This window comes from Streptomyces sp. NPDC058683 (genome assembly GCF_042716195.1).
Taxonomy (GTDB): Bacteria; Actinomycetota; Actinomycetes; order Streptomycetales; family Streptomycetaceae; genus Streptomyces.
In genome coordinates, this window is sequence record NZ_JBHXSK010000015.1 from 134,414 (window position 1) to 224,848 (window position 90,435).

At 70.9% G+C, this 90,435-nt stretch carries 86 protein-coding genes and 1 tRNA gene; 37 read left to right on the forward strand and 50 right to left on the reverse strand.

The window, feature by feature from the left end:
- Positions 1-111: 111 nt before the first annotated feature.
- The 10 genes from tatC to ACFWXC_RS18545 all read right to left on the reverse strand — a co-directional run bounded on the left by tatC (position 112) and on the right by ACFWXC_RS18545 (position 8,620).
- Positions 112-1,056, reverse strand: coding sequence for a twin-arginine translocase subunit TatC (gene tatC / locus ACFWXC_RS18500; protein ID WP_384479876.1), 945 nt, complete (start codon positions 1,054-1,056; stop codon positions 112-114).
- A gap of 47 nt (positions 1,057-1,103) precedes the next feature.
- The gene (tatA, locus tag ACFWXC_RS18505) at positions 1,104-1,400 is read right to left on the reverse strand and encodes a Sec-independent protein translocase subunit TatA (RefSeq protein WP_384479878.1); all 297 of its coding nucleotides are present in this window, start codon (positions 1,398-1,400) and stop codon (positions 1,104-1,106) included.
- Between the two features lie 260 nt (positions 1,401-1,660).
- Complete coding sequence (locus ACFWXC_RS18510; RefSeq protein ID WP_351700309.1) at positions 1,661-1,855, reverse strand: hypothetical protein; 195 nt, start codon at positions 1,853-1,855, stop codon at positions 1,661-1,663.
- A gap of 10 nt (positions 1,856-1,865) precedes the next feature.
- Positions 1,866-2,207, reverse strand: coding sequence for a hypothetical protein (locus ACFWXC_RS18515; protein WP_384479880.1), 342 nt, complete (start codon positions 2,205-2,207; stop codon positions 1,866-1,868).
- Positions 2,200-3,210 (reverse strand): helix-turn-helix transcriptional regulator, encoded by a 1,011-nt coding sequence (locus tag ACFWXC_RS18520; protein WP_384479882.1) that lies wholly within the window; start codon positions 3,208-3,210, stop codon positions 2,200-2,202. The genes ACFWXC_RS18515 and ACFWXC_RS18520 overlap by 8 nt, the downstream gene beginning before the upstream one ends.
- 19 nt (positions 3,211-3,229) lie before the next feature.
- Positions 3,230-4,231: a helix-turn-helix transcriptional regulator gene (locus ACFWXC_RS18525; protein ID WP_384479884.1), complete on the reverse strand. Its 1,002-nt coding sequence runs from the start codon at positions 4,229-4,231 to the stop codon at positions 3,230-3,232.
- A 206-nt stretch (positions 4,232-4,437) separates the two neighbouring features.
- Positions 4,438-4,809, reverse strand: coding sequence for an FKBP-type peptidyl-prolyl cis-trans isomerase (locus ACFWXC_RS18530; protein ID WP_384479886.1), 372 nt, complete (start codon positions 4,807-4,809; stop codon positions 4,438-4,440).
- Between the two features lie 74 nt (positions 4,810-4,883).
- The gene (locus ACFWXC_RS18535; RefSeq protein ID WP_384479888.1) at positions 4,884-5,885 is read right to left on the reverse strand and encodes an FKBP-type peptidyl-prolyl cis-trans isomerase; all 1,002 of its coding nucleotides are present in this window, start codon (positions 5,883-5,885) and stop codon (positions 4,884-4,886) included.
- 104 nt (positions 5,886-5,989) lie between these two features.
- Entirely contained in the window at positions 5,990-7,351 is a 1,362-nt protein-coding gene (gene pafA, locus ACFWXC_RS18540; RefSeq protein WP_020117715.1) for a Pup--protein ligase, read from the reverse strand.
- 9 nt (positions 7,352-7,360) lie between these two features.
- Positions 7,361-8,620, reverse strand: coding sequence for an MFS transporter (locus ACFWXC_RS18545; RefSeq protein ID WP_384479890.1), 1,260 nt, complete (start codon positions 8,618-8,620; stop codon positions 7,361-7,363).
- An 88-nt stretch (positions 8,621-8,708) separates the two neighbouring features.
- On the opposite strand from ACFWXC_RS18545, the gene ACFWXC_RS18550 reads away from it, so the two are divergent.
- Entirely contained in the window at positions 8,709-9,725 is a 1,017-nt protein-coding gene (locus ACFWXC_RS18550; RefSeq protein WP_384479892.1) for a LacI family DNA-binding transcriptional regulator, read from the forward strand.
- A gap of 80 nt (positions 9,726-9,805) precedes the next feature.
- Here the strand turns inward: ACFWXC_RS18550 and prcA are convergent, their stop codons facing one another.
- The 6 genes from prcA to arc form a co-directional block, all read right to left on the reverse strand.
- Positions 9,806-10,567 (reverse strand): proteasome subunit alpha, encoded by a 762-nt coding sequence (prcA, locus tag ACFWXC_RS18555; protein WP_384479893.1) that lies wholly within the window; start codon positions 10,565-10,567, stop codon positions 9,806-9,808.
- A gap of 71 nt (positions 10,568-10,638) precedes the next feature.
- A complete protein-coding gene (gene prcB, locus ACFWXC_RS18560) occupies positions 10,639-11,484 on the reverse strand; it encodes a proteasome subunit beta (RefSeq protein WP_384479895.1) in 846 nt (281 codons plus the stop codon).
- On the reverse strand, positions 11,436-12,005 hold the full coding sequence (locus ACFWXC_RS18565) for an endonuclease VII domain-containing protein (RefSeq protein WP_384479897.1): 570 nt from the start codon (positions 12,003-12,005) through the stop codon (positions 11,436-11,438). The genes prcB and ACFWXC_RS18565 overlap by 49 nt, the downstream gene beginning before the upstream one ends.
- A 32-nt stretch (positions 12,006-12,037) precedes the next feature.
- Positions 12,038-12,256: a ubiquitin-like protein Pup gene (locus tag ACFWXC_RS18570; protein WP_351700277.1), complete on the reverse strand. Its 219-nt coding sequence runs from the start codon at positions 12,254-12,256 to the stop codon at positions 12,038-12,040.
- 195 nt (positions 12,257-12,451) lie between these two features.
- Positions 12,452-13,963: a depupylase/deamidase Dop gene (gene dop, locus ACFWXC_RS18575; RefSeq protein ID WP_384479899.1), complete on the reverse strand. Its 1,512-nt coding sequence runs from the start codon at positions 13,961-13,963 to the stop codon at positions 12,452-12,454.
- 244 nt (positions 13,964-14,207) lie between these two features.
- Complete coding sequence (gene arc / locus ACFWXC_RS18580; protein WP_384479901.1) at positions 14,208-15,974, reverse strand: proteasome ATPase; 1,767 nt, start codon at positions 15,972-15,974, stop codon at positions 14,208-14,210.
- A gap of 536 nt (positions 15,975-16,510) precedes the next feature.
- Between arc and ACFWXC_RS18585 the strand changes: the two genes are divergently transcribed.
- The gene (locus ACFWXC_RS18585) at positions 16,511-16,816 is read left to right on the forward strand and encodes a ferredoxin (protein ID WP_365796809.1); all 306 of its coding nucleotides are present in this window, start codon (positions 16,511-16,513) and stop codon (positions 16,814-16,816) included.
- A 46-nt stretch (positions 16,817-16,862) separates the two neighbouring features.
- Here ACFWXC_RS18585 and ACFWXC_RS18590 read toward each other — a convergent pair whose 3' ends face one another.
- The 3 genes from ACFWXC_RS18590 to ACFWXC_RS18600 all read right to left on the reverse strand — a co-directional run bounded on the left by ACFWXC_RS18590 (position 16,863) and on the right by ACFWXC_RS18600 (position 20,288).
- Positions 16,863-17,444, reverse strand: a complete 582-nt coding sequence (locus ACFWXC_RS18590) for a hypothetical protein (RefSeq protein ID WP_384479903.1) — start codon at positions 17,442-17,444, stop codon at positions 16,863-16,865.
- Between the two features lie 301 nt (positions 17,445-17,745).
- On the reverse strand, positions 17,746-18,648 hold the full coding sequence (locus ACFWXC_RS18595; RefSeq protein WP_351700261.1) for a tRNA (adenine-N1)-methyltransferase: 903 nt from the start codon (positions 18,646-18,648) through the stop codon (positions 17,746-17,748).
- A 71-nt stretch (positions 18,649-18,719) separates the two neighbouring features.
- Positions 18,720-20,288, reverse strand: coding sequence for a site-2 protease family protein (locus ACFWXC_RS18600; protein WP_384479905.1), 1,569 nt, complete (start codon positions 20,286-20,288; stop codon positions 18,720-18,722).
- Between the two features lie 140 nt (positions 20,289-20,428).
- Between ACFWXC_RS18600 and ACFWXC_RS18605 the strand changes: the two genes are divergently transcribed.
- Entirely contained in the window at positions 20,429-21,364 is a 936-nt protein-coding gene (locus ACFWXC_RS18605; protein WP_384479906.1) for a RecB family exonuclease, read from the forward strand.
- 15 nt (positions 21,365-21,379) lie between these two features.
- Positions 21,380-22,051 (forward strand): response regulator transcription factor, encoded by a 672-nt coding sequence (locus ACFWXC_RS18610; protein WP_020939010.1) that lies wholly within the window; start codon positions 21,380-21,382, stop codon positions 22,049-22,051.
- A gap of 68 nt (positions 22,052-22,119) precedes the next feature.
- Here ACFWXC_RS18610 and ACFWXC_RS18615 read toward each other — a convergent pair whose 3' ends face one another.
- The 3 genes from ACFWXC_RS18615 to metH form a co-directional block, all read right to left on the reverse strand.
- Entirely contained in the window at positions 22,120-23,724 is a 1,605-nt protein-coding gene (locus ACFWXC_RS18615) for an ABC transporter substrate-binding protein (protein ID WP_384479908.1), read from the reverse strand.
- Positions 23,725-24,147: 423 nt separating this feature from the next.
- Positions 24,148-24,849 carry an HAD family hydrolase gene (locus ACFWXC_RS18620; protein ID WP_384479910.1) on the reverse strand — a complete coding sequence of 234 codons (702 nt, stop codon included), beginning with the start codon at positions 24,847-24,849 and terminating at the stop codon, positions 24,148-24,150.
- A gap of 128 nt (positions 24,850-24,977) precedes the next feature.
- Positions 24,978-28,493: a methionine synthase gene (gene metH / locus ACFWXC_RS18625; protein WP_384479912.1), complete on the reverse strand. Its 3,516-nt coding sequence runs from the start codon at positions 28,491-28,493 to the stop codon at positions 24,978-24,980.
- Between the two features lie 377 nt (positions 28,494-28,870).
- Between metH and ACFWXC_RS18630 the strand changes: the two genes are divergently transcribed.
- From ACFWXC_RS18630 to ACFWXC_RS18665, 8 genes are all read left to right on the forward strand, one after another.
- Positions 28,871-29,635 (forward strand): IclR family transcriptional regulator, encoded by a 765-nt coding sequence (locus ACFWXC_RS18630; RefSeq protein ID WP_384479914.1) that lies wholly within the window; start codon positions 28,871-28,873, stop codon positions 29,633-29,635.
- Between the two features lie 376 nt (positions 29,636-30,011).
- Positions 30,012-30,806 (forward strand): MIP/aquaporin family protein, encoded by a 795-nt coding sequence (locus tag ACFWXC_RS18635; protein WP_384479916.1) that lies wholly within the window; start codon positions 30,012-30,014, stop codon positions 30,804-30,806.
- A gap of 79 nt (positions 30,807-30,885) precedes the next feature.
- The gene (glpK, locus tag ACFWXC_RS18640; protein ID WP_384479918.1) at positions 30,886-32,424 is read left to right on the forward strand and encodes a glycerol kinase GlpK; all 1,539 of its coding nucleotides are present in this window, start codon (positions 30,886-30,888) and stop codon (positions 32,422-32,424) included.
- Positions 32,425-32,477: 53 nt separating this feature from the next.
- Positions 32,478-34,094 carry an FAD-dependent oxidoreductase gene (locus tag ACFWXC_RS18645; RefSeq protein ID WP_384479920.1) on the forward strand — a complete coding sequence of 539 codons (1,617 nt, stop codon included), beginning with the start codon at positions 32,478-32,480 and terminating at the stop codon, positions 34,092-34,094.
- Between the two features lie 177 nt (positions 34,095-34,271).
- Entirely contained in the window at positions 34,272-34,814 is a 543-nt protein-coding gene (locus tag ACFWXC_RS18650; protein ID WP_384479922.1) for an SMI1/KNR4 family protein, read from the forward strand.
- Positions 34,815-34,949: 135 nt separating this feature from the next.
- Positions 34,950-35,747: a nucleoside phosphorylase gene (locus ACFWXC_RS18655; protein WP_384479924.1), complete on the forward strand. Its 798-nt coding sequence runs from the start codon at positions 34,950-34,952 to the stop codon at positions 35,745-35,747.
- 55 nt (positions 35,748-35,802) lie between these two features.
- Entirely contained in the window at positions 35,803-36,474 is a 672-nt protein-coding gene (locus ACFWXC_RS18660; protein ID WP_384479926.1) for a FadR/GntR family transcriptional regulator, read from the forward strand.
- 163 nt (positions 36,475-36,637) lie between these two features.
- The gene (locus ACFWXC_RS18665) at positions 36,638-37,681 is read left to right on the forward strand and encodes a PAC2 family protein (RefSeq protein WP_384479928.1); all 1,044 of its coding nucleotides are present in this window, start codon (positions 36,638-36,640) and stop codon (positions 37,679-37,681) included.
- 97 nt (positions 37,682-37,778) lie between these two features.
- On the opposite strand, the gene ACFWXC_RS18670 is transcribed toward ACFWXC_RS18665, so the two are convergent.
- The 5 genes from ACFWXC_RS18670 to ACFWXC_RS18690 all read right to left on the reverse strand — a co-directional run bounded on the left by ACFWXC_RS18670 (position 37,779) and on the right by ACFWXC_RS18690 (position 42,437).
- Positions 37,779-38,717 (reverse strand): SMP-30/gluconolactonase/LRE family protein, encoded by a 939-nt coding sequence (locus tag ACFWXC_RS18670; protein ID WP_384479930.1) that lies wholly within the window; start codon positions 38,715-38,717, stop codon positions 37,779-37,781.
- Between the two features lie 222 nt (positions 38,718-38,939).
- Complete coding sequence (mshC, locus tag ACFWXC_RS18675) at positions 38,940-40,169, reverse strand: cysteine--1-D-myo-inosityl 2-amino-2-deoxy-alpha-D-glucopyranoside ligase (protein WP_384479932.1); 1,230 nt, start codon at positions 40,167-40,169, stop codon at positions 38,940-38,942.
- Between the two features lie 103 nt (positions 40,170-40,272).
- Entirely contained in the window at positions 40,273-41,088 is an 816-nt protein-coding gene (locus tag ACFWXC_RS18680) for an SCO1664 family protein (protein ID WP_384479934.1), read from the reverse strand.
- Entirely contained in the window at positions 41,052-41,642 is a 591-nt protein-coding gene (locus tag ACFWXC_RS18685) for a DUF3090 domain-containing protein (protein WP_384479936.1), read from the reverse strand. The genes ACFWXC_RS18680 and ACFWXC_RS18685 overlap by 37 nt, the downstream gene beginning before the upstream one ends.
- Positions 41,643-41,750: 108 nt before the next feature.
- Positions 41,751-42,437: a histidine phosphatase family protein gene (locus ACFWXC_RS18690; RefSeq protein ID WP_384479938.1), complete on the reverse strand. Its 687-nt coding sequence runs from the start codon at positions 42,435-42,437 to the stop codon at positions 41,751-41,753.
- A 62-nt stretch (positions 42,438-42,499) separates the two neighbouring features.
- Here ACFWXC_RS18690 and corA point away from each other — a divergent pair, with 62 nt between their 5' ends.
- Positions 42,500-43,504, forward strand: coding sequence for a magnesium/cobalt transporter CorA (corA, locus tag ACFWXC_RS18695; RefSeq protein ID WP_384479940.1), 1,005 nt, complete (start codon positions 42,500-42,502; stop codon positions 43,502-43,504).
- Positions 43,505-43,538: 34 nt separating this feature from the next.
- Here the strand turns inward: corA and ACFWXC_RS18700 are convergent, their stop codons facing one another.
- Together ACFWXC_RS18700 and ACFWXC_RS18705 are read right to left on the reverse strand one after the other, a co-directional pair.
- Entirely contained in the window at positions 43,539-44,327 is a 789-nt protein-coding gene (locus tag ACFWXC_RS18700) for a ferritin-like domain-containing protein (protein ID WP_384479941.1), read from the reverse strand.
- Positions 44,328-44,555: 228 nt separating this feature from the next.
- On the reverse strand, positions 44,556-45,611 hold the full coding sequence (locus ACFWXC_RS18705) for an LLM class F420-dependent oxidoreductase (protein ID WP_384479943.1): 1,056 nt from the start codon (positions 45,609-45,611) through the stop codon (positions 44,556-44,558).
- Between the two features lie 255 nt (positions 45,612-45,866).
- On the opposite strand from ACFWXC_RS18705, the gene ACFWXC_RS18710 reads away from it, so the two are divergent.
- Together ACFWXC_RS18710 and ACFWXC_RS18715 are read left to right on the forward strand one after the other, a co-directional pair.
- Positions 45,867-46,850, forward strand: coding sequence for an aldo/keto reductase (locus tag ACFWXC_RS18710; protein WP_362571049.1), 984 nt, complete (start codon positions 45,867-45,869; stop codon positions 46,848-46,850).
- Positions 46,847-49,189 carry a helix-hairpin-helix domain-containing protein gene (locus ACFWXC_RS18715; RefSeq protein ID WP_384479945.1) on the forward strand — a complete coding sequence of 781 codons (2,343 nt, stop codon included), beginning with the start codon at positions 46,847-46,849 and terminating at the stop codon, positions 49,187-49,189. Before ACFWXC_RS18710 ends, ACFWXC_RS18715 begins: the two co-directional genes overlap by 4 nt.
- A gap of 101 nt (positions 49,190-49,290) precedes the next feature.
- Here the strand turns inward: ACFWXC_RS18715 and ACFWXC_RS18720 are convergent, their stop codons facing one another.
- Positions 49,291-50,013, reverse strand: a complete 723-nt coding sequence (locus ACFWXC_RS18720) for a hypothetical protein (RefSeq protein ID WP_384479947.1) — start codon at positions 50,011-50,013, stop codon at positions 49,291-49,293.
- 47 nt (positions 50,014-50,060) lie between these two features.
- Here ACFWXC_RS18720 and ACFWXC_RS18725 point away from each other — a divergent pair, with 47 nt between their 5' ends.
- Positions 50,061-50,249 (forward strand): DUF5703 family protein, encoded by a 189-nt coding sequence (locus ACFWXC_RS18725; RefSeq protein WP_046732800.1) that lies wholly within the window; start codon positions 50,061-50,063, stop codon positions 50,247-50,249.
- 104 nt (positions 50,250-50,353) lie between these two features.
- Here ACFWXC_RS18725 and ACFWXC_RS18730 read toward each other — a convergent pair whose 3' ends face one another.
- From ACFWXC_RS18730 to ACFWXC_RS18740, 3 genes are all read right to left on the reverse strand, one after another.
- Positions 50,354-51,322, reverse strand: coding sequence for a chaplin family protein (locus tag ACFWXC_RS18730; protein ID WP_384479949.1), 969 nt, complete (start codon positions 51,320-51,322; stop codon positions 50,354-50,356).
- 135 nt (positions 51,323-51,457) lie between these two features.
- A complete protein-coding gene (gene chpH / locus ACFWXC_RS18735; protein ID WP_046732802.1) occupies positions 51,458-51,691 on the reverse strand; it encodes a chaplin ChpH in 234 nt (77 codons plus the stop codon).
- Between the two features lie 145 nt (positions 51,692-51,836).
- Positions 51,837-53,162 carry a M20/M25/M40 family metallo-hydrolase gene (locus tag ACFWXC_RS18740; RefSeq protein ID WP_384479951.1) on the reverse strand — a complete coding sequence of 442 codons (1,326 nt, stop codon included), beginning with the start codon at positions 53,160-53,162 and terminating at the stop codon, positions 51,837-51,839.
- Positions 53,163-53,373: 211 nt separating this feature from the next.
- Between ACFWXC_RS18740 and ACFWXC_RS18745 the strand changes: the two genes are divergently transcribed.
- A tRNA-Leu gene (locus ACFWXC_RS18745) sits at positions 53,374-53,461 on the forward strand.
- A 53-nt stretch (positions 53,462-53,514) separates the two neighbouring features.
- On the opposite strand, the gene ACFWXC_RS18750 is transcribed toward ACFWXC_RS18745, so the two are convergent.
- Together ACFWXC_RS18750 and ACFWXC_RS18755 are read right to left on the reverse strand one after the other, a co-directional pair.
- Positions 53,515-53,751 (reverse strand): DUF397 domain-containing protein, encoded by a 237-nt coding sequence (locus tag ACFWXC_RS18750; protein ID WP_384479953.1) that lies wholly within the window; start codon positions 53,749-53,751, stop codon positions 53,515-53,517.
- 3 nt (positions 53,752-53,754) lie between these two features.
- Positions 53,755-54,621 carry a helix-turn-helix domain-containing protein gene (locus ACFWXC_RS18755; protein ID WP_384479955.1) on the reverse strand — a complete coding sequence of 289 codons (867 nt, stop codon included), beginning with the start codon at positions 54,619-54,621 and terminating at the stop codon, positions 53,755-53,757.
- A 241-nt stretch (positions 54,622-54,862) separates the two neighbouring features.
- On the opposite strand from ACFWXC_RS18755, the gene ACFWXC_RS18760 reads away from it, so the two are divergent.
- The 5 genes from ACFWXC_RS18760 to ACFWXC_RS18780 all read left to right on the forward strand — a co-directional run bounded on the left by ACFWXC_RS18760 (position 54,863) and on the right by ACFWXC_RS18780 (position 62,058).
- Positions 54,863-55,306, forward strand: a complete 444-nt coding sequence (locus tag ACFWXC_RS18760; protein WP_384479957.1) for an ATP-binding protein — start codon at positions 54,863-54,865, stop codon at positions 55,304-55,306.
- A 420-nt stretch (positions 55,307-55,726) separates the two neighbouring features.
- A complete protein-coding gene (locus ACFWXC_RS18765) occupies positions 55,727-59,596 on the forward strand; it encodes a Pls/PosA family non-ribosomal peptide synthetase (protein WP_384479959.1) in 3,870 nt (1,289 codons plus the stop codon).
- Positions 59,597-59,676: 80 nt separating this feature from the next.
- On the forward strand, positions 59,677-61,023 hold the full coding sequence (locus ACFWXC_RS18770) for a M1 family metallopeptidase (RefSeq protein WP_384479961.1): 1,347 nt from the start codon (positions 59,677-59,679) through the stop codon (positions 61,021-61,023).
- 39 nt (positions 61,024-61,062) lie between these two features.
- Entirely contained in the window at positions 61,063-61,470 is a 408-nt protein-coding gene (locus ACFWXC_RS18775) for a YchJ family protein (protein ID WP_384479963.1), read from the forward strand.
- 108 nt (positions 61,471-61,578) lie between these two features.
- Positions 61,579-62,058, forward strand: a complete 480-nt coding sequence (locus ACFWXC_RS18780) for a general stress protein (protein ID WP_384479965.1) — start codon at positions 61,579-61,581, stop codon at positions 62,056-62,058.
- Between the two features lie 31 nt (positions 62,059-62,089).
- Here the strand turns inward: ACFWXC_RS18780 and ACFWXC_RS18785 are convergent, their stop codons facing one another.
- A complete protein-coding gene (locus ACFWXC_RS18785; RefSeq protein ID WP_384479967.1) occupies positions 62,090-62,791 on the reverse strand; it encodes a FadR/GntR family transcriptional regulator in 702 nt (233 codons plus the stop codon).
- 160 nt (positions 62,792-62,951) lie between these two features.
- Between ACFWXC_RS18785 and ACFWXC_RS18790 the strand changes: the two genes are divergently transcribed.
- On the forward strand, positions 62,952-63,473 hold the full coding sequence (locus ACFWXC_RS18790; protein WP_384479969.1) for a gluconokinase: 522 nt from the start codon (positions 62,952-62,954) through the stop codon (positions 63,471-63,473).
- Between the two features lie 41 nt (positions 63,474-63,514).
- A complete protein-coding gene (locus tag ACFWXC_RS18795; RefSeq protein ID WP_384479971.1) occupies positions 63,515-64,912 on the forward strand; it encodes a gluconate:H+ symporter in 1,398 nt (465 codons plus the stop codon).
- 184 nt (positions 64,913-65,096) lie between these two features.
- On the opposite strand, the gene ACFWXC_RS18800 is transcribed toward ACFWXC_RS18795, so the two are convergent.
- From ACFWXC_RS18800 to ACFWXC_RS18810, 3 genes are all read right to left on the reverse strand, one after another.
- Positions 65,097-65,720: a cytochrome b/b6 domain-containing protein gene (locus ACFWXC_RS18800; RefSeq protein WP_384479973.1), complete on the reverse strand. Its 624-nt coding sequence runs from the start codon at positions 65,718-65,720 to the stop codon at positions 65,097-65,099.
- On the reverse strand, positions 65,704-66,426 hold the full coding sequence (locus ACFWXC_RS18805) for a molybdopterin-dependent oxidoreductase (protein ID WP_384479974.1): 723 nt from the start codon (positions 66,424-66,426) through the stop codon (positions 65,704-65,706). The genes ACFWXC_RS18800 and ACFWXC_RS18805 overlap by 17 nt, the downstream gene beginning before the upstream one ends.
- 76 nt (positions 66,427-66,502) lie before the next feature.
- Entirely contained in the window at positions 66,503-67,471 is a 969-nt protein-coding gene (locus ACFWXC_RS18810; RefSeq protein ID WP_384479976.1) for a hypothetical protein, read from the reverse strand.
- A 392-nt stretch (positions 67,472-67,863) separates the two neighbouring features.
- Here ACFWXC_RS18810 and ACFWXC_RS18815 point away from each other — a divergent pair, with 392 nt between their 5' ends.
- The 4 genes from ACFWXC_RS18815 (at position 67,864) to ACFWXC_RS18830 (ending at position 70,196) form a co-directional block, all read left to right on the forward strand.
- Positions 67,864-68,757 carry a DMT family transporter gene (locus tag ACFWXC_RS18815; RefSeq protein WP_384479978.1) on the forward strand — a complete coding sequence of 298 codons (894 nt, stop codon included), beginning with the start codon at positions 67,864-67,866 and terminating at the stop codon, positions 68,755-68,757.
- 33 nt (positions 68,758-68,790) lie between these two features.
- Entirely contained in the window at positions 68,791-69,300 is a 510-nt protein-coding gene (locus tag ACFWXC_RS18820) for an NUDIX hydrolase (RefSeq protein WP_384479980.1), read from the forward strand.
- Between the two features lie 192 nt (positions 69,301-69,492).
- Positions 69,493-69,885, forward strand: coding sequence for a YidH family protein (locus ACFWXC_RS18825; protein ID WP_384479982.1), 393 nt, complete (start codon positions 69,493-69,495; stop codon positions 69,883-69,885).
- The gene (locus ACFWXC_RS18830; protein ID WP_384479984.1) at positions 69,882-70,196 is read left to right on the forward strand and encodes a DUF202 domain-containing protein; all 315 of its coding nucleotides are present in this window, start codon (positions 69,882-69,884) and stop codon (positions 70,194-70,196) included. The genes ACFWXC_RS18825 and ACFWXC_RS18830 overlap by 4 nt, the downstream gene beginning before the upstream one ends.
- Positions 70,197-70,223: 27 nt before the next feature.
- On the opposite strand, the gene ACFWXC_RS18835 is transcribed toward ACFWXC_RS18830, so the two are convergent.
- The gene (locus ACFWXC_RS18835; RefSeq protein ID WP_384479986.1) at positions 70,224-71,168 is read right to left on the reverse strand and encodes an NADP-dependent oxidoreductase; all 945 of its coding nucleotides are present in this window, start codon (positions 71,166-71,168) and stop codon (positions 70,224-70,226) included.
- A 128-nt stretch (positions 71,169-71,296) separates the two neighbouring features.
- Here ACFWXC_RS18835 and ACFWXC_RS18840 point away from each other — a divergent pair, with 128 nt between their 5' ends.
- The 3 genes from ACFWXC_RS18840 to ACFWXC_RS18850 all read left to right on the forward strand — a co-directional run bounded on the left by ACFWXC_RS18840 (position 71,297) and on the right by ACFWXC_RS18850 (position 74,006).
- On the forward strand, positions 71,297-71,593 hold the full coding sequence (locus tag ACFWXC_RS18840) for a hypothetical protein (RefSeq protein WP_384479988.1): 297 nt from the start codon (positions 71,297-71,299) through the stop codon (positions 71,591-71,593).
- Between the two features lie 169 nt (positions 71,594-71,762).
- Positions 71,763-72,785 (forward strand): phosphotransferase family protein, encoded by a 1,023-nt coding sequence (locus ACFWXC_RS18845; protein WP_384479990.1) that lies wholly within the window; start codon positions 71,763-71,765, stop codon positions 72,783-72,785.
- Between the two features lie 6 nt (positions 72,786-72,791).
- Complete coding sequence (locus ACFWXC_RS18850; protein WP_384479992.1) at positions 72,792-74,006, forward strand: acyl-CoA dehydrogenase family protein; 1,215 nt, start codon at positions 72,792-72,794, stop codon at positions 74,004-74,006.
- Positions 74,007-74,076: 70 nt separating this feature from the next.
- On the opposite strand, the gene ACFWXC_RS18855 is transcribed toward ACFWXC_RS18850, so the two are convergent.
- The 4 genes from ACFWXC_RS18855 to ACFWXC_RS18870 all read right to left on the reverse strand — a co-directional run bounded on the left by ACFWXC_RS18855 (position 74,077) and on the right by ACFWXC_RS18870 (position 78,000).
- Positions 74,077-74,805 (reverse strand): methyltransferase domain-containing protein, encoded by a 729-nt coding sequence (locus tag ACFWXC_RS18855; protein ID WP_384479994.1) that lies wholly within the window; start codon positions 74,803-74,805, stop codon positions 74,077-74,079.
- Between the two features lie 134 nt (positions 74,806-74,939).
- Complete coding sequence (locus ACFWXC_RS18860) at positions 74,940-75,533, reverse strand: TetR/AcrR family transcriptional regulator (RefSeq protein WP_089103029.1); 594 nt, start codon at positions 75,531-75,533, stop codon at positions 74,940-74,942.
- Positions 75,534-75,562: 29 nt separating this feature from the next.
- Positions 75,563-77,239, reverse strand: a complete 1,677-nt coding sequence (locus ACFWXC_RS18865; protein ID WP_384479996.1) for a class I adenylate-forming enzyme family protein — start codon at positions 77,237-77,239, stop codon at positions 75,563-75,565.
- On the reverse strand, positions 77,236-78,000 hold the full coding sequence (locus ACFWXC_RS18870) for an SDR family oxidoreductase (RefSeq protein ID WP_384479998.1): 765 nt from the start codon (positions 77,998-78,000) through the stop codon (positions 77,236-77,238). The genes ACFWXC_RS18865 and ACFWXC_RS18870 overlap by 4 nt, the downstream gene beginning before the upstream one ends.
- Positions 78,001-78,207: 207 nt before the next feature.
- Here ACFWXC_RS18870 and ACFWXC_RS18875 point away from each other — a divergent pair, with 207 nt between their 5' ends.
- The gene (locus ACFWXC_RS18875) at positions 78,208-79,449 is read left to right on the forward strand and encodes an exo-beta-N-acetylmuramidase NamZ domain-containing protein (protein ID WP_384480000.1); all 1,242 of its coding nucleotides are present in this window, start codon (positions 78,208-78,210) and stop codon (positions 79,447-79,449) included.
- Positions 79,450-79,529: 80 nt separating this feature from the next.
- Entirely contained in the window at positions 79,530-80,849 is a 1,320-nt protein-coding gene (locus tag ACFWXC_RS18880) for a serine-threonine protein kinase (protein WP_384480002.1), read from the forward strand.
- A 24-nt stretch (positions 80,850-80,873) separates the two neighbouring features.
- Here ACFWXC_RS18880 and ACFWXC_RS18885 read toward each other — a convergent pair whose 3' ends face one another.
- A complete protein-coding gene (locus tag ACFWXC_RS18885) occupies positions 80,874-83,663 on the reverse strand; it encodes a penicillin acylase family protein (RefSeq protein ID WP_384480004.1) in 2,790 nt (929 codons plus the stop codon).
- Positions 83,664-83,931: 268 nt separating this feature from the next.
- Between ACFWXC_RS18885 and ACFWXC_RS18890 the strand changes: the two genes are divergently transcribed.
- Positions 83,932-84,534 (forward strand): hypothetical protein, encoded by a 603-nt coding sequence (locus ACFWXC_RS18890; protein WP_384480006.1) that lies wholly within the window; start codon positions 83,932-83,934, stop codon positions 84,532-84,534.
- A 103-nt stretch (positions 84,535-84,637) separates the two neighbouring features.
- On the opposite strand, the gene soxR is transcribed toward ACFWXC_RS18890, so the two are convergent.
- Positions 84,638-85,096 carry a redox-sensitive transcriptional activator SoxR gene (gene soxR, locus ACFWXC_RS18895; protein ID WP_384480008.1) on the reverse strand — a complete coding sequence of 153 codons (459 nt, stop codon included), beginning with the start codon at positions 85,094-85,096 and terminating at the stop codon, positions 84,638-84,640.
- Positions 85,097-85,208: 112 nt separating this feature from the next.
- Between soxR and ACFWXC_RS18900 the strand changes: the two genes are divergently transcribed.
- Entirely contained in the window at positions 85,209-85,670 is a 462-nt protein-coding gene (locus tag ACFWXC_RS18900) for a MaoC family dehydratase (RefSeq protein WP_384480010.1), read from the forward strand.
- 19 nt (positions 85,671-85,689) lie between these two features.
- Here ACFWXC_RS18900 and ACFWXC_RS18905 read toward each other — a convergent pair whose 3' ends face one another.
- The 3 genes from ACFWXC_RS18905 to ACFWXC_RS18915 all read right to left on the reverse strand — a co-directional run bounded on the left by ACFWXC_RS18905 (position 85,690) and on the right by ACFWXC_RS18915 (position 87,928).
- Positions 85,690-86,313, reverse strand: a complete 624-nt coding sequence (locus ACFWXC_RS18905; RefSeq protein ID WP_384480012.1) for a TetR/AcrR family transcriptional regulator — start codon at positions 86,311-86,313, stop codon at positions 85,690-85,692.
- A gap of 91 nt (positions 86,314-86,404) precedes the next feature.
- Positions 86,405-86,692: a YiaA/YiaB family inner membrane protein gene (locus ACFWXC_RS18910; RefSeq protein ID WP_351739973.1), complete on the reverse strand. Its 288-nt coding sequence runs from the start codon at positions 86,690-86,692 to the stop codon at positions 86,405-86,407.
- An 84-nt stretch (positions 86,693-86,776) separates the two neighbouring features.
- The gene (locus ACFWXC_RS18915) at positions 86,777-87,928 is read right to left on the reverse strand and encodes an acyl-CoA dehydrogenase family protein (protein ID WP_384480038.1); all 1,152 of its coding nucleotides are present in this window, start codon (positions 87,926-87,928) and stop codon (positions 86,777-86,779) included.
- Between the two features lie 65 nt (positions 87,929-87,993).
- On the opposite strand from ACFWXC_RS18915, the gene ACFWXC_RS18920 reads away from it, so the two are divergent.
- Positions 87,994-88,641 carry a TetR/AcrR family transcriptional regulator gene (locus tag ACFWXC_RS18920; RefSeq protein ID WP_384480014.1) on the forward strand — a complete coding sequence of 216 codons (648 nt, stop codon included), beginning with the start codon at positions 87,994-87,996 and terminating at the stop codon, positions 88,639-88,641.
- Positions 88,642-88,780: 139 nt separating this feature from the next.
- Positions 88,781-89,719 (forward strand): DMT family transporter, encoded by a 939-nt coding sequence (locus ACFWXC_RS18925; RefSeq protein WP_384480016.1) that lies wholly within the window; start codon positions 88,781-88,783, stop codon positions 89,717-89,719.
- 14 nt (positions 89,720-89,733) lie between these two features.
- Here ACFWXC_RS18925 and ACFWXC_RS18930 read toward each other — a convergent pair.
- Positions 89,734-90,435 (reverse strand): zinc-binding dehydrogenase (locus tag ACFWXC_RS18930; RefSeq protein WP_384480018.1); only part of this gene is annotated, 702 nt, incomplete at its 5' end.

Here is a 90,435-nt window from a genome sequence, read left to right on the forward strand (position 1 = left end):
GCCCCCCACTAAAACCTCTATTATTTTTACCCCACACGGCCACCCCCCCACAACCCGGGGGGCCCCGGGGGGGGGGGCGCCCCCACCTCTCGATGGCCGGTAGGGACCCGGTCAGGTCACGTCGTCGTAGCCGTTGACCCGCTCCGGGGTCTCGGGCAGCGCGCGGCTGGCGGAGACGGTCTCGATCTCGCCGATGTCGTCGGGCGTGAGGTCGAGGTCGGAGGCCTCGTCGTCGCCGGGACCCGCGGCGTCGCGGCGGCGCCTGCGCCGGTCGTTGACCAGCGAGAAGAGGACCGCACCGAAGTACAGCACCCAGATCGGCCCGGCGAGCGCCAGCATGGAGAGCGGGTCGGTGCTCGGGGTGGCGACGGCGGCGAAGACCGTGATCCCGAGGATCATCGCCCGCCACCAGCCGAGCATCCGCCGGCCGGTGACGATGCCGGTGAGATTGAGCATCACCAGCAGCAGCGGCAGCTCGAAGGAGAGCCCGAAGACGATCACCATGCGGGTGACCAGCTGGAGCAGGTCGTCCAGCGGCAGCAGGTTGCTCACGCTGTGCGGGGTGAACTGGAGGAGCACCTTCGCGGTGGTCGGCAGGACCTTGTACGCGAAGAACGCGCCGCCGAAGAAGAGCGGAACGCCGGTGGCGACGAACGCGTAGGCGTACTTCTTCTCGCTCCGGTGCAGACCGGGCGCGACGAACGCCCACAGCTGGTACAGCCAGACCGGCGAGGCGAACACCACGCCCGCCATCAGCGAGACCTGGAGGGCCAGCGTGAAGGGCGCGAGCAGACCGTTGATCGTGATCTGCGCGCAGGGGTGGGAGTCGGACTTGGCCCTGGCCAGTTCCCCGAAGGCCTGCTCACAGCCGACCGAGTCGAGGACCGGCTTGGTGAGGAAGTTGATGATGTCGTTGTAGAAGAAGGCGGCGACCACCGTCACGAGGACGATCGCCAGCATGGCCTTCGCGAGCCGGTTGCGGAGCTCACGAAGGTGATCTCCGAGAGGCATCCGCCCCTCGGGATCCCTCTCCTGTTTGCGGGCAGACTTGGGCAACCCACGTCCTCATCTCGTGCGGCAGGCCGGGGGTCACCGGCCTTGCGTCAGCGCTGGGTGGTGTCCGACGGCTCGTTGACCGGGCGGGAGCTGGTCACGTCGCCGGGAGCCGCCTGGATGGTGCGCTGGGCCTGGGCCTGCTCGCCGGAGGCGGGCGCCTGGGCGGAGGAGGAGGTGGTGGTGCTGTTGCTGCCGTCTTCCTTCATCGCCTTGGCTTCGCTCTTGAGGATGCGCGCGGACTTGCCGAGCGAGCGAGCCATGTCCGGAAGCTTCTTCGCGCCGAACAGCAGGATGACGACGACAAGGATGAGAATGATCTCGGGAGCTCCGAGCCTTCCGAACATAAGTCTTTACCTTCTCACCGAGGCGGCTGGATGGGATGCTGTCCGATCCGTCGGACATGCGTCCGAGTAATCATGCTGACAGCGATCGTAACGCTCAGGGGTAAACGTCAGGCAATCCCTGTGCGTACGCCCGGTCCGCGGTACGGGCCTCGTTCTCCGCGCCGCGATCAGCAGCGTACCCGCCGCGGTGGGCGCCGTGACAGGGCGAAGTGACGCAAAGCGCTTATGGCGCAGTACTCACATCGGTTCCACAGCAGGTCTCAGAGGGTGTCCACAGTGCGCGCGGCGCTCGCCGCCGCCCGCTCCAGGTCCTCGGCGGCCCGGTTGATGCGCCGCGCCGAGTCCGTGACCTGCGCTCCCAGCAGCCGCGCCGCCAGGAAGACCCGGACGGCGAGCACGCCGAGCACGGCGAGACCCACGAAACCCACAGCTACCGCGAACATCGGCCAGAACATGCGGATGAGCCTAGACGGTGGGGTGCAGCCGCAGGGTCCTGACCCCGCCGCCGGTCAGCAGCTCGATGATCCGCTCGCCCGCGGGCTTGCGGACCAGGACGCCGCAGTCGGGGCAGGTGAAGGAGTAGAACGTGGTCTTGCTGGTGGCTCCGATGGCCAGCCGCAGGGCGCTCGCGGTGAGCTCGAAACTGCCCCGGCAGTCCGGGCAGCCGGCCTTGAACACCACGGGGACCACTCTTCTCATCCCGGCGAACGCGGCCGCGACCGTCACGTCCCTCGCGCCTGCGACACCGGAACCCGAAGACTCGTTCAAATCCCTCGCCCCTCCTTCGCGCTCCGCCGCCTCACTCATGCCCTTCCTCATCGCCGTACCCAGCACGGTCGTACGCCGCCAGGGCCTCGCGGGCCGCCCGGCGGGCGCTGTCGGCCAGCTCGGGCGGCGACACGATCCGGCCGTCGCCGCCGAGCCTGAGGGCCAGCCGGCGCAGGGAGGCCGGATCGGGGGTGCGCAGAGTAATACGCAGCCCGCCGTCGGGAAGCTCATCCGCGCTGTCGTGCGGGTAGTACTCGGCGACCCAGCGGCCGGCCGGGCCGACCTCGACGACCACCTCGGGGTCCTCGGCGGCCGGCTGCACCAGGGCCTCGGACAGGTCCCGCAGCTCGATCTCGGGGGGCGCGGACGGCTCGTCGAGGATCTTGATCTCGGCGACCCGGTCGAGGCGGAAGGTGCGCCGGGCCTCGGAGCGGCGGCACCAGGCCTCCACGTAGGTGTGCCCGACGCTGACCAGGCGGATGGGGTCGATCTCGCGCTCGGTGACCTCGTCGCGGGCCGGCGAGTAGTAGCGGATCCACAGCCGGCGGCGCTCGGAGATCGCCCGGTCGACGTCGGCGAAGACCCCGCCCTCGGACTCGAAGGTCACCGACAGCCGGGCGCTGGCGCCGGCCGCCTCGCCGGCCGCGGTCTCCACCTTGGCGGTGGCCCGCAGCAGCGCCTGCCGGTCGCCCTCGCGCAGTCCGGGCAGCGTGGACACGGCACGGGCGGCCACCAGCAGCGCGGTCGCCTCGTCGGCGGCCAGCCTCAGCGGCTCGGCGGCCTCCTCGCCGAGCGCGGCCGCGTTGTGCCACCAGATGCGCTCGCCGTCGGTGTCGATGTCCAGCAGATCGCCGCCCCGGAAGCTGGTGCCGCACATGGGCAGCACATCCAGGTCGGAGACCAGCTCGTCCTCGGTGATGCCGAAGGCCCGGGCCACGTCCGCGATCCGGGCGCCGGGGCGCTCGCGCAGATAGGTCACCAGGGAGAGCATCCGCCGGGTCTGGTCGATGGCGTTCACGGGCCTGACCGGTTTGCCTGCCACTGTCTTGCTCCGCTCCCCCTCAGCCCTTGGCCACGGCACGCAGCCGGTCCACCACGTCCGCGCGCAGCTCGGCCGGCTCCAGGACCACCACGTCCGGCCCGAACTCCACCAGCCAGGCGTCCAGACCGTGCCCGTACGGAATCTCCAACTCGTCCCAGCCGTCGCCGAGTTCCCGGACCGTCGTGGCCTTCGCCCGAAGGGGGTAGCCGGCGCCCGAGCGCAGCCGGATCAGCGCCGAGCGGTCGGCGATCTCACCGGCCCAGCTCGCGACGGTCTCCCGGACGGTGACCACGTCCGGGACGGGCACGGTGAAACGGGTGCTCCGGGAGCGCACCCGGCCGGTGATCCGGGACAGCCGGAACACCCGCTCGGCACCCCGGTCCCGGTCCCAGCCCGCCAGGTACCAGTGGCCGCGCCAGCACTCCAGGGCCCACGGCTCCACGTGCCGGGGCTCGGGGCGGGCGGCGGTGGCCTTGCGGTAGTCGAAGACGACCGGGCGGCGGTCGCGGCAGGCCAGCATCAGCGGCTCGAAGGCGGCCTCGTGCACCGGGATGCGTGGCTCCAGGGCGCCGTGCGACTCGTACGGGTCGACGTCCTCGGGCAGCCCGGCGGCGCGCAGCTTCTGCAGGGCGCCGCTGGCCGCGCCGGCCAGCCGGGCCTGCTGCCAGACCTTGGCGGCCAGCCCGAGGGCAGCGGCCTCCTCGGCGTCCAGCGTGATCGCGGGCAGGCGGTTGCCCTCGCGGCGGGCCAGATAGCCGACCTCGCCGTCCAGGTTCTCGACGGTCTCGATCACCAGTCCGAGCTCGCGCAGATCGTCCTTGTCCCGCTCGAACATCCGGTTGAAGGAGTCGTCGGACCCGGCTGCACCCTTTCCCGGCCCGGAGGCCACACCCCTACCCGGCCCAGAGGCCTCGACGTATGCCTCGATGGAGTCCCGCAGCTCACGCTTGCTGAGCGGCCGTCCCGTCCCCAGCAGACACAGCGCCAGGTTCATCAGCCGCTCGGCCTTGGCAATGGCCATCGACGCCCTTCGCCTTCCCTATGGTGCTTCTGACCGATGACCGTACCGCTCCGGAGTGGCACGGCAAAAGCCAGTACAAACAATGACGACCGAAACGGACAGGACACGACAAACACCGAGGGCCCGCGCACACGGCACGGGCCCTCGTCCAGCCGGTTTCCGACCAGGGCGATCAGCGCCGGAACGGCGCCGACCAGGCACGGGGCTCAGACCCCGAGCAGGTCCACGACGAAGATCAGCGTCTCACCGGGCTGGATCAACGGGCTCGGGCTCTGGTTGCCGTAGGCGAGGTGGGCCGGGATGGTCAGCTGGCGGCGGCCGCCGACCTTCATGCCCTCCACACCCTGGTCCCAGCCCTTGATGACACGGCCTCCGCCCAGCGGGAAGCGGAACGGCGTGCCCCGGTTCCAGCTGGCGTCGAACTCCTCACCCGTACTGAACGCGACACCCACGTAGTGCACGGTGACGGTCTGGCCGGCCTCGGCCACCTCGCCGTCGCCCTCCCAGATGTCCTTGATCTCCAGGTCGGCCGGGGGCTCGCCGCCCGGGAAGTCGATCTCGGGCTTGTCGATGCTCACGTCTCTCGCTCCTGCTTGTGTACGACACGGAACCGGGACAGTCTTTCATCCCCGCCCGGCTCCCGCCCGCGCGACTACATCGCCGCCAGGATGTCCACCGAGAACACCAGCGTCGAACCCTTCTTCACCACACCACCGCTCGGCGGGTTGTTCCCATAGGCCAGATCCGGCGGTACGACGATCAGCAGCCGGCTGCCCACCTTCTTCCCGGTGATGCCCTGCGCCAGCCCCTTGACGACCTCCTGCATCTGCGCGATCGCGAACTGGGCCAGCCGCCCGCTGTCGTAGGTCTGCTCGAAGGTCTTGCCGCTGTCCCAGACCTCGCCCTTGAACTGGCACAGGACCGTCTCCGACGACTTCACCTCCGCGCCGTCACCCTCCAGGACGTAGTTCGACACCAGCGTCTTCGGCGGGTCGGCCTTGGGGATGTCGATCGACGGAGCCTTGCCGTCGGTGTTGGTGCCGACCTTGGGCAGCGCGGAGTCGCTCTGCGCGACCTCCTTGCCGGTGCTGGAGCTCTTGGAGTTGAACGAGTTCAGCACATCCACCACGAACACCAGCGTGTCCGTGCCCTTGATACCCGCCTGCGAGTTGCCCGACGTGCCGTAACCCCAGGTCGGCGGCACGGCCATCAGAACCCGGCTGCCGACCTTCTTCCCGGCCAGCGCGTACCGCCAGCCGTCGATGATGCTGCCCTGGGCAAGCTGCATGAGCAGCGGGGTACGGTCGTACGACTGGTCGAAGACCTTCGCCGTGGACCAGATCTGCCCGAGGTAGTTGGCCTGGATGAAGTCGTTCTCCGCGACCGCCTTGCCGCCGCCCGCGATCACCGTCTTGACCGCCAGGTCCTTCGACGGATCCCCGGAACCCTTGGCCACCGTCGGCTTCTCGTCGAACTTCGTCCCCGCCGTGATCGCCGGCAACGGCCCGTCCACGATCTTCGGCGGCGGCACCGAGGAGGCGGAGGCCGACGGCGCCGCGCTGGCCTTGCTGGAAGCGGACTTGTCGTCGCCGCACGCGGCGAGCGTTACCAGTCCTGCGGGTACGGCGGCAAGGAGAAGAGAGCGTCGGCGCACGGAAACAGCCTCATAATCGATCGATCTTGCGGATGCGTGCGCGCAACTCTACGACGTGACACGGGCGCCGTACGGTAAACGTACGGCGCCCGTGTGGCGTTCGCTCACATACCGGCGATGAGCTTCTCCACCCGGTCGTCGACCGAACGGAACGGGTCCTTGCACAACACCGTCCGCTGTGCCTGGTCATTGAGCTTCAGATGCACCCAGTCGACCGTGAAGTCGCGCCGCTGCTCCTGAGCCCTCCGGATGAAGTCACCGCGCAGGCGCGCCCGAGTCGTCTGCGGCGGTACCGACTTGCCCTCGAAGATCTTCAAGTCATTGCAGATCCGCGCGGCTTGACCCTTCCTCTCCAGCAGGTAATACAGACCCCGACGACGGTGGATGTCGTGATAAGCGAGGTCTATCTGCGCCACCCGCGGATGAGACATGGTCATGTTGTGCTTGGCCCGGTACCGCTCGATGAGCTTGTACTTCATCACCCAGTCGATCTCGGTGCCGATCCGGTCCAGGTCCTCGGCCTCGATCGCGTCCAGGGTCCGGCCCCACAGCTCCAGGACCTGGTCGACCGTGCCGGTACGGATACCGCGGCGCTCGACGAAGTCCACGGCCTTCTCGTAGTACTCCCGCTGCACCTCCAGGGCGGAGGCCTCACGGCCACTGGCCAGACGCACCTTGCGCCGGCCCGTGATGTCATGGCTGACCTCGCGGATCGCCCGGATCGGGTTCTCCAGGGTCAGGTCCCGCATCACCGTGCCCGCCTCGATCATGCGCAGCACCAGGTCGGTGGCACCGACCTTGAGCAGCATGGTCGTCTCGGACATGTTCGAGTCGCCGACGATGACATGGAGCCGGCGGTAGCGCTCCGCGTCCGCGTGCGGCTCGTCGCGCGTGTTGATGATCGGCCGGGAGCGGGTCGTCGCCGAGGAGACACCCTCCCAGATGTGCTCCGCCCGCTGACTGACGCAGTACACCGCACCGCGCGGCGTCTGCAGCACCTTGCCGGCGCCGCACAGCAGCTGCCGGGTCACCAGGAACGGAATGAGGATGTCCGCGAGCCGGGAGAACTCCCCGTGCCGCGCCACCAGATAGTTCTCGTGGCAACCGTAGGAGTTGCCCGCCGAGTCCGTGTTGTTCTTGAAAAGGTAGACGTCGCCCGCGATTCCTTCCTCGTGCAGGCGTCGTTCCGCGTCCACCAGGAGTCCTTCGAGAATGCGCTCGCCGGCCTTGTCGTGGGTGACCAGTTCGGTCACGTTGTCACACTCGGGTGTCGCGTATTCCGGATGTGAGCCCACGTCGAGATAGAGCCGGGCGCCGTTACGAAGAAAGACATTGCTGCTACGGCCCCATGACACGACACGGCGGAAGAGGTACCGCGCCACCTCGTCAGGCGACAGGCGGCGCTGTCCCCTGAACGTGCACGTGACGCCGTACTCGTTCTCCAGCCCGAAAATGCGGCGGTCCATGACTGAACATTACGCCCGATCCCCTGAGCTGAAACGGGGTTCGGCAGCACGATTTGGATCATTTTCCAATGAAGCCGCAACCACCGCGCCCCCACCGGGAGCTGCGAGGACCCGCCGCGTGACCACCAGGACCAGCAACGACACGCCCCCCGCCGCACCCGGTACCGCGAAGCCCCACAGCGCCCCGCCCGCCTCGACGACCGGGCCTGCCAGGCCCGTTCCCACCGACGCGCCCACTGTGAACGTCGTCACAAGCCAGGAGAAAGCCTCGGTGACCGTCCCGGTCGGCGCATGCCGGTCCACCAGCACGAACGCACATGCGATCGCCGGCGCCAGGAACACCCCCGCCAGCACGGTGAGCAACACCATGGCCACCGCACCCGGCATCACCATCAGCGGCAGATAACACACCGCCAGAAGCGCCACCAGCACCCGTAGTCGCACCGCCGGCTCCCCCCGCCAGAGCCGCGCCCCGTACACCGAGCCACCGAGCAGCGCGCCCAGCCCCAGCCCCGCCATCATCCAGCCGTACACCCCGTCACCACCGTGCTCGTCCGCGTACGGCACCGACGCCACCGTGATGGAACCCAGCGCGATCCCGACGAACAGGAACGCACCAAGCAGCGCCACCAGCCCGGACGACCGCAGCGCACCCAGCCAGTGCGCCGCACGCGGCGCCGAACGCCACGCGCGCGAAGGCGGCGAGACGACCACGGAAAGCGCCCCCAGCACGCCCACCGCGTTCACCACCAGCAGCGCCGCCTGCGCCGACCACAGCGACACGCACAACGTCACCAGCAACGGCCCCACCGTGAACATGACTTCCTGCGCCACCGCGTCCATGGCATACGCCGTGTGCACCTGGTCCTCCTTGCCGAGCACACTCGGCCACAGCGCACGCAGACCGCCCTCCAGTGGCGGCGTGAACAACCCCGCCGCGGCCACGCACGCGTAGGCGAGCGGCAGCGGATCGGTGCCGGCGAAGGCGAAACCGGCCATGGCGAGAGCCGACGCGACAGCCGCGGGCAACTGGACCCGCGGCTGCCCGTGCACGTCCACCAACCGGCCCAGCACCGGCTGGCCCACCGCGTTGGCGACGCCGTACACGGCCGCGAGCGCCCCCGCCAGGCTGTACGTACCGCCCTCCGCGCGCACGAACAGCACGATCGCGATCGCGGCCGTGGCGTTCGGCAGCCGCCCCACCAAGGTGCCCGTCAGCAGGCGGACCGCGTGCCTCGCCCTGAGGATCTCCAGGTATCCCGCGGCCATGACCCGCCTCCAAGTTTTACGTATAACTTCGACTCCCATACGTACCATGTGCGCAGTTCACCCGTCCAGACGAAGGAGCCCGCACCCGGTGGCACGCAGCAGCACGCGCCCCACGAGCCGCGACGTCGCCCAGGCCGCCGGCGTCTCCCAGGCAGCCGTGTCACTCGTACTCGGCGACAAATGGCGCGGCCGCGTCTCCGAGGCCACCGCCGAACGCGTGCGGGAAGCCGCCCGCGACCTCGGCTACCGCCCCAACCTCGCCGCCCGCAACCTCCGCCTCGGCCACACCCGCACCGTCCTCCTCGTCGTCCCCGCCCTCACCACCGAGTTCTTCGCCGGCGTCTACACCGGCGCCGCCCGCGTCGCCGCCGACCACGGCTTCGGCGTCGTCCTCTACCCCTCCCCCCAAGGCATCGGCCCCGCTCGCGACCCCTTCGCCTCCGCCCAGGCCGCCCTCGACGGCGTCATCGCCTCCTCCATGGCCGCCGACGCCCTCACCGCCATCCGCGGCGACCAGCTCCCCCTCGTGATGCTCGACAGCGACCCCGACGGCAGCCTCGGAGCCGCCACCGTCAACCTGGACATCGCCGACGGCGTACGCCAGGTCGCCGAACACCTGCTGGGCCTCGGCCACCGCCGCTTCCTCCACCTGGCCGCCGACATCCCCTCCTGGACCTTCGAGGTACGCGCCCGCGAGCTGGCCGCACGCACCGCCCAGGTGCCCGGCACCTCGGTACGCACCGTCCACGCCCCGATCTCCATCGAAGGCGCCCACACGGCCACCGAAGCCGCCCTCGCCGCACCCGGCCCCCACCCCACCGCCCTCGTCTGCGACGACGACAAACTCGCCGCCGGCGCCTACAAGGCCCTGCGCCGCCACGGCCTGCGCATCCCCGACGACATCTCCGTCACCGGCCTCGACGACCTCGCTCTCGCCACCGCCATCGACCCCGAACTCACGACCGTACGACTGGACGCCGAACTCTTCGGCGAACGCGGCATGCACGCCCTCCTCGCCGTCCTGGAAGGCCGCGCACCAGAAGGCCGGGACATCCCCGTCGAGCTGGTCGTACGAGGCTCCACAGCGCCCCCACCGCAGGCCTAGCCACATCTGGCCGCACACACACCCGCGCCCCGCCCGGACGACTCGCCGGGCGGGGCGCACAGAGCGGGTGGAAGCGGTGGCTACTCGACGTCTCCGCCGGACTCCTCCGCCTCGTCGGTGGCCGCAGCCGTGGCCGCACCCTCCGGCGACTCCAGCAACCGGGACAGCTGCGGGCCGCCGATACGCCTGAACTTGCGCTTCTGCGGACGCGTACGGTCCAGCAGCGCGACCTCCAGACGCTCCGCCGGAATCTCCCGCTGCGTGCCGTTCGACTCCCGCGACAGAGCCGTCACCGCCAGCTTCAGAGCCTCCGCGAGAGTCATACCGTCCCGGTGCTCCCGGTCCAGATAACTGCTGATCTGCTCCGCATTGCCACCGACCGCGACCGAACCGTGCTCATCGACGATCGAACCGTCATGCGGCAGCCGATAGATCTGGTCACCCTCCGGAGTCTCCCCGACCTCCGCGACCACCAGCTCCACCTCGTACGGCTTCTCGGCCGCACTGGAGAAGATCGTGCCCAGCGTCTGCGCATAGACGTTGGCAAGACCACGCGCCGTCACATCGTCACGGTCATAGGTGTAACCCCGCAGGTCGGCATAGCGCACACCACCGATCCGCAGATTCTCGTACTCGTTGTACTTCCCCGCGGCCGCGAAACCGATCCGGTCATAGATCTCGCTGAACTTGTGCAGCGCACGGGACGGGTTCTCACCGACGAACACGATGCCGTCGGCGTACTGGAGCACCACCAGACTCCGACCGCGCGCGATGCCCTTCCGGGCATACTCCGCACGGTCCGCCATGGCCTGCTGAGGTGAGACATAGAACGGCGTCGACACCGGTATCCGTCCCCTTCCTTAGGGTTCCGTCGAAGTCACTGGGATCACCTTCACAACAAGCGCCGGGCGCCTCAGAGCAGCGCCGCGCGCGGGCCGTCCGGCTCCTCCAGACGACGCGCCAGCACCGCACGGGCGAGACCGGAGGACTCGTCGTCGGTGAGCCGGCGGAACCCGTCCTCGGTGATCACGGTGATGATCGGGAAGATCCGGCGGGCGACATCGGGACCACCGGTCGCCGAATCGTCGTCGGCCGCGTCATACAGAGCCTGCACCACCAGAGTGGTCGCCTGCTCCTCGCTCAGGTCCTCACGGAACAGCTTCTTCATCGCCCCGCGCGCGAAGACCGAGCCGGAACCCGTCGCGGAGAAGTTGTGCTCCTCGGAACGGCCGCCCGTGACGTCGTACGAGAAGATCCGCCCCCTGCCCCGGTCCACGTCGAACCCCGCGAACAGCGGCACGACCGCCAGGCCCTGCATGGCCATACCGAGGTTGGACCGGATCATCGCCGACAGCCGGTTCGCCTTGCCCTCCAGCGACAGCTGCGCACCCTCGACCTTCTCGAAGTGCTCCAGCTCCAGCTGGAAGAGCTTGACCATCTCCACGGCGAGGCCGGCGGTGCCGGCGATGCCGACCGCCGAGTACTCGTCGGCCGGGAACACCTTCTCGATGTCGCGCTGGGCGATCACGTTCCCCATCGTGGCCCGACGGTCACCGGCGAGCACCACGCCCCCGGGGAAGGTCACCGCCACGATCGTCGTCCCGTGCGGCGCCTCGATCACCCCCTGCACGGGCGGCAACTGCCGCTTGCCGGGCAGCAAATCCGGCTGGTGGTCACCGAGAAAGTCCATGAACGAAGAGGACCCAGGCGTCAGGAAGGCAGCTGGTAGACGCCCGGTGCTACGAGTGTTGGCTTCCACGCGTTTCCTTCCAGGTAGTCGGCTGCTCGGTTGATCGTCTCGGGGTCGTCCCTCAACAGACCGATGGCCGAATTGCAGTTGAAGCACAGTACGCCTCGGACCCTACCCGTCTTGTGGCAGTGATCCACATGAACGGGCGGGGCGGATAGACAGATCGCGCGCGGCCCATGCTGGGAGGCGACCATCGCATCACGCTCGACTTCGGTGAGGCCGTACTTGCGTCGAAGATGATGCGCAGGCTGCACCGCCGCCCTGCGTGCCTTGCAGCGGCCGGCGAAGCCATCGCCCTTTCGGTGCCACTCGCTGTGCGGCTTCACTTCACCGCACCCCCGGCACCGCTTGTGCCCTTCAGGCACTCGTGCGGGGCCGAGGGGTTCCGGAGCCCGGCAGTGGTAGTTGGTCCTGCAGTCCCGGCAATGGCGCTGCAACCCATCCAGATTCGATCGCTTGCGATCGAACGCTGCGTGCGGCTTGCGCTCCCCGCACCGCACGCAGCGCTTTGCGCCTTCTTCGCTTGCCATCCAAAGCGCCCCCGGCACCTTCGATTCGAAGGCTACTCGCCACCCTTCTGGACGAATGAGCGAACGAAGTCCTCGGCATTCTCCTCAAGGACATCGTCAATCTCGTCCAGGACGGAGTCCACGTCGTCCGACAGCTTCTCGTGGCGCTCCTTGAGGTCCTCCGAAGCCTGCGCTTCCTGCGTCTGCTCCTCGGCCTCCTCGGTGGAACGTGTGGCCTTCTGCTGTCCGCCGCCGGTGTCCTTGGTTGCCATAACCCTCACCCCGCTCAGTTCGCGTTCGCCCGACATGGTCGACAGGTCGGCATTCCTGCCGATCGGTGGTGATCAGACCCTACAAGCCGGGTCCGACATCGGCCCCGCAGTTTCTCCAACGTACGGGGGCCACCTCGATGATTCCCGGGCGGCGGGGTTTTGACCCCGGCCGCCCGGTACGGTCCGGGTGCTGGTTCAGCCGCCGGAGAGGACCCTGACCAGGTCTTCTGCGGTGCGGCAGCGGTCCAGGAGCGCCTTGACGTGATTTCGCGTTCCGCGTAGTGGTTCCAGGGTTGGGACGCGCTGGAGGCTGTCCCGGCCCGGAAGGTCGAAGATGACCGAGTCCCAGCTGGCGGCGGCGACGTCGTCGGCGTACTGCTCCAGGCAGCGGCCGCGGAAGTACGCGCGGGTGTCCTCAGGCGGGCTCGTGCGGGCCTTGTCGACGTCGGCCTCGGCGAGCAGCCGCTTGATGCGTCCGCGGGCCGCGAGGCGGTTGTAGAGGCCCTTCTCGGCCCGTACGTCGGCGTACTGGAGGTCGAGGAGGTGGAGCTTGGCGGCGTCCCAGTCGAGGTCGTCGCGGCGCCGGTAGCCCTCCATGAGCTCCTTCTTGGCCACCCAGTCGAGTTCGCCGGAGAGACTCATGGGGTCGTTCTCCAGGCGGTTGAGGGTGTCCTCCCAGCGCTGCAGGACGTCCCGGGTCTGTTCGTCGGCGTCGGAGCCGTAGCGCTCCTCGACGTATTTCCGGGAGAGCTCGTAGTACTCCATCTGGAGCTGGACGGCGGTGAGTGTGCGGCCGCTGCGGAGCGTGACGAGGCGCTTGAGGCTGGGGTCGTGGGAGACCTGGTGGAGGGTCCGTACGGGCTGGTCGACGGCGAGGTCGACCGCGATGAAGCCGTCCTCGATCATCGAGAGGACCAGGGCCGTGGTCCCGAGCTTGAGGTAGGTCGAGATCTCCGAGAGGTTCGCGTCGCCGATGATCACGTGCAGCCGGCGGTATTTCTCGGCGTCCGCGTGCGGCTCGTCGCGGGTGTTGATGATGGGGCGCTTGAGGGTGGTCTCCAGGCCGACCTCGACCTCGAAGTAGTCGGCGCGCTGGCTGAGCTGGAAGCCGTGCTCATGGCCGTCCTGGCCGATGCCGACGCGGCCGGCGCCGGTGACGACCTGGCGGGAGACGAAGAAGGGGGTGAGGTGGCGCACGATGTCGGAGAAGGGGGTTTCCCGCTTCATCAGGTAGTTCTCGTGCGTGCCGTAGGAGGCGCCCTTGTTGTCGGTGTTGTTCTTGTACAGGTGGATGGGCTGGGCGCCGGGGAGCTGGGCGGCTCGTTCGGCGGCCTCGGCCATGATGCGTTCGCCGGCCTTGTCCCAGAGGACGGCGTCGCGGGGGTTGGTGACCTCGGGGGAGCTGTATTCGGGGTGGGCGTGGTCCACGTAGAGGCGGGCGCCGTTGGTGAGGATGACGTTGGCGAGGCCGATGTCCTCGTCGGTGAGCTGGCTGGCGTCGGCGGCCTCGCGGGCGAGGTCGAATCCTCGGGCGTCCCGCAGCGGGTTCTCCTCCTCGAAGTCCCAGCGGGCGCGGCGGGCCCGGTGCATCGCCGCCGCGTAGGCGTTGACGATCTGGGATGAGGTGAGCATGGCATTGGCATTGGGGTGGCCGGGGACGGAGATCCCGTACTCCGTCTCGATGCCCATTACTCGCCGTACGGTCATGCGGCCCTCCTTGCCCGGCGGAGCCCTCGGTCGTGGGCTCCGCTCGCGTACCGCTGGCGCTCCGGTGCGTGTGCGGTGCCCGTCCCCGCACTGCGCGACTCGGCGGTAGGAAAGAGCCTAGAACGCCTTTGCGCTGGTGGGGAGATCATTTGCGTCATTGCCTTGCTCGCCTCGGTTCCGGTTTTGGCCGGAAAAACAGTCGGCTGCGGGTACCCGGTGGGGGCACCCGCAGCCGCCCTGTGTTCTACAGGTACTGCCCGGTGTTTGCCACCGTGTCGATGGAGCGCCCGGTGTCGGCGCCCTGCTTTCCGGTGATGAGGGTACGGATGTAGACGATCCGCTCGCCCTTCTTTCCGGAGATTCGGGCCCAGTCGTCGGGGTTGGTGGTGTTGGGCAGGTCCTCGTTCTCCTTGAACTCGTCCACGCAGGCCTGGAGGAGGTGCGAGACGCGGATGCCCTTCTGCTTGTTGTCGAGGAAGTCCTTGATGGCCATCTTCTTGGCGCGGCCCACGATGTTCTCGATCATGGCGCCGGAGTTGAAGTCCTTGAAGTAGAGGACTTCCTTGTCACCGTTGGCGTAGGTGACCTCCAGGAAGCGGTTCTCCTCGGATTCCGTGTACATGTGTTCGACGGCCGTCTGGATCATGCTCTCGACGGTGGTCGTCTTGCTGCCGCCGTGCTCGCCGACGTCGTCGGGGTGCAGCGGGAGGCGTTCGGTGAGGTACTTGCCGAAGATGTCCTTGGCTGCCTCGGCGTCCGGGCGCTCGATCTTGATCTTCACGTCGAGGCGGCCGGGGCGGAGGATGGCGGGGTCGATCATGTCCTCGCGGTTGGAGGCGCCGATGACGACCACGTTCTGCAGGCCTTCGACACCGTCGATCTCGGCGAGCAGCTGGGGGACGATGGTGTTCTCCACGTCCGAGCTGACGCCGGAGCCGCGGGTGCGGAAGAGGGACTCCATCTCGTCGAAGAAGACGATGACGGGGGTGCCCTCGCTGGCCTTCTCCCGGGCACGCTGGAAGACGAGGCGGATCTGCCGCTCGGTCTCGCCGACGTACTTGTTCAGGAGCTCGGGGCCCTTGATGTTGAGGAAGAAGCTCTTGCCGGCGGCCTGGCCGGTGACCTCGGCGACCTTCTTGGCCAGCGAGTTGGCGACGGCCTTGGCGATGAGCGTCTTGCCGCATCCGGGCGGTCCGTAGAGCAGGACACCCTTGGGCGGGCGCAGTTCGTGCTCCTTGAACAGGTCCGGGTAGAGGTACGGCAGCTCGACCGCGTCGCGGATGGCCTCGATCTGGCCGCCGAGGCCACCGATCTGCTCGTAGCCGATGTCGGGGACCTCTTCGAGGACGAGTTCCTCGACCTCGCTCTTGGGAACGATCTCGTAGACGTAGCCGGAGCGGGGTTCCAGCAGCAGGGCGTCGCCGGGGCGGATGTTCACGTCCAGCAGCGGCTCGGCGAGCCGCACCACCCGCTCCTCGTCGGTGTGCCCCAGCACCAGGGCGCGTTCGCCGTCCTCGAGAATCTCCTTGAGGGTGACGATGTCGCCGACGCGCTCGTACTCCATGGCCTCGACCACGTTGAGCGCTTCGTTGAGCATGACTTCCTGGCCGCGCCTGAGCTCGTCCAGGTCAACGCTTGGGCTGACGTTCACCCGCAGTTTGCGGCCGCCGGTGAAGATGTCGGCGGTGCCGTCCTCGTTCGCTGTGAGGAAGACACCGAAGCCGGCCGGCGGCTGTGCGAGCCGGTCGACTTCCTCCTTGAGGGCCACGATCTGGTCGCGGGCCTCGCGGAGTGTGTTCGCGAGTCGTTCGTTCTGGGCGGACACGCCGGCCAGGTTCGTCTGCAGCTCGACGATCCGCTCTTCGAGAATCCTCGTGTGTCGCGGAGAGTCGGCGAGCTTGCGTCGCAGGACGGCGATCTCCTGCTCAAGGTAGGCAATCTGCCCGGCGGGGTCGTCGGACCCTCGTCCCGGGCGGATGCCGCGGTTCATGTCGTCGTCGTGGGCTGCCACGGTCCTCACCTCCTCCAAGGGGAGCTGGACGCTTCCAGACCCTACCTGGGTGGGTGTCGATTGAAACCCCTAGATCACAAAGACTGTCAAGGTGTGTCGTCGGTCACCCATCGCTTCTCCCTCGTGCCCGGTGGATACCCACTCAACGCGATTCAGAAGCTGCGTGTTCCAGGCCGGGAGCGGTCAAAACCCTTCGTGACTGACCGGAGTTGTCCGCTCCGATGCCGGTTCAGGGGTTGTGCCCCGGTGAGGGCTCCCTTACACAGAGCAACCGGTCGGGTGGCGCGGGTGATCGTGGGCACGGGTCGCGGGTTGGCTCAAGTCGATCGATCCGGTGGCCGAGCGCCGTTGTCCCGCGCGGCCGGGTGCGCCGTGCGCGCGGGTCGGAGGGCCCGCCGGGCGCGGTCGGGTGCGCGGCGGAGGGCACGGCCGGGGGTGGTTCGGGCGGGGGTAGGGTCGAAGGAGTTCAACACCCGCCGGGGCGGGACCGGGTGACCGCCTGGTCCGGCCGTCCGGCGCTTTCGACGGCAGGAGAGATGACCGTGCAGCAGGAGGCCCTGGCCGGCGCGGAGGCGCTTGAGGTCTGGATCGACCAGGATCTTTGTACGGGTGACGGGATCTGTGCCCAGTACGCCCCGGAGGTGTTCGAGCTGGACATCGACGGCCTGGCCTATGTGAAGGGCGTGGACGACGAGCTGCTGCAGGCGAAGGGGGCGACGGTGCCGGTGCCGTTGCCGCTGCTGACTGATGTGGTGGATTCGGCGCGGGAGTGTCCGGGCGAGTGCATTCATGTGCGCAGGGTCACGGACCGGGTCGAGGTGTACGGCCCGGACGCGGAGTGACTTTCCGGCCACCCCGCGTGGCCTGTGGGTCGTGCGGGTGCGGCGGTCAGACGCTGTGGGCGGCCGCGGGGGTGGAACGGACGAAGGTGTGGCCGTCCCAGCGCCAGGTGGCGCGGTTCTTCACGTCCGGGCAGCAACTGGGCACATTGTCCGAGGAATAGCCGAGCAGGGTCGCGGTGACCGTTCCGGCGGCGACGGTGAAGTCGGTGACCGTGAGCCGGTCCTTGGGGTCGACGAGGGTGGCGACGACGCGGGGGCGGGTGGCGTCGGCGGCCTGGGTGAGGACGTAGACGCCGTCGGGCGGGGTGCCCATGGCCGAGTCGCAGTGGACCACCGCCACGGTTTCCGGTCTGCCGTCGCCGTCGAGGTCGCCGGCGGCTTTCTTGACGACCATCTCCTTCACGGGGCCGCAGTCGAGGGGGAAGTCCACGCCGGTGACGCTGGGCGGCGCGGTGGCCGCGGGGGTGGGTTTCGTCTCGGTGCCGGCCGTGGGCTGGGCGGCCTTGGCCGCGCCCGGCTGGAAGAGGGATGACAGCGCGATGACGCCGGTCACAGCAGTGGCGGTCGCGAGCCAGTGCATGGGGCGGGGGTCGGTGTGAGCGAGCTCCGGGACCACGGATTGCTGCACTAGGAGTGTCTCCTGTGAGGCCTGTGCCGGTGGGGGATGGCCTGCATAGTGCCACACGTCACAGTGGGTGGGGAACGGCGGGGTGTGCTTCCGACGCCGGCCGACTCCCGCGACAGCCGGCGGGGCTTCCGCCACAGCTCCGGCGGGGTTCCGCCACAGCCGGCGAAGGTTCCGTGGTGCTGTGCCGCGTCGGCTGTCCTGCCGCGTCAACGCGTGAGCGCCGCTGCCGAGTTCCGGTCGGGTCGGGGGAACTCGGCAGCGGCGCTCGTACGTTGACGCTGCGACGCGATGACGGGACGGCTCAGCGGCCGGTGCCGCCGTCGGCGTTGGGACCGTCGTAGTCCTCGCCGTAGGCGCCCTTGGCGGGGCGGCGGCGGCGCATGGGCGGCTCGACGCCGTCCGCGAGGCGGCGGGCGGTGAGCAGGAAGCCGGTGTGGCCGATCATCCGGTGGTCGGGGCGGACGGCCAGGCCTTCGACGTGCCAGTTGCGGATCATCGTCTCCCAGGAGGTCGGCTCGTTGAAGCAGCCGATCTCGCGGATGGACTCGACGGTCCGCGCGAGCTGGGTGGTGGTGGCGACGTAGCAGCACAGGATGCCGCCGGGCACGAGCGCCTTGGAGACGGCCTCCAGGCACTCCCAGGGGGCGAGCATGTCGAGGATGACACGGTCGACGTCGGTGTCCGACAGGTTGTCCTGGAGGTCGCCGACGGTGAGCTGCCAGGCAGGGTGCGGGCCGCCGAAGTAGCGTTCCACGTTCTGCTGGGCGATCTCGGCGAAGTCCTCGCGGCGCTCGTAGCTGTGCAGCATGCCCTGGTCGCCGATGGCGCGCAGCAGGAAGCTGCTGAGCGAGCCGGAGCCGACGCCGGCTTCGACGACGCGGGCGCCGGGGAAGATGTCGGCGAAGGAGAGGATCTGCCCCGCGTCCTTGGGGTAGACGACGGCTGCCCCGCGGGGCATGGACAGGACGTAGTCGGGGAGCAGGGGGCGCAGCGCGAGGTAGGCGACGTTGCCGGTGGTGCGGACAACGCTGCCCTCGGGAGCGCCGATCAGTTCGTCGTGCGGGAAGGAGCCCTTGTGGGTGTGGAAGTTCTTCCCGGCTTCGAGCGTGAACGTGTAGTGGCGACCCTTGGGGTCGGTCAGCTGAACCTGGTCCCCGACCTTGAAGGGCCCGCGCCTGCGGGCGGCACCGGTCGGTTCGGACATGTGAACAGCCTACCGGGGTTTGTGGGGGCCACCGACCACGGGGAACGCGCTCCGCCCGGGCGGAGCGGGGCTCAGCTGGGGCGGGCCATGGCCCGTACGAAGGCGCGCTCAACGTCGGCCGCCGACAGGACACCGTAGATCTCGCCGGTCTCCTCGACCACCAGGTACTCGGTGGCGGGGGTGGCGCGCAGCACGTCGAGGAGGTCCTCTCCGGCCAGTTCCGCGGAGACGCGCATGCCGTCGGTGAGGTCCTGGGCGAGGCCGCTGACGGCGACCCAGGGGCGGCGGTGCTCGGGTACGCCGACGATGGCGGCCTCGCGGACCAGGGAGAGGGGGTTGCCGTCGGCGTCGACGACGACCAGGGCGCGGGCCCCGGCGGCGTTGGCGCGGCGCAGGGCCTCGGAGAGGGGCGTCTCGGTCTCCACGGGGACGGCGCGGCGGGTGAGGGTGCGGGCGCGCAGCTCCGGGAGGTGTTCGCGCAGCCTGGCCATGCGCAGGCTGTTGCCGGCGCCGGTCCAGATGATCGCGGCGAGGACGGCGGCGAGCAGGCCGTCGGTGAGGGCGTCCATGCCGTTGGCGTCCTCGGTGCCGCCGCCGAAGGCGCCCGAGTAGTTGAGCAGCGGGAGGCCGATCAGGACGGCGACGGCGAGGGCGCGGCCGACCCAGGCGGCGGCGACGGTGCCGCTCATGGGCCTGCCGGTGATCTTCCAGACGACGGCGCGGAGCATCCGGCCGCCGTCGAGGGGCAGGCCGGGCAGGAGGTTGAAGATGGCCACGATGAGGTTGGAGACCATCAGGCCGGCCAGCAGGACGCCGGGGACCGTGCCGGGCCGGACGGGCTGCATGGCGAGGTAGAAGAGGCCGGAGAGGACGAGGGAGAGCAGTGGGCCGACGAAGGCCAGCACGAACTCCCTTCCGGGGGTCTCGGCCTCCTTCTCGATCTCGGAGACGCCGCCGAAGAACTGCAGCTGGATACGGCGGACGGGGAGTTTGAAGCGGATCGCGGCGACCGTGTGGGCGAGTTCGTGGACCAGGACGGAGGCGTAGAAGGCGATGGCGAAGAAGAGGGAGACGAGGTAGCGGGCGGCGCCGAGTTCGGGCAACACGCGGTCGAGCTGGCCGCCGAAGACCCAGGTGATCAGCGCGGCGACGATGAACCAGCTGGGGGCGACGTACACGGGTACGCCGAAGGGCCGCCCCATGAGCAGTCCGCCGCCGGGTTCCCTGGGCCGCCGCGGCGGCTGCCCCTTCGCCATACCGGAGTGCGCGTGGCCACGCCCGCCGGTCTCGTCGGGGCGGGCGGCGCCGCTACCGCCGGTCCGGTCGGGGCCGGAGATACCAGCACCGCCGGTCTCGTCAGAGCCGGAAGCGCCGGGGGCGGCGGTCTCGTCGGTGGCGGGGGCCGGTGGTTCGGCAGGCGTCTTCGGGTTCTTGTTCTCCGGTGTGGGCGTCCCGGCGGGCGGTTCCGGCTTCGGCTCCGGTTTCCCGGTGCCGGCGGGCGTCCCGGCCCCTGGCGGAGTCGTCGGGGCGTCGGTGAGGTCCGGGCCTCCGTCGTTGGTCGGGGCCGTAGGACCTGCGGGCCGTTCGGTCGGTTCGCCGTCGTCCGACCGGGGCTGCCCGCTCCCGCCGCTCACGTCCACGGTGTCCCCTCGTTAGAAACGTCGTCTCCGGTCGATGGTATGCGGCCGTCGTGACGCGTTTCGCCCCGGCACCCCTTGTGTTGGCCGGGGCGTAGCGCGGGTTGGGTGACTGTCAGTGGCGGGCCGTATGGTCTGTGGTCATGGAGAGCAGCATCGAGGACGACTCGCCGGCTCAGGGCGCGGCCGTCCCTCAGGGGGAAGGGCCGGTCACGGCGGTGCGGGCGGCGGGGCCGCCGTCCTCGCTGTCACCGTCGCGGGCCAGTGACTTCATGCAGTGTCCGTTGCTGTACCGGTTCCGGGTGATCGACCGGCTGCCGGAGAAGCCGAGCGAGGCGGCGACCCGGGGGACGCTGGTGCACGCGGTCCTGGAGCGGCTCTTCGACGCGCCCGCCGCGGAGCGGACGGCGCCGCGGGCCAAGTCGCTGGTTCCGGGGCAGTGGGACCGGCTGCGGGAGAGCAGGCCGGAGGTCGGTGAGCTGTTCGCGGAGGATCCCGAGGGCGAGCGGCTGGCCCGTTGGCTGGGTGAGGCGGAGCAGCTCGTCGAGCGCTGGTTCACGCTGGAGGATCCGTCGCGGCTGGAGCCGGTGGAGCGGGAGCTGTTCGTCGAGACGGAGCTGGAGTCGGGTCTGCGGCTGCGCGGGATCATCGACCGGGTCGACGTGGCGCCGACGGGTGAGGTGCGGATCGTCGACTACAAGACCGGCAAGGCACCGCGACCGGAGTACGCCGAGGGCGCGCTGTTCCAGATGAAGTTCTACGCCCTGGTGGTGTGGCGGCTGAAGAACGTGGTGCCGAGGCGGCTGCAGCTGGTCTATCTCGGCAGCGGTGACGTGCTGACGTACGACCCGGTGCTCGCCGATCTGGAGCGGGTGGAGCGCAAGCTGCTCGCGCTGTGGGAGGCGATCCGGCAGGCGACGGAGTCCGGGGAGTGGCGGCCGCGTCCGACGAAGCTGTGCGGCTGGTGCGACCACCAGGCGCACTGCCCGGAGTTCGGCGGTACTCCCCCGCCGTACCCGCTGCCGGTGAGGTCGGCCGAGTCCGGGGACCTTCCGCAGGGCAGAATGGGCGCGGACTAGCGAAGGAGACTCACCGTGGCCATCCGCGTCCTACTGGTCGACGACCAGCCACTGCTGCGAACCGGGTTCCGGATGATCCTGGAGGCCGAGCAGGACATCGCGGTCGTGGGCGAGGCCGGAGACGGCCTTCAGGCTCTCGACCAGGTGCGCGCCCTCCAGCCGGATGTGGTGCTGATGGACATCCGGATGCCACGGATGGACGGCGTGGAGGCGACCCGGCAGATCACCGGTCCCGGCCGGGACGGCCCGGCGAAGGTGCTGGTGCTGACCACGTTCGATCTCGACGAGTACGTGGTGGAGGCGCTGCGTGCGGGCGCCAGCGGCTTCCTGTTGAAGGACGCCCCGGCCAACGAGCTGGTGCAGGCGATCCGGGTGGTGGCGGGCGGCGAGGCGATGCTGGCGCCGAGCATCACGCGCCGGCTGCTGGACAAGTACGCCACGCATCTGCCGTCCGGCGAGGAGCCGGTGCCGGACACCCTGCACACGCTCACCGACCGTGAGGTGGAGGTGCTGAAGCTGGTGGCGCGGGGGCTGTCGAACGCGGAGATCGCCGCCGATCTGTTCGTCAGCGAGACCACGGTGAAGACGCATGTGGGGCATGTGCTGACCAAGCTGGGGCTGCGGGACCGGGTGCAGGCGGCGGTGTACGCGTACGAGAGCGGTCTGGTGCGGCCCGGCGCGCAGTAGGCCGGGGAACGGCAAGGGCGCCCCCTCTCCGTGGAGAGGGGGCGCCCTTCGCGTCGTGTGACCGGTCGTCAGCTGCTGGAGCCGCGGCCGAGCTCCCACAGCTGGAGGCTGGCGGAGGAGTTGAGGGCGTAGGCGACACCCGTGATGTCGTCGCGGGCGGCGACGAACTGCTTGCCCTGCCACAGCGGCAGCACCGGGACGTCATTGGCGACGTCGTCCTGGATCTCGGTCAGGCTGCCGGTCGCGCTGGCCCGGTCGGCCTCGCGGCGGGAATCGGGGATCAGCGTGTTGATGATCCGGTCGTTGACGTAGGGCGACTTGAGGAAGTTGTCCTTGTCGAGGAACGGCGCGAGGAAGTTGTCGGCGTCCGGGAAGTCGGGGAACCAGCCCATGCCGTAGACGTCGTACTCGCCCTTGCGTTCGGCCGTCTGGTAGGTCGCCCAGGGGGTGCCCTCGACGCTGACGTCGAACAGGCCGCTGTCGTTGAGCTGCTGCTTGAGGACCTCGAACTCCTGCTTGGTGGCCGGACCGTAGTGGTCGGTCGTGTAGTGCAGCGTGAGCTTCACCGGGGTTGTGATGTTCGCCGCGGTCAGCAGGCTCTTGGCCTTGGAGACGTTCGGGTCGCCGTACTTGTTGAAGAAGGAGTTGGAGTGGCCGGTCACGGAGGCCGGGACCAGGGAGTACAGCGGCTCGGCCTGGGTGCCGTACACCTTGGCGACGAGTTCGTCGCGGTTGATGACCTGGGCCATGGCCTGACGGACGGCCTTGGACTTGACCGTGGGCGCGTCGGTGTTGAAGCCGAGGTAGCGGATCTCCAGGCCGGAGATCTCGACGAGGTCGACGTTGGCGTCGTCGCCGGTGTCGAGCTTCTTGATCTGGGCCGGCGACATGGTGCGGGTCATCAGGTCGATGTCGCCCTTGTCGATGGCCTCGCCCATGGCGTCGGCGTCCTCGTACGAGCGCATGACGACCTGCTCGTTGTTCACCTTCACGCTGCCCTTGTAGTTCGGGTTCTTGGTGAAGGTGGCGGAGACGATCTCGTCGTTCTTGACGTCGGCCTTGAAGGTGTAGGGGCCGGAGCCGTCGATGTCGAAGCCGTCGCGGAGCTTGTCCTTCTCGTAGTCCTTCGGGTTCACGATGCCCGCGACCGGAGTGGACAGCTTGTACGGGAAGGTGGCGTCGGGGGTCTTGAGGTGGAAGATGACCTCGCGGTCGCCCTGGGTCTCGATGGTGTCGATGTTCGAGAGGAGGGCGAAGACGCCACTGTCGGACTTGATCCGCAGGGCGCGCTGCATGGACCACTTGACGTCCGCGGCGGTGACGGCGTTGCCGTCGGAGAACTTCAGGCCCTCGCGCAGCTTGCACGCGTAGCGCTCGCTGCCGCTGTCGGTGAAGGAGCAGCTCTCGGCGGCGTCGGGGACCGGGTCGCCCTCGCCCTTGGGCTGACTCATCAGGGTCTGCACCGTCTGACGCAGGATGTTCCAGCCGCCGACGTCGTAGGAGTACGCGGGATCGACCGGCGCCGGGGCGTCCTTCGTGGCGGTGAACCGGTCGGTGGTGCCGACGACGATCGCGCCGTCACTCGCGCTGCCACTGTCGGATCCACCGCACGCGGCGAGAACCGGAGTGAGCAGGCCGATTACAGCCGGCAGCACCAAAGTCTTGCGGTTCATGCTCGAAGTTCTCCAGAGCTGTTCGAGTCCGTGTATCCGGCATGCAGGGGTGTCGAAGCGGACCACGGGGGTAACGGCGATGTTCTCGCGATGAGATTAGTCCGCGCCCGCAGGAGGGCTCACAGGCGCATGAGTTGAGGTTCCATCACGCAGCGGAACCGGCTGCGGACAGACCGAAAACCCGACGGCGGCAGGATTAGTGCAGCGTCTCCCCAATCGGGACACAAGGGCGCCTGAATTCCCCCCGATCAGGGGGGAAGCTGCACACCCGGGCAACGTTGTCGACCCCCGCGCACGTGGGGAACGTCACACGCGCAATGGCGGGGGTGGGTATCGGAATTCAGCCGGTTGAACAGTTGCGAATTCCGTTGAATGAGCGCCGCCGGGATTTCACCCAATGCTGCTCGCACGCTGGGTGAACGGCTAGCGCATTTCCGTCATCAGTCCACGCAGGAATGCCAGGTCGACCTCTTCCAGGGAGGTGACCACGGTGCGCCGCTCGGCCGGGGCGATGGGCGCGACGGACGGTACGGCGACCACCTGGCAGCCGGCGGCCTCGGCGGCGGCGACACCGGTCGCGGTGTCCTCGACGACCGCGCATCTGGCCGGATCCGCCCCGAGGCCGGCGGCGGCGAGCAGATACGGGTCCGGATAGGGCTTGGTGCGGGAGACCTCGTCGCCGGCGACGGACAGGGCGAAGTGCTGGGGGCCCAGTGAGGTCAGGACGCGGTCGATGATGCGCCGGTGCGAGGCGGAGACCAGGGCGGTGGGGATCTGCTGTTCGTGGAGTTCGGCGAGGAGCCGCTCGGCGCCCGGCATCAGCGGCAGGGCGGTGCCGATGCGCTGCTCGAAGCCGTCGTTGAGCAGCACGCTCAGTTCGGCGAGCGTGATGGCCGCTCCGGTGGCCTCGATGAGGAACCCGGCGCTGCGGGTCATGGGGCCGCCGACCACGACATGGCGCCAGGACTCGTCGAGGGCGTGGCCGAGGCGGGCGAAGATCTCGACCTCGACGTCCCACCAGAAGCCCTCGGTGTCCACCAGGGTGCCGTCCATGTCGAGGAGCACCGCCTGGAGGGCTGAGCCTTCCGCCGTACGGGTTCCGAGCGCGGGGACCGTGCTGGTCATCCACACACCTCCTTGAGGGACGACCAGGCCGGTTCCCATGCGGGGAACCGGCCTGCTGTGGACCGACCAGTGTACGACTTATCGGATCAGTGTGCGGTGTGGGACACGTCTCGGTGTCGCCGTGCCGCTCACCGTGCGTTGAAGTACTTCGCCTCCGGGTGGTGGATCACGATGGCGTCGGTGGACTGCTCGGGGTGCAGCTGGAACTCCTCGGACAGCTGGACGCCGATCCGCTCGGGCTGGAGCAGGTCGGCGATCTTGGCGCGGTCCTCCAGGTTCGGGCAGGCGCCATAGCCGAGGGAGAAGCGGGCGCCCCGGTACTTCAGGGCGAACATGTCCTCGACGTCGCTCGGGTCCTCGCCGGCGAAGCCCAGCTCCGCACGGACGCGCGCGTGCCAGTACTCGGCGAGTGCCTCGGCCAGCTGGACGGACAGGCCGTGCAGTTCGAGGTAGTCGCGGTAGGAGTTGGCCTCGAAGAGCTTGGCGGTCTGCTCGCCGATGCGGGAGCCGACGGTGACGACCTGGAGGCCGACCACGTCCGTCTCCCCCGACTCCTCCGGGCGGAAGAAGTCGGCGAGGCACAGCCGGCGGCCGCGGCGCTGGCGCGGGAAGGTGAACCGGGTGCGCTCGTTGCCGCGTTCGTCCAGGATGATCAGGTCGTCGTCCTTGGAGACGCAGCGGAAGTAGCCGTAGACCACGGCCGCTTCCAGCAGGTTCTCGGTCTGGAGCTGGTCCAGCAGGCCGCGCAGCCGGGGGCGGCCGTCGGTCTCCACGAGTTCCTCGTAGGTCGGTCCCTCGCCGGTGCGGGCCTGCTTGAGGCCCCACTGGCCCTTGAAGAGGGCGCCCTCGTCGAGCCAGCTCGCGTACTCCTTGAGCTGGATGCCCTTGATGACGCGGGTGTCCCAGAACGGCGGGGTGGGCACCGGGTTGTCGACGGCGACGTCGGAGCGGACGTGGCCCTCCTCGGGCCGCTCCTCGGCCTCGACGGTGGCGGTCGGCCGCACCCGGCGCTGCTTCAGCTCCGGCAGGGTGGCGCCGGGCACGCCGCGCTTGACGCCGATGAGGGCGTCCATCAGGCGCAGGCCCTCGAAGGCGTCGCGGGCGTAGCGGACCTCGCCCTCGTAGATCTCGTACAGGTCCTGCTCGACGTAGGCGCGGGTGAGGGCGGCGCCGCCCAGGATCACCGGGTAACTGGCCGCCAGGCCGCGCTGGTTGAGCTCCTCCAGGTTCTCCTTCATGATCACCGTGGACTTGACCAGCAGACCGGACATGCCGATGACGTCGGCCCGGTGCTCGTCGGCGGCCTCCAGGATCGCGGAGACGGGCTGCTTGATGCCGAGGTTGACGACGTTGTAGCCGTTGTTGGACAGGATGATGTCGACGAGGTTCTTGCCGATGTCGTGGACGTCGCCGCGCACGGTGGCGAGCACGATGGTGCCCTTGCCCTCGGCGTCCGACTTCTCCATGTGCGGTTCGAGGTGGGCGACCGCGGACTTCATGACCTCGGCGGACTGGAGGACGAACGGCAGCTGCATCTGGCCGGAGCCGAACAGCTCGCCGACGACCTTCATGCCGTCCAGCAGGGTCTCGTTGACGATGTCGAGGGCGGGGCGGTCCTGGAGGGCCGCGTCCAGGTCGGCCTCCAGGCCGTTCTTCTCGCCGTCGATGATGCGGCGCTTGAGGCGCTCCTCCAGCGGGAGGGCGGCCAGTTCCTCGGCCTTGCCGGCCTTGAGGGACTTGGCGGTGGCGCCCTCGAAGAGGGCCATCAGCTTCTGGAGCGGGTCGTAGCCCTCGGTGCGGCGGTCGTGGACGAGGTCGAGGGCGGTCTGCACCTCCTCCTCGGAGAACCGGGCGATCGGCAGGATCTTGCTCGCGTGCACGATCGCCGAGTCCAGGCCCGCCTTGACGCACTCGTCGAGGAAGACGGAGTTCAGCAGGATGCGGGCGGCCGGGTTGAGGCCGAAGGAGATGTTGGACAGGCCGAGCGTGGTCTGGACGTCCGGGTGGCGGCGCTTGAGTTCGCGGATCGCCTCGATGGTGGCGATGCCGTCGCCCCGGGACTCCTCCTGGCCGGTGCAGATGGTGAAGGTCAGGGTGTCGATGAGGATGTCCGACTCGTGGATGCCCCAGTTCCCGGTCAGGTCCTCGATCAGCCGTTCGGCGATCTCGACCTTCTTCTCGGGGGTGCGGGCCTGGCCCTCCTCGTCGATGGTCAGCGCGATCAGCGCGGCGCCGTGCTCGCGCGCCAGCTTGGTGACCTTGGCGAAGCGGGACTCCGGGCCGTCGCCGTCCTCGTAGTTGACGGAGTTGATGACGGCGCGGCCGCCGAGCTTCTCCAGGCCGGCCTGGAGAACGGGGACCTCGGTGGAGTCCAGGACGATCGGCAGCGTGGAGGCGGTGGCGAAACGGCCGGCCAGCTCCTGCATGTCGGCGACGCCGTCCCGGCCGACGTAGTCCACGCAGAGGTCCAGCATGTGGGCGCCCTCGCGGATCTGCTCGCGGGCCATCTCCACACAGTCGTCCCAGCGGGCGGCCAGCATGGCCTCGCGGAACTTCTTGGAACCGTTGGCGTTGGTGCGCTCGCCGATGGCCAGGTACGAGGTGTCCTGGCGGAACGGGACGGTCTGGTAGAGGGAGGCGGCACCGGGCTCGGGACGCGGGCTGCGCTCCGGCGGGGTGACCCCGTGGACCCGCTCGACGACCTGGCGCAGGTGCTCAGGGGTGGTGCCGCAGCAGCCGCCGATGAGGGAGAGGCCGTAGTCCCGTACGAAGGTCTCGTGGGCGTCGGCCAGTTCGGAGGGGCTGAGCGGGTAGCTGGCGCCGTCCTTGCCGAGGACGGGCAGGCCGGCGTTCGGCATGCACGACAGCGCGATACGGGAGTGCCGGGAGAGGTAGCGCAGGTGCTCGCTCATCTCCGCGGGGCCGGTGGCGCAGTTCATGCCGATCATGTCGATGCCGAGCGGCTCCAGCGCGGTGAGCGCGGCACCGATCTCGGAGCCCAGCAGCATGGTGCCGGTCGTCTCGACGGTGACGGAGACGATGATCGGGACGTCCAGGCCGGCGATCTCGCGGGCGCGGTGGGCACCGATCACGGCGGCCTTGGTCTGGAGCAGATCCTGGGTGGTCTCCACGATCAGCGCGTCCGCGCCGCCCGCGATCAGGCCCTCGGCGTTCTGCTGGAAGGCGTCGCGGATCGTGGTGTACCCGATGTGGCCGAGGGTGGGCAGCTTGGTGCCGGGGCCGATGGAGCCGAGCACCCAGCGCTGGCGGCCGTCGCGGGCGAGATAGCCGTCGGCGGTCTCGCGGGCGATCCGGGCGCCCGCCTCGGACAGTTCGTAGACGCGCTCGGGGATGTCGTACTCGGCCATCGCCGCGTAGTTGGCGCCGAAGGTGTTGGTCTCGACACAGTCCACGCCCGCGTCGAAGTACGCCTCGTGGACCGAGCGGACGATGTCGGGGCGGGTCAGGTTCAGGATCTCGTTGCAGCCCTCTAGCTGCTGGAAGTCGTCGAGAGTGGGGTCCTGAGCTTGGAGCATGGTGCCCATGGCTCCGTCGGCGACCACCACACGGGTGGCGAGCGCCTCTCGGAGCGCGGACACGCGGGTCCGGCTGTCGGCGGAAGGGGACGGCGGCAACGAGGCCATGAAGGGCTCCCTTGGATGCGACGGCTGTCGGCTATGCGGTCCGCCGGGCCGGGCCCGGGCACGGATGCACTGCGCCAGCCTAACCGGGTGTGGGCTTGGATGGGCAGGGCGTCCATGTGGCGGACGAGTGAGGGGGCCGGTGAGGCGGCGGATGGGCGAGTATGTCGCCCACCGAGGCGTCCGCGCCGCGCACGGGAACCGCACGTGAGGTGAGCCGCGGGGACCGCACGTGCGGCAGGCACGGACCACGCCTGGTGTAACAGGTGTCGACCGACCATTAGCGGAGAGTCGACATGGACCGGTAGTGTTCGACATTGCCGAACGACGGTTACGGCAGTCTTACGGCGAGGGTCGTAGGGGACGGAGGCAGGACTGCGATGGCACGGAACATCCAGTCGCTCGAACGGGCGGCCGCGATGCTGCGGCTGCTCGCGGGCGGCGAGCGACGGCTCGGTCTGTCCGACATCGCCTCCTCACTGGGTCTGGCCAAGGGCACCGCGCACGGCATATTGCGCACCCTCCAGCAGGAGGGGTTCGTCGAGCAGGACGAGGCCTCCGGGCGCTACCAGCTGGGCGCCGAACTGCTGCGGCTCGGCACCACCTATCTGGACGTGCACGAGCTGCGGGCGCGGGCGCTGGTGTGGACGGACGACCTGGCCCGGTCCAGCGGGGAGAGCGTCTACCTGGGCGTCTTCCATCAGCAGGGCGTGCTGATCGTGCACCACGTGTTCCGGCCCGACGACAGCCGGCAGGTGCTGGAGATCGGGGCGATGCAGCCGCTGCACTCCACGGCCCTCGGCAAGGTGCTGTCGGCCTACGACCCGGTGGCGCACAGCGAGGCGCTGGAGGCCGACCGCAAGCCCTTCACCGACCGCACGACCTGCGACCTGGACGCTTTCGAAAACATCCTCGACATCACGCGCGCACGGGGGTACGCGGCGGACGTGGAGGAGACCTGGGAGGGCGTGGCCTCGGTCGCGGCCCCGATCCACGACCGGCGGCGCATGCCGGTGGGCGCGGTGGGCATCACGGGCGCCGTGGAACGGCTGTACAAGGACGGCGAACTGCGGCCGGAGCTGATCGCCGCGGTGCGGGACTGCGCCCGCGCGGTGTCGCGGGACCTGGGCGCGGGACGGTTCTGACCGCACGCCGCTGATCACCCCCTGAGGCCGGTCCGCCTGTCGGCGGACCGGCCTCAGTCGTACCCTGAAGTGGACAAAATAGAACAAAAGCGCAGTTCAGTGGGGCTGCCGCAGCGCATCGGCCCAGGATCCCGACAAAGATCGACAACTCACAGCAATCAATAACGATCGCGCTTTCGATAACAGAACTCTTGACGCACGCGTAACGCCGGAGCGAGACTCCCGTCCATCGGTCGGCATTGTCGAACACCTAACGGCAATACGCGCTAGAGTGTGACAACGCCAGGACCGGCATCGCTCTCACCCCCGAGAGTCGCCAACACCCCGACGGGACTCGGGGTTCGGCTTCCCTGGACGAAGGACAAAGGAGTCGCGGGTGTCCAGCTCCGACATCTTCATCGGCGAGACCATCGGTACCGCCGTACTCATCCTGCTCGGCGGCGGCGTGTGCGCCGCCGTCACACTCAAGGCCTCCAAGGCCCGTAACGCCGGCTGGCTCGCCATCGCCTTCGGTTGGGGCTTCGCCGTCATGACGGCGGTCTACATCTCCGGACCGCTGTCCGGCGCCCATCTCAACCCGGCCGTCACCGTCGCCCTTGCGATCAAGAACGACGACTGGAGCAACGTTCCGGTCTACTTCGCCGGCCAGCTGCTCGGCGCGCTGATCGGCGCGACCCTGGTGTGGGTCGCCTACTACGGCCAGTTCCACGCCCACCTGACCGACCGGGAGATCGTCGGCGGTCCGGGCGCGCAGGCCACCAAGGCCAAGGCCGTCGAGGCGGAGGAGACGGGCGCCGGCCCGGTCCTCGGCATCTTCTCCACCGGTCCCGAGATCCGGAACGTGGCGCAGAACCTCGCCACGGAGATCATCGGCACCGTCGTACTGATCCTGGCGGTCCTCACGCAGGGCCTCAACGACAAGGGCAACGGCCTCGGTGTGCTGGGCGGCCTGATCACCGCGCTGGTGGTCGTCTCCATCGGTCTCTCGCTCGGCGGCCCGACGGGCTACGCCATCAACCCGGCCCGTGACCTCGGCCCGCGTATCGTGCACGCGCTGCTCCCCCTGCCCAACAAGGGCGGTTCCGACTGGAGCTACGCCTGGATCCCGGTGGTCGGTCCGCTGATCGGCGGAGCGATAGCCGCAGGCATCTACAACGTCGCTTTTGCTTAGAAGCAGACTCCGCCGGCAGCAGACCTCCGCTGAAGCAGCAGACGTACCGCCACACACCACGGATCTTGAGGAGCACACCGTGACCGACGCCCACACCGCAGGCCCCTTCATCGCCGCGATCGACCAGGGCACGACCTCCAGCCGCTGCATCGTCTTCGACAAGGACGGCCGTATCGTCTCGGTCGACCAGAAGGAGCACGAGCAGATCTTCCCGAAGCCGGGCTGGGTCGAGCACAACGCCAACGAGATCTGGACCAACGTCCAGGAAGTCGTCGCCGGGGCCATCCAGAAGGCCGGCATCACCCGCGACGACATCAAGGCCATCGGCATCACCAACCAGCGCGAGACCACCGTGCTGTGGGACAAGAACACCGGTGAGCCCGTCTACAACGCCATCGTCTGGCAGGACACCCGCACCGACGCCCTCTGCCGGGAGCTCGGCCGCAACGTCGGCCAGGACCGATTCCGCCGCGAGACCGGTCTGCCGCTGGCCTCCTACTTCGCCGGCCCCAAGGCGCGGTGGCTGCTCGACAACGTCGACGGCCTCAAGGAGCGCGCCGAGGCGGGCGACATCCTCTTCGGCACCATGGACACCTGGGTCATCTGGAACCTGACGGGCGGTGTCAACGGCGGCAAGCACTTCACCGACGTGACCAACGCCTCCCGCACCCTGCTGATGAACCTGCACACCATGCAGTGGGACGAGAAGATCGCCGAGTCCATCGGCGTGCCGCTGCAGATCCTGCCCGAGATCCGCTCCTCCGCCGAGGTCTACGGCGAGGTCACCGGCGGACCCCTGGGCGAGCTGCTCGGCGGCATCCCGGTCGCCTCCGCGCTCGGCGACCAGCAGGCGGCCCTGTTCGGCCAGACCTGCTTCTCCGAGGGCGAGGTCAAGTCCACCTACGGCACCGGCACCTTCATGGTGATGAACACCGGTGAAAAGATCATCAACTCCTACGCGGGCCTGCTGACCACGGTCGGCTACAAGATCGGCGACCAGCCGACCGTGTACGCGCTGGAGGGCTCGATCGCCGTCACCGGCTCGCTGGTGCAGTGGATGCGCGACCAGATGGGCCTGATCTCCACCGCTGCCGAGATCGAGACGCTCGCGCTCTCGGTCGAGGACAACGGCGGCGCCTACTTCGTGCCGGCCTTCTCCGGTCTGTTCGCCCCGCACTGGCGTTCCGACGCCCGCGGTGTGATCGCCGGCCTGACCCGGTACGTCACCAAGGCGCACCTGGCCCGCGCCGTCCTGGAGGCCACCGCCTGGCAGACCCGTGAGATCGCGGACGCCATGGTGAAGGACTCCGGCGACGAGCTGGTGGCCCTCAAGGTCGACGGTGGCATGACCGCCAACAACCTGCTGATGCAGCAGCTCGCCGACGTCCTCGACGCACCGGTGGTGCGCCCGATGGTCGCGGAGACCACCTGCCTCGGCGCCGCCTACGCCGCCGGCCTCGCCGTCGGCTTCTGGTCCAGCACCGACGAACTGCGCGCCAACTGGCGCCGGGCCGCCGAGTGGACCCCCCGCATGGACGCGGAGACCCGCGACCGTGAGTACAAGAACTGGCTCAAGGCCGTCGACCGGACCATGGGCTGGATCGACGACGAGAGCTGACGAGAGCGAGCGCGCTCTCACGATCGAGCTCTGACGAGGAGTAAGAACCCGACATGACCAGTCAGTCCACCCTGCAGTCCGTACCTGCCCTGGGAACGCACCCGGCCTCCGGCTCGCTTCCGAGCCGGGCCGAGACCAGGGAGCAGCTCTCCAAGGCGTCGTACGACCTTCTTGTGATCGGCGGCGGCATCCTGGGCATCTCCACCGCCTGGCACGCCGCGCAGTCCGGCCTCAGGGTGGCCCTGGTCGACGCCGGCGACTTCGCCGGCGCCACCTCCTCCGCCTCCTCCAAGCTCCTCCACGGCGGTCTGCGCTACCTGCAGACCGGCGCGGTGAAGCTGGTGGCGGAGAACCACTTCGAACGCCGTGCGGTCTCCCGCCAGGTGGCTCCCCACCTGGCGAACCCGCTCACGTTCTACCTCCCCGTGTACAAGGGCGGTCCGCACGGCGCGGCGAAGCTCGGAGCGGGCGTCTTCGCCTACTCCGCGCTCTCCGCGTTCGGTGACGGCGTCGGCCACCTGCTCTCGCCCGCGCGGGCCCAGCGGGACGTGCCGGAGCTGCGCACCGAGAACCTCAAGGCCGTGGCCGTGTACGGCGACGACCAGATGAACGACGCGCGCATGGCGCTGATGACGGTCCGCGCGGCCGTCGAGGCGGGCGCGGTCGTCCTCAACCACGCCCAGGTCACCGGCCTGCGCTTCACCAAGGGCCGGGTGACCGGCGCCGACCTCAAGGACGCGGTCTCCGGCGAGGAGTTCGGCGTCAACGCCCGGCTGGTGCTCAACGCGACCGGCCCCTGGGTCGACCACCTGCGCCGGATGGAGGACCCGAACGCGGCCCCGTCCATCCGTCTGTCGAAGGGCGCGCACCTGGTCCTGAAGCGGACGGCCCCGTGGAAGGCCGCCCTCGCGACCCCCATCGACAAGTACCGGATCACCTTCGCCCTCCCCTGGGAGGACATGCTCCTGCTCGGCACCACCGACGAGGAGTACGAGGGCGACCCGGCGGACGTCTCCGTCACCGAGAAGGACATCGCCCAGATCCTGGACGAGGCCGCGTTCTCGGTCCGGGACCAGCAGCTCCAGCGCGACCTGATCACCTACTCCTTCGCGGGTCTGCGGGTGCTGCCGGGCGGCCCCGGCGACACCGCCAAGGCCAAGCGGGAGACCGTGGTGACCGAGGGCAGGGGCGGCATGCTGTCCGTCGCGGGCGGCAAGTGGACCACCTTCCGGCACATCGGCCGCACCGTGATGGAGAAGCTGGAGGCGCTGCCGGGCCACCCGCTGGGCGACGACTTCGAGCCGATCGCCTCGCTGCCGAAGAAGCTGCCGCTGCCCGGCGTCGCCAACCCCCGCGCAGTCGCCCACCGGCTGCTGGTGGACAACCCGGCCCCCGGCCCGCGCATGGCCGCCGACACGGCCAAGCACCTGGCCACCCACTACGGTTCGCTGGCCTTCGACATAGCCCGGCTCGCCAACGAGCACCCGGAGCTGGCCGGGCGGGTCCACCCGGACGCCCCGGAGATCTGGGCGCAGGTCGTGTGGGCCCGGGACAACGAGTGGGCCGAGACGACGGACGACGTGCTGCGCCGGCGTACCACCCTGACGATCCGCGGCCTGGCCACGGACGACGTCAAGGCCAAGGTCCAGGACCTGCTCGACAAGAAGTGACCCGCCGCGAGGCGGACGAGATACGGGCGGTGCGCCGGGTCCCCTGACCGGTCCGGCAGCCGCTGGAGTCCCGGCCCCGCCGTACCGGGGGCGGGTCTGCGAGGGGGCGGCTCCTCTCCCCTAGGGAGCCGCCCCCTTCGCGCGCCCGTTGTCAGTGCCGGGTGCTTCCATGGGCGCATGAACACCGATCAGGCGGATCCGGCCGAACTGGCGGCCCTGCGCGAGGCGTTCGGCGTGGCCGAGGGCGGCGCCTCGGCGCTCGGTTGGGAGGGGGTGCACGCGTTCGAGGCGGACCACGGGGTGGTGCTGCCGGAGCCGTACCGCACGTTCGTGGCGGAGCTGACGGACGGGTCGTACCAGGGGCCGCCGGAGTACGGCCTGTGGGAGCTGGCGATGGCCGCCGAGTGCCAGCAGCCCGGGCTGCCGTTCCCGCTCACCCGGGGCTGGATCTGGGAGGACGACTCCTGTGACGACCCCGAGGAGCAGGACGCGGCGATCGTGCGGGTCGCCCACCACGGTTCGATATCGCTGGGCACCGACGGCTGCGGCATGCACTGGCATCTGGTCGTCAACGGCGCGCACCGCGGCCACATATGGCTGATCACCGGCGAGGGCGCGATGCCGTTCGGCGCGGAGTTCGGGTTCACCACGGCCGAGCCGGGCTTCACCGGCTGGGTGCGGCACTGGACGGCCGGCAAGGAGTGGTTCGACGCGGAGTGAGACCGCCGCCCGGACGCACGATGCCCCGCCCGGACGCACGATGCCCGGCGCTTCAGCCGCTCCCCCGGCGGCACGCGGTCGCCGCGGCGTACGCGACACTCCTGATGTTCCGTTCGTTCTCGCTGGAGTCGCCGTATGACGCAGGACCTGCTGCCCATCACCCGGATACCGCGCTCGGGACTGCCGGCCCACGCGATCGTGGTCGGGGACCCGGCACGGGCGGCGGCGGTGGCCGGGCTGCTCGACGGTGCCGAGGAGGTGTCGTACCACCGCGAGTACCGGGTGTTCGGCGGCAGCTGGCAGGGACTGCCGGTGGCGGTGGCCTCGCACGGAGTGGGGGCGCCGGGGGCGATCCTGCTGTTCCAGGAGATGGCCGACGCGGGGGTGACCACCTTTCTGCGGTTCGGTACGGCGGGGGCGATGAAGCCCGGGATCGAGGACGGTGACCTGGTCATCGCGGAGGCGGCCGTCCGCGACGACGGGGTGACCCAGCAGTTGCTGCCGCCCGAGTATCCGGCGTACTCCTCGCCGGAGGCGGTGTTCGCGCTCCAGCGGGCCGCGCGGGAGGCGGGCGCGCCGCACCACCGGGGTGTGGTGTGGACCCGGGCGGCCTTCCAGCCAGGTCTGCTGCCGCTGTTCTCCTACCGGGGTGCGGGGCTCGCCGCGATCGAGATGGAGCTGTCCGCGCTGCTGGTGACGGCCTCGCTGCGCGGACTGGTCGCGGGCGGGATCGTGGTCGTCGACGGGGTCAACGCCGACGAGCTGGTCGACGCGGATGCCACCGGTGGGTACGACCCGCACCGGGAGGTCGTCGCGGCCGGTGTCGAACGCGGTGCGGTGGTGTCCCTGGAGGCGCTGCGGCTGCTGGCGGCGGAGAGCGGGGCGCCCACCGGTCCCGGCCGGTGCCCGGCACCACGGTCCGCCCCGGCCTGACCAGGCCGCATAATGTGGCTGAGACATCGGATGTCTAAGCGACAAGGAGGCCGGTATGGCAGTCACCGATGAGGCGATCGAGAAGATCAAGGACATGATCGTCTCCGGTGCGCTGCGCCCCGGTGACCGGTTGCCGAAGGAGAGCGAACTCGCCGCCGAACTCGGCCTGTCCCGCAACTCGCTGCGGGAGGCGGTACGCGCTCTGTCGCTGATCCGCATCCTGGACGTACGGCAGGGCGACGGCACCTATGTCACCAGCCTGGACCCGCAACTGCTCCTGGAGGCGATGAGCTTCGTCGTCGACTTCCACCGCGACGACACGGTCCTGGAGTTCCTCGCGGTGCGCCGGATCCTGGAGCCGGCCGCGACCGCGATGGCCGCCTCCCGGATCAGCGAGCAGCAACTGAACGCTTTGGCGGCCCAGTTGGACGCGCTGGGTGCCGCGCCCTCGGTGGAGGAGCTGGTCGCCTGCGACCTGGAGTTCCACCGGGGCATCGTGCAGAGCTCCGGGAACTCGGTGCTCTGCTCGCTGCTTGACGGGCTGTCCGGGCCGACCACCCGGGCCCGGATCTGGCGCGGGCTGACCCAGGAGGACGCGGTCGCCCGGACCCTGCGCGAGCACCGGGCGATCGTGGCCGCGCTGCGCGACCGGGACGCGGAGGCGGCCCGCTCCTGGGCGACCGTGCACATCGCGAGCGTGGAGCAGTGGCTGCGCAGCAGTCTGTGAAGCGCTTACTACCCGTGAGCGGTTCCTCGCCGAATCGGGGTGTTCGAGGGTGGCGAACGGGGCAGTGATCCGTTCACTCCCCCGTGCAAGGGGGCTGCGGGCGCCCCCGCCGGACGCCGTAAGGTTGGGGCGTACGCGAGGGTACGTCGGAAGGAGGCGCTGGGTGATCGAGCTGGAGGGGGTTCCCGAGCTGATCGACCCAGTCATGGTGGCCGCGTTCGAAGGCTGGAACGATGCCGGCGACGCCGCCTCCACCGCGGTCGCGCATCTGGAGCGGGAATGGAAGGGCGAGGTGTTCGCGGCCCTGGACGCCGAGGACTACTACGACTTCCAGGTCAACCGCCCCACGGTGTGGATGGACGCCGGCGTGCGCAAGATCACCTGGCCGACGACACGGCTGTCGGTGGTCCGGGTCGGCGGTGACAAGCCGCGCGACCTGGTGCTGGTGCGGGGCATCGAGCCGTCCATGCGCTGGCGCTCGTTCTGCAACGAGCTGCTCGGCTTCGCCCATGAGCTGGGCGTGGAGCTGGTGGTCGTCCTGGGCGCGCTGCTCGGTGACACCCCGCACACGCGTCCGGTGCCGGTCAGCGGGGTCACCTCGGACCCGGACCTGGCACAGCGGATGGACCTGGAGGAGACCAAGTACGAGGGTCCGACGGGCATCGTCGGCGTCCTCCAGGAGGCCTGCACCCACGCGGGCGTCCCGGCGGTCTCGCTCTGGGCGGCCGTCCCGCACTACGTCTCCCAGCCGCCCAACCCGAAGGCCACGCTGGCGCTGCTGAACCGCCTGGAGGACCTGCTCGACCTGCGGATCCCGCTGGGCGAGCTGCCCGAGGACGCGCGCGCCTGGCAGGTCGGGGTGGACCAGCTGGCCGCCGAGGACACCGAGGTCGCGGAGTACGTGCAGACGCTGGAGGAGGCCCGGGACACCGCCGAGCTGCCGGAGGCGTCGGGCGAGGCGATCGCCCGTGAGTTCGAGCGCTATCTGCGGCGCCGGGACGTGAACCCGCCGCCCGGCGGGCACGCCACGGCGGACGGCACCGACAGCGTGTCCTACCTGCGGGACAACCCGAGCGGCAAGACCCGGCCGCCCAGACCGCCGAAGCCCGACACGCCCGGGAACACGGGGAATCCCGCGGACATCGACGGCTCCGCGGACTCCGATGAGGACCTGGGCCCGGAGGGCGAGGACACCTCCGAGGACTGAACGAAGGCCGGACGAAGTCCGGACGAGGGGCGGTACGCGTGACGCGTACCGCCCCTTCTTCATGTCATGGCTCAGGCGTCGACCTTCATGTCATGGCTCAGGCGTCGACCGCGGTGACGGAGTACGTCGTGCCGGGCGACGGCGCGGTCGTGAAGCGGGCGTTGGGCAGGTAGAGCCGGCCGCCGTACGCGGCGACCGTGGTCGGGACGTCGAAGGCCGGGTCGGTGATCCGCCGCTGGAAGATCCCGCTGCGTCCGTCCGGGGCCAGTCGGAAGACGTCGACGGCGTTCTGCCGGTTCTGGACGGCGTACAGCGTGCGCCCGCGGACCAGCAGGCCGTCGCCGTTGCCGAGCGGGGCCGCGTCGCCCAGGTCGACGGTCTCGGTGACCCCGGTGCGCGGGTCGACGCGGTGCAGCAGGCCGACCCCGGCCTGGACCACGAGGAGTGCGGAGCCGTCGGGGGTGCGGGCGATGCCGTTGGCGTTGATGGCGCCGTCGGCCGTCTGACTCCAGTCGCCGGTCAGCGGCAGCCGCACGACGTCCCCGGCGGCCGGCAGTGCGCCGTCCCGGCCGAGCGGGAGGCCGTAGAGCACCGGCTGGTAGGACTCGGTGAACCAGGCGGCGCGCGGGGTCAGCACGACGTCGTTGGCGAAGCTCGGGGTGGCGGTGGCGAGGGTGTAGGAGGCGAGGGTCTCGCCGCTGCGGGCGTCGACCACGCGGGCGCCGAAGCCGCGCGCGGCGACGAACAGCCGTCCGCGGGCGTCGAGTTTGAGGCCGACGGCGGGGGTGCCCGGGCCGGTGGAGATCACCTCGCCGGTGCCGGTGCGCAGGTCGGCGCGGTAGATGGAGCCGTCGGCGAGGGAGCCGAGGTAGGCGTAGGGGGCGGCGCCGATGGTGATGCCCTCGGGCTGCCAGCCGTTCGGGAGGGCGAGGGAGGCGGGGCGAGGGGTCGCGTTGGCGTGGGGGCCTAAGGCGAGGGAGCCGAGGGTTGCCGTGCCGATCGTGAGGAGGCCGCGTCGGCTCAAGGGGTGGGCCACGGGGGTGCCTTCCGCGTGGGGACCGACCGGCAGTTGGCCGGTCCGACGGTCAACTGACCGTCGTAGCCCATCACATGTGCCGCACCGGGCGCACTGGCGTTGGTCGATCGACAGGGTTTCGACAGTTGGGGGGCGCGTCGAGAGTTGTCCGCGGGTAAGTCGTGGTGGCTCGCGCGGTTCCCCGCGCCCCTGAGAGAAAAGGGGCGCGGGGGTTGGCGCTTCTTAGAGGGCCACGCCCAGCAGGGCGTCCACCGCGCGCGACACGACCCCGGGCGCGCCCGTGTCCGTGCCGCCCTCCGTCTGCTGGAGTGCGGCCCAGCGGTCCACCGCCGCCAATGCGGCAGGGGCGTCCAGGTCGTTGCTCAGGGCCGCGCGGATCTCCTCCACCAAGGCCTCGGCCGGCGGGCCGTCCGGGCGGGAGACCGCTGCTCGCCAGCGGTCGAGGCGGGTCACCGCGTCCGCCAGGACCTGGTCGGTCCACTCCCAGTCGGCGCGGTAGTGGTGGGAGAGCAGGGCGAGGCGGATGGCGGCCGGGTCGACGCCGTCGCGGCGCAGCTGCGAGACGAAGACCAGGTTTCCCCTGGACTTGGACATCTTCTCGCCGTGGAGGCCGACCATGCCGGCGTGGACGTACGCCTTGGCCATCGGGAACTCGCCGGTGAGCACCTGGGCGTGCGAGGCGCCCATCTCGTGGTGCGGGAAGGCGAGGTCGGAGCCGCCGCCCTGGACGTCGAAGGTCATGCCGAGGTGGTCGAGGGCGATGGCCACGCACTCGATGTGCCAGCCCGGTCGGCCGCGGCCGAGGGAGCCGCCGTCCCAGCTGGGTTCGCCCTCGCGGGCGGCCATCCACAGCATCGGGTCGAGCGGGTTCTTCTTGCCGGGGCGGTCGGGGTCGCCGCCGCGCTCGGCGGACAGCAGCCGCATGGCGGCGGCGTCGAGACGGGAGACCTTGCCGAAGTGGGGGTCGGACTCGACGGAGAAGTAGACGTCGCCTTCGAGTTCGTAGGCGGCGCCGAGGTCGCGCAGCCGCTCGACCAGCGGCACGATGCCGGGTATCGCCTCGACCGCGCCTATGTAGTGCTGCGGCGGCAGCATCCGCAGGGCGGTCATGTCCTCGCGGAAGAGGGTCGTCTCCTGCTCGGCGAGGGCGACCCAGTCGACGCCGTCGCGCTCGGCGCGCTCCAGGAGCGGGTCGTCGACGTCCGTCACGTTCTGGACGTAGTGCACCTGCCGCTTGGTGTCGAGCCACACACGCTGAACCAGGTCGAACGCGTTGTAGGTCGCCGCGTGTCCCATGTGGGTGGCGTCGTACGGCGTGATGCCGCAGACATAGATTCGGGCGACGGGACCGGGGTCGAGGGTGACGAGGCCGTCGGTCGCGGTGTCGTGGATCCTCAGGTCGCGGCCCTGACCAGGCAGGGCGGGGACCTCGGAAGCGGGCCAGGCATGCATGTACATGAGCGTAACCGGACCCGAGTTCGGTATACGAACCGGACCAGGCCAGATGGCCGGGAAGGCCCTCTTGATCTTGCGTCCGCGATGTGCTGCGGGCCGGTCACACGGGCGGCCAGGGGATGGCCGGCCACTCTCCGCTCGGTTCCGGGTGCTTTCCGCTGGTGAGCAGCGCGTCGACACGCGCGCGCGTGGCGTCGAGTTCGGCGGCGGTGATCAGCTCGGCCAGCCGAGCCCCCAGCACCCCGCCGAGGGCCTCACGGAGCCCCTTGAGGGCCTCGACGGCCTCGCCGGTGAGCGACTGCCCCGCCCAGCCCCACAGCAGGGTGCGCAGCTTGTTGTCGACGTTGAAGGTGACCCCGTGGTCGATGCCGTACAGGCGCCCGTCGGCGGTGGGCAGCAGATGGCCGCCCTTGCGGTCGGCGTTGTTGATCACGGCGTCGAGGACGGCGAGCCGGCGCAGCCGTTCGTCGTCGGCGTGCACCAGCAGCGCGGTCTTCCCCTCGCCGACCTCGGCGAACCCGATCGCCTTCCAGCCCGGTTCCGGTTCCTCCGCGTCGACCAGGGCGAGCAGGTCGGCGCTCTCGGGGTCGACGTCGATCCAGAGCTGGCACATGCCCTCGCCGTAGGGCCCGTCGCGCAGCACGGTGGGCGGGACCAGGTCCCAGCCGGTGGCCGCGGCGACCTCGTAGGCGGCGACCTCGCGCTGGGCGAGGGTGCCGTCGGGGAAGTCCCACAGCGGGCGTTCCCCGGCGACCGGCTTGTAGACGCAGGACGCTTCCTCGCCGTCGTGCGCGACCGTGCAGAACAGCGCCGCGTTGGAGGCGTCGCGGATACGGCCGCGCACCTTCAGCTCACCGTGGACGAGCAGTTCGGCGGGGGTCACGCTCCGCGGCGGTATCCGTTCTGGCGCGGACATACGTGTCCTTCCGGGTCGAGCGGGAGGCTGCACAGCGGGCACGGCGGCCGCCCGGCGTTGACGACGTCCAGGGCGCGCTTGGCGAAGGCCCTGGCCTGCGCGCCGGTCAGCCGGACCCGCAGCATCGGGGGCCCGTTCTCCTCGTCCTGCAGGAGCCGCTCCTCGGCCTCGGCGAGGTCCTCGTCGGAGTCGGCGTCCAGTTCCACGAGCGCCTGCGCCTCGACGATCATGCGCTCTTCCTCGCCGTCCCAGGCGAGCGCCATGGTGCCGACGCGGAACTCCTCCTCGACGGGGGTGTCCAGCGGGGCGCTGTCGCTGATCTCGGTGGGGGCGACGGCGGGGACGGCCGCGTTGCCGCCGCTGCGCCGGACGACCTCGTCGAGGAGTTCGTCCATGCGTTCGGCGAGCGCGGCGACCTGGGTCTTCTCCAGGGCCACGCTGGTCGTCCGGGGGCCGGCCGTGGCCTGGAGGAAGAACGTACGGCGTCCGGGCAGTCCGACCGTGCCCGCGACGAAGCGGTCCGGCGGATCGTAGAGGAACACCTGACGGGACACGTCCTGTCTCCATGGGAATCGAGAGTGCGTGGGCTCGGAAGGGCGACTGACCGTGCGGGTTGCCGGTCGGCGACTACGTGGATCGCTTCACCCTACTGCGGCTGACGATCACGGCGCGCCGGCACCGCCACCGACCGGGGCGTCTTCCCCCGGAGGTTCCTCGCGGGGGGCAAGGGACGCGAAATCCCCGGTGTCCCCGAGACGAACGAGAAACGGCCGCAGGCGGGTGTAACGGATCGCGGTGATGGAACACGGTTCGACGGAGATCCGCTGGAAGAGGTCGAGATGCAGGCCGAGCGCGTCCGCGACGAGCGACTTGATGATGTCGCCGTGCGAGCACATCAGGTAGACGGCGTCGGAGCCGTGGTCGCGCTCCACGCGCGCGTTCCACTCGCGTACGGCCTCGGCGGCGCGGGTCTGCATGGCGCGCATGGACTCCCCGCCCGGGAAGGCGGCCGCCGACGGGTGCGCCTGCACCACCTCCATCAGCGGGTCATCCTTGAGCTCGGCGAGCTTGCGGCCGGACCAGTCGCCGTAGTGGGCCTCGCCGATCCGCTCGTCGGTGTGGGCGGTGAGTCCCGGGCGGGCGTCCAGCAGCGGGCGGATCGTCTCCTGGCAGCGCTGCAGCGGGCTGGCGACGACCTCGGAGATCGGCAGCCCGGCGAGCCGGCCGGGCAGCGCGGCGGCCTGGGCGGCTCCGCGCTCGTCGAGGGCGACGCCCGGCGTCCAGCCGGCGAGCAGCCCGGAGGTGTTGGCGGTGGACCGTCCGTGCCTTACGAGGATCAGCGTGGGCATGCCGCCCAGGGTAGGCGTACCCCGGAATGCGGTGCGGACCGGGCGACGGGACAATACTCTCCGTGATCGTCGACTGTGCCATCTACCGCGACGGGCAGCGGACGGAGACCCCACAGGACTTCTCCGACGCCCTCGCGGAGGCACGCGCGCGTGGCGACAGTTTTCTCTGGATCGGCCTGTACGAGCCGACGGAGCACGAGTTCGACCTGGTCACCGATGAGTTCGGGCTGCATCCGCTGGCCGTCGAGGACGCCCTGACCGCCCACCAGCGGCCCAAGCTGGAGGTGTACGACGACTCGCTGTTCGTCGTCCTGAAGCCGGTGACGTACGAGCCGCAGAGCGACACGGTGACCTCCGGCGAGCTGATGATCTTCATCGGGGACTCCTTCGTGGTGACTGTGCGCCACGGGACGCCCTCGCCGCTCGGGGACATCCGGCGCCATCTCGAAGAGCAGCACGAGCTGCTCAAACACGGGCCGACGGGGGTGCTGTACTCGATCTCCGACGCGGTCGTCGACAACTACCTGGAGGTCGCGACCGAGCTGCAGAACGACCTGGAGGAGCTGGAGGCCGAGGTGTTCTCGCCGAGCGGCGGCGGCTCCCGGCACAGCGCGTCGCGGATCTACACCTTCAAGCGGCAGATCCTGGAGTTCCGCCGGGCCACCGTGCCGCTGGCCACGCCCATGACCAAGCTGGCGGGAGTGGGCCCGTACGGCAGCGGCCTGACGGTGCCCTTCGTGCGCGAGGACGCCCGCCCCTTCTTCCGGGACGTCAACGACCACCTCCTGCGCGTGAACGAGGGCGTGGAGGCCCTGGACCGGCTGGTGTCGGACGTCCTCAGCGCCCATCTCGCGCAGATGAGCGTGCGGCAGAACGACGACATGCGGAAGATCTCCGCGTGGGCGGCCATGGCCGCGGTCCCCACGCTGATCGCGGGGATCTACGGCATGAACTTCGACCACATGCCCGAGCTGCACTGGCTCTGGGGGTACCCGGCGGTGATCCTGCTCATGGCGACCCTGGAGCTGGTGCTGTACCGGCTGTTCAAGCGCCGCGGCTGGATGTGAGGCGCGTGCCGGCGGCCGGGCGCCTTCCTCGTGCTCAGGCGAGCTCGGGGGCGGGGGTGGCGGGGCCGCCCAGGGCGTTCCTGCGCTCCGGCATCCGCAGCGAGACCATCCGGCGCCAGCCGCCGGCGCGCTCGTAGGCGTAGACGGCGTGGATGCCGAACGCGAGGAGCGCGGACCTGCCCTTCGGCCAGCCGAGGATGCGGCCCATGTGGGCCGTGACGGCGAGGCTGACGTCCCGGTAGATCCGGATCTCGGCGAGTGCGCACTCGCGCAGGGTGCGCTGGATGGCGCGGCCGTGCCCGGCGGCGGCGAACCGGAGCAGTTCCTCGTGGCAGTAGGCGAGGTGGTTGTCCTCGTCGTCGGAGATCATCCGCACCGCACGGCCGAGGTCCGGATGGTCGGCGAAGTGCCTGCGCAGCAGTTCCATCTGCTCCGAGGCGCGCTGCTCGGTGACCCGGCTGTGGGCGAGGTAGGTGACGATGTCCTGCTCGGTGAGCGGCCGGTCGGCCCGGAGCTTGTCGTGGGCGAGCCCGATGCCGTGCCGCTCCAGGAGCAGCGTGTAGTCGGTGTCGGGCGGGACCGGGACGGGGGTGAGCCCGCGCCTCTTCATGAGGGCGCCGAAGATACGCCCGTGCTTGTCCTCGTCGGCGCCATGGCGGGTGATCTTGGGGGCGAGGTCGCGTTCGCTGCGCGGTACCAGTGCGGCGATCCGGGCGTTCTCCCAGCCGCCCTGGGACTCCCCGCTGGCCGCGATGGAGCAGAAGAGCCGGAAGGACTCGTCGTTGTCGAGGATCTCCAGGAACAGACTCTTGGCCGAAAGCATCGTGGGCACCCCTCCGGAGGACTCACCAGACCCGCAGAGAACGAGTCAAATGCCGCATCCGGACAGCTGCAACAGCTGTGCGGACGAACTCGGCCGAAAGGAGGAGCACCAGGGTCACGCCGGGGGCGTAACCGCGCGGGCGCGGGCGCGTTGTTCTGCGTGACGGCCGTGGCGGGGAAGACCCCCGAGCCCCCACCACGGCCGCGGACTTCTCTCTCGCCCAGGCGCTTACGCGAGCCCGGCGCGCTCCAGGGCCTCGGCGCCGGCCCGCAGCGAGGCGAGCCGCTCGTCCAGGGCGAACCCGGCGGGCGCGAGGGACAGCGTGGTGACCCCGGCGGCCGCGTAGGCCTTCATCCGGTCGGCGATCCGGTCCACGGAACCCAGCAGGGTGGTCTTGTCGATCAGGTCGTGCGGAACGGCGGCCGCGGCCCCGTTCTTGTCCCCCGCGAGGTACTTGTCCTGGATCTCGGCGGCCTCCTGCTCGTACCCCATGCGCTGGGCGAGCTGGTTGTAGAAGTTCTGCTTACGGCTGCCCATGCCGCCGACGTACAGCGCGGTGTACGGCCGGAAGGTGTCGGCGAGCGTGGCCACGTCCTTGTCCTCGCCGACGGCGAGCGGCAGCGTCGGGCAGATGTCGAACCCGTCGAGGGTCCGGCCGGCCTTCTCCCGCCCCGCGCGCAGGTACTTGACGGCCGTCTCCTCCAGGTGCTCGGCGGAGGGGAAGATCAGCAGCGCGCCGTCGGCGATCTCACCGGTCTGCTCCAGGTTCTTCGGCCCGATGGCGGCGATGTAGACCGGGATGTGCTCGCGCTCCGGGTGCACGGTCAGCTTGATCGGCTTGCCGGGACCACCCGGCAGCGGCAGCGTCCAGTGCTCGCCCTCGTACGACAGCCGCTCGCGGCTCATCGCCCTGCGCACGATCTCCACGTACTCGCGGGTGCGGGAGAGCGGCTTGTCGAACTTGACGCCGTACCAGCCCTCGGACACCTGCGGGCCGGAGACGCCGAGGCCGAGCCGGAAGCGGCCCTTGGAGAGCGAGTCGAGCGTCGCGGCGGTCATCGCGGTCATCGCGGGCTGCCGGGCCGGGATCTGGAAGATGGCCGAGCCGACGTCGATCCGCTCGGTCTGGGCGGCGACCCAGCTGAGCACGGTGGCGGCGTCGGAGCCGTAGGCCTCGGCGGCCCAGCACACGGCGTACCCGAGCCGCTCGGCCTCCTGCGCCACGGCCAGATTGTCCCCGTCCATCCCGGCACCCCAGTAGCCGAGGTTGATCCCGAGCTTCATGGCCGATCCCCTTACCGATCAGTAACGTCGCTGTTGCGAGAGACCTTAGCGCGGAGGATTTCTACACGGGGGGATCGGTTGGCGTTCGACTGCGGGTCGTGGGGGCCGGTCACACCCACGCGGCGGAGCGCAGATCGATACTCCCCGCGCCCCTGGGTGGGTCGGCTCCCGCCTCCCGCAAGGCACCGCTGCCTTGTGAAATCGGTTATCCACAGGCAACCCAACGCACCAACTCTGGCCAGTAATCTCGCGGACATGGAGCAGAGGCATCTCGGCCGTACCGGCCTGCGCGTGTCCCGGATCGGGCTCGGCACCCTCACCTGGGGCCGGGACGTCGACGAGCACGACGCCGCGGACATGCTGAAGGCGTTCTGGGAGGCCGGCGGAACCCTCGTCGACACCGCGGACGTGTACGGCGACGGAGAGGCCGAGTACCTGCTCGGACAGCTCATAGAAGGGCTGGTGCCGCGCCGGGACCTGGTCATCTCGACGAAGGCGGGCAGCGTCCCCGACCCCGACCGGCGTTTCAACGGCTCCCGCGGCCATCTGCTCGCCGCGCTCGACGCCTCTCTGGCCCGCCTCGGCACCGACTACGTCGACGTCTGGCACGTGCACGCCTACGACCCGGACACCCCGCTGGAGGAGACCCTCCAGGCCCTCGACCTGGCCGTGAGCAGCGGCCGCGCCCGGTACGCCGGGGTCTCCAACTTCTGCGGCTGGCAGATCGCGAAGGCGGCGACCTGGCAGCTCGCGGCGCCGGGCACCCGCACCCGGCTGGCCAGCACCCAGCTGGAGTACTCGCTGCTCCAGCGGGGCGTGGAGCGCGAGGTGCTGCCGGCCGCCCTCGACCTCGGCATCGGCCTGCTGCCGTCCTCCCCGCTGGGCCGGGGCGTGCTGACCGCGAAGTACCGCCACTCCACTCCCCCGGACTCCAGAGGTGCCTCCGAGCATCTGGCGCCGTTCGTCGCGCCGTATCTCGACGACACCGCGACCCGGATCGTGGACGCGGTGCAGACGGCGGCGGACGGGCTCGCGGTCACCCCGCTCCAGGTGGCGCTCGCCTGGGTGCGGGACCGGCCGGGCGTGGCCGCACCGATCGTCGGCGCGCGCAACGCGCAGCAGCTCACGGGGGCATTGTCAGTGGAGGCGCTTACTCTTCCTGACGAGATCTGCCGGGCGCTCGACGACGTGTCGGCGCCCGTGCACCGCTATCCCGATCACGACTGGAGCACGCTGTGAGCACGGAGCCGGGGCTGGGCGCCACGCCCGAGGCCGACGAGGGAACGACGGCCGGGGGGACGCCGGAGGCCGAGGACCTCACCGCCGGCACGGCCGCGGCGAGCGATCCGCGGACAGCCGGTTCCCGTACGGCCGACACGGGCCGAGCGGGCGACGGCGACAGGGACCGGGCCGAGAGTGGCGAGCCCGGGACCGCGGTCGCGGCCGGTGACGCGGAGGGCGGTCAGCCCGGCCCGGGCGGAGCAAGCGGCGGCAGCGACCGGACCGAGGACGGCGAACCCGGGTCCGCGGCCGGTGGGGCGGAGGGGTCCGGCTCGGGGGACGGTGACTCGGCGGGGGGCGGCCGGCTGTCCGAGGCCGAGGCCGAGCTGGCTGCCCAGCGGGTCGAGCGGGAGCGAATCGAGCGACGGAAGGCCGAGAAGGCGGGGCCGGTCGAGGCCGGGACCAAGCTCAGCGGCAAGGCGGCCGACCTGCTCGCCGCGATCCGGGCGGTGGAGAGCGGCGAACGGCCGGCGGCCACCGTGTTCGCCGCCCCGGAGCCCGCCCCGCGCCCGGCGCCCGCCCCGGAGCCGGTCCACAGGCCTCGGCCGGCGCCTGCCGCCGTCGCGCCCGCCACGGAGACGGTCGCGGCGGTAGGGGCGCTGCTGACCGAAGGCGGCGCGCCCGAGTCGCTCGCCCCCCAGATCGCCGCCGCCCTCGGTGAGGGCGCGGACACCATGCTGCGGGAGGACCCCTGGCAGCTGCTCCGGGTCACCGGCGTACGACCGGACCAGGCGGACGGGTTCGCGCGGGCGCTGCTGGGCGCGGAGTGCGGTCCGGACGACGAGCGGCGCGGCCGGGCCGTAACCGGCTGGCTCCTGGAGCAGGCCGCCCTGGCCGGGCACACCGCGCTGGAGATGCCGGCGCTCATCGCCGCGCTGGCCCAGCGGGCGGTGCCCGATCCGGAGACGGCCGTGCAGGACGCGATCGCTGAGGGCGACGCGCTGGTCTTCCAGGACCCGCTGGATCCGGGCGCCCCCGAGCCGGAGGACGACGAGGAGGAGCGGCCGGTCCGCGTGCTGGTCGGTCTGGAGCGGTACGCGATGGCCGAGGAGAGCCTCGCCGACGGACTGGCCCGGCTGGTCAACTCCCTGTCCAAGGACAAGGACGCCGAGGAGCGCTGGGAGGCGGCCGCCGCGGCGGCCACCGGCGGCGCGGCCGAGCTGGCGGCGGCGGTCGCCGCACACGGCCTGGTGCTGCACACGGGCGGCGAGGCGGCGCGCGCCGAACCGGCGGCCCTGCTCGGCGCCGCCCGGAGCGCCGGGCTGCGTGCCTTCGCCGCCACCCACACCCCGGACGGAAACCGCCGCCCGGCCGCCCTGCCGGCAGACGGCGAGTCGGCCGTCGGCACCGTCGCCGGTCTGCTCTCCGGCGCCGAGGGGCCGGGCCGGGACGCGGAGGGTGCCCTGGACCTCGATCTGCTGATCGTGCTGGACGCGCCCCAGCTGGACGTGGAGGGCGCGGCGATGCTCGTGGAGGCGCTGCCCGACGGGGCCCGGCTGGTGCTGAGCGGGGATCCGGCGGTGCTGTGGTCGGCGGGCCCCGGGCGGGTCTTCGCCGACCTGCTGGCGGCCCGGGTGTGCCCGGCGATCGCCTCGCGCACGCCCGACCCCGGCCCGCTCGGCGAACTGGTCTCCGGGATCGGCGCCGGCGAGCTGAACCAGGTCGAGGCGCCCGGCAAGGAGATCGTGATCGTGCCGGTGCGGGACGCGGGCGAGGCGGTGCACCGGACGGTGCAGCTGGTCGCCGACTCCGTCCCGCGCGCCATCGGCGTCCCCGCCGAGCAGACCGTGGTGATCACCCCGGGCCACGGCGGCACGGCCGGCACCCGCGCTCTCAACGCGGCGCTCAAGGAACGGCTCAATCCGGGCCCCGGCCGCTTCGGCGGCTTCGACCCGGGTGACCGGATCGCCTACTCCCCCACGCCGGGCCGTACGGTCCCGGGCCAGGTGGTGAACGCCGACGCCGAGGGACTGCACCTGTCGTGCGCGGGCACGCCCGTCGTCGTACCGAAGGAGCGAGTGGAACAGGCCGTACGCCACGGCTGGGCGCTGACCGCCCACCAGGCGGCGGCCGGCCGCTGGCCCGCCGCGGTCGTGGTGCTGCCCGGGGACGCGGCCCAGTCCCTCAGCCGCCCCTGGGTGTACACGGCGTTCAGCCGGGCGGAGCGGCATCTGTCGGTGGTCCACGGCGTGGAGCAGGCCCTGTCGAAGGCGGTGGCCGAGACCCTGCCGAAGCCCCGGACGACCCGCCTCCCGCTACTCCTCAAGACACAGGCACCGGCGACGGCCGAAGCCTGACCCGGCCCCACCCCTCTCCTCCGCTGTTCCCGCCGTGTCCGGTGACCGGCGGTGCCCCACCGGCCTCAAGGCCCGCAAGGCACCGCCGGCCGCCCGGAGGGTCAGCGTTCGGCGTCCAACGACTCCAGGTCCTCGTCCTCATCGAGGTCGAGGTCGTCGTCCAGCTCGTCCCCGTCCTCGCTGCGCCCGGTGTCCTCGCCGTCGTCGCCGTCCTCGTCGTCGAACACCGCGCTGACGTCGAACCGGCACACGACCCGCTGCGGATCGACCCCCTCGAACGGGGCCTCCAGCCACTCACCGGGCTCGGCCTGCTCGTCCGCCGCGGTCACCCACAGTGTGGAGTCGCCCTCCTCCAGGCCGAACTCCTTGTGCCGGGAGGCGATCTCGTCCGGCTCGAACTCGCCGAAAAGGATCCCCAGCGCCCCGTGGATCGTGCCGGCGGCGTCCTGGTCCGCGCCGGGACCGTCGTCGTACTCCGCCGCCTCGACCCGCTGGGCCTGCGCCAGCAGCCGCTGTGGTTCCGCCACGGCGTAGTCGCGGCGGATCAGCACGCTGATCGCGTTCGGTTCTTCGGGCCCCGCATACGGTGGCAGCGAGTCCTCGGTACCGGGGATCTCGAAGGGGGTGACCTCGTCATAGCGGTCGTAGAGCAGCTCGTCGTAGACCTCGGCGGCCGCGGCCAGCTGGTTGAACGCCTCATAGACAGCCGGGTCGTCCTCCCCCGACCTGCGTTCGACCGCGGCCAAATGGCGGTCGAGCGCGGTCTTGACCGCCTCGGCGGCGGCGCGTACCTCGGCAGCGGTGGGCTGCGCAGCATCAGACATAGTGCAGACGCTATCCGTACCGGGCACCAGCCCGCACAATAGATGCGATGCCGGAATACGAATTTGTCGACGTGTACGTGCCTCGCGGGGTGTCCCGCAAGGAGGCGACACGCCTGCTGACGGACCATGCCGAGTACGGACACTGGGAGTTGGACCGACTGAGCCTCATGCGCGACGGCAGCCGCAGGGTGCGGTTGCGCCGGCGGATCATCCGCCAGGTGCGTGCCACATGGTGAGACTCGCCGAATGACGGAAGGGGCCCCGCATCGACGGGGCCCGCTCCGTTCCACGCGCCGCCGCCGGGGGCGCCCCCTCCGGGGAGAGCGTCACGGTCCGTGCACTACGCCGAGGCACGCGCCTTGCGGTACAGCACCGCGCCCGCGAGCAGCGCGCCGGCGCCCGCCGGGAGCGCGAGGCCCAGCGGCAGGTCACTACCGGTGTGCGCGAGCTGCGCGGCGGCCGGGCCGGGCCGGGTCACCGAGAGGCTGCCCAGCGGGTCGACGAGGTCGGAGCCGTGGATACCGGTCGTGACGGTCCGTCCCCCGGAGTGACCGGGAGGCGTACCGGGGTGCTGGCCCGGGTTGCCCGGCTGACCCGGCTGCCCAGGGTGTCCCGGCTGTCCGGGGGTTCCGGGCTGGCCCGGAGTCCCGGGGTGCCCCGGCTGCCCCGGAGTCCCGGGCTGGCCCGGAGTCCCAGGGTGCCCCGGCTGTCCCGGCTTCCCGGGCGGGTTGCCGCCGTGCCCTCCGTGTCCCCCGTGCCCCGGAGGGGTCCCGTGTCCCCCGTGCCCGGGCGGCTGCGTGGGGTGGCAGTCGCCGGAGTGGCCGGAATGTCCGGAACTCCCCCCGTTGGCGCACTCGTCGCCCACGGCGCTGTTGCCGACCCCGATGACGTTGACGCTGTTCCCGCACACGTTGACCGGGACGTCGATCGGCACCTGCACGGTGTTGCCCGAACCGACCCCGGGTGAGCCACCGGTGTGTCCCCCGGCGTGCGAGCCGCCGTGGCTTCCGTGCCCGCCCCCGTGCCCCGCGTGTCCGCCGTGCCCGGTGGAAGCACCGCCCCCGCCGCCGTGGTTGGCGCACTTGTTGCCCATCGACGGGTTGAGGGCGCCGACGACGTTCACAGTGTTGCCGCAGACGTTCACCGGCACGTGCACCGGCGCCTGCACCGTGTTCCCGGAGAGCACACCGGGTGAGTCGGTGGCGGAGCCGGCGGCCCCCGAGTCGGCGTGGGCGTAACCGCCCGCCGCGGCGATCACGCCGGTCGCCGCGGCCACTGTCATGAGGCCCTTACGGGTGCCCTGTCGCATTTCTGAATTCCCCCCTGCCTTGGATCCTGACCGTTGCATTTCTCGCGGAAAGAGCCCGCGAAAAAACCGGTCGGCCCCGGAGCGCATGGCGCGCGCTCCGGGGCCGACGGAAAGACGCCCCTCAGGGAGTGGGCGTCACTTGTTGATGCAGGTGTTGCCGAAGGCGGGGTTCAGCAGCCCGATCACCGAGATCGTGTTGCCGCAGACGTTCACCGGGACGTGCACGGGAACCTGGATCACGTTGCCGGAGATGACACCCGGGGAACCCACGGCAGCGCCCTGGGCACCCGAATCGGCGACAGCCAGGCCCGCACCCGCGAGAACCAGACCACCAGTGGCAGCCGCAGCAGCGACGACCTTCTTGAGCATTATTCCTCCTTGTTGGCAATGCGATCCCAAGTAGCGGATCGCATTAGATGTAACGAGGAGGAAGTAATGGAGCTACGAGCTTATCGTCGCATTCACTCTTTTCAGTCGATCTCGTACAGCCGCCCGATTACCTGAAGCCAGGACTTCACGACGCGTCGATGAAGCGGTCGAGCACCCGCACGCCGAACTGCAGACCGTCCACCGGCACCCGCTCGTCCACGCCGTGGAACATGCCCGCGAAGTCCAGCTCCGGCGGCAGCTTCAGCGGTGCGAAACCGAAGCCGCGGATGCCGAGGTCGTCGAAGGACTTGGCGTCGGTGCCGCCGGAGAGCATGTAGGGGATCGCCTTGGCGGTGGGGTCCTCGGCCAGCAGCGAGGACTGCATGGCCTCCACCAGCGCCCCGTCGAAGGACGTCTCCAGCGCCTTGTCGGAGTGCACGTCCGCGCGGACCACGTTCGGGCCGAGGATCCGGTCGAGGTCGGCGAGGAACTCGTCCTCGTGACCGGGCAGGAACCGGCCGTCCACGTGCGCGGTGGCCTCGCCGGGGATGACGTTGACCTTGTAACCGGCGTTCAGCTGGGTGGGGTTGGCGGTGTTGCTCAGGGTCGCGCCGATGAGCTTGGCGATGCCGCCGAGCCGGGCCAGCGTCGACTCCATGTCCTCCGGGTCCAGTTCGGTGCCGAGCGCGTCGCCCAGTTCGTCCAGGAAGGCCCGGGTGGTCTTGGTGACCCGTACCGGGAACTTGTGCCGGCCGAGCCGGGCGACGGCCTCGGACAGCTCGGTGATCGCGTTGTCGCGGTGGATCATCGAACCGTGCCCGGCGGTGCCGGCCACCTTCAGCTTCATCCAGTGCATGCCCTTCTCGGCCGTCTGGATCAGATAGAGCCGGCGCTGCTCGTTCACCGTGAAGGAGAAGCCGCCCACCTCGCTGATCGCCTCGGTGACGCCCTCGAAGAGGTCCGGGTGCTGGTCGACGAGGTGCCGGGCGCCCCAGGTGCCGCCGGCCTCCTCGTCGGCGAGGAAGGCGAGCACGATGTCCCGGGGCGGCTTCCGGCCGCTGCGCAGCCGGTCCCGTACGACCGCCAGGGTCATCGCGTCCATGTCCTTCATGTCGACCGCGCCGCGGCCCCACACGCACCCGTCAGCGATCTCGCCGGAGAACGGGTGGTGGGTCCAGTCGTCGGCGTTGGCCGGTACGACGTCGAGGTGGCCGTGGATCAGCAGCGCGGGGCGGGTCGGGTCCGCGCCCTCGATGCGGGCCACCGTCGAGGCGCGGCCCGGGTGCGATTCGAAGATCTTCGGCTCGAGGCCGACCTCGGCGAGCTTCTCGGCCACCCACTCGGCGGCCTTGCGCTCGCCCGGCCCGGAGTGGTCGCCGTAGTTGCTGGTGTCGAAGCGGATCAGCTCGCGGCAGAGGTCCACGACCTCGTCCTCGCCGGTGACGCTCCTGGCCGTATCCGTCTCGCTCACGCTGCTTCCTTCCGCTGTCACTGCCGGCCGGTCCCTGTCATCCTTTCCGTCATCCTCTCTCCCTTCCGGCTCCGAGCCCAAGACCGGTCCGGGTCCGTCACACGCCGTTCACGCCCGCCCGTCCCCGGAACAGGGTGTGATCGGCCACCTCCGAAAGCCTGGTAATGTTTCCTCCGTCGCCGCGAGGGAAACCCCGCGCGACAGACACCTTGTCCGGGTGGCGGAATGGCAGACGCGCTAGCTTGAGGTGCTAGTGCCCTTTATCGGGCGTGGGGGTTCAAGTCCCCCCTCGGACACCACGAAGAAACCCCTGCTGAGCAGGGGTTTCTTGGTTTTCGGGGAGAGGTGCGGGTCAGCCGAGGCGGCCTATTCGGCCGTCCCCGGGGTTTCCGAGGGGCACGGCCGAGGTGAACGCGGAGAGTGCCGTTCGGCCCAGCAGCAGCGCGGGCCCGTGGGGCCGCTTGCTGTCGCGGACGGCGACCGTCGCCCCGTCGACGATCCCGCATTCCACGCAGTCGGACTGTGATGCGGACGCCGAGGACTTCCACCAGGTCACCGGCAGAGTCGACGCGTCGTCAACGTGCTTCATTCGCTATTCGTTCTTCCTTATCTGGGTGATCAGTTCCACCGACGCCTCGACGGACTCGGCGGCAGACGTGAGGCGTTGCCACGCGGCCCGGTGCGTGGAGACCCGATCACGTTCCTCGATGTACAGGGCGGAGGTCAGCCCTTCCTGGTGGACGACGTCCAGGTCCGTGTGCGGACCGAAGCCCAGGATGCTGAAGGTGCCGGTCAGCCCGGCGTGCAGGGGGGCGTCCGAGCGCAACACCTGGATGTTGATGTTCGGGCGCCGCCCCATCGTAAGCAGGCGCCCCAACTGCTCGTACATCAGGGCGGGATCCTCGGTGGAGCAGCGCAGGGCCTGTTCGGAGATGATCGCCCAGAGCGCCAGCGGGTCGCTGTCGCGGGTGAGGACGGCCTGGCGTGCCAGCCGTACCTCGACCAGTGCGTCGACCCGTGCCTCGACCGCCTCGGACATGGCGGTCGCCCGGATGATCTCGCGGGCGTACTCGGCGGTCTGGAGCAGTCCGGGGATCATCCCCAACTGCCAGGTGGACACCGTCTCCGCCTCGGCCTCCAGACTGATCAGGTCCTCGTACACCGGTGTGAGGACACCCCGGTACGAGTGCCACCAGTCGCGGCGTCCGCCCTCCTTGGTGAGTGTGATCAGGGCCGCGCGCAGTTCGTCGCTCACGTCGCGGCCGAGGGCGGTGTACAGGTCGAGCAGCGCCTGGATGTCCGGTGCCTTGGGGGCGGTCTTGCCGGTCTCCATCCGGGACAGCTTCGAGGAGACGAACGCGCCTTCGGAGTGCTCCGCGACCTCGTCGAGGGTGAGTTCGCCGCGCAGTTCGCGCAACTTCGCACCGAGTCGTCGCCGGCGCACCGTGGGCGTGCTCACGGGTTCCCCCTTCTGTCCGGTGAACTGCCCGACAGTCTGCCGTGCCGCCCGCACCCTCGCCACCGGCTCGCAGCTTGTGCCGCAACTCTCCCGCAGAGGTGCGCAATTTTTCACATCAGGTGGAACGTATTGCGGTCGACTGTGCCGTGAAGGCACCATGAATCCGGGAAATACGAAAGTGACCGCACTCGCATGGCGAACCACCGTGCCTGCGTTGGGACATGCCCGTGAGGGGATCTACATGATCGAACGCCAGCGGAGCACCACGACCGAAACCCGTGCACTGCAAGTCGCCCCGCCGCCCGTCCTGTTACTGGCGAGCGAGCCTCAGTCCGCCAGGGCGGCACGGACGTTCGTGAGCGACTTCATCATCCATCACACACCGGACGCCTCCCGTGACCACATCGAGGCCGTCGCGCTGGTCACCTGCGAACTGGTCACCAACTCCCTGCGGTACGAGACCGACCCGGACGACCCGGTCCGCCTCCTCATCGACACCGACGGCTCCCGGACCCGGGTCGAGGTGCACGATCCGCTGAACCACCACCCCCGACTGCGCCCCATCTCGGTCGAACGCGACCGCGGGCGCGGCCTGCTGATCCTTGACGCGCTGTGCTCGGGCCGCTGGGGCGTGGGCAACCTGCCCTGGGGCAAGTCCATCTGGGCCGAGGTCAGCGCCGCGTGAACAGCGCCGCCTGAACCGTACGGCCCGATCCGTACCGTCCGATCCACCCCGCCCCCCACGGCGACAGCCGGTTCCGCGGCGATCTCCCCTCCCCGCCGCGGCACCGGCCGTCGTCGTGCGCGCGGCCGGGCCCGTGGAGTCGGCCCGCCTCACACCGTGTTGGCCTCTCTCACACTGCGTTGGCCCGGCTCACGCTGTGTGTCTCATCTCTCGTCACGTTCGGAGAAGGCCTGGTCAGAGGTGACTTAAGATTCAACAGACTGCTCCGAACGGCCGCTTCCAAGTGGCCACAAGATGAACGGGAGCCTAGCGTCGTACTAATATTTCCGGCTTGTCACCTAGCCGGAGCCGGACAACCCCAGGCACACCTGAGGACCCGCCGGCGCCCCGGAGGTTCCGGGAACGAGACGCGAGGACCGGATGGCAGCGATTGACGAGAGCAGTGCTCTCGGCCTGCTCGACGAAGAGATCCGCGAGGAGTTCGGGGACACGGCACGATTCTCGGCGGGAACCGCGGCCTCGCCGCGCACGCTCGTGGACGTGTTCGAAGCAACGGTACGGGAGCATCCCGACGAGCCCGCACTGGACGACGGTACCGCCCAGCTCACCTACCGCGCACTCGCGGTCGAGGTCGAGCGGCTGCGGCGACGGCTCCAGGAGGCCGGGGTCGGGCTCGGCGACCGCGTGGGCGTGCGGGTGCCGTCCGGGACCAACGATCTGTACATCGCCGTGCTCGGCGTACTCGCGGCCGGTGCCGCCTATGTGCCCGTCGACGCCGAGGACCCGGACGAGCGGGCCGCGCTGGTGTTCGGGGAGGCCGCGGTCGCGGCCGTGCTCGGCGCCGGCCTCTCGATCGACGTACGGAACCCCGAGGCGGGCAACGCCGCCCGGCGGCCCGGCGTCGAGCACGACGCCTGGATCATCTTCACCTCCGGTTCCACCGGCAAGCCCAAGGGCGTCGCCGTCACCCACCGCAGCGCCGCCGCCTTCGTGGACGCCGAGGCCGCGCTCTTCCTCACCGAGGAACCGATCGGACCCGGCGACCGGGTCATGGCGGGCCTCTCGGTGGCCTTCGACGCCTCCTGCGAGGAGATGTGGCTGGCCTGGCGCTACGGCGCCTGCCTGGTCCCGGTCCCCCGCTCCCAGGTCCGCAGCGGCGCCGATCTCGGCCCCTGGCTGGTCGAGCAGGAGATCACCGTCGTCTCGACCGTGCCGACCCTGGCCGCGCTCTGGGAGCCCGAGACGCTCAACGACGTCCGCCTGCTGATCTTCGGCGGCGAGGCCTGCCCGCCCGAGCTGGCACAGCGGCTGGTCACCGAGGGCCGCGAGGTCTGGAACACCTACGGGCCCACCGAGGCCACCGTCGTCGCCTGTGCCGCCCTGATGACCGGCGAGGAGCCGATCCGTATCGGGCTGCCGCTGAACGGCTGGGAGCTCGCCGTCGTGGACGACGCGGGCGTGCCCGTGTCCCTGGGTGAGAGCGGCCAGCTGGTGATCGGCGGGGTCGGCCTGGCCCGCTACCTCGACGCCGAGAAGGACGCCGAGAAGTACGCGCCCCTCGAGTCGCTGGGCTGGGAGCGGGCGTACCGCAGCGGTGACCTGGTGCGCGCCGACCGCGAGGGGCTGGTGTTCCTCGGGCGCGCGGACGAGCAGATCAAGCTCGGCGGCCGCCGGATCGAGCTCGGCGAGGTCGACGCGGCCCTCCAGGCGCTGCCCGGCGTCGCGGGCGCCGCTGCGGCCGTACGCACCGCCCGCAGCGGCAACCAGTTGCTTGTCGGCTATGTGGTCACCCAGGACGGCTGGGACCAGGCGGCCGCCGTCGAGAAGCTGCGTGCCGAGCTGCCCGCGGCCCTCGTCCCGCTGCTCGCGCCCGTCGCCGAGCTGCCCACCCGCACCTCCGGCAAGGTCGACCGCAACGCCCTGCCCTGGCCCCTGGAGGGCCTGGAGACGGCCGGCAAGGCCGAGCAGCTGTACGGCACCGAGGCGTGGCTCGCCGAGCAGTGGACCGAGGTCCTCGGCATCCCGGTGGGCAGCGCCTCCGACGACTTCTTCGCGATCGGCGGCGGCAGCCTGTCCGCCGCCCAGCTCACCACCCGGCTGCGCACCCGCTACCCGAGCGCGGCCGTCCTCGACATCTACCAGCAGCCGGTGCTGCGCAAGCTGGCCCGCCATCTGGAGGAGTCCGCGCAGGACGACAGCGCGCAGCGGACGATCGCTCCGGTGCCGCGCGCCGCCCAGCTGGTGCAGCTCATGGTGCTGCTCCCGCTGTTCACCCTGCTCGGCCTGCGCTGGACGGTCGTCCTGGCCGCGCTCGGCAATGTGCTGAGCGGCTACGGCTGGCTGCCCACCGCACCCTGGTGGCTGGTGGCCGTCGGGGCCCTGGTCCTGTACACCCCGCCCGGCCGGATCGCGGTCGCCGCCGGTGGCGCGCGGCTGCTGCTGCGGGGCGTGAAGCCGGGCCGGTACCCGCGCGGCGGCTCCGTGCACCTGCGGCTGTGGACGGCCGAGCGGCTGGCCGAGTTCACCGGGGCGACCGCGCTGACCGGGTCCTGGCTGGAGCGGTACGCGCGGGCGCTCGGCGCCAAGATCGGTCCCGATGTGGACCTGCACTCGCTGCCGCCGGTCACGGGACTGCTCAGGGTGGGGCGCGGCGCGGCCGTGGAGTCCGAGGTGGACCTGTCCGGCCACTGGCTGGACGGCGACCGGCTGGTGATCGGCCCGGTCCGGATCGGCGCCCACGCGGTCGTCGGAACGCGCGGCATCCTCTTCCCGGGCGCCCGCGTCGGCAAGCGTGCCGAGGTGGCCCCCGGCTCGGCGGTCACCGGGCAGATCCCGACCGGCCAGCGCTGGGCCGGCGCCCCGGCGGTCAAGCTGGGCAAGGCCAAGCGGAACTGGCCCAAGCACCGGCCGCAGCGGGGCACCTACTGGCGGGTGATGTACGGCCTGACGGGCGTCGCGCTCAGCGCGCTGCCCGTGCTGGCGGGTGCCGTCGCGCTGCTGGTCGCCGGGCGTTTCGTGGCTCCCGGGGACGGCCTGGCCGAGGCCCTGCGGGGCGCGGCGGTCGCCCTGGTGCCGGCCACGCTGGCCTTCGGGCTGGTGTACGCGCTGCTGATCCTGGTCGCCGTACGGCTGCTCAGCCTGGGCCTGCGGGTCGGCACGCATCCGACGCACAGCCGGATCGGCTGGCAGGCCTGGACGGTCTCCCAGCTGATGGACCGCTCCCGCGACACCCTGTTCCCGCTGTACGCCGGTCTGGTCACGCCCGTGTGGCTGCGGCTGCTCGGGATGCGGATCGGGCGCGGTGCCGAGGTCTCGACCGTGCTCGCGCTGCCGAGCCTGACGACGGTCGGCGAGGGCGCGTTCCTGGCCGACGACACGCTGACCGCGCCGTACGAGCTCGGTGGCGGCTATGTGCGGATCGGGCGCGCGGAGATCGGGCGGCGGGCGTTCCTCGGGAACTCCGGGATGACCGCGCCGGGCCGCAGTGTGCCGGACGGCGGTCTGGTGGGTGTGCTGTCGGCGACGCCGAAGAAGGCGAAGAAGGGCACGTCGTACCTGGGGCTGCCGCCGGTGAAGCTGCCGCGCAGCGCGTCGGACGGCGACCAGAGCCGGACCTACGAGCCGCCCGCGCGGCTGCTGTGGGCGCGCGCGCTGGTGGAGCTGTGCAGGATCGTGCCGGTGCTGTGCTCGGTGGCGCTGGCCGGGCTGACGGTCGCCGCGCTGTGCGCGCTGGGCGGCTGGGCGCCGGTGCTGTCGGGGCTGGTGCTGCTCGCCGCCGGTGCCGTCGCGGGCCTGGTGTCGGTGCTGGCCAAGTGGCTGCTGGTCGGGCGGCACCGCAGCGGGGAGCACCCGCTGTGGAGTTCGTTCGTGTGGCGCAACGAGCTGGCGGACACCTTCGTCGAGGTGCTGGCGGTGCCGTGGCTGGCCGGCTCGGTTCCGGGTACTCCCCTGATGACGGCCTGGCTGCGCGGCCTCGGCGCGCGCATCGGCAAGGGCGTCTGGGTGGAGAGCTACTGGCTGCCGGAGACGGATCTGGTCACACTGGAGGACGCGGCCACCGTGAACCGCGGCTGTGTCCTGCAGACTCACCTCTTCCACGACCGGATCTTGCGGACGGATACTGTGGTTCTCCGTGAGGGCGCCACACTGGGCCCTGGCGGGATCGTGCTGCCCGGCAGCACGATCGGGGCCCGTACCACCCTGGGTCCCGCGTCGCTCGTCATGGCGGCGGAGTCGGTTCCCGACGACACCCGCTGGCTCGGCAACCCGATCGAGGCATGGCGTCCCTGAGCGCGGGCCGTTGTTCGGTGGCCGCGGGCATCGGTGCACCGAGAGACGGTTCGAGCAAGGCGCAGGGAGCGAACGCGGAAGTGGCAGTGCAGCAGTCAGCGGGTCCGGACCCGTACTTCCCGGACAACGGCGATCCCCGGTACCGGGTGCATCGCTATGAGCTCACGCTGGACTACCGGCCCGGCCCCAACCGACTGGCCGGCTCGGTCCGGATCAACGCCATCGCGGGCCGGGCGGCGCTGCCCGAGTTCCAGCTGAACCTGGCCGACTTCAAGATCGGCCGGATCCGGGTGGACGGCCGTCAGCCGCACTGGACGCACCGGGGCGGCAGGCTGCGGGTGAAGCCCGCCAAGCCGCTGCGCGCCGGGGCCGCCTTCACCGTGGAGATCCACTGGTCGGGCAACCCCCGGCCGGTGAACAGCCCCTGGGGCGGGATCGGCTGGGAGGAGCTGACGGACGGCGCGCTGGTGGCGAGCCAGCCGACCGGCGCGCCCTCCTGGTTCCCGTGCAACGACCGGCCGGCCGACAAGGCGTCCTACCTGATCTCGGTGACCTGCCCGTCCGCGTACTCGGTGGTGGCCGGCGGGCGGCTGCTGACCCGGACCACGAAGGCGTCCACGACGACCTGGGTGTACGAGCAGGCGGCGCCGACGTCCAGCTACCTGGTGGGCCTGGCGATCGGCAAGTTCCAGACGGTGATACTCGGCGACCCGGGGTTCGGCGGGATACCGATGCACGGGCACATACCCGCGCATCTGCTGCCCGAGTTCTCGCGGGACTTCGCACGGCAGCCCGCGATGATGGACCTGTTCCAACGGCTTTTCGGGCCCTACCCGTTCGAGGAGTACGCGGTCGTCGTCACCGACGAGGAGTTCGATGTCCCCGTCGAGGCACAGGGGTTGTCGCTGTTCGGCGTCAACCACCTGGATGGGGCGCGGGGTTCGGAGCGGCTGGTGGCGCACGAGCTGGCCCACCAGTGGTTCGGCAACAGCGTGTCCATCGCGGACTGGCGGCACATCTGGCTGAACGAGGGGCTCGCCAAGTACGCGGAGTGGCTGTGGTCGGAGCGGTCCGGCGGTCGCAGCGCCCAGCAACTGGCGGCCGTCGCGCACCGGTTGCTGTCCGGGCTGCCGCAGGACATCCGGATCGCCCACCCGGGCCGCAAGGCGATGTTCGACGACCGGCTCTACGAGCGCGGCGGGGTCACGATCCATGCGATCCGCTGCGCGCTCGGCGACGAGCGGTTCTTCCACATGCTGCGGGCGTGGGCGGGACTGCACCGGGGCGGCTCGGTGACCACGGCGACCTTCGCCGCCCATGTCGCCCGGTTCGCGCAGGAACCCTTGGACGACCTGCTCGACGCCTGGGTCCACCGCACCGCGCTGCCACCGCTGCCGGTGCTGGGCGACGTGGCCGAGTCGGCCTGAGGAGAGGGCGTCCGCGGGCGGTGCCGCAGAATGGGCCGCATGTCCCGTCGCACCGCTCGCCCCTCGCGCCCCACCCCGCCCGCCGACTGCCCCTGCGGCCTGTCCAAGCCGTACGACGAGTGCTGCGGCCGGTACCACTCCGGTGCCGCCGCCGCGCCGACCGCCGAGGCGCTGATGCGGTCGCGGTACAGCGCGTTCGTGACCGGGGACTCGGCCTATCTGCTGCGTACCTGGCATCCGCGGACGCGGCCGGCGCGGCTCGATCTCGACCCGGGGATGCGCTGGACGGGGCTGGAGATCCTGGGCGCGGGTGACGGGTCCGCGTTCCACTCCACGGGGACGGTGGAGTTCCGGGCCTCGTACCGGGGCGGGTCCCTGCACGAACGCAGCCGGTTCGAGCGGGTCGACGGCGCCTGGGTGTACCTGGACGGCGACTTCCCGGGCTAGGGGCGGCAGCGGATCCCCCTGTGTGTCCCGCCGGTGGGTTCCGCCTTGCGGGGGTCACCGCCTCGCAGCAGGCTGTTCGACGGGGACGGTGAGGAAGGGAGCCCTGCGATGACCCAGCAACCGCCCACGGCACCGCTCGACCGTCCGGTGGTCGGCTCGTACCCGACCTACGAGGGCGCGCAGCGTGCGGTCGACTTCCTCTCCGACAGCAAGTTCCCGGTGGAGCACACCGCGATCATCGGCTCCGACCTGCGGATGGTGGAGACGGTGCTCGGCCGGCTCACCCGCGGCCGGGCCGCCTTGGCCGGCGCGGGCTCGGGGGCCTGGTTCGGGCTGCTCGTCGGCCTGCTCCTGTCGCTGTTCGCCGCGGGCAACCATCACGTCCTGGTGCTGATGATCAGCGGCCTGTTCTACGGCGCGATCTTCGGTGCGCTCTTCGGGTTCGCCGGCCACGCGTTCACCGGCGGCCGCCGCGACTTCGCGTCCCGCAGCCAGATCGTCGCCGCCCGCTACGACGTGGTCGCCCAGGCGGAGGTCGCGGACGAGGCGAAGAATCTGCTCATCAAGCTCGGCTGGCGCGAAGACTGAGCGACCGGCCCTCCCCGGTGACCCGGCGGCCCTAGGGCGCCAGGACGTCCAGCTCCTGGAGGGCGCCCACCGTGATCTCACGGGTCAGCTGCTCGGCGCGGACCGCGTCGCCCTCCCGTACCGCCTCGGCGACCTGGACATGGAGGGTGACGGCGGCCGGGTCGGGGTCCTCGAACATCACCTCGTGGTGGGTACGGCCGGCGAGGACCTCGGCCACGACATCGCCGAGCCGGGCGAACATCTCGTTGCCGGATGCGTTGAGGATCACCCGGTGGAACGCCATGTCGTGCACGAGGTACTGCTCCAGCCGGTGGCCGCGTGAGTTGGCCACCATGCCGAGCGCGCACTCGGTGAGCTCGGCGCACTGCTCCGCGGTGGCGCTCTTCGCCGCCAGATGCGCGGCCAGCGGTTCGATCGCCGAGCGCAGCACGGTCAGCGAGCGCAGCTGGTGGGGGCGGTCGGCGCCGGCCAGCCGCCAGCGGATGACCTGCGGGTCGTAGACGTTCCACTCCGCCTTCGGGCGGACCGTCACGCCGACCCTACGGCGGGACTCGACCAGGTGCATGGACTCCAGGACCCGGACCGCCTCACGCATCACGGAGCGCGACACCTCGAACTGCTGGGCCAGCTCGTCCGTGCGCAGGACGCTGCCCGGCGGGTACTCGCCGGCGGTGATCGCGGGGCCGAGGCTGTCCAGTACGCGGCCGTGCAGCCCTCGTCCCATGGTGCTCATGCACTCAGCGTACCGAGTGGATCACAGGGCCAAAAAGTCAGACTTATTTGTCACAGACTCTTGAATTCGTCGTACCTAATGGGTTTCAGTGAGGCCGACGCCGGATGTCGTACGCCGGCGTCTCTCGTTGAGGAATCCCGAGGAAGACAGCGAGGCAGTGATGCGGACCCCCCACGTCGTCGTGGTGATGGGCGTCGCCGGCACGGGCAAGACCACGATCGGTCCTCTGCTCGCCGCCCGGCTCGGCGTCCCGTACGCCGAGGGCGACGACTTCCACCCGCCGGCCAACATCGCCAAGATGTCGGCCGGGCACCCGCTGGACGACACCGACCGGTGGCCGTGGCTGGACGCCATCGGCTCCTGGGCGCACGGGCGGGAGGGCCTGGGCGGGGTGGTCAGCAGCTCCGCGCTGAAGCGGTCGTACCGGGACCGGCTCCGCGCCGCCGCCCCGGGCGTCGTCTTCGTGCACCTCACCGGTGACCGGAAGCTCATCGAGGACCGGATGTCGCACCGGCAGGGTCACTTCATGCCGACCGCGCTGCTGGACTCCCAGTTCGCCACGCTCGAACCGCTGGCGGCGGACGAGCCGGGCGTCGCCGTGGACGTCACCGGCACCCCCGAGGAGATCACCGCGAGGGCCGTGCGGGCCCTGGACGCGCTGCCCGACCTCACCCGGCAGTAACCTCCCCCACTTTTTCGTCCCCGTATCTGCAAGGAACACCCGTGACCAGACTCAGCGTCGAGATGCTGGCAGCGGACGCCGTCGCGCCCATCACCTCGGCCGGACATGCCCAGCTCGGCATCGCCGTCCTCGCGGCCTTCGCCGTCATCGTCCTGCTCATCACCAAGTTCAAGCTCCACGCCTTCCTGGCGCTGACCATCGGCTCGCTCGCGCTCGGCGCGTTCGCCGGGGCGCCGCTGGACAAGGTCATCACCAGCTTCACCGCCGGCCTCGGCTCCACGGTCGCCGGCGTCGGTGTGCTGATCGCCCTCGGCGCGATCCTCGGCAAGCTGCTCGCCGACTCCGGCGGCGCCGACCAGATCGTCGACACCATCCTCGCCAAGGCCGGCGGGCGGGCCATGCCGTGGGCGATGGTGCTGATCGCCTCCGTGATCGGTCTGCCGCTGTTCTTCGAGGTCGGCATCGTGCTGCTGATCCCCGTGGTGCTGATGGTCGCCAAGCGCGGCAACTACTCCCTGATGCGCATCGGCATCCCGGCGCTGGCCGGTCTGTCCGTGATGCACGGCCTGGTGCCGCCGCACCCCGGCCCGCTGGTGGCGATCGACGCGGTCCACGCGAACCTGGGCGTGACCCTGGCGCTCGGCGTCCTGGTCGCCATCCCGACCGTGATCATCGCCGGTCCGCTGTTCTCCAAGGTCGCCGCCCGCTGGGTGGACGTCCCGGCCCCCGACCGGATGCTGCCGCAGCGCCCCTCGGAGGAGCTGGACAAGCGCCCCGGCTTCGGCGTCACCCTCATCACGATCCTGCTCCCGGTCGTGCTGATGCTGGCCAAGGCACTGGTGGACATCGTCGTCGACGACCCGACGCACACCGTCCAGCGGGTCTTCGACGTCATCGGCTCCCCGCTGATCGCCCTGCTCGCGGCCGTGGTCCTCGGCTTCTTCACGCTCGGCCGCCCGGCCGGCTTCTCCAAGGAGCGGCTCCAGCAGACGGTCGACAAGGGCCTGATGCCCATCGCGGGCATCCTGCTCATCGTCGGCGCGGGCGGCGGCTTCAAGCAGACGCTGATCGACTGCGGTGTCGGCCAGATGATCCTGGAGATCTCCAAGGACTGGTCGATCCCGGCCCTGCTGCTGGCCTGGCTGATCGCGGTGGCGATCCGGCTGGCGACGGGCTCGGCGACGGTGGCGACCGTCTCGGCGGCCGGCCTGGTGGCCCCGCTGGCGGCGGACATGTCGACGGCCCACACGGCCCTGCTGGTCCTGGCCATCGGCGCCGGCTCGCTCTTCTTCAGCCATGTCAACGACGCCGGTTTCTGGCTGGTCAAGGAGTACTTCGGGCTGAGCGTCGGGCAGACCGTCAAGACCTGGTCGATCATGGAGACGATCATCTCGGTGGTCGGAGGCGGCCTGGTCCTCCTCCTGTCCCTCATCATTTAGACGGGTCGGCCCGGTCCGGATTTAGACGGGTCGGCCCGGTCCGGCAAGGTGCTGCGGACCTCGACGGCCGAGGGTGCGGACCGGGTCCGGTGGCGGGCCGGCCTGGCACCGCCGGACTCCGCCCTCTCGGCCGAGCGCCGTCACGGCGGGACGAAGCCGAGGTTCCGCGAGCGGGCCCCGAGGGCTACGGCCGCCACAGCGGATGCTCGCGCTTGGCCCACTCCTTGCTGACCTTCCCGGTGCGCAGCCCCTGTCTCGCCTCCGCGTCGGCCATGGCCATGCCGATATGGCCCGCCAGGACGACGCCGATCGTCAGGGCCAGCCAGTCGTGGACGAAGGTGGCCGAGGTACGCCACATCAGCGGGGTGAGGTGGGTGAACCACATCAGCAGGCCGGTGGCGAGCATGACCAGGGTGGCACCGGCGATCCAGTTCGCGTAGATCTTCTGGCCGGCGTTGAACTTGCCCGCCGGGCGGGAGGACGGCCGCTTGTCGCGGCTCACGGCGGCCCGCAGCCAGAGCCTGTCGTGGGGACCGAAGCGGTTCAGGAAGCCGAGGTCCCTGCGGAAGGCACGGGAGGCGAGGCCGAGCAGGACCGGGACGGGCAGGGCCAGGCCCGCGCACTCGTGGACGCGGACGACCAGTTCGCGGCGCCCGACCAGGATCGCCAGCTGCGGGATGTAGAGGCAGGCGGCCGTCAGGACACAGATGCCCATCAGCGCCGCCGTCGTGCGGTGGATCCAGCGCTCGGCGGGGGTGAAGCGGTGCAGCCGGTCCGTGGTGGCCGGTGCCTCAGCTCGTAGGCTCATCGTCGCGTCCGTTCGAACGGCCGACCCAGGCGTCGACGTCGTAGCCGAGGTGCTCCCAGTATCCCGGCTGCACCTTGTCGGTCACTGTGATGCCGGAGAGCCACTTGGCCGATTTGTAGAAGTACATGGGGGCCACATAGAGGCGGACCGGGCCGCCGTGGTCGTGGCCGATGTCCTTGTTCTGCATGCGCAGCGCGACCAGGATGTCCGGCCGGCGCGCCTGGTCGAGGGTGAGGCTCTCGCTGTACGCGCCGTCGAAGCAGGTGAAGCGGATCGCCTTCGCGCTGCCGCGCACTCCCGCCAGGTCCAGCAGGTGCGAGAGGCGGACCCCCTCGAACGGGGTGTCCGGCACCCGCCAGCCGGTCACGCACTGGACGTCCTTGACCAGCCGGGTCTGCGGCAGGGCGCGCAGGTCGGCCAGGCTGTAGGTGCGCGGCTCGTCGACCAGGCCGTCGATCTTCAGCTGGTAGTCCGCCGCGGTCTTGTTCGGCACCGAGCCGGTGACCGAGTAGTAGCGGAAGCCGCCGCCGTTCGGGAGCAGGCCGGTCAGGCCGGTCGGGTCCTTGCCGGAGAAGGTGCCGAGGACCGACTCGGTGACGCGTTGCAGCACCGGCGCGGTCACGACACCGAGGGCGCCCAGGCCGATGGTGCCGAGGAACACCCGGCGGCCGACCGGCCGGCCCTCCTCGGATCGTTCAGAGTTCACGCACTCATTCGAACACCCTCGGGGCGGGCCCGGCCAGGAAATCCGGTCGCCGTAAGAAATCCACAACCTCTTCTCATCAACCGCCGAGCACGCGCTCGCGGGCCGCCCGGAACGCCTCGCAGGGGTCGCGGTCCGGGTAGGACCAGGGGGCCCGGGTGGCATGGCGGCCGATGCGCTGGAAGAGGGCCGCGGCCTCCGCGTACCGGCCGGCGCCGGAGGTGGCGTGGGCGAGGTGGTTGAGGTCCACGTGGCGGCGCGGGTGCTCCTCGATCCCCCACTCCAGCCACCAGTCGAAGGCCGCGGTCAGGGCGCGCCGGGCGGACGGCTCGGCCCAGTGGCCGGCCGCGGCCGGATCGGCGGGCGCCCGGCCGGTGGCGGCGAGCACCCGGTGCCGCTCGGTGTAGGCGACGACGGGGAGCACGGCCAGCGGGGAGTCGGCCGGGGCTTCGGCGGCCGAGCGTTCCGCGAAGGCGCACAGTTCGTACGTCCCCTCGGTCTCGGTCTCCGCGATGCGGGCGGCCATCAGGTGGTGGGCGTGGTGGTGCTCGGGGTGGCGGCCGCGCACCTCGTCGAACATGCGGCGCGTCTCGTCGTCGGTGCCGAGGTGGCGGGCGAGCAGGAGGAGACCGAGCCACGGGGTGGGGTCGGCGGGGGCGAGCGCGGCGGCGCCGGTGCAGGCCTCGCGGGCCCGGTCGGGGGGTTCCTTGCCGCGCAGGGCACGCCGGACCAGGGTCAGGGCGTAGAGGGTGGCGGCACCCGCGGAGCCGGGCTCGGCGAGCAGCCACTCGCGGGCCCAGGCGATGGCGTAGGGCTCGCGGGCGAGGACGGTGACCCGGTGGCCCCGGCGGTCCCAGTCGTCACCCGTGTGGAGCAGCAGGGAGCGGGCGGACTGCCAGCGGCCCTGGGCCAACGCGGCTCGCGCGGAGATGAGTTCGGCGTCGTCGAGGGCGTCGTCGGGACAGTGTTCGCACCCGGGGTGCGCTGCCGCGTGGGGACCTTCGGCGACGGCCCGGCCTGGGCCTAAGAGGGGCGGGGTTGGGGGCACCGCGGAACTTCCTGGTTGTCGGGCTGCCATCGGCCGATCACGCACAGCAAACCCCCAGCCAAGACTTTGCGTCAAGCTGAACGGGGCTTGTACCCCGTTCAACTACGGTGAACACAGCGGAACTTGACGCGCGCCGGGGTCCGTTCGGCGTACCGTGGCCGTGGGGCTCCGGGTTCCGGCTGTGGCGTACGCCATGGCGCGGGCCGCCCGGGCATCGGACCATGGCCGTACCGGTCCCGCCGCCGCCCTGATCCACCTGCCGTGTTCGGCTCGGGCGTCGTGACCGAGTCAACCGCCCCGTTCCGGGTACTCCCGGGGCAACACCCATCCGCGAGCGCTACAGTCGGCCACTACGCACCCCGTAGCCCGGCCGCATGATCGAGGTACGCAGCGTGTCCGTTCTGGTTCTGGTTCTCGCCGTGAGTGCGGCCTGTTGCCTCGGCTTCGGGTTCGTGCTCCAGCAGAACGTCGCCCAGAAAGCCCCGCTCAGCGACTTCCTCTCGTTCCGGCTGCTGCTCGACCTGATGCGGGTGCCGCGCTGGCTCGGCGGGATCGGCCTGATGGTGGCCGGCATGATCCTCGGCGCGATCGCCCTCGGCAAGGGCGAGATCTCCCTGGTCGAACCGCTGCTGGCGACGAACCTCCTCTTCGCCCTCGCGCTCTCCCGCCACCAGACCAAGCATCCCCTGAGCCACCAAGGCTGGGCCGGACTCGGCCTGCTCGCGGGCGGGGTCACCACGTTCATCCTGGCGGGCCAGCCACGCGGCGGCGACGCCATCGCCAACCCGCTGCGCCACTGGCTGATCATCGGTGTGACGGTCGGCCTCGCCCTGCTGCTCACCACCTACGCCAAACGGTCCCGGCTCAGCGCGGGGCCGACCCTGCTCGCCCTCGCCGCCGGCCTGCTGTACGGCGTACAGGACGCGTTGACCCGGGTCACCGGCACCCGCTTCTCCGAGGGCGGCATCATGGAGGTCCTGACCGGCTGGCAGCCGTACGGCGTGCTGGTCCTCGGGGTCACCGGGCTGATCCTCGTCCAGAGCGCGTTCGAGACGGCGGAGCTGCGCAACTCGCTGCCCGCGCTCACCGCGGCCCAGCCGCTCGCCGGGATCCTGTGCGGCGTCGGCTTCCTCGGGGACCGGCTGCGCACCGACACCGGGGCGCTGGCCTGGGAGGCGGCGGGGCTCGCGGCGATCGTGGCGGGCATCGTGCTGCTCGGGCTGCACCCCGCGATGCCGCGCGGTCCGGCGCCGAAGGAGCCCTCGCTGGACCTCCAGCCGCGCTGATGCCCCGGGCCGCCGGCCTGCTTGGATGGCGGCATGAAGCCTGCTGACGAAATCCTCGACATCGTCGACGAGCACGACCGCGTGATCGGACAGGCACCCCGCGGTGAGGCATACGCCCGGGGGCTGCGGCACCGCTGCGCCTTCATCCTGGCCCGCGACGCCGCCGACCGCGTCTTCGTCCACCGCCGCACCGCGACCAAGCTGGTCTTCCCCTCCCTGTACGACATGTTCGTCGGGGGCGTGGTCGGCGCGGGCGAGTCCTACGACGACGCGGCGCTGCGGGAGGCCGAGGAGGAACTGGGCGTGTCCGGGCTGCCCCGCCCGACGTACCTCTTCAAGTTCCGGTACGACGACGGCGCCGGGCACAGCTGGTGGTCGGCGGTGTACGAGGTCCGCTGCGAGCTGCCGGTACGGCCGCAGGTGGAGGAGGTGGCCTGGCACGACTTCCTGACGGAGGAGGAACTGGCCTCGCGGCTCGGGGAGTGGGAGTGGGTCCCGGACGGACTGGCGGCGTGGGAGCGACTGCGGGAGTGGCGGGGCTGAGGAGGGGGGACGCTTACCGGCGCCGGCAGGGTGCCGCTGCGCCCACCCGTGCCGCCCATGCGGCACGACTGCCCGCGGCTGGAGAGAAGCGGCTGGGCAGCGCCCCGTAAGGGGCGCGGGGAACTGCGCGGCCAGCCCCCACGCACCGGCAGCCGAACGACTGCGGCCCCCTCCCCGGTAGGCTCCCTGCACGTGATCGAATTCGCACGGAACGTCCGCCTGTGGTTCGCCCCCGAAGAGGTGCGCCAGGAAGGAACGACCCCCGACTACCGTTTCTCCCTCGCCAACGAGCGCACCTTCCTGGCCTGGCTGCGCACCGCCCTCGCCCTGATCGGCGGCGGCTTCGCCGTGGACCAGTTCCTGCCCGACCTCCGCTGGGCCTGGCGGGTCGGTCTCGCGCTCGCGCTCCTCGCCGCCGGCGTGCTGTGCTCGCTGCGGGCCGTGAACCACTGGATGCGCTGCGAGCGGGCGATGCGGCGCGGCGAGGACCTGCCGGTCTCCCGGTTCCCGGCCCTGCTCGGCGTGGTCGTCGCCGTGGTCGCCGTCGCGATGGTCGTCGTGGTGCTCGTCGGGTGGGAAGGATGACGGCGCCGGCCCGTGACCCGGGGCTCCAGCCGGAGCGGACCCGGCTGGCCTGGCGTCGTACGACACTGTCGGCGACCGTCGCCGCCGTACTCGCGGCGAAGACCGCCCTGCACGGCAGCGCCTCGGCCGGCGGCGTGCTCGCCTGCGCCGCCTGCTGCGTCCTGTGGCTGGGCTTCCTCCTGGTCGCCAACCGCCGTATCCGCGCCCTGGCGGCCACCGACCGCCCCTCGGCGCTGACCCCGCGGCAGGCGACCGCCGCGGTGGTCTGCACGGTCGCCGTCGCCCTCTGCGCCGCCGCACTGGTCGTATAGGCCCCCGGCCGCACCGAAGCCCTGGCCCTAGCCCTCCTCCTCCGGCCACTCCACCGTGACCACCAGCTTGCCCCGGGTGCGTCCCTCCTCGCTGCTCCGGTGCGCGTCGGCCGCCCGCTTCAGCGGAAACGTCTCGGCGACATGGACGGTCACCGCGCCCTGTTCCGCGAGCGTGGCGAGCCGTGTCAGGTCCCCGGCGTCGGGGCGCGCCCAGCAGTAGCGGCCGCCGAAGTCGACGACGTCCGGGTCGGCGATCGAGGCCATCCGGCCCTCGGGGGCGAGCAGATTCGCCGAGACGGTCAGGGCCTCCCCGCCGACGGTGTCGAAGACGGCGGCCACGCCCTCCGGGGCCAGTCCCCGGACCCGTTCGGTCAGGCCCGGGCCGTAGGCCACCGGCTCGCCGCCGATGCCCCGTACGAAGTCGTGGTTGCGTTCGCTCGCCGTACCGATGACCCGGGCGCCGAGGTGGGCCGCGATCTGGACCGCGAGGGAGCCGACCCCGCCGGCGGCGGCGTGCACCAGGACCGTCTCGCCGCGCTTGACCTCCAGGGCGTGGACCAGCACCTGGTAGGCGGTGAGGCCGGCCAGCGGCAGCCCCGCGGCCTCCTCGAAGGAGAGGTTGCGCGGCTTGCGGGCCAGGGTGCGCACCGGGGCGGCGACGTACTCGGCGAAGGTGCCCCGGGACAGGAAGTCCTCACGGACGTAGCCGATCACCTCGTCGCCGACCGCGAACTCGGTGACGGCCGGGCCCGGCTGGACGACGACCCCCGACACGTCCCAGCCGGGGATCACCGGGAAGACGGCATCCATGATGCCGTGCAGATGGCCCTCACGGCACTTCCAGTCGACCGGGTTGACGGCCGCCGCCCGGACCTTCACCAGCACCGTGTCGGGGCCGACCTTCGGGTCCTTGACCTCGCCGTACTCCAGCACATCGGGTTCGCCGTACCGGCTGTAACTGATGCCCTTCATGCACACGACCCTCCGGTGTACTCGGACGCCACGCAACCGGGATGCCCGGATATGTGCCGTTCGCGTGGCAGCCTGTCCGTCGGCAGCACGCCACCCTCCCGAACCCGTACCGCTGAAGGCGACACACCATGACCACCCTTCATCAGGAACACACCGCACACGGCCACAGCCACGGACCGGACTGCGGCCACGACCAGGTGCCGCACGGCGACCACGTCGACTACGCGCACAACGGGCATCTGCACCGCGAGCACGGCGGCCACTGGGACGAGTGCGAACCCGACAGGCACATCACCCACGAGGCCCACGACCACCGGCACGGCGACGGCTGCGGCCACCCCGGCGTGCTGCACGGCGACCACATCGACTACGTGCACGACGGCCACCGGCACGCCGAGCACAACGGTCACTGGGACGACCACTGAGACGGTCCCGGCCCGGACGGCGGCTCCCCGCTCTGCGCGCGCGGGGAGCCGTCACTCTTCGGCCGGGCCCCAGGGTGGTCCCGGTCACGTTTGGCTCACCGACTGGACGACATACCGACTGGTCGGCATCATAAGTCGGGTCCTGTTCACTCGTTCGTAGGAGCGATGCATGAGCCCCGACCACCCGCCCGGACTGGATCTCGACCGGCTGCGCGGGCTGCTCGACCGCGAGCGCCCCGGCCTGGTGACCGGTCCACTGACCGGAAGGCTGATCGAGGGCGGACGGTCGAACCTCACCTACGCGGTCTCCGACTCCAGCTCGAAGTGGGTCGTACGACGGCCGCCGCTGGGCCACGTCCTGGCCACCGCGCACGACATGAAGCGCGAGCACCGGGTGATCAGCGCGCTGTACCCGACCGAGGTGCCGGTGCCGCGGCCGGTGCTGCTGTGCGAGGACGACGAGGTCCTCGGCGCGCCGTTCTACGTGATGGAGTTCGTGGCGGGCACCCCGTACCGCACCGCCGACCAGCTCGTCCCGCTCGGTCCCGAGCGCACCCGGAACGCCGTGCTGTCCCTCGTCGACACGCTCGTCGAGCTGCACTCCGTGGACCCGGAGCAGGTCGGCCTCACCGACTTCGGGCGCCCCGAGGGCTTCCTGGACCGGCAGCTGCGCCGCTGGGGCAAGCAGCTGGACGCCTCCCGCAACCGTGAGCTGGCCGGCATCGACGAGCTGCACGCCACCCTGGGCCGCCGGCTGCCCGGCTCCCCCGCGCCCACCGTGATCCACGGCGACTACCGCCTCGACAACGTGCTGATCGGCGACGACGACACGATCAGGGCGATCCTCGACTGGGAGATGTCCACGCTCGGCGACCCGCTGACCGACCTGGGCCTGCTGGTGATGTACAGCCGGCCGCTGGGCACGCCCGACTCGCCGGTGTCGACGACCGCCGAGGCGCCCGGCCACCCGGACCCGCGGGAGCTGATCGAGCGCTACGCGGCCCGCTCGGGACGGGACGTCACGCACATCTCCTGGTACACGGCGTTCGCCTGGTTCAAGCTCGCCGTGATCCTGGAGGGCATCCACTACCGGTACACGCAGGGCCAGACGCTCGGGGAGGGCTTCGACCGCATCGGCGAACTCGTCCCCGTCTTCATCGACCACGGACTGACCACTCTTCAGGAAGGCTGACCGGCCATGGACTTCGCGTTCGACGCGCGCACCGAGGAACTGCGCGCCAAGCTGCTCGCCTTCATGGACGAGTACGTCTACCCGGCCGAGGCGGTCGCCGAGGAGCAGCGCGCCGCGCTCGCCTCGCCGTGGGACACCCCGGCCGTGGTCGGGGAACTGAAGGCGGAGGCACGCAGGCAGGGCCTGTGGAACCTCTTCCTCCCCGACGCCGAGTACGGCGCGGGCCTCACCAACCTCCAGTACGCGCCCCTCGCCGAGATCACCGGCCGTTCCCCGCACCTGGCGCCCACCGCGCTGAACTGCGCGGCCCCGGACACCGGCAACATGGAGGTGCTGGCCCAGTTCGCCGACGAGGCGCAGCGCAAGCAGTGGCTGGAGCCGCTGCTGGCCGGTGAGATCCGCTCCGCGTTCGCCATGACGGAGCCCGAGGTGGCCTCCTCCGACGCCACCAACATCACCACGCACATCGAGCGGGACGGCGACGACTACCTCGTCACCGGCCGCAAGTGGTACATCTCCGGGGCGATGAACCCGGACTGCAAGATCTTCATCGTGATGGGCAAGACCGACCCGGACGGCGCCGACATCCGGCGCCAGCAGTCCATGGTCCTGGTGCCGCGCGACACCCCGGGCGTCACCGTGAAGCGGGCGATGCAGGTCTTCGGCTACGAGGACCACTCGCACGGCGGCCACGCCGAGGTGGTCTTCGACCACGCGCGCGTGCCGGTGTCGAACCTGGTCGGCGAGGAGGGCGGCGGCTTCGCCATCGCCCAGGCCCGGCTCGGACCCGGCCGTATCCACCACTGCATGCGGCTGATCGGCATGGCCGAGCGGGCGATCGAGCTGATGTGCCGGCGGGCCGTGTCCCGGACGGCCTTCGGCAAGGAGCTGGCCCAGCAGGGTGTGGTCCACAACTGGATCGCGGACGCCCGGGTGACCGTCGAACAGCTGCGGCTGCTGGTCCTGAAGACCGCCTGGCTGATGGACACCGTCGGCAACCGGGGCGCCCACACCGAGATCCAGTCCATCAAGATCGCCACCCCGCGCGCGGTCGTCGGCATCATCGACCGCGCGATCCAGCTGCACGGCGCGGGCGGGGTCAGCCAGGACTTCCCCCTGGCCGACCTGTACGCAGGGGCCCGCACGCTGATGATCGCCGACGGCCCGGACGAGGTGCACCAGCGCTCGCTGGCACGCCGGGAGCTGATGAAGTACCTGTAGGCGACGGGCCGTCGGGGCCGGTGCGGGCATGAGGACGCCCGCACCGGCCCCTTCTTCCCCGGGGTATCGGTCAGTCGGCCGGCACCGGCGCGGTCCGGCCCACCACCAGCTGATAGAAGATCGGCTCGCCGGTCGTCGTCACCCGGTGCTGGAACCGGGTTCGTTCCAGCAGCTCAAGGCGCCTGTCGGCGATCAGCCGCTCGACGGCGGCGCCGAACCCGTCCGGATCCGACGCGTCCATCCACCGCTCGTCGATGGTGAAGGCCACGGGGGCCCCGGGTGGCAGGATCGCGAGTGCGTTTTCCAGCGCCCGCGGTGTGGCGTGCGTGCCGCCGAACGCGCCGGCCGACACCAATCCGCCGAACGCGTACGGGCGTAGTGCCTCACGGAGGCCGTCGCCGAGCAGGAAGTCGCCGACCACGTAGTCGGCGTAGACCCCCGGCCGGTCGCGCAGACTCGCCTCGCGGGCCGCCGGCAACGCGTCGACCCCGACCACCCGGGCCACGCCCGCGTGACGCACGAGTTCTCCGACCAGTCCCGTGCCGGCGCCGACGTCGAGCACCGTCATCGAGCCCGGTTCCAGCCCGAGGCTCGCGGCCGCGCGCAGGAAACCCGCCACCGCGACCTGCGGCGACGTGCACCGGAGCCGGTCCTGGACGACATGCTCGTAGAGGCCGGGCACGGCGTAGATCCGGGTGTACTCGTGCAGGTGCACCGTCTCGTGCTCGCTCAAGGCGATGTACTCGCCGTCGGTCACTGGCGGGCCGAGCAGCCGGACGCCCGCAAACACATCTGCCATGCCGGCGAGACTATGCGCACGTGTCAGCGCGCCGCCACCACGTCTGTGCGGGGCCCGCCGGGGCATCGCGGGTCCTGCGCGATGCCCCGCCAATGCCCCGTAGGCGCAGGTCCGTCGGGGGCCGGCCGATCCCCCTAGGGGCGCAGCGCCCGCAGCAGCAGGTCGGCCAGGTGGTCGGCGACCTCCTGGGGGGCCATGGGGCCGTCGGGGCGGTACCAGGTCGACAGGTGGTGCACCGAGCCGAAGTGGTAGTCGACGACGAGGTCGGCCGGGGTCGCGGTGGAGAAGACGCCCTCGCGCTGGCCCTCCTCGACGAGCGCGCGGAAGCGTTCGTGGTAGCGCCGGCGCTCGGCGCGCACCTGCTTGTTCTTCTCCGGGCTCAGGTGGTGCATGGACCGGAAGAAGATCATCGCGTCGTCGAGGTTCTCGATCGTCGTCACGACGACGTCGGCGGCCGCGCCCCGCAACCGCTTCTCGATCGGCTCGTCCGCGTTCGCGAAGGCGTCGAGTCGCTCCTGCTGCACGCGCAGCACGCGCGCGTACACCTCGTGCAGCAGGTCGTCCTTGGACCCGAAGTAGTGGTAGAGCGCCCCCTTGGTGACGCCGGCCGCCTCCACGATCTCCTGCACGGAGGTGCGGTCATACCCCTGCTCCGCGAAGAGCCGGGTGGCGGCGGCAAGAAGCCGCTGCGGAACAGGAGCCCCGTCTCCGTCCGTCGTCCTGGGCACTGCCGCCACCTGCCTTTCTCGTATGTCCGCTAACTCTGTTGCGGTCGGGAACGAAGTTCCCGTCGGAGGATCTTCCCACTTGCCGTCTTCGGCAGGTCGGGCAGGATCTCCACCTGACGCGGATATTTGTAAGCGGCCAGTCTCTCCTTGCAATAGAGGGCGAGATCGTCCGGATCGGTTGCACTACCCGGGCGAAGACTGATGTAGGCCTTGACGGTCTCCCCGCGGTACCCGTCGGGCACCCCGACGACGGCCGCCTCGCGCACCGCCGGGTGGGTGTACAGCACGTCCTCGACCTCGCGCGGCCAGACCTTGAAGCCGGACGCGTTGATCATGTCCTTCTTGCGGTCGACGACGTACAGCCAGCCCTGCGGATCCATGAAGCCGATGTCGCCGGTGCGCAGCTCGCCGTCCGGGAAGGTCTCGGCGGTGGCCTCGGGCCGCCGCCAGTACCCGGGCACCACCTGCGGTCCGCGTACGGCGATCTCGCCCTGCTCGCCGAAGGGCACCTCGTTGCCCTCGTCGTCGATGATGCGGACTTCCGTGTCCGGGCCGGGCACCCCGACCGCGAGGGTCCCGGAGACCGGGTCGACGGGCGCTTCCAGCTCCGGCGGCACGGAGGCGCAGGGCGCGGTGCACTCGGTCAGCCCGTAGCCGTTGCGGATGTACGGCCCGAACCCGGTGCGGAACTTCTCCACCAGGGCCGGCGGCAGCGGCGCGCCGCCGGAGGAGATGTTGACGAAGGAGGCGAAGTGCTCCGGGGTGACGTCCGGGTGGGCGGCCAGGGCCATGAAGGCGGTGGAGGGGCCGACGGTGTACTGCGGGCGGTGCTCGGCGAACGCCTCCAGCACCAGGCCCGGCTCGAAGCGGTACGTCAGCACGAGCGTGCCCACGCTGGTAAGGCAGGCGCAGAGCTGGCAGACCATGCCGGTGATGTGGAAGAGGGGCGCGAGGGCGTAGTAGACCGGCGCGTCGGGCAGCGCCAGTCCGGTCCGCTGCCGTTCCGCGTTGTACATGATGTTGCCGTGCAGGTTGGTGGCGCCCTTGGGAGCGCCGCTCGTCCCCGAGGTGTAGCTGATCAGCGCGATGTCGGAGGGCGCCGGGTCCCGCCCCTCGGGCGCCTTACCGCCCCGGCGGGCGACGGCCACCAGGTCCTCGGCGTCGGCGGCCTGCGGCAGCCGTTCGAAGGTCAGCACGCGCGCGTCGTCGCGCGTCTGGAAGTCCAGCTCGCTCGCGGTGAGCACGATCCGCACCGGCGAGTCGGCGGCCGTGTCGCGCAGATACGACTCCCAGGCCCGCTGCGAGCAGACCAGCGCGGTCACCTCGCCGTCCCGCAGGACGTGGGAGACCTCCCCCGACTTGTACATCGGGTTGACCGGCACGACGGTCGCGCCCGCCTTCCAGGCGCCCAGCAGCGCGAGCACGAAGTGCGGCGAGTTCTGCAGGATCACGGCGACCCGGTCGCCGCGCTCCAGGCCGCGCTCGGCGAGATGGGCGGCGACCGAGTCGCTCAGCTCGTCGACCTCGCGGAAGCTGAGGCGGGCGTCGAAGTAGGCGAGGCAGGTGCGGTCGGGTGCCTCGGCCACGGCGGCCCGCAGGGCGTGCACCAGGGAGTCCGGGGGGTCGACCGGACCGCGCTGGGCGTCGTTGAGCAGGGCCACCCAGGGCCGGGCGGCGTAGCTGGACTCGGTCTCCGACTGGGTCACCGGGTGGCCTCCCACTTCTGCTGGATGTGGTTCATGTTGGTCAGCCAGCGGTCCGGGTCGGTGGCCCGCGCCTGGTAGAACTCGGCGACCTCGGGATGCGGCAGGATCAGGAACCGGTCTTCCGCCATCCCCTTGAACAGCGCGTCCGCGACGGCGTCCGGCTCGATCGCGGTCGGCTGGAGCACCAGGTCGCCCGCGGTGCCGGTGGCGGCGAGCATGTCGGTCCGGACGCCCTGCGGGCAGATCGCGTGCACCTTGAGCCCGCGGTGCCGGTACGTCAGCGACAGCCACTCGGCGAAGGCGTACGCGGCGTGCTTGGTCACGCTGTACGGCGCGGCGCCGATCATGGTGAGCAGCCCGGCGGCGGACACGGTGGACACGAACCGTCCGCTCCCGCGCTCCAGCCAGTCCGGCAGCAGTTCCTGCGCGGCCCGCACGTGAGCCATGACGTTGACGTCCCAGGCCGAGGCCCAGACGGCGTCCGCGGCCGACTCGGACCCGCCGGAGCCGAGACCGGCGTTGGCGCAGTAGACGTCGACGCTCCCGCCGAGCGCGTCCCTGGCGGCGCCGACGATGCCGGACGCGTCACCCGGAACGGCGATCCCGCCGATCTCCTCGGCGACGGCGCCCGCCTTGTTCCCGTCCAGGTCGTTCACGACGACGCGGGCGCCTTCGGCGGCGAACCGCCGGGCGAGGGCGGCCCCGATGCCGCCTCCCGCCCCGGTGACGACGACTCGGGCATCTTGCACGGCTCCCACCATCGGTCTCCTTCGACACGACGCGACCAGACTCGGCTCAGCACCGACACACTAACCGGTCGGTATGTTTGAGAAAAGGGCAGCTGTCGCACCCCCTAAGCTGCAGCGCGCCCCAAAGGGGCGCGAGGCTGTGCCAACATGCGGCTACCGCCGCGTGGGCGCGACCAGCCCCATCCGGCCGGCACCCGGACGACCACGGAGGCCACCCCCATGCGCCCGTCCAGACGAAGTCTGCTCACCGCGGCCACGGCAACGGCAGCAGCCATGGCAGCCCTACCCGCGGCAACCACAACCGACGCCCACGGCGCCCTCAAGACCGGCTTCGACCGCCTCTCCGCCGACGGCTACGCCCTCCTCGGCCGGCAAAAGGCCGGCATCGTCACCAACCCCACCGGCATCACCACCGACGTCCGCCACATCGTCGACGTCATGCACGCCGACCCCCGCGTGCAGCTCACCGCTGTCTTCGGCCCCGAGCACGGATTCCGCGGCACCGCCCAGGCCGGCGGCTCCGAGGGCCGCTACGACGACCCGGCGACCGGCCTCCCCGTCTACGACACCTACCTCAAGAGCGGCCGGCCCCTCGCCGACGTCTTCACCGCCTCCGGCGTGGACACGGTCGTCTTCGACATCCAGGACGTCGGCGCCCGCTTCTACACGTACATCTGGACGCTGTACGACTGCATGGAGGCAGCCCAGCTGGCGGGCAAGCGGTTCGTCGTGCTCGACCGCCCCAACCCGGTCACCGGCCGCACCGCCCAGGGCCCGGTCCTGCACAGGGAGTTCGCCAGTTTCGTCGGCCGGCAGCCGATCGCGCAGGCGCACGGGATGACGGTCGCCGAGCTCGCGAAGCTGTTCAACGCGGAGTTCCTGAGCACCCCGGTCGCACTGGACGTCGTGACGATGACGGGCTGGCGGCGCGACCGCTTCCACGACGCCTACGGACTGCCCTGGGTGCCGCCGAGCCCCAACATGCCCACCCCGGACACCGCCCTCGTGTACTCGGGAACCTGTCTCTTCGAAGGCACGAACCTGTCCGAGGGGCGCGGCACGACCCGCCCCTTCGAACTGCTGGGCGCGGAGGGCGTCGACGCCCGGTGGGCGGCCGCCGTCAACGGACTCGGGCTGCCGGGCGTGCGGTTCAGGGAGGCGTACTTCGCGCCCACCTTCTCCAAGTTCCAGGGCAAGACGGTCGGCGGAGTGCAGATCCATGTGCACGACCGGGCCGCCTACGACCCCGTACGCACCGGGATCGCACTCCTGGTCACCGCCAAGAAGGTGTGGAGCGGCTTCGCCTGGCGGCCGGACGACTGGATCGACAAGCTCACCGGATCCACCAGCGTGCGCACGATGACCGACGCGGGCGCGGGCACGGACGAGATCGTCGGCGCCTGGCAGGACGAACTCGCCGCATTCCGCCGCATCCGAAAGGAATTTCTCCTCTACAGGTGAGGCGCGGTGTATGGCCAACCTTGCCCGGCGGCGGGACGATGCGCGCACATCGCACCGGTTCGGGGGACGAGGAGCCTGGTATGGCGGATCCTGGGATGAGTGTGGCTCCCTACTGGGAGCTGACCTTCGACGCCGACGGCGACCCGGACGGCGCCGAACGCGACCGGCTGCTGGGCGAGGTCACGGCCCATGGCGTCCATGACCTGATCGTCTTCGCGCACGGCTGGAACAACGACCGTTCGGGCGCCACCTCCCTGTACCGGCGGTTCTTCGCGCCGATCCCGAAGCTCGTGCCGAAGGCGAGGATCGGGTACGCCGGGGTGGTGTGGCCGTCGATGCGGTTCTGCGACGAGCCGATCCCGGACTTCCCGAAGTCCGTGGTGGCCACGGAGGCGGAGGAGAGACCGGCCCCCGTCCTCGACAAGGACACCCGGCACGCGCTCCTCGACACGTTCCCGGGGCGGGCCACCGTGGTCGACCAGATCGCCCGGATGCTGGACCAGCGCCCGGGTGGCGAGTTGGAGGAGTTCGGCCGCCTTGTACGGCTGCTCGTCGAGGTCCTGCCGGGCGGGCCCCAGCCCCTGTTCGCGGCGGACACGCTCGCGGAGGGCGTCCCGCAGAGCGAGCCGGTGCTGTTCACCGGGGACACGACGGCCCTGTGCGAGGAGTTCGCGCAGACCCTGGCCTCCCTCCGGCCGGGCCCCGGCACAGCGGAGTTCGCGCTGCCCAACCCCTGGGACGGCGCGAAGGAGCTGCTGCGGCAGGCGACGTACTACGCGATGAAGCGGCGCGCCGGCACCGTCGGGGAGCGCGGGCTCGGGCGGGTGATCGGGCAGCTGGCCGAGGCGGCCCCGGGGGTACGGGTGCATCTGGTCGGGCACAGCTTCGGCGGCCGGCTGGTGTCGTTCGCGCTGCGCGGGCTGCCGGACGGGGTGCGCACGGTGAAGTCCGTGACGCTGCTGCAAGGGGCCTTCTCGCACTACGCGTTCGCCGCCCGGCTGCCCCACGACCCGCGCGCGGGCGGGGTGCTGCACGGCCAGGAGAACCGCATCGACGGTCCGCTGGTGTGCTGCTACTCCCGTTTCGACGGGGCGCTCGGCACGATGTATCCGCTGGCCTCGCGGATGGCGGACGACTGCGAGTCGGCGCTGGGCGTGGACGTGGCCAGGGCGCTGGGCGCCAGGTGGGGTGCGATGGGGCACGACGGGGTGCAGGCGGTGCCGGGCACCCGGTCACTGGACCTGGCGGCGGCCCTGCGCGGCCCGCTCGCCGCGCCGGGTTGCGTGAACGTCGACGCGGCGGCGGTCGTGAAGAGGGGCGGCCCGCCGTCCGGGGCACACAGCGACATCGTGCACCCCGAACTGGCGCGGGTGGTGCTGGCGGCGGGGCGCATCGCGTGACCCCGCCGCCGTGGACGTATCAGCTCAGCGGTGCGAGGTGAACTCCACGACCTGCTGGAAGGTCGGGCGGTTCTGCCAGCTGATGTTGTAGTGCTTGATGCCGCCCAGGGTGCGCTGGACGATCGAGTCGGCGCACCACTGGTCGCCCGCCGAGCACAGCGAGTCCCCGGGGTAGACCGTGGACGCGCTGGTCCCGGCCGCCGTCTTGAGCGTACTGATCAGGATGTCCCGGCAGGCGCTGAGGCTGCCGCCGCCGCAGTACTGCTGCGCCAGCGGTCCCGACACGCTCTGCCCGAGCACCGAGCGGATGTCCTTGTCGACATAGCTCCACCAGCCGTACTGGAAGGAGCTTCCGGCGTGCGACCCGGTCGGACCGTGCGCGGCCGACGGGGTCTCGTCGATGTACAGGTTGTTGGTGAACGCGGTGTACAGGGTGTCACCGAGGCCGGGCTGGAACTCGGCCTTCACCAGCAGCGGCCACCAGGCGTCCAGGATCCGGACGGCGTCGGCGTTGGCGTACGTCTTGGAACCCGCCGAGGTCTCGGTGCGCTTGCCGCCCGCGGTCAGCCAGGTCTGGAGCTTGGTGACGGCCGCGGCGGCCGTGGAGTCGGTCACCGTACTGCTGTTGATCACCTTCAGCAGGTCCGGCAGCACGTCCTCGGCCCGCAGGTCGGTGAGCGACGCGTCTGCCATGGCCTTGACAAGCGAAGAGCGGGTGACTCCCCCGGCCGCGACGAGTTTCTTCACCCGGTCGTCGAGCAGGTTGCCGCGGTGGACGGAACCGTCACCCCAGCTCGCCGTCGTGTAGTTCAGCGCCTGTTTGTTGTTCCAGGAGATGTAGTAGTCCTGGTCGACGGAGTTGGGGTGTGCGGAGGCCGGGGTGTAGTCGGCCGTGTTGGTGGCCGGGTCCCAGTTCTGCCACTCGTAGGCCGCCTGGCCCCAGGCCGGGAACTCGGGGTCGACCCCGCTCGCCCGGACCGGGTTGTTGCCGCTGTTGTAGTACGCGGTGTGCGAGGAGTCGGCGTAGAACCAGTTGAAGGTGAAGTTGATGTGCTGCACCGCACTCTGGAAGGTCTGGGGGCTCTTCACGTAGTCGGGGTCGTTGAGCATCTGGAAGCCGATGATCGAGTCGGCCTCGTGCATGTAGGAGGAGCGCAGGGTGGTGTAGGCGACCTTCTTCCCGCCGACGGTCGCGCGGTATTGGACAGGTCCGTATTTCGTCTTCCACACGCGCATGGTGTACGAGCCGGCGGCGGTGCCGTCGGCGGTCGTCGGCTTCCAGGAGTTCTTCTGCTCGACCTTGTCCATGGCCGTGCAGGTGCCGTGGTACAGGTAGTGGTAGTCGTCCTGGCAGAGTTCGACGGCGTAGCTGTCGATGATGTCCTGGCCGGACGTGGTGGCGGACCACGCGTAGTCCTGGCCGCGGCCCAGTTCGACGTACATGCTCAGGCCCGCGAAGGAGGCGCCGCGGGCGCTGATGCCCGGGCCCTGGATCTCCTGGAGCATGAGCAGCTGCGGGGCGAAGTAGCCGGTCTGCGGTCCGAACACGGCGATCGGGTGGCCGCTCGCGGTGGACTTGCCGCTGACGACGAGGGCATTGGACATCCCGCGCCTGGCCGAGCTGAGGGCGGTCGCGGTCGCCGCGGCGGAGGCGGCGGAGGCGCTCTGGTCGGCGCCGGTGCCGGTGGGGTCGTAGACCAGTGGCTCGGTCGTCACCGAACCGGAGTCCGGCAGTGCCTCGCCCTGCGGGTCGGACGGCTTGGTGCCGTACGGGAAGCTCTCGCCGTTGTGGACGGTGAGAGCGGCCTCGGGGTCGTTGCGCTCACGGAACGACTCCCAGACCTTGGTGCCCTGTTCCACGCCGTACTTCTCCTGGGCGGCGAGCAGCGATATCGCGTTGTTGACCTCGCCTCCGCCGCCGGAGCCGAACAGCGAGCCGATCACGGAGGCCAGCGCGACCAGGTCGGTGATCTTGAAGTGGTCGATGGTGCCGGCGTTGGTGATCGAGTCCTTGTGGCCAGTCAGGACGTACTCGCCGGGGAAGTAACGGCCGCTGTCGGAGGCGTCGATGTAGGAGTTGATGCCGGCCAGGTAGGCGTTGGCGTCCGCGAGGGCCTGCTGGCCGCGGGTGCCGTTGTTGGCGACGGCGTTGTCGATCTGCGCCTGGAGGTCGGCCTCGGTGTACGGGGCGTTGCGGTAGAACTCCTGCTCAAGGCCCTGGTTGGAGGCGACGCCACCGGCGAAGGTGGTGAGCTGGCCGCGCCCGACGTGGCGGAACACGTCCATCAGCCACAGCCGGTCCTCAGCGGCGGCATAGCCCGCGCCGAACTCGGTGCCGTATCTGGTGGTACCGGTGATGTGCGGTACGCCCGTCTTCTTGTCGCGGACGATCGTCACGTCGCTGCGACCCGCCGGACTCTCCGTGGAGGCGACTTGATCGGAAGCGACCCCGAACGACGAGTCGTTGAAGAACGTGTTGATCTTCGCGTCGGTGAGGGTGGAGTAACCGGTGGCCAGGTTGTTGTAGGGGCCGAGCTGGTCCTCGGCGTGGTCGGGCTGGATGCCGAAGGCCTGGTTGAGCAGGACCTGGGCGAGGGTGGCGTTGCCGTTCTCACCGGGCGGCAGGATGTCCGAACACTGGCCGCCGCAGTAGTCGTTGGAGGCCGTGGCCGCCGCTGCCGGAGTCGCCTGGGCCAGCGGGGAGAGCAGACCCGCGATGAGCACGCATACGGATGCGGCTTTCAGGAACCCGGGGAGCTTGCGGGGAGTTCTCAGTTTGTCGAACAACGCGTGATGTCTGGTACGCCGGGGCATGGCGACTCCTCACGACGGGGGTGGTGCCGGACGTTACCGCCGGTATCCCCGAGATTGAAGATGAACATGCGTCAAGTTTTGGAGTGGTCGCCCGCGTCGGCGGTGTCACCGGCCGTCGGTCAAGGCGGGCGGCCTTATGGACGGCATCGGAAATCGGATGGAGCCGATTCGAGTGTCGATACGTCTATACGGCAACGCCGCGCGAAGTCCGTGCGACGCCGCCGAAGTGACCGAAGTACAGGTGCAGGTGTGACGGAGGTGCAGGGCGATGGCCGGTTTCCGGAGTCTGGCGAGACAGGTGCGAGACCCACGGTGCGATCTGGCGCTACGACGTTACTCACTGCGCAAGTGCCTGGAGCGGTTCGCTCCCTACGGGCACCGCGCGACCTGGGACCATCTCTGCTCGCGGGCCGGGTTCGGTCCTGAGGACCGGTCCCCCGATCCAGCGCGTCTCGTGGGCGCACTGGAGGAGTTGGAAGAGGCGCGGGCGGTCTGGCTGGCCTACGAGGTCGAGTTCGCCGAGCGCCGCAAGAAGGAGAAGCACGACGGGCTGCGCCGCCCGGGCAGCGTGGACGACTGGCACCGGCTGACCTGGGGCGGATTCGGAGTGGCCTGGTGCGACGACCCACGGGTCCACCCCGACGAACCACTGGCCGAGGTGCTGCGACGGCTGATCGCCGCCCTGGAGCGCGAACCGGGCGCGGTCTGCCCGGTGTGCGCGGGGGAGCGCCTCATCTGGAAGTACGACCTGGACCACGAGCCCTCCGCCGGTCCGGTCTGCGCGGACTGCGGGATTCTGGTGCCGCGTCCGGTGCTCACCCCCGAGGCCCTGGCCTACGCCAGGCGCGGGCGGCTGCTCATGTCGGCCTGACCACCTGGGGGTGCGCCGGGGATGCCGCACCCCCCAACTGCCGGAAGGACCGGCCGCCGTCGGTGACGACCGCCACCCTCACGAACGCCGTCGCCGGCCAGGTTCAGGGACGTTCCGGCAAGAGGCGCGAACCCGCCCGGCGTTGCCCGAAGGCGTCGTCCGGGTTGGACAGCACGCAGGTGTCCAGCGAGAGGCAGCCGCAGCCGATGCAGTCGGTGAGGTGATCGCGCAGGCGGTTGAGCTGCTTGATGCGTTCGTCCAGTTCGACCCGCCACGCCTGCGAGAGACGGGCCCAGTCCTCCCGGGTCGGGGTGCGTTCCTCGGGGAGTGCGGAGAGGGCCTCGCGGATGGTGGCCAGGGGGATGCCGACGCGTTGTGCCGCCCGGACGAAGGCCACCCTGCGCAGTGTGTCGCGGGTGTAGCGGCGCTGGTTGCCGGTGGTCCGCCGGCTGCTGATGAGCCCCTTGGCCTCGTAGAAGTGGAGTGCGGAGATGGCGGCGCCGCTGCGCGCGGACAACTGGCCGACGCTCAGCTCTTGGATCTTCTCGGGAATCTGCGGCACCCCGCAGAGCCTACCGACCCACGTGGGCCGCGCTCCGTTGACAGGGAGCCCGTACCCGACCATGCTAAGCAGTTGCTTAGGTATGGACGCGCGACCGCGAGAGGGCCGGGACATGGCAGAACCGAGGATCTTCACCTCCCCCGACGAGCTGAAGGCGGCCGTGGGCGAGCAACTGGGCCACACCGACTGGGTGGAGGTCGACCAGAAGCGGATCGATCTGTTCGCGGAGGCGACGGGCGACCACCAGTGGATCCATGTCGATCCGGAGAAGGCGGCCGCGGGCCCGTTCGGGACGACCATCGCGCACGGTTATCTGACCCTGTCGCTGCTCCCGCTCTTCGGCCCCCAGCTGATCGGCGTCGAGGGCGTCAAGATGGGCGTGAACTACGGCACCAACAAGGTCCGTTTCCCCGCCCCCGTCCCGGTCGGCTCCCGGCTGCGGGCCACCGCCACGATCACCGACGTGACGGACGTCACGGGCGGCGTCCAGGTGAGCGTCGCCTTCACCGTGGAGCGCGAGGGCGGCGACAAGCCGGTCTGCGTGGCGGAGTCGGTGTCCCGGTACTACCTGTAGGACCACTCCGCCCGCAGGGCTACTTGGCCCCCACCATCCGGAGCACGAGGTCGGCGTAGAGCGCGCCGACCTGCTCCGGTGTGCGGGGGCCGTCCACGTTGAACCAGCGGGCGACGTCGATGCAGAGGGAGAGCACCGCGAGGGTGGTGCCGTGGATGTCGATGACGTCGAACTCCCCGGACTCGACGCCCTCCTGGATGATCCCGCGCACCTCGGCGTCGACCTGGCGGCGCAGTCCGAGGATCTCGGCACGGGCGTCGGGGCCGAGGGCGTCCAGCTCGTACTGCACGACCCGGGCGGTGGTGCGCCGCCCGGCGTGCCAGCGGACGAAGGAGCTGACGCCGTCCGCGAGCCGCTCGGCGGCGGTGCCCTCGCGCCGGGCCGCCGTCTGGAGAATCTCCAGGGCCTTGTCGTGACCGATGCGGCTGATCCGGTGGAGCAGCTCTTCCTTGGTCTTGTAGTGGATGTAGAGGGCGGCGGGGCTCATACCCGCGCGGCCCGCGATGTCGCGGGTGGTGGTGGCGTGGTAGCCGCGCTCGGCGAAGGCCTCCACGGCGGCGACCAGCAGCCGCCGGGCCGCGTCAGGGGTGACCTCTTCCCACGGCTCGACCTCGCCGCCGGTCGTCTCCTCCGCCGTACTCATCGCTCGCTCGCCCCTCTCGATACCGGAGCTCCACCATACCGCCGAAGCTGAGCGAGCGCTTAGTGTGCCCGCTCAGAGCTTGTCACGCGGCTCAGAGCTTCTCGAAGGGGTCGTGTTCGGCGAGCAGCTTCTCCAGCCGGGCCTGGTCGACGCGGCTGACGATCTGCCCGGCCTCCTGGCGGTCACGGATGACCTTCGCGAGCGTGAAGGCGGAGGTGACGAGATAGAGGACGGCGATGCCCAGGAAGCCGCGCACCCAGGCGTCGGCGTGCAGCCGGAAGATGCCGATGACGGTGGCCGTCATGGCGATGGCGAAGGAGGCGACGGCCTGACCGTAGAAGGCGGCCGTGTTCTGTTGTCTGACCGGTGTGTCACTCATACGTCGAGGATCGGCGGATGTGGGCCGCGCCACATCCGCCGAAGTACTCACCAGGTACTCAGACCGGCCGCGGGCGTATCCCGCTCAGAACGCCGAAACGCCTGTCAGCGCCCGCCCGATGAGCAGTTTCTGGATCTGGCTGGTGCCCTCGTAGAGGGTCATCACCCGGGCGTCGCGCAGGAGTTTGCCGACCGGGTACTCGTCGATGTAGCCGTAGCCGCCGAAGACCTGGAGGGCGTTGTTGGCGGCACGCACGGCGGCCTCGGAGGCGAAGAGCTTGGCCTTGGAGGACTCGGTGGCGAACGGCAGGCCGCGGTCGATCAGATCGGCGACCCGCCAGGTCAGCAGCCGGGCCGCGTCCACGTCGACGGCGATGTCGCTGATGAGCTCCTGGACCAGCTGGTGGCCGGCGATCGGCGTGCCGAACTGCTCGCGCTGCCCCGCGTACGCCACGGCCGCGTCCAGCGCCGCCTGGGCTATGCCGACGCAGCCGGCGGCGACCGACATCCGCCCCTTGGCCAGCGCCGACATGGCGACCGAGAAGCCCTTGCCCTCGGGTCCGAGCAGCGCGGCGGCCGGGACGCGGACGTCCTCCAGGACGAGTTCCGCGGTGGCCTGGCCGCGCAGGCCGAGCTTGCCGTGGACGGCACGGCGGGTCAGGCCGGGGGTGTCGGTGGGCACCAGGAAGGCGGAGACGCCCTTGTGGCCGGGCGCGTCGGTGGAGCGGGCGAAGAGAAGGACCACGTCGGCCCAGGTGCCGTTGGTGATGAACATCTTGGAGCCGTTGACGACGTAGTCGTCACCCTCGCGAACGGCGCGGGTGGTGAGGTTGCCCGCGTCGGAGCCGGTGCCGGGTTCGGTGAGGCCGAAGCAGCCGAGGTACGCGCCGGAGGTCAGCCCCGGCAGCCAGCGCCGCTTCTGCTCCTCGCTCCCCCAGGCGGCGACGGACTTGGCGACGAGGCCCAGGGAGACCGACACGATTCCGCGCACGGAGGAGTCCCCGCGGCCGAGTTCCTCGGTGACCAGGCAGTACGACAGGTGGTCGCCGCCGGAGCCGCCGTACTCCTCGTCGACGGTCAGACCGAGGAAGCCGACCTCGCCGAGCTTCTTCACGATCCCCCGGTCCACCTCCTCGGCGCGGTCCCAGGCGATCACGTGCGGGGCGATCTCGCGCTCGACGAAGTCCCGGGCGAGCTGCCGTACGGCGGTCTGCTCCTCGCTGAGTCCCAGGTCCACCATGCGATCACCCCACATTTAAATTAGCACTGCTAGTTTCTTGGTGCAGCCCTACTATGTGCGCCATGGCCCGACCGCGCAAGCCCCTCCTCAGCACCGACCGGATCGTCCGGGTGGCACGGGAACTCGTGGACGCGGAGGGTCTGGCGGCCGTCTCCACCCGCCGGCTCGCGGCCGAGCTGGGGGTGAGCGGGCCCTCGCTCTACAACCACTTCGGCACCAAGGACGAGATCCTGGAGGCGGTCGCGGACTCGGTGAGCGCGCAGGTCGACCTGTCGATGTTCGAGGGCGGGGACGGGCGGGACTGGCGGACCGCGCTGCACGACTGGGCGGTGTCGTACCGGGCCGCGCTCCGCGACCACCCGAACATCGTCCCGGTCCTGGCCCGGGGCCCCGGCCGCCGGCCCGCCGGACTCCGGCTCGCGGACGCGGTCTACGGCGGGATGGTGGACGCGGGGTGGCCGCCGGCGCAGGCGACGTCGATCGGGGCGCTGATGCGGTACTTCGTCATGGGGTCGGCGCTGGGGTCGTTCGCCGGCGGCTTCGTGGACGACGCGAGTGCCTACGATCCGGCCGACTATCCCCATCTCGGGCAGGCGCATCTGCTGGCGGAACAGCAGGAGAAGATCGACGAGCGGGCGTTCGAGACGGGGTTGCGGGCCCTGCTGGACGGGCTGGCCCAACAGTTCGCGGGAGCAAAAGAGAAGGCGTAGCGGGCGGCGGGACGTCCGGCGACCGCCCGCAGCCACGACGTGCCCCGCCGGGGGCGCGGGGAGCTGCGCGACCAGCCACCCACCCAGCCGTCCGAAATCCGCCAGCCCCGCCCCGTCCCTCCTCTCTAACCTCGGTGCCATGACGAATCCCGCGCCCCGCCCGCTGCCCGCCCTCGCCGCCGTCGTCACCGTCGTGCTGTGGGCCTCCGCCTTCGTGGCCATCCGGAGTGCGGGTGACTCCTACTCCCCCGGCGCCCTCGCCCTCGGCAGGCTGTTCTCCGGGTCCCTCGCGCTCGGGCTGCTCTGTCTCGTGCGGCGCGAGGGGCTGCCGCCCCGGTCCGCCTGGCGGGGCATCGGGATATCCGGCGTGCTGTGGTTCGGCTTCTACATGGTCGCCCTGAACTGGGGCGAGCAGCAGGTGGACGCGGGGACGGCCGCCCTCGTGGTGAACGTCGGCCCCCTGCTGATCGCCCTGCTGGGGGCCCGGCTGCTCGGCGACCCGATGCCGCCTCGGCTGCTCGCGGGGATGGCGGTGTCGTTCGCGGGTGCCGTGACCGTGGGGCTGTCGATGGCCGGCGGGGGCGGCTCCTCGGTGCTGGGCGTGGTGCTGTGCCTGCTCGCGGCGGTCGCCTACGCGGCCGGCGTGGTCTCCCAGAAGCCCGCCCTGGCCCGGGCGAGCGCACTCCAGGTGACGACGTACGGGTGTCTCGTCGGCACCGTGGCCTGTCTGCCGTTCGCCGGGCAACTGGTGCACCAGGTCGCCGACGCGCCGCTGTCCGCGACCCTCGACATGGTGTACCTCGGGATCTTCCCGACCGCACTCGCCTTCACGACCTGGGCGTACGCCCTCGCCCGGACCACCGCGAGCCGGATGGGCGCGACGACGTACGCCGTGCCGGCGCTGGTCGTGCTGATGTCCTGGCTGGCCCTGGGCGAGGTGCCGGGGCCGGTCACCCTGGTGGGCGGGCTGCTGTGCCTGGCCGGTGTGGCGGTGTCCCGGTCGCGGGCGCGAGCAGGGACGCGGGCTCCCCGCAGCGCGCCGGCGGCCGGGGAGCCGCACTCCGAACAGGTGCCGTGACGGTCACCTGAGGGTCAGAAGACGACCAGCGCCCGGCCGCCCTTGCCGGCCAGCATGTTCTCGAACGCGGCGGGGATGCCGTCCAGGCCGATCCGCTCCGTCACCAGCATGCCCAGGTCCAGGCGGCCGGCCCGGACGTGTCCGGCGAGCACCGGCAGGTCGCGGGCCGGGTCCGAGTTGCCGTAGACGCAGCCGGAGAGGGTGCGGCCCCAGTGGAAGAGCTCCAGGGCGTTGAAGGTGACCTGCTCGCTCTTGCCGCCGATGCCGACCACCGTCGTACGGCCGCCCCGGCGGGTGGACTCCCAGGCCGCGCGGATGCTGACCGCGCGGCCGGCGCACTCCACGGAGACGTCGACGCCCTGTTTGCCGGTGAGGGCGCGGATCGCGCGGGGTGTGGTGTCGGAGGCGACCACGTAGTCGGTGGCGCCGGCGGCCCGGGCCAGCTCCTCCTTCGCCGCGGAGACGTCCACCGCGACGATCCGGGACGCGCCCGCGATCCGGGCCGCCTGGACGGCGGCCAGGCCCACCCCGCCGACGCCGAACACCGCGACGGTCTCGCCCTCGCGGACCCGCGCCGCGTTGTGAACGGCGCCGTAGCCCGTGAGCACCGCGCAGCCGAGGAGGGCCGCGTCGGTGAGCGGGATGCCGGCGGGGAGCGGCAGGACGCAGGACTCGGCGACCACCGTCTCCTCGGCGAACGCGGCCACGTTCAGGCC

Bases quoted from the DNA above. Each gene is read 5' to 3' on its own strand.
- ACFWXC_RS18910 (WP_351739973.1), bottom strand. From the start codon at position 86,692: ATGAGTGACACACCGGTCAGACAACAGAACACGGCCGCCTTCTACGGT.
- ACFWXC_RS18900 (WP_384480010.1), top strand. From the start codon at position 85,209: ATGGCAGAACCGAGGATCTTCACCTCCCCCGACGAGCTGAAGGCGGCC.
- ACFWXC_RS18780 (WP_384479965.1), top strand. From the start codon at position 61,579: ATGACCCAGCAACCGCCCACGGCACCGCTCGACCGTCCGGTGGTCGGC.
- ACFWXC_RS18870 (WP_384479998.1), bottom strand. From the start codon at position 78,000: ATGGTGGGAGCCGTGCAAGATGCCCGAGTCGTCGTCACCGGGGCGGGA.
- ACFWXC_RS18660 (WP_384479926.1), top strand. From the start codon at position 35,803: ATGGCAGTCACCGATGAGGCGATCGAGAAGATCAAGGACATGATCGTC.
- ACFWXC_RS18760 (WP_384479957.1), top strand. From the start codon at position 54,863: ATGATCGAACGCCAGCGGAGCACCACGACCGAAACCCGTGCACTGCAA.
- ACFWXC_RS18875 (WP_384480000.1), top strand. From the start codon at position 78,208: ATGCGCCCGTCCAGACGAAGTCTGCTCACCGCGGCCACGGCAACGGCA.
- ACFWXC_RS18690 (WP_384479938.1), bottom strand. From the start codon at position 42,437: ATGCCCACGCTGATCCTCGTAAGGCACGGACGGTCCACCGCCAACACC.
- ACFWXC_RS18880 (WP_384480002.1), top strand. From the start codon at position 79,530: ATGGCGGATCCTGGGATGAGTGTGGCTCCCTACTGGGAGCTGACCTTC.
- ACFWXC_RS18615 (WP_384479908.1), bottom strand. From the start codon at position 23,724: ATGAACCGCAAGACTTTGGTGCTGCCGGCTGTAATCGGCCTGCTCACT.
- ACFWXC_RS18680 (WP_384479934.1), bottom strand. From the start codon at position 41,088: ATGTCCGCGCCAGAACGGATACCGCCGCGGAGCGTGACCCCCGCCGAA.
- ACFWXC_RS18620 (WP_384479910.1), bottom strand. From the start codon at position 24,849: ATGACCAGCACGGTCCCCGCGCTCGGAACCCGTACGGCGGAAGGCTCA.
- ACFWXC_RS18830 (WP_384479984.1), top strand. From the start codon at position 69,882: ATGACGGCGCCGGCCCGTGACCCGGGGCTCCAGCCGGAGCGGACCCGG.
- ACFWXC_RS18925 (WP_384480016.1), top strand. From the start codon at position 88,781: ATGACGAATCCCGCGCCCCGCCCGCTGCCCGCCCTCGCCGCCGTCGTC.
- ACFWXC_RS18835 (WP_384479986.1), bottom strand. From the start codon at position 71,168: ATGAAGGGCATCAGTTACAGCCGGTACGGCGAACCCGATGTGCTGGAG.
- ACFWXC_RS18885 (WP_384480004.1), bottom strand. From the start codon at position 83,663: ATGCCCCGGCGTACCAGACATCACGCGTTGTTCGACAAACTGAGAACT.
- ACFWXC_RS18630 (WP_384479914.1), top strand. From the start codon at position 28,871: ATGGCACGGAACATCCAGTCGCTCGAACGGGCGGCCGCGATGCTGCGG.
- ACFWXC_RS18730 (WP_384479949.1), bottom strand. From the start codon at position 51,322: ATGCGACAGGGCACCCGTAAGGGCCTCATGACAGTGGCCGCGGCGACC.
- ACFWXC_RS18515 (WP_384479880.1), bottom strand. From the start codon at position 2,207: ATGAGTGAGGCGGCGGAGCGCGAAGGAGGGGCGAGGGATTTGAACGAG.
- ACFWXC_RS18595 (WP_351700261.1), bottom strand. From the start codon at position 18,648: ATGTCCGAACCGACCGGTGCCGCCCGCAGGCGCGGGCCCTTCAAGGTC.
- mshC (WP_384479932.1), bottom strand. From the start codon at position 40,169: ATGCATGCCTGGCCCGCTTCCGAGGTCCCCGCCCTGCCTGGTCAGGGC.
- ACFWXC_RS18705 (WP_384479943.1), bottom strand. From the start codon at position 45,611: ATGAAGCTCGGGATCAACCTCGGCTACTGGGGTGCCGGGATGGACGGG.
- ACFWXC_RS18710 (WP_362571049.1), top strand. From the start codon at position 45,867: ATGGAGCAGAGGCATCTCGGCCGTACCGGCCTGCGCGTGTCCCGGATC.
- ACFWXC_RS18655 (WP_384479924.1), top strand. From the start codon at position 34,950: ATGACGCAGGACCTGCTGCCCATCACCCGGATACCGCGCTCGGGACTG.
- ACFWXC_RS18790 (WP_384479969.1), top strand. From the start codon at position 62,952: ATGCGGACCCCCCACGTCGTCGTGGTGATGGGCGTCGCCGGCACGGGC.
- ACFWXC_RS18525 (WP_384479884.1), bottom strand. From the start codon at position 4,231: ATGGCCATTGCCAAGGCCGAGCGGCTGATGAACCTGGCGCTGTGTCTG.
- ACFWXC_RS18720 (WP_384479947.1), bottom strand. From the start codon at position 50,013: ATGTCTGATGCTGCGCAGCCCACCGCTGCCGAGGTACGCGCCGCCGCC.
- ACFWXC_RS18565 (WP_384479897.1), bottom strand. From the start codon at position 12,005: ATGGCAAGCGAAGAAGGCGCAAAGCGCTGCGTGCGGTGCGGGGAGCGC.
- ACFWXC_RS18605 (WP_384479906.1), top strand. From the start codon at position 20,429: ATGGAGAGCAGCATCGAGGACGACTCGCCGGCTCAGGGCGCGGCCGTC.
- dop (WP_384479899.1), bottom strand. From the start codon at position 13,963: ATGACCGTACGGCGAGTAATGGGCATCGAGACGGAGTACGGGATCTCC.
- ACFWXC_RS18820 (WP_384479980.1), top strand. From the start codon at position 68,791: ATGAAGCCTGCTGACGAAATCCTCGACATCGTCGACGAGCACGACCGC.
- ACFWXC_RS18855 (WP_384479994.1), bottom strand. From the start codon at position 74,805: ATGGCAGATGTGTTTGCGGGCGTCCGGCTGCTCGGCCCGCCAGTGACC.
- tatA (WP_384479878.1), bottom strand. From the start codon at position 1,400: ATGTTCGGAAGGCTCGGAGCTCCCGAGATCATTCTCATCCTTGTCGTC.
- ACFWXC_RS18700 (WP_384479941.1), bottom strand. From the start codon at position 44,327: ATGCTTTCGGCCAAGAGTCTGTTCCTGGAGATCCTCGACAACGACGAG.
- ACFWXC_RS18725 (WP_046732800.1), top strand. From the start codon at position 50,061: ATGCCGGAATACGAATTTGTCGACGTGTACGTGCCTCGCGGGGTGTCC.
- ACFWXC_RS18920 (WP_384480014.1), top strand. From the start codon at position 87,994: ATGGCCCGACCGCGCAAGCCCCTCCTCAGCACCGACCGGATCGTCCGG.
- ACFWXC_RS18840 (WP_384479988.1), top strand. From the start codon at position 71,297: ATGACCACCCTTCATCAGGAACACACCGCACACGGCCACAGCCACGGA.
- ACFWXC_RS18585 (WP_365796809.1), top strand. From the start codon at position 16,511: ATGACCGTGCAGCAGGAGGCCCTGGCCGGCGCGGAGGCGCTTGAGGTC.
- metH (WP_384479912.1), bottom strand. From the start codon at position 28,493: ATGGCCTCGTTGCCGCCGTCCCCTTCCGCCGACAGCCGGACCCGCGTG.
- ACFWXC_RS18785 (WP_384479967.1), bottom strand. From the start codon at position 62,791: ATGAGCACCATGGGACGAGGGCTGCACGGCCGCGTACTGGACAGCCTC.
- ACFWXC_RS18750 (WP_384479953.1), bottom strand. From the start codon at position 53,751: ATGAAGCACGTTGACGACGCGTCGACTCTGCCGGTGACCTGGTGGAAG.
- ACFWXC_RS18650 (WP_384479922.1), top strand. From the start codon at position 34,272: ATGAACACCGATCAGGCGGATCCGGCCGAACTGGCGGCCCTGCGCGAG.
- pafA (WP_020117715.1), bottom strand. From the start codon at position 7,351: ATGGACCGCCGCATTTTCGGGCTGGAGAACGAGTACGGCGTCACGTGC.
- ACFWXC_RS18850 (WP_384479992.1), top strand. From the start codon at position 72,792: ATGGACTTCGCGTTCGACGCGCGCACCGAGGAACTGCGCGCCAAGCTG.
- ACFWXC_RS18570 (WP_351700277.1), bottom strand. From the start codon at position 12,256: ATGGCAACCAAGGACACCGGCGGCGGACAGCAGAAGGCCACACGTTCC.
- ACFWXC_RS18905 (WP_384480012.1), bottom strand. From the start codon at position 86,313: ATGAGTACGGCGGAGGAGACGACCGGCGGCGAGGTCGAGCCGTGGGAA.
- ACFWXC_RS18890 (WP_384480006.1), top strand. From the start codon at position 83,932: ATGGCCGGTTTCCGGAGTCTGGCGAGACAGGTGCGAGACCCACGGTGC.
- ACFWXC_RS18545 (WP_384479890.1), bottom strand. From the start codon at position 8,620: ATGGCCGCGGGATACCTGGAGATCCTCAGGGCGAGGCACGCGGTCCGC.
- ACFWXC_RS18800 (WP_384479973.1), bottom strand. From the start codon at position 65,720: ATGAGCCTACGAGCTGAGGCACCGGCCACCACGGACCGGCTGCACCGC.
- ACFWXC_RS18765 (WP_384479959.1), top strand. From the start codon at position 55,727: ATGGCAGCGATTGACGAGAGCAGTGCTCTCGGCCTGCTCGACGAAGAG.
- ACFWXC_RS18510 (WP_351700309.1), bottom strand. From the start codon at position 1,855: ATGTTCTGGCCGATGTTCGCGGTAGCTGTGGGTTTCGTGGGTCTCGCC.
- ACFWXC_RS18845 (WP_384479990.1), top strand. From the start codon at position 71,763: ATGAGCCCCGACCACCCGCCCGGACTGGATCTCGACCGGCTGCGCGGG.
- ACFWXC_RS18775 (WP_384479963.1), top strand. From the start codon at position 61,063: ATGTCCCGTCGCACCGCTCGCCCCTCGCGCCCCACCCCGCCCGCCGAC.
- ACFWXC_RS18645 (WP_384479920.1), top strand. From the start codon at position 32,478: ATGACCAGTCAGTCCACCCTGCAGTCCGTACCTGCCCTGGGAACGCAC.
- chpH (WP_046732802.1), bottom strand. From the start codon at position 51,691: ATGCTCAAGAAGGTCGTCGCTGCTGCGGCTGCCACTGGTGGTCTGGTT.